The organism is Burkholderia pyrrocinia (assembly GCF_018417535.1).
Lineage (GTDB): Bacteria > Pseudomonadota > Gammaproteobacteria > Burkholderiales > Burkholderiaceae > Burkholderia > Burkholderia pyrrocinia_E.
In genome coordinates this window covers 508,722-624,064 of record NZ_CP070978.1, presented here as the reverse complement: position 1 = coordinate 624,064, position 115,343 = coordinate 508,722, and the positions used below count along the sequence as shown (strand labels likewise).

93 protein-coding genes and 5 pseudogenes (2 of these 98 cut by a window edge) are annotated in these 115,343 nt (G+C 67.9%); 55 read left to right on the top strand and 43 right to left on the bottom strand.

Annotation, left to right across the window (positions count from 1 at the left end; all coding sequences use genetic code 11):
• Positions 1–126: the end of a metal ABC transporter ATPase gene (locus JYG32_RS20945; RefSeq protein WP_213266812.1), read on the top strand. Its footprint begins 225 nt before the window's first position; only the last 126 of its 351 coding nucleotides appear in the window; its start codon lies beyond the left edge, outside the window; the stop codon is at positions 124–126.
• Between the two features lie 64 nt (positions 127–190).
• Here the strand turns inward: JYG32_RS20945 and JYG32_RS20940 are convergent, their stop codons facing one another.
• From JYG32_RS20940 to lhpI, 3 genes are all read right to left on the bottom strand, one after another.
• Positions 191–970, bottom strand: a complete 780-nt coding sequence (locus tag JYG32_RS20940; protein ID WP_174379582.1) for a helix-turn-helix domain-containing protein — start codon at positions 968–970, stop codon at positions 191–193.
• A 16-nt stretch (positions 971–986) separates the two neighbouring features.
• Positions 987–1,391: a response regulator transcription factor gene (locus tag JYG32_RS20935; RefSeq protein ID WP_213266811.1), complete on the bottom strand. Its 405-nt coding sequence runs from the start codon at positions 1,389–1,391 to the stop codon at positions 987–989.
• Positions 1,392–1,570: 179 nt separating this feature from the next.
• Positions 1,571–2,506, bottom strand: coding sequence for a bifunctional Delta(1)-pyrroline-2-carboxylate/Delta(1)-piperideine-2-carboxylate reductase (gene lhpI / locus JYG32_RS20930; protein WP_213266810.1), 936 nt, complete (start codon positions 2,504–2,506; stop codon positions 1,571–1,573).
• A gap of 264 nt (positions 2,507–2,770) precedes the next feature.
• Here lhpI and JYG32_RS20925 point away from each other — a divergent pair, with 264 nt between their 5' ends.
• From JYG32_RS20925 to JYG32_RS20900, 6 genes and pseudogenes are all read left to right on the top strand, one after another.
• Complete coding sequence (locus JYG32_RS20925; protein WP_174379585.1) at positions 2,771–3,508, top strand: FadR/GntR family transcriptional regulator; 738 nt, start codon at positions 2,771–2,773, stop codon at positions 3,506–3,508.
• A gap of 121 nt (positions 3,509–3,629) precedes the next feature.
• Positions 3,630–4,751: a branched-chain amino acid ABC transporter substrate-binding protein gene (locus JYG32_RS20920; protein ID WP_174379586.1), complete on the top strand. Its 1,122-nt coding sequence runs from the start codon at positions 3,630–3,632 to the stop codon at positions 4,749–4,751.
• Positions 4,752–4,825: 74 nt separating this feature from the next.
• A complete protein-coding gene (gene lhpH / locus JYG32_RS20915) occupies positions 4,826–5,833 on the top strand; it encodes a trans-3-hydroxy-L-proline dehydratase (protein ID WP_213266809.1) in 1,008 nt (335 codons plus the stop codon).
• 175 nt (positions 5,834–6,008) lie between these two features.
• On the top strand, positions 6,009–8,600 hold the full coding sequence (locus JYG32_RS20910; RefSeq protein WP_213266808.1) for a penicillin-binding protein 1A: 2,592 nt from the start codon (positions 6,009–6,011) through the stop codon (positions 8,598–8,600).
• Positions 8,601–8,680: 80 nt separating this feature from the next.
• Positions 8,681–8,782, top strand: a pseudogene (locus tag JYG32_RS20905) (PilZ domain-containing protein); the annotation flags it as partial.
• 230 nt (positions 8,783–9,012) lie between these two features.
• Positions 9,013–9,345: a DUF4148 domain-containing protein gene (locus JYG32_RS20900; RefSeq protein ID WP_213266807.1), complete on the top strand. Its 333-nt coding sequence runs from the start codon at positions 9,013–9,015 to the stop codon at positions 9,343–9,345.
• 129 nt (positions 9,346–9,474) lie between these two features.
• On the opposite strand, the gene JYG32_RS20895 is transcribed toward JYG32_RS20900, so the two are convergent.
• Genes JYG32_RS20895 through JYG32_RS20885 form a run of 3 tightly spaced genes read right to left on the bottom strand, consistent with a single transcriptional unit; the run spans position 9,475 to position 11,791 of the window.
• On the bottom strand, positions 9,475–10,368 hold the full coding sequence (locus JYG32_RS20895) for a DMT family transporter (protein ID WP_213266806.1): 894 nt from the start codon (positions 10,366–10,368) through the stop codon (positions 9,475–9,477).
• A gap of 8 nt (positions 10,369–10,376) precedes the next feature.
• Positions 10,377–11,165, bottom strand: coding sequence for a DUF2182 domain-containing protein (locus JYG32_RS20890; RefSeq protein ID WP_174379591.1), 789 nt, complete (start codon positions 11,163–11,165; stop codon positions 10,377–10,379).
• A 23-nt stretch (positions 11,166–11,188) separates the two neighbouring features.
• Positions 11,189–11,791 carry a DUF1326 domain-containing protein gene (locus tag JYG32_RS20885; RefSeq protein WP_128842563.1) on the bottom strand — a complete coding sequence of 201 codons (603 nt, stop codon included), beginning with the start codon at positions 11,789–11,791 and terminating at the stop codon, positions 11,189–11,191.
• Positions 11,792–12,132: 341 nt separating this feature from the next.
• Between JYG32_RS20885 and JYG32_RS20880 the strand changes: the two genes are divergently transcribed.
• Positions 12,133–12,537, top strand: coding sequence for a lysozyme inhibitor LprI family protein (locus JYG32_RS20880; protein ID WP_213266805.1), 405 nt, complete (start codon positions 12,133–12,135; stop codon positions 12,535–12,537).
• A 72-nt stretch (positions 12,538–12,609) separates the two neighbouring features.
• Here JYG32_RS20880 and JYG32_RS20875 read toward each other — a convergent pair whose 3' ends face one another.
• Positions 12,610–13,257 (bottom strand): response regulator, encoded by a 648-nt coding sequence (locus JYG32_RS20875; RefSeq protein ID WP_174379593.1) that lies wholly within the window; start codon positions 13,255–13,257, stop codon positions 12,610–12,612.
• The gene (locus tag JYG32_RS20870; protein ID WP_213266804.1) at positions 13,254–15,368 is read right to left on the bottom strand and encodes a PAS domain S-box protein; all 2,115 of its coding nucleotides are present in this window, start codon (positions 15,366–15,368) and stop codon (positions 13,254–13,256) included. The genes JYG32_RS20875 and JYG32_RS20870 overlap by 4 nt, the downstream gene beginning before the upstream one ends.
• Before the next feature lie 320 nt (positions 15,369–15,688).
• On the opposite strand from JYG32_RS20870, the gene JYG32_RS20865 reads away from it, so the two are divergent.
• The 5 genes from JYG32_RS20865 to JYG32_RS20845 all read left to right on the top strand — a co-directional run bounded on the left by JYG32_RS20865 (position 15,689) and on the right by JYG32_RS20845 (position 21,211).
• A complete protein-coding gene (locus JYG32_RS20865; protein WP_174379595.1) occupies positions 15,689–16,159 on the top strand; it encodes a universal stress protein in 471 nt (156 codons plus the stop codon).
• Between the two features lie 365 nt (positions 16,160–16,524).
• Complete coding sequence (locus JYG32_RS20860; protein ID WP_213266803.1) at positions 16,525–17,031, top strand: cupin domain-containing protein; 507 nt, start codon at positions 16,525–16,527, stop codon at positions 17,029–17,031.
• 187 nt (positions 17,032–17,218) lie between these two features.
• A complete protein-coding gene (locus JYG32_RS20855; protein ID WP_174379597.1) occupies positions 17,219–18,244 on the top strand; it encodes a DedA family protein/thiosulfate sulfurtransferase GlpE in 1,026 nt (341 codons plus the stop codon).
• 405 nt (positions 18,245–18,649) lie between these two features.
• Entirely contained in the window at positions 18,650–20,068 is a 1,419-nt protein-coding gene (locus JYG32_RS20850; protein ID WP_213266802.1) for an amino acid permease, read from the top strand.
• Between the two features lie 207 nt (positions 20,069–20,275).
• Complete coding sequence (locus tag JYG32_RS20845; protein ID WP_213266801.1) at positions 20,276–21,211, top strand: universal stress protein; 936 nt, start codon at positions 20,276–20,278, stop codon at positions 21,209–21,211.
• A gap of 522 nt (positions 21,212–21,733) precedes the next feature.
• Here JYG32_RS20845 and JYG32_RS20840 read toward each other — a convergent pair.
• Both JYG32_RS20840 and JYG32_RS20835 read right to left on the bottom strand, forming a co-directional pair.
• Positions 21,734–22,168, bottom strand: coding sequence for a hypothetical protein (locus JYG32_RS20840; RefSeq protein ID WP_213266800.1), 435 nt, complete (start codon positions 22,166–22,168; stop codon positions 21,734–21,736).
• 283 nt (positions 22,169–22,451) lie between these two features.
• Entirely contained in the window at positions 22,452–22,739 is a 288-nt protein-coding gene (locus JYG32_RS20835; RefSeq protein ID WP_213266799.1) for a hypothetical protein, read from the bottom strand.
• On the opposite strand from JYG32_RS20835, the gene JYG32_RS20830 reads away from it, so the two are divergent.
• A complete protein-coding gene (locus JYG32_RS20830; RefSeq protein WP_213266798.1) occupies positions 22,732–22,986 on the top strand; it encodes a DUF3562 domain-containing protein in 255 nt (84 codons plus the stop codon). The two genes, JYG32_RS20835 and JYG32_RS20830, sit on opposite strands and share 8 nt — an antisense overlap.
• Before the next feature lie 183 nt (positions 22,987–23,169).
• Entirely contained in the window at positions 23,170–24,969 is a 1,800-nt protein-coding gene (locus tag JYG32_RS20825) for a methyl-accepting chemotaxis protein (protein ID WP_213266797.1), read from the top strand.
• Positions 24,970–24,999: 30 nt separating this feature from the next.
• On the opposite strand, the gene JYG32_RS20820 is transcribed toward JYG32_RS20825, so the two are convergent.
• Positions 25,000–26,037 carry a sigma-54 interaction domain-containing protein gene (locus JYG32_RS20820; protein WP_174379639.1) on the bottom strand — a complete coding sequence of 346 codons (1,038 nt, stop codon included), beginning with the start codon at positions 26,035–26,037 and terminating at the stop codon, positions 25,000–25,002.
• Between the two features lie 403 nt (positions 26,038–26,440).
• On the opposite strand from JYG32_RS20820, the gene JYG32_RS20815 reads away from it, so the two are divergent.
• From JYG32_RS20815 to JYG32_RS20800, 3 genes are all read left to right on the top strand, one after another.
• Positions 26,441–28,381, top strand: a complete 1,941-nt coding sequence (locus tag JYG32_RS20815) for a hybrid sensor histidine kinase/response regulator (RefSeq protein WP_213266796.1) — start codon at positions 26,441–26,443, stop codon at positions 28,379–28,381.
• 65 nt (positions 28,382–28,446) lie between these two features.
• Complete coding sequence (locus JYG32_RS39000) at positions 28,447–28,896, top strand: hypothetical protein (RefSeq protein WP_249744840.1); 450 nt, start codon at positions 28,447–28,449, stop codon at positions 28,894–28,896.
• 51 nt (positions 28,897–28,947) lie between these two features.
• Positions 28,948–29,571 carry a DUF4142 domain-containing protein gene (locus JYG32_RS20800; protein ID WP_213266795.1) on the top strand — a complete coding sequence of 208 codons (624 nt, stop codon included), beginning with the start codon at positions 28,948–28,950 and terminating at the stop codon, positions 29,569–29,571.
• Between the two features lie 22 nt (positions 29,572–29,593).
• On the opposite strand, the gene JYG32_RS20795 is transcribed toward JYG32_RS20800, so the two are convergent.
• From JYG32_RS20795 to JYG32_RS20785, 3 genes are all read right to left on the bottom strand, one after another.
• Positions 29,594–30,013, bottom strand: coding sequence for a PRC-barrel domain-containing protein (locus tag JYG32_RS20795; RefSeq protein WP_249744839.1), 420 nt, complete (start codon positions 30,011–30,013; stop codon positions 29,594–29,596).
• 144 nt (positions 30,014–30,157) lie between these two features.
• Positions 30,158–30,589 (bottom strand): CBS domain-containing protein, encoded by a 432-nt coding sequence (locus tag JYG32_RS20790; RefSeq protein WP_213266794.1) that lies wholly within the window; start codon positions 30,587–30,589, stop codon positions 30,158–30,160.
• Between the two features lie 339 nt (positions 30,590–30,928).
• A complete protein-coding gene (locus JYG32_RS20785) occupies positions 30,929–31,177 on the bottom strand; it encodes a hypothetical protein (RefSeq protein WP_174379606.1) in 249 nt (82 codons plus the stop codon).
• Between the two features lie 141 nt (positions 31,178–31,318).
• Here JYG32_RS20785 and JYG32_RS20780 point away from each other — a divergent pair.
• From JYG32_RS20780 to JYG32_RS20760, 5 genes and pseudogenes are all read left to right on the top strand, one after another.
• A pseudogene (locus JYG32_RS20780) lies at positions 31,319–31,581 on the top strand (hypothetical protein); the annotation flags it as partial.
• A 367-nt stretch (positions 31,582–31,948) separates the two neighbouring features.
• Positions 31,949–32,260 (top strand): hypothetical protein, encoded by a 312-nt coding sequence (locus tag JYG32_RS20775; protein ID WP_213266793.1) that lies wholly within the window; start codon positions 31,949–31,951, stop codon positions 32,258–32,260.
• 206 nt (positions 32,261–32,466) lie between these two features.
• The gene (locus JYG32_RS20770) at positions 32,467–33,345 is read left to right on the top strand and encodes a MipA/OmpV family protein (RefSeq protein ID WP_213266792.1); all 879 of its coding nucleotides are present in this window, start codon (positions 32,467–32,469) and stop codon (positions 33,343–33,345) included.
• Between the two features lie 95 nt (positions 33,346–33,440).
• Positions 33,441–35,135 (top strand): VRR-NUC domain-containing protein, encoded by a 1,695-nt coding sequence (locus tag JYG32_RS20765; protein ID WP_213266791.1) that lies wholly within the window; start codon positions 33,441–33,443, stop codon positions 35,133–35,135.
• Complete coding sequence (locus JYG32_RS20760; protein ID WP_213266790.1) at positions 35,132–37,432, top strand: ATP-dependent DNA helicase; 2,301 nt, start codon at positions 35,132–35,134, stop codon at positions 37,430–37,432. Before JYG32_RS20765 ends, JYG32_RS20760 begins: the two co-directional genes overlap by 4 nt.
• Before the next feature lie 113 nt (positions 37,433–37,545).
• On the opposite strand, the gene JYG32_RS20755 is transcribed toward JYG32_RS20760, so the two are convergent.
• A complete protein-coding gene (locus tag JYG32_RS20755) occupies positions 37,546–38,316 on the bottom strand; it encodes an IclR family transcriptional regulator domain-containing protein (RefSeq protein ID WP_174379640.1) in 771 nt (256 codons plus the stop codon).
• Positions 38,317–38,473: 157 nt separating this feature from the next.
• Between JYG32_RS20755 and JYG32_RS38995 the strand changes: the two are divergent.
• Positions 38,474–38,702 (top strand): annotated as a pseudogene (locus JYG32_RS38995) (AbrB/MazE/SpoVT family DNA-binding domain-containing protein); the annotation flags it as partial.
• 72 nt (positions 38,703–38,774) lie between these two features.
• Here the strand turns inward: JYG32_RS38995 and JYG32_RS20750 are convergent.
• Together JYG32_RS20750 and shiA are read right to left on the bottom strand one after the other, a co-directional pair.
• Positions 38,775–40,076, bottom strand: coding sequence for a UDP-N-acetylglucosamine 1-carboxyvinyltransferase (locus JYG32_RS20750; protein WP_213266789.1), 1,302 nt, complete (start codon positions 40,074–40,076; stop codon positions 38,775–38,777).
• Between the two features lie 202 nt (positions 40,077–40,278).
• Positions 40,279–41,586 carry a shikimate transporter gene (gene shiA, locus JYG32_RS20745; protein ID WP_213266788.1) on the bottom strand — a complete coding sequence of 436 codons (1,308 nt, stop codon included), beginning with the start codon at positions 41,584–41,586 and terminating at the stop codon, positions 40,279–40,281.
• 356 nt (positions 41,587–41,942) lie between these two features.
• Here shiA and JYG32_RS20740 point away from each other — a divergent pair, with 356 nt between their 5' ends.
• A complete protein-coding gene (locus JYG32_RS20740; RefSeq protein WP_213266787.1) occupies positions 41,943–43,070 on the top strand; it encodes a 4-hydroxyphenylpyruvate dioxygenase family protein in 1,128 nt (375 codons plus the stop codon).
• 32 nt (positions 43,071–43,102) lie between these two features.
• On the opposite strand, the gene JYG32_RS20735 is transcribed toward JYG32_RS20740, so the two are convergent.
• From JYG32_RS20735 to JYG32_RS20710, 6 genes are all read right to left on the bottom strand, one after another.
• Positions 43,103–44,338 carry an NADH:flavin oxidoreductase gene (locus tag JYG32_RS20735; RefSeq protein ID WP_213266786.1) on the bottom strand — a complete coding sequence of 412 codons (1,236 nt, stop codon included), beginning with the start codon at positions 44,336–44,338 and terminating at the stop codon, positions 43,103–43,105.
• A 160-nt stretch (positions 44,339–44,498) separates the two neighbouring features.
• Positions 44,499–44,672, bottom strand: coding sequence for a hypothetical protein (locus JYG32_RS20730; protein WP_213266785.1), 174 nt, complete (start codon positions 44,670–44,672; stop codon positions 44,499–44,501).
• Between the two features lie 22 nt (positions 44,673–44,694).
• Positions 44,695–46,026 carry a type II toxin-antitoxin system HipA family toxin gene (locus tag JYG32_RS20725; protein WP_213266784.1) on the bottom strand — a complete coding sequence of 444 codons (1,332 nt, stop codon included), beginning with the start codon at positions 46,024–46,026 and terminating at the stop codon, positions 44,695–44,697.
• Positions 46,027–46,028: 2 nt separating this feature from the next.
• Positions 46,029–46,469 (bottom strand): helix-turn-helix domain-containing protein, encoded by a 441-nt coding sequence (locus tag JYG32_RS20720; protein WP_213266783.1) that lies wholly within the window; start codon positions 46,467–46,469, stop codon positions 46,029–46,031.
• Positions 46,470–46,615: 146 nt separating this feature from the next.
• Complete coding sequence (ribBA, locus tag JYG32_RS20715) at positions 46,616–47,740, bottom strand: bifunctional 3,4-dihydroxy-2-butanone-4-phosphate synthase/GTP cyclohydrolase II (RefSeq protein ID WP_174379616.1); 1,125 nt, start codon at positions 47,738–47,740, stop codon at positions 46,616–46,618.
• Positions 47,737–48,675: an alpha/beta hydrolase gene (locus tag JYG32_RS20710; RefSeq protein ID WP_213266782.1), complete on the bottom strand. Its 939-nt coding sequence runs from the start codon at positions 48,673–48,675 to the stop codon at positions 47,737–47,739. The genes ribBA and JYG32_RS20710 overlap by 4 nt, the downstream gene beginning before the upstream one ends.
• Before the next feature lie 280 nt (positions 48,676–48,955).
• Here JYG32_RS20710 and JYG32_RS20705 point away from each other — a divergent pair, with 280 nt between their 5' ends.
• Positions 48,956–50,146, top strand: a complete 1,191-nt coding sequence (locus JYG32_RS20705) for a helix-turn-helix transcriptional regulator (protein WP_174379618.1) — start codon at positions 48,956–48,958, stop codon at positions 50,144–50,146.
• 201 nt (positions 50,147–50,347) lie between these two features.
• Here JYG32_RS20705 and JYG32_RS20700 read toward each other — a convergent pair whose 3' ends face one another.
• Together JYG32_RS20700 and JYG32_RS20695 are read right to left on the bottom strand one after the other, a co-directional pair.
• Positions 50,348–51,013 (bottom strand): cation diffusion facilitator family transporter, encoded by a 666-nt coding sequence (locus JYG32_RS20700; protein ID WP_174379619.1) that lies wholly within the window; start codon positions 51,011–51,013, stop codon positions 50,348–50,350.
• Positions 51,014–51,233: 220 nt separating this feature from the next.
• Positions 51,234–52,418, bottom strand: coding sequence for a thiolase family protein (locus JYG32_RS20695; protein ID WP_213266781.1), 1,185 nt, complete (start codon positions 52,416–52,418; stop codon positions 51,234–51,236).
• A 363-nt stretch (positions 52,419–52,781) separates the two neighbouring features.
• On the opposite strand from JYG32_RS20695, the gene JYG32_RS20690 reads away from it, so the two are divergent.
• On the top strand, positions 52,782–53,801 hold the full coding sequence (locus JYG32_RS20690) for a DNA-binding protein (protein ID WP_213267434.1): 1,020 nt from the start codon (positions 52,782–52,784) through the stop codon (positions 53,799–53,801).
• 112 nt (positions 53,802–53,913) lie between these two features.
• Here JYG32_RS20690 and JYG32_RS20685 read toward each other — a convergent pair whose 3' ends face one another.
• Positions 53,914–55,485 (bottom strand): hypothetical protein, encoded by a 1,572-nt coding sequence (locus JYG32_RS20685; protein WP_213266780.1) that lies wholly within the window; start codon positions 55,483–55,485, stop codon positions 53,914–53,916.
• Positions 55,486–55,803: 318 nt separating this feature from the next.
• On the opposite strand from JYG32_RS20685, the gene JYG32_RS20680 reads away from it, so the two are divergent.
• The 7 genes from JYG32_RS20680 to JYG32_RS20650 all read left to right on the top strand — a co-directional run bounded on the left by JYG32_RS20680 (position 55,804) and on the right by JYG32_RS20650 (position 63,841).
• Positions 55,804–56,424 carry a TetR/AcrR family transcriptional regulator gene (locus JYG32_RS20680; protein ID WP_174379622.1) on the top strand — a complete coding sequence of 207 codons (621 nt, stop codon included), beginning with the start codon at positions 55,804–55,806 and terminating at the stop codon, positions 56,422–56,424.
• A 234-nt stretch (positions 56,425–56,658) separates the two neighbouring features.
• The gene (locus JYG32_RS20675; protein WP_213266779.1) at positions 56,659–57,717 is read left to right on the top strand and encodes an NADP-dependent oxidoreductase; all 1,059 of its coding nucleotides are present in this window, start codon (positions 56,659–56,661) and stop codon (positions 57,715–57,717) included.
• Positions 57,718–57,810: 93 nt separating this feature from the next.
• Positions 57,811–58,110, top strand: coding sequence for a putative quinol monooxygenase (locus JYG32_RS20670; protein WP_174379624.1), 300 nt, complete (start codon positions 57,811–57,813; stop codon positions 58,108–58,110).
• 141 nt (positions 58,111–58,251) lie between these two features.
• Positions 58,252–58,707 carry a (2Fe-2S)-binding protein gene (locus JYG32_RS20665; RefSeq protein WP_213266778.1) on the top strand — a complete coding sequence of 152 codons (456 nt, stop codon included), beginning with the start codon at positions 58,252–58,254 and terminating at the stop codon, positions 58,705–58,707.
• A 1-nt stretch (position 58,708) separates the two neighbouring features.
• On the top strand, positions 58,709–60,928 hold the full coding sequence (locus JYG32_RS20660; protein ID WP_213266777.1) for a xanthine dehydrogenase family protein molybdopterin-binding subunit: 2,220 nt from the start codon (positions 58,709–58,711) through the stop codon (positions 60,926–60,928).
• 15 nt (positions 60,929–60,943) lie between these two features.
• Positions 60,944–62,242 carry a c-type cytochrome gene (locus JYG32_RS20655; RefSeq protein WP_213266776.1) on the top strand — a complete coding sequence of 433 codons (1,299 nt, stop codon included), beginning with the start codon at positions 60,944–60,946 and terminating at the stop codon, positions 62,240–62,242.
• Between the two features lie 153 nt (positions 62,243–62,395).
• Entirely contained in the window at positions 62,396–63,841 is a 1,446-nt protein-coding gene (locus JYG32_RS20650; protein ID WP_213266775.1) for an NAD-dependent succinate-semialdehyde dehydrogenase, read from the top strand.
• 156 nt (positions 63,842–63,997) lie between these two features.
• Here JYG32_RS20650 and JYG32_RS20645 read toward each other — a convergent pair whose 3' ends face one another.
• Together JYG32_RS20645 and JYG32_RS20640 are read right to left on the bottom strand one after the other, a co-directional pair.
• Entirely contained in the window at positions 63,998–65,227 is a 1,230-nt protein-coding gene (locus tag JYG32_RS20645) for a phosphotransferase family protein (RefSeq protein WP_213266774.1), read from the bottom strand.
• A 90-nt stretch (positions 65,228–65,317) separates the two neighbouring features.
• Positions 65,318–65,527: pseudogene (locus tag JYG32_RS20640) on the bottom strand (type VI secretion system-associated FHA domain protein); the annotation flags it as partial.
• Between JYG32_RS20640 and JYG32_RS39470 the strand changes: the two are divergent.
• Positions 65,489–65,614 carry a hypothetical protein gene (locus JYG32_RS39470; protein WP_283842737.1) on the top strand — a complete coding sequence of 42 codons (126 nt, stop codon included), beginning with the start codon at positions 65,489–65,491 and terminating at the stop codon, positions 65,612–65,614. The pseudogene JYG32_RS20640 and the gene JYG32_RS39470 sit on opposite strands and share 39 nt — an antisense overlap.
• Before the next feature lie 69 nt (positions 65,615–65,683).
• Here JYG32_RS39470 and JYG32_RS20635 read toward each other — a convergent pair whose 3' ends face one another.
• The gene (locus tag JYG32_RS20635) at positions 65,684–66,733 is read right to left on the bottom strand and encodes a hypothetical protein (protein ID WP_213266773.1); all 1,050 of its coding nucleotides are present in this window, start codon (positions 66,731–66,733) and stop codon (positions 65,684–65,686) included.
• 1,084 nt (positions 66,734–67,817) lie between these two features.
• Between JYG32_RS20635 and JYG32_RS20630 the strand changes: the two genes are divergently transcribed.
• Positions 67,818–68,189: a DUF4430 domain-containing protein gene (locus tag JYG32_RS20630; RefSeq protein ID WP_213266772.1), complete on the top strand. Its 372-nt coding sequence runs from the start codon at positions 67,818–67,820 to the stop codon at positions 68,187–68,189.
• Positions 68,190–68,232: 43 nt separating this feature from the next.
• Here JYG32_RS20630 and tagH read toward each other — a convergent pair whose 3' ends face one another.
• Together tagH and JYG32_RS20620 are read right to left on the bottom strand one after the other, a co-directional pair.
• Positions 68,233–69,705: a type VI secretion system-associated FHA domain protein TagH gene (gene tagH, locus JYG32_RS20625; RefSeq protein ID WP_213266771.1), complete on the bottom strand. Its 1,473-nt coding sequence runs from the start codon at positions 69,703–69,705 to the stop codon at positions 68,233–68,235.
• Between the two features lie 48 nt (positions 69,706–69,753).
• Positions 69,754–70,140: a TssQ family T6SS-associated lipoprotein gene (locus tag JYG32_RS20620; RefSeq protein WP_213266770.1), complete on the bottom strand. Its 387-nt coding sequence runs from the start codon at positions 70,138–70,140 to the stop codon at positions 69,754–69,756.
• Between the two features lie 627 nt (positions 70,141–70,767).
• On the opposite strand from JYG32_RS20620, the gene tssJ reads away from it, so the two are divergent.
• From tssJ to JYG32_RS20525, 19 genes and pseudogenes are all read left to right on the top strand, one after another.
• Complete coding sequence (gene tssJ, locus JYG32_RS20615) at positions 70,768–71,283, top strand: type VI secretion system lipoprotein TssJ (RefSeq protein WP_213266769.1); 516 nt, start codon at positions 70,768–70,770, stop codon at positions 71,281–71,283.
• Entirely contained in the window at positions 71,280–72,695 is a 1,416-nt protein-coding gene (tssK, locus tag JYG32_RS20610) for a type VI secretion system baseplate subunit TssK (protein ID WP_213266768.1), read from the top strand. The genes tssJ and tssK overlap by 4 nt, the downstream gene beginning before the upstream one ends.
• 15 nt (positions 72,696–72,710) lie before the next feature.
• On the top strand, positions 72,711–74,039 hold the full coding sequence (locus JYG32_RS20605) for a DotU family type VI secretion system protein (protein ID WP_213266767.1): 1,329 nt from the start codon (positions 72,711–72,713) through the stop codon (positions 74,037–74,039).
• A 1-nt stretch (position 74,040) separates the two neighbouring features.
• Positions 74,041–77,667 carry a type VI secretion system membrane subunit TssM gene (tssM, locus tag JYG32_RS20600; RefSeq protein WP_213266766.1) on the top strand — a complete coding sequence of 1,209 codons (3,627 nt, stop codon included), beginning with the start codon at positions 74,041–74,043 and terminating at the stop codon, positions 77,665–77,667.
• Positions 77,649–78,344, top strand: coding sequence for a type VI secretion system-associated protein TagF (gene tagF, locus JYG32_RS20595; protein ID WP_213266765.1), 696 nt, complete (start codon positions 77,649–77,651; stop codon positions 78,342–78,344). Before tssM ends, tagF begins: the two co-directional genes overlap by 19 nt.
• A gap of 69 nt (positions 78,345–78,413) precedes the next feature.
• Positions 78,414–80,765 carry a serine/threonine-protein kinase gene (locus tag JYG32_RS20590; protein ID WP_213266764.1) on the top strand — a complete coding sequence of 784 codons (2,352 nt, stop codon included), beginning with the start codon at positions 78,414–78,416 and terminating at the stop codon, positions 80,763–80,765.
• A complete protein-coding gene (gene tssA / locus JYG32_RS20585; RefSeq protein WP_213266763.1) occupies positions 80,752–81,867 on the top strand; it encodes a type VI secretion system protein TssA in 1,116 nt (371 codons plus the stop codon). Before JYG32_RS20590 ends, tssA begins: the two co-directional genes overlap by 14 nt.
• 87 nt (positions 81,868–81,954) lie before the next feature.
• On the top strand, positions 81,955–82,509 hold the full coding sequence (tssB, locus tag JYG32_RS20580; protein ID WP_213266762.1) for a type VI secretion system contractile sheath small subunit: 555 nt from the start codon (positions 81,955–81,957) through the stop codon (positions 82,507–82,509).
• Entirely contained in the window at positions 82,502–84,010 is a 1,509-nt protein-coding gene (gene tssC, locus JYG32_RS20575) for a type VI secretion system contractile sheath large subunit (protein ID WP_174381351.1), read from the top strand. Before tssB ends, tssC begins: the two co-directional genes overlap by 8 nt.
• A gap of 71 nt (positions 84,011–84,081) precedes the next feature.
• A complete protein-coding gene (locus JYG32_RS20570; RefSeq protein ID WP_027791618.1) occupies positions 84,082–84,573 on the top strand; it encodes an Hcp family type VI secretion system effector in 492 nt (163 codons plus the stop codon).
• Positions 84,574–84,599: 26 nt separating this feature from the next.
• Positions 84,600–85,148: a type VI secretion system baseplate subunit TssE gene (gene tssE, locus JYG32_RS20565; protein WP_213266761.1), complete on the top strand. Its 549-nt coding sequence runs from the start codon at positions 84,600–84,602 to the stop codon at positions 85,146–85,148.
• Positions 85,149–85,152: 4 nt separating this feature from the next.
• A complete protein-coding gene (gene tssF / locus JYG32_RS20560) occupies positions 85,153–87,024 on the top strand; it encodes a type VI secretion system baseplate subunit TssF (protein WP_213266760.1) in 1,872 nt (623 codons plus the stop codon).
• Complete coding sequence (tssG, locus tag JYG32_RS20555; protein ID WP_213266759.1) at positions 87,021–88,142, top strand: type VI secretion system baseplate subunit TssG; 1,122 nt, start codon at positions 87,021–87,023, stop codon at positions 88,140–88,142. The genes tssF and tssG overlap by 4 nt, the downstream gene beginning before the upstream one ends.
• Before the next feature lie 12 nt (positions 88,143–88,154).
• A complete protein-coding gene (tssH, locus tag JYG32_RS20550) occupies positions 88,155–90,821 on the top strand; it encodes a type VI secretion system ATPase TssH (RefSeq protein ID WP_213266758.1) in 2,667 nt (888 codons plus the stop codon).
• Positions 90,818–93,022, top strand: coding sequence for a type VI secretion system tip protein TssI/VgrG (gene tssI, locus JYG32_RS20545; RefSeq protein ID WP_213266757.1), 2,205 nt, complete (start codon positions 90,818–90,820; stop codon positions 93,020–93,022). Before tssH ends, tssI begins: the two co-directional genes overlap by 4 nt.
• Before the next feature lie 15 nt (positions 93,023–93,037).
• Positions 93,038–94,303, top strand: a complete 1,266-nt coding sequence (locus JYG32_RS20540; protein WP_213266756.1) for a hypothetical protein — start codon at positions 93,038–93,040, stop codon at positions 94,301–94,303.
• A 21-nt stretch (positions 94,304–94,324) separates the two neighbouring features.
• Positions 94,325–98,893: an RHS repeat-associated core domain-containing protein gene (locus JYG32_RS20535; protein ID WP_213266755.1), complete on the top strand. Its 4,569-nt coding sequence runs from the start codon at positions 94,325–94,327 to the stop codon at positions 98,891–98,893.
• A 29-nt stretch (positions 98,894–98,922) separates the two neighbouring features.
• On the top strand, positions 98,923–99,354 hold the full coding sequence (locus JYG32_RS20530) for a hypothetical protein (RefSeq protein WP_213266754.1): 432 nt from the start codon (positions 98,923–98,925) through the stop codon (positions 99,352–99,354).
• Between the two features lie 226 nt (positions 99,355–99,580).
• Positions 99,581–100,093, top strand: a pseudogene (locus JYG32_RS20525) (pyridoxamine 5'-phosphate oxidase family protein); the annotation flags it as partial.
• On the opposite strand, the gene JYG32_RS20520 reads toward JYG32_RS20525, so the two are convergent.
• The 12 genes in view from JYG32_RS20520 to JYG32_RS20465 are tightly spaced (at most 59 nt apart) and all read right to left on the bottom strand, a layout consistent with a single transcriptional unit that may run on beyond the window.
• Positions 100,090–101,226, bottom strand: a complete 1,137-nt coding sequence (locus JYG32_RS20520; RefSeq protein ID WP_213266753.1) for a hypothetical protein — start codon at positions 101,224–101,226, stop codon at positions 100,090–100,092. The pseudogene JYG32_RS20525 and the gene JYG32_RS20520 sit on opposite strands and share 4 nt — an antisense overlap.
• A 9-nt stretch (positions 101,227–101,235) precedes the next feature.
• Positions 101,236–103,596 (bottom strand): hypothetical protein, encoded by a 2,361-nt coding sequence (locus tag JYG32_RS20515; RefSeq protein WP_213266752.1) that lies wholly within the window; start codon positions 103,594–103,596, stop codon positions 101,236–101,238.
• Positions 103,597–103,626: 30 nt separating this feature from the next.
• The gene (locus JYG32_RS20510) at positions 103,627–105,075 is read right to left on the bottom strand and encodes a hypothetical protein (protein WP_213266751.1); all 1,449 of its coding nucleotides are present in this window, start codon (positions 105,073–105,075) and stop codon (positions 103,627–103,629) included.
• The gene (locus JYG32_RS20505; protein ID WP_213266750.1) at positions 105,068–105,562 is read right to left on the bottom strand and encodes a hypothetical protein; all 495 of its coding nucleotides are present in this window, start codon (positions 105,560–105,562) and stop codon (positions 105,068–105,070) included. The genes JYG32_RS20510 and JYG32_RS20505 overlap by 8 nt, the downstream gene beginning before the upstream one ends.
• A 59-nt stretch (positions 105,563–105,621) precedes the next feature.
• Entirely contained in the window at positions 105,622–105,969 is a 348-nt protein-coding gene (locus JYG32_RS20500) for a hypothetical protein (RefSeq protein WP_213266749.1), read from the bottom strand.
• 11 nt (positions 105,970–105,980) lie between these two features.
• Positions 105,981–108,107 carry a hypothetical protein gene (locus JYG32_RS20495; RefSeq protein ID WP_213266748.1) on the bottom strand — a complete coding sequence of 709 codons (2,127 nt, stop codon included), beginning with the start codon at positions 108,105–108,107 and terminating at the stop codon, positions 105,981–105,983.
• Positions 108,104–108,751, bottom strand: coding sequence for a hypothetical protein (locus tag JYG32_RS20490; RefSeq protein WP_213266747.1), 648 nt, complete (start codon positions 108,749–108,751; stop codon positions 108,104–108,106). The genes JYG32_RS20495 and JYG32_RS20490 overlap by 4 nt, the downstream gene beginning before the upstream one ends.
• 2 nt (positions 108,752–108,753) lie before the next feature.
• Entirely contained in the window at positions 108,754–109,248 is a 495-nt protein-coding gene (locus JYG32_RS20485; RefSeq protein WP_213266746.1) for a hypothetical protein, read from the bottom strand.
• Complete coding sequence (locus JYG32_RS20480; RefSeq protein ID WP_213266745.1) at positions 109,249–109,983, bottom strand: hypothetical protein; 735 nt, start codon at positions 109,981–109,983, stop codon at positions 109,249–109,251.
• Between the two features lie 11 nt (positions 109,984–109,994).
• Positions 109,995–114,731, bottom strand: a complete 4,737-nt coding sequence (locus tag JYG32_RS20475; protein WP_213266744.1) for a hypothetical protein — start codon at positions 114,729–114,731, stop codon at positions 109,995–109,997.
• Between the two features lie 53 nt (positions 114,732–114,784).
• Positions 114,785–115,018 (bottom strand): hypothetical protein, encoded by a 234-nt coding sequence (locus JYG32_RS20470; protein WP_213266743.1) that lies wholly within the window; start codon positions 115,016–115,018, stop codon positions 114,785–114,787.
• A 20-nt stretch (positions 115,019–115,038) separates the two neighbouring features.
• A protein-coding gene (locus JYG32_RS20465) for a hypothetical protein (RefSeq protein ID WP_213266742.1) crosses the window boundary here: on the bottom strand, positions 115,039–115,343 show its 3' portion. It continues 130 nt past the right edge of the window; only the last 305 of its 435 coding nucleotides appear in the window; its start codon lies beyond the right edge, outside the window — the gene reads right to left on this strand; the stop codon is at positions 115,039–115,041.

Here is a 115,343-nt window from a genome sequence, read left to right as displayed (position 1 = left end):
GGCGACGACGTGGACGACGCGCTGCGCCGCGCGTTCGGTCAGGCCGAACAGGCGCTGATCGCGTGGCAGGCTGGCGGTGAAAGGGCCATGCTGAGCGATGCAGCAACCGATGGCACGGCTCGGTGACGCATGACGCCCGACGCCGCGCCGACGATCCCGGTGCGTACTTCTGACCTGAATCAGGCCCGCATCAGACCCGTGCAAGCGCCTGTGCGTCGATGATGCGCACGCGCTTGCCGCGCGTTTCGACCAGCGCTTCGCGATGGAACCGCGAGAACATCCGGCTGACCGTTTCGAGCTTCATCCCGAGATAACAACCGATTTCCTCGCGTGTCATCCTCAGGTTGAATTCGGTCGCCGAATAGCCGCGCGCCTCGAAGCGCGACGACAGGTTCAGCAGGAAATGCGCGACGCGCTGCTCGGCCGACATCGTGCCGAGCAGCAGCATCTGGCTCGATTCGCGCACGATCTCGCTGCTCAGCATCTGGTAGAGGAAGTGCTGCATCGGCTTCATTTCGCGGCACGCCGCTTCGAGCGCGCCGAACGGGATGATGCACGCGACGCTGTCTTCCAGCGCGATGGCGTCGCAGCAGTGCTGGCCGCCGCCGATGCCGTCCATCCCGAGGGTTTCACCGGCAATCTGGAAGCCCGTCACGTGCTCGCGGCCGTCGCGATGCATCATCACCGTCTTGAACGAACCCGCGCGCACCGCATAGATGCTCTGGAACGGATCGTCGGTGCGGAACAGCGCGTCGCCCTGGCGAACGTGCCGGGTCGTGCAGATGATCGCGTCGAGACGGCCGTATTCGGCGGCCGACAGTTGCGGTGGCAGGCACATCGAGCGCATCGCGCAGGCCGAGCAGCGTGCGGCGGGATGTTTGGCGGCGTCGGCGCGCGTGACCGCACGAAGCGGAATCGCCGGGCGGGGCGCAATGGCTACGTCGGCGGCGCAGGCGGTAGCTGTGGACATGAGTCACTCCGGCTCGTCAGGGGCGGTGCACGCGAGCGTGCACCAGGGATTCGATGACACGGCACGCGGCGTCGAATTCGACGGTCTTGTCGAAGAAGTAGTCGGCTCCAGCCGTCGCGCATGCCTCTCTGAATGCCGGTGCCGAATGGTTCGTCAGCACGATCGTGACGATGCGCGGCGCGGTTTTCGACAGCATCCCGATCAGGTCGAGGCCGCTGCCGTCCACGAGCCGCAGGTCGACGATCACGACGTCCGCCCGGCTGCTGCGGATATGCGTCCAAGCGTCCTGTCCGTCTTCCGCTTCGCCCACGACGGCGACGCCGCGGATCGCGCCGACGAGCAGCGCGATCCGCTGCCGGACGGCAACGGCGTGATCGACGAGAAACACCCTTAGCGCGGCGGGTGACAGGCTGGCATTCATGCCGGCAGTATCGTGTTGCGCCGCCAAAAATGAAATCGGCCGAATTGGAAGTTGGTGTAGGCCGCTTCGACGCGTTGTAGGGCGTTTCCTACAACGCGTACGGGAAAGTGCCGGAGCATTCCGGATGTTGCGATGCCGCACCGGCGGCGCGCACGCGGCCGGCGGGCTTCGCTGCCGGGTCAGCCGGCGTGGCGCGCGTCCAGCGCATCGCGTGCGGTGCGGCACGCGGCGAGATCCCACGCGGCGCAGCCGACGCTCTTGAACAACAGCGGTCCGCCGCAGGCGAACGAGCCGCCCAGCACGTCGGCGAGCGACGCGACCTGCTGCCAGTCGACCTGCGCGACGATCAGGTCGCCGGCCTCGTGGCGCGCGCCGGCCGGATCGTCGACGACGAGCCGGCTGCCACGCACCGTGTTCGCGTCGATCTCGGCCGCATCCGCGGTGAATGCGCCGACGCCGACCACGAGCCGGCCTTCGCGTGCGGCTTCGCGGTAGACGGGCGTGCGGCTCGTCGTCAGCGTGACGACGACGTCGATCGCATCGGGAATCGCGTCGCCGTCGAGCGGTGCAAGCCGCGGCGCTTGCGCGCGGTGCGCGGCGCAGAAGGCGGCAGCGCTGTCGGCGCGGGTGCCGCGCACATGAAGGCGCGCATCGGGAAAGATCGCCGCGAGCGCTTCCGCGTGATTGGCTGCCTGCTTGCCGGTGCCGATCAGCAGGATGTCGCGCGGCGCGGTGCCATGCAGCGCGTCGATGCCGAGCGCGGTGATGGCTGCCGTGCGGCGGCCGGTGACCGTCGGGCCGTCGAGCGCGAAGCGCATCTCGCCCGTGGTCGCGTCATACGCGGTCACCTGGCCGAGGATCGTCGGCAGCCCGCGCGCGCCGTTGCCGGGGCACACGTTCACGAGCTTGTGGGTTGCGAGGTCGCGCGCGCTCGACGGCATCGACAGCATCACGCCGCCGGCCTGCAGCGGCACGACCAGGCGCTCGGGGCTGACGATCTCGCCCGCCGCGTACTCGGCGACGGCTTGCCTGAGCGTGGCGAGCAACGCCGGGTAGTCGAGCAGCGCGGCCGTGTCGGCCGCATCGAAAACGGGAATCCGGGAAAGGGCGGTCATCGTGTACGTCGCAGGCGTCGGTGAGCGTGGACGACGGGCGCATGACGCGCCCGCCAAGGGTCTGCCGGATGCCGTGACACAGGGCAGTGTGGATCGAATCTATACCACTTTCCCGCCCACCCGCAACCCGAAAAATCAAGCGTAGCGCCGATTTTGGTTCTAATATCGGTCCAGAAGGGTCGCCGTGGTCTCGATGCCTCCACCGCTCCGGTATAGTGCGAACCCATTCCAAGTCCACGCCCGCGACCGGGCAGGAGCCAAACGATGATGTCCGCGCGTCCCGAATCATTCGAAGGCAGTTTCAGGCCGCTGCAGATCTACGAGCAGGTCGCCGAGAAGATTCGCGACGAGATTCGCGCGGGGCGCTACGCGGCCGATTCGCGGCTGCCGTCCGAGCGCGAGCTCGCGGTGCTGTTCCAGGTCGGCCGGCCGGCCGTGCGCGAGGCGCTCGGCGCGCTGCAGAACGAAGGGCTCGTGTTCACGAAGCGCAATTCCGGCACCTATGTCGTCGCGTCGCCGCTCGACGTGCTCGCGGAACGCGGCGACCTGCGCGCGGCGTCCGAAGCCGACTTCAGCCCGACGTCGACGCTCGACGTGCGGCTGATCCTGGAACCCGCGATCGCGCGCCTCGCGGCCTCGCACGGCCGCACCGACCCGGGCGCCGAGCGCTATCTCGCGCAGATGGAAACCATCACCGACGTCGACGATCCGCACCAGCGCGCGCTGTGGAACGAGAGCGACCGGCTGTTCCACCGGCAACTCGCGCTGATGACCGGCGACCCGCTGATCGTGAAGATCGCGGACGAGGTCGCGAAGACGATGGACCAGCCGCTATGGAAACGGCTGAAGGACGACGGTATCTACGACGCGGGCCGGATCCGGCTCTACGTGTCCGAACACCGGCTGATCTACGAGGCGATCGTGTCCGGCGACGCCGATGCGGCCGCGTTCTATGTCGAGCAGCACATCCGCCGCGTGCGGCGCGACATCGCGCCGAAGTGATACGCGCGCCGTCGCTCTGGTCTTAAATATGACCAGAATCGCGAAAATCATTTTGAAATTGCTTGCGATGTGACCACGCGTGTCCTACATTGGTTTCACACAAAACCAATCAGGAGACATCATGCGACACCTCGTTACCGCGCTCTCGGTGGCCGTTGCCGCCGGCGCGCTGACTTCCGCGCACGCGCAGGAAGTCGTGATGATCGGCCATTCGGCGCCGCTGACGGGCCCGCAGGCCGCGAACGGCAAGGACAATGAAAACGGCGCGCGCCTCGCCATCGACGAACTCAACAAGGCCGGCGTGAAGGTGGCCGGCAAGACCGTCACCTTCAAGCTGATTTCAGACGACGACCAGGCCGACCCGAAGGCCGGCGTGCAGGTCGCGCAGAACCTCGTCGACAAGGGCGTCGTCGCGGTGCTCGGGCCGTACAACTCGGGCGTCGCGATCCCGGCGTCGCGCGTGTACTCGAATGCCGGCGTGCCGATCCTGCCGGTTGCATCGAATCCGGCGCTCACGCGGCAGGGCTTCAAGAACATCTTCCGGATCGGCGCGAGCGACGAGCAGCTCGGCGGCACGATGGCCACGTTCGCCGCGAAGACGCTGAACGCGAAAACCGCGGCCGTCGTCGACGATCGCACCGCGTACGGGCAGGGCGTCGCCGAGCAGTTCATGAACGTCGCGAAGGCGAACGGGATCAAGATCGTCGACCAGGAATACACGAGTTCGTCGGCCACCGATTTCTTCGGCATTCTCACCAAGATCAAGGCCGGCAACCCCGACGTGATCTTCTTCGGCGGCTATGCGGCGCAGGGCGCGCCGATGGCCAAGCAGATGAAGCAGCGCGGGCTGCGCGCGAAGCTGCTCGGCGGCGACGGCATCTGCTCGGCCGACATGGGCAAGGTGGCGGGCGAAGCGGCATCGATCGTCTACTGCGCGCAGGGCGGCGTCGCGCTCGAGAAGACGCCGGCCGGGCGCGAATTCCTGAAGAAGTACCACGACACCTATCACACGGAGACGCAGGTCTACGGCGTCAACTACTACGACGGCGCGAAGCTGCTCGCCGACGCGATGGTCAAGGCCGGCACGACCACCGACAAGGCGAAGCTGATCGCGCAACTCGCGAAATCGAACTATGCGGGCGTCGCGGGCACCTATTCGTTCGACGCGAACGGCGACCTGAAGGGCGCGCCGACGTCCGTCTACGTGATCCGCAACGGCCTGCCCGAGCCGTACGCGAAGTAACCGGCCTGACCGGCCAGCCTGCCACCGGACGGCGGCCTGGCCGCCGTCCTTCGTTTCAACGCATTCGATCCGACATGAAAATTTCCCGATCCCTTTCCACCGTCGAAGTCCATACGGGCGGCGAAGCGTTCCGCATCGTCACGAGCGGGCTGCCGCGCCTGCCGGGCGACACGATCGTCCAGCGCCGCGCGTGGCTCAAGGAGAACGCCGACGAGATCCGCCGCGCGCTGATGTTCGAACCGCGCGGCCACGCCGACATGTACGGCGGCTACCTGACCGAACCCGTGTCGCCGAATGCCGATTTCGGCGTGATCTTCGTGCACAACGAAGGCTATAGCGACCATTGCGGACACGGCGTGATCGCGCTGTCGACCGCGGCGGTCGAACTTGGCTGGGTGCAGCGCACGGTACCCGAAACGCGGGTCGGCATCGACGCGCCGTGCGGTTTCATCGAGGCCTTCGTCAAGTGGGACGGCGAGCATGCGGGGCCCGTGCGCTTCGTCAACGTACCGTCGTTCATCTGGCGGCGCGACGTGTCGGTCGACACGCCGTCGTTCGGCACCGTGACCGGCGACATCGCGTATGGCGGCGCGTTCTACTTCTACGTCGACGGCGCGCCGTTCGACCTGCCGGTGCGCGAGGCGGCGGTGGAAAAACTGATTCGCTTCGGCGCGGAAGTGAAGTCCGCCGCGAACGCGAAGTACCCGGTCGTGCATCCGGAGATTCCGGAAATCAACCATATCTACGGCACGATCATCGCGAACGTGCCGCGCCATCCGGGCTCGACGCAGGCGAACTGCTGCGTGTTCGCGGATCGCGAGGTCGACCGCTCGCCGACCGGCTCCGGCACCGGCGGGCGCGTCGCGCAGTTGTACCAGCGCGGACTGCTCGCGGCCGGCGACACGCTCGTCAACGAATCGATCGTCGGCACGATCTTCAAGGGGCGCGTGCTGCGCGAGACGACGGTCGGCGACATCCCGGCCGTGATCCCGGAAGTGGAAGGCAGCGCGCATATCTGCGGTTTCGCGAACTGGATCGTCGACGAGCGCGATCCGCTGACCTACGGTTTTCTCGTGCGCTGAGCATCGGCGCCGATCGGCCGCCGTCGCGCGGCTACCCGGTTGTTGTACCAGGCCTGGCGCGTCGCTTCCGTTACGGGGGCACGCGCCTTTTTTGCGTGTGCATGTTCGCGACACCGCGCGGTGCGCGACGGTGCAAAGCCGCCATGGGCCGGCGGGCCGCGCGAGTTTTGGTACGATGCACCCTTTTCAGCCGAGCCCCACCCGCGTGAATCGCCGAAACGTGCCGTCAGTGCGTGACTTCTGTGCCAGATGGGTCGCGCGCGCCCAACCCGTCGCGGCTGCCGCCGTCGCGAGGGTCAAGCCTCTCGCCGCCGCCGCGTGGCACCATCTCCGTCACCCGACGCGCCGCGGCGTGCTGCTCACGGCCGCCGCCGTGCCGTCGCTGTTCGTGCTGTACGCGATCGTGCTGATCCCGTTCACGCCGGGCATCGGCGACATCCGCAAGGCGCGCGTCGACCAGCCCGCGCAGGTGCTGTCCGCCGATGGCAAGCTGCTGGCCGAATTCAAGCCGTCGAACCGCGAGTGGGTGCCGCTCAAGCAGATCTCGCCGCACATGGTCGACGCGCTGATCGCGACCGAGGACCATCGCTTCTACGAGCATCACGGCCTCGACTGGAAGCGCACCGCGTCGGCCGCGCTCCATACGTTCTCGGGCAGCCGCCAGGGCGGCTCGACGATCACGCAGCAGCTCGCGCGCAACCTGTATCCGGACGAGATCGGCCGCGCGCCGACGCTCACGCGCAAGGTGAAGGAGGCGATTACCGCGCTGAAGATCGAGGCCGTCTACAGCAAGGACCAGATCCTCGAGACCTACCTGAACACGGTGCCGTTCCTGTACAACGCGTACGGCGTCGAGATGGCCGCGCGCACCTATTTCGACAAGTCGGCCGACGAGCTCGACGTGCTCGACAGCGCGACGCTCGTCGGGATGCTGAAGGGCAACAGCTACTACAACCCGGTGCTGAATCCCGAGCGCGCGCTGCAGCGGCGCAACACGGTACTCGGCCAGATGGTGAAATACGGCAAGCTGTCGGCGGCGCAGTTCGCGCAGTTGCAGCGCCGGCCGCTGCGCATCGACTTCGAGCGCCAGAAGGAGCCGCCGGGGCCGGCGCCGCATTTCGCGCAGCAGTTGCGCAAATGGCTGATCGCGTGGGCCGACCGCAACGACTACAACATCTACTCCGACGGGTTGATCGTGCGCACGACGATCGACGCGCGGCTGCAGCAGATGGCGACGCAGGCGCTCACGCTGCAGGGCAATCAGTTGCAGGGCATTGCGAACAACGCGTGGAGCGGCCGCGACGGCTGCGGCACCGACAACGAGGTGTTCCGCACCTTCATGCGCGAGTCGCCCGAGTACAAGGCCGCGCAGGACGCCGGCAAGAACGACGCGGCCGCAATGAAGACGCTCGCGGCCGACCGCGGCTTCATGCGCGCGCTGTGCAAGGCGAAGACCGACGTGCAGGCCGGCTTTCTCGCGATCGATCCGCGCGACGGGCAGATCCGCGCATGGGTCGGCAGCCGCGACTTTACCAACGAGCCGTTCGATCACGTCGCGCAGGCGCGGCGCCAGCCGGGCTCGACGTTCAAGCCGTTCGTCTATGGCGCCGCGTTCTCGAGCGGGATGAAGCCGGACGACACGTTCATCGACCAGCCGGTCGAGATCCCGCTGAAGGGCGGCGAGATCTGGCGGCCGAACGACGACGTGCCGCCTACCGGCAAACCGATGACGCTGCGCGATGCGGTCGCGCTGTCGCGCAACCGGATCACCGCGCAGGTGATGGAGAAGGTCGGGCCTGCGGCCGTCGCACGGCTCGCGCGCGACATGGGCGTGCGCGAAAGCCCGCTCGAACGCGTGCCGTCGCTCGCGCTCGGCACGAGCCCGGTCACGCTGAAGGAGATGGTCGCGTCGTACGCGACGATCGCGAACGGCGGGCTGTACGTCGAACCGCAGATGGTGACGCGCATCGAGAACCGCCAGGGCGACGTGCTCGCCGAATACGCGCCGGCGCCGCCCGAGCGCGCGCTCGACGCCGAAACCGACAAGACGCTGCTCGACGTGATGCGCGATGTCGTGACGCGCGGCACGGGCGGCAGCATCCGCACGCGCTTCGGGATCCGGGGCGACGCGGCCGGCAAGACGGGCACGACGCAGGACAACGCGGACGGCTGGTTCATCCTGATGCAGCCGGGCCTTGTCGCCGGTGCGTGGGTCGGTTTCGACGACGGCCGCGTGACGCTGCGCAGCGATTACTGGGGGCAGGGCGCGCACAGCGCGCTGCCGATCGTCGGCGATTTCTTCCAGCGCGCGCAGCGTGCCCGGATCGTCGACGCGAAGGCGAAATTCGATACCGAGCCGTCGCCCGGCTGGTTCGCGTCGCTGCGCGAGCGTGCGACGGACCTGTTCGACACGTGGTTCAGGCCCGAGCCGAAGAAGGCGCCCGCACCCGTCAGGACGCAGCGGGTGGAGCGTCAGCCCGAGGCCGACCAGGGCGCGGCATCGGCCGCGTCGGCTGCATCGGCGCCTGAAGCGGCGTCCGGCGGTATCGTCGAGGAATGGGTGCCGGCATCCGAAGTGGCCGCATCGGCCGCGGCGCTGTCGGCGGGCGCATCGCAACCGCAGCCCGCGCAGCCGCCTGCGGTGGGTGCAAGTCCGACGAGCGGAGGCAGCGCGGGCATCGGTGCCGCGCCGAGCGCCGCACCTTCCGCCACGCCGGCCCAACCGCCCGCGCCGGTCGCACCCGACGCGACAGGTGCCTCGCAGTAACGAAGCCGTCCGGATTTCGCGCGAAGCTGCCGTAATACGTTGTCACGACAGCTCGCGCGGTCGCTCCGCGCGCCTCTCCGATGCGGCTTCCAACCGACTACGTCGCGCTCTCGCGCGACGATCTCTCCGCCGGCGTCCCGCTCGGCTTCGATCTCTACGATGCCGACGGCGCCGCGCTGCTGCACTGACGCACTGGCAGCGCGCGCCGGATACCGTATCGCAGCATTCGACGCATGAATGCCGACAATCGTCTGATGAATTTGGTTATTCCCGCGCGATTGTACTTTTTCCGTCAACAGTGAATTTGCGATTTAAGTATTTACCCTGATAGTCGCGCCTCCTAGACTTCTACTCATGCGCAACGACCCCGAGTCCGAAGCGCCTGACAAAACAATCCTGGAGGTAACGCATCATGAAATCGCTGATCAAGGCAGTTGCACTGGCCGCTCTCGTCGCCGCACCGGTCGTCTCGTTCGCCCAATCGAACCAGCAGCCGCTGACGCGCGCGCAAGTGCGCGCCGAACTGGTCCAGCTCGAAAAGGCCGGCTACAACCCGAACGACTGGATGAACTACCCGGAAAACATCCAGGCCGCACAGGCAAAGATCGCCGCCGCGCAGAACACCGGCGCGCAAGCCGACGCAACGGGCTACGGCGCGAATGCGGCCGCGACGTCGCAGTCGGGTCAGCGCGTGGTCGTGCCGGCCGCCGCCGATCGTACTTCGGTGTACTTCGGCGGCCAGTAAGCCGGCCGGCGCCCGCGATGGCGCCCGGTTTGCCGATTCCCGCGAAACCCGTGCACGGCATCCGTGTACGGGTTTTTCGTTTCTGTGTGCACGAAAGAGCCGGGGCGAGCGCGGTGCGCCTGCCCGGCGTCACGGCGCGGTGCCAGCGTGGCGGGCACGGGTCGCGAGCACGACCGCGACGCCACCGAGGATGGCGGCCGATGCGAGCGCGAGCCGCCAGGTCGGCTGTTCCGACAGGAACAGCACGGCGCCGCAGGCGGCGATCGGCGGCACGGACAACTGGATTGCCGCGGCGCGCATGGCCGTGAGGTGCCGCAGCGCGGCATACCAGACGACATAGCCGAGGCCCGATGTGAGCGCACCGGAAAGCACGGCCAGCACGACGCCGGCCGGCGTCACGTGCATGCGGGCGGCGAGCGCGGCGCTCAACGCGAGCGCCAGCGGTGCGGCACGCAGGAAGTTGCCGGCGGTCGCCGCGACCGGATCGGCAGGCTTGCGGCCGCGTATCGAATAGATGCCCCATGCGACGCCGGCGGCCGTCATCAGCGCGGCGCCATGTGGCGTCGGCGCCGCGAGCCCCGGCGACACGAGATACAGCAGCCCGCCGAGCGCGACGCCGAACCCGGCCCAGCCGGCCGGGGCGAACCGTTCGCCGGCGCGCCAACCTGCCGCGAACATCGTCAGTTGCACCGCGCCGAACAGGATCAGCGCGCCGGTTGCGGCACTGACGGTCAGGTACGCGAACGAAAAGCACGCGACATAGGCGAACAGCATCGCCGCCGCGGGCCAGTCCGCGGGCGGGGCGGGCCGTCGCGCCCCCGCGCGCGCAACGATCGCGAGCATCAGCGCGCCCGACACGAGTCGCACGCTGCCGAAGCTGGCCGCGTCGATCCGCCCGGCCTGCAGCGCGAGCCGGCACAGCAGCGAATTCGACGCGAATGCGAGCATCGCGACGGACGTCAGCGCGACGACCCGTACGCCCGGCCGCACGTGCAGCGCGAATGCGGAGGCGGGCGGGCGCATCGTCGGCCTCACGCGTGGTTCGCGATGATCAGCACCGCCACGCCGAACAGCCCGGCGCCGAGCGGCGCCGTGAGCTGTCGCCCCCACGCCGCATTCTTTTCGATGGCCATCAGTGCGGCGAGCGACAGCATCCAGCCGAGACTGCCGGCGCCGACGACGAACATCAGCAGCATCAGCGCCCAGCAGCACCCGACGCAGAAGAGCCCGTGGCTTGCGCCCAGCGCAAACGCGTTCCGCAACGGCGTGCGGCCGCGCCAGCGGCTGATTACGAAACCGAACGGGGTGCGGCAACGGTCCAGACAGTGTTCCTTCAGCCCGCTGAACTGAAATGCGCCGGCGAGCGCGAACACGGCCGCGCCGATCAGCCAGCCGCGCCACGCGAGTGCCGGCACATGCGCGACGCCCGTCAGCACCAGTGCATGCAGGCCGTGCGCGACGAGGCCGAATCCGCTCCACGCGACGACGTAGCCGACGCCGACGAGCGCGAGCAGGCGCGTCTGGTCCGGGCGGTTCGCGACGACGCGCGCGAACGCATCGAACAGCGACAGCGTCGTCGGCAGCATCATCGCAAGGATCATCAGCGTCCAGGCGGCCACGTCGAGCACGGCCGGCAGCCATAGCGCGCCGCCCGGCAGCGCGCGGCAAAGTGCGCTGAACGGTTCGGAGGCGGCGCCGTCGCCATGCTCGAGATAACGCCCGTACGGACTGCGCGTCCACGCCCACAACGTGACCCACGCGAATGCAACGAGGCTCGCGAGCACAAGCGGAAACAGGCGCCGGTGCAGCGACGTTGCCATGGCTGGTTCCGTGCGAACGCGATTCACGCGTCGAACAGGAACGTGCTCTGCAACGCGTTGTGATTCTTCAGATCGACGTCGATGCCGATCGCCGCATTCTTGGACCGATAGACGGGTGCCTTGCCGACGAACACGGGCGCGCCGGGCACGGTCGAGAACACGGTGTCGGTCAGTGTCGTCTGCGCGCCGCTCGGGCCCAGGTACGGCTCGAGTTCCGCGTGATAGTCGGTGCCGATCGACAGCGTGCCGCGCGCGCCGACAACGTCGAACGTGATCGGTGCGCGCTCGATCGACACGACCTTGCCGATCAGTTTCGCGAGTTCGGCGATCGGGCCGCCGGCCTGTCCCGTGTAGACCTTGAGCAGCGCCTGCTCCTGCGCATCTGACGCCGTGTCGCTGACGTAGATCGCGGCCGTCCAGTTGCCTTGCAGGATATTGCCCGGTACACGGCACACCGCGGCGATCGTGTTGCCGCCGACGTCGACGCCGTCGACCGTGCCTTTGTCGACATGCCAGGCGACGATGGTGTCGCACACGCCGAAATCCGGATCCTCGCCGATCCAGCACGGGCACAGTACGCGACAGTTGCAGACCTCGAGCAGACGGCCTTCCAGGTGATAGCTCATGATTTCCTCCAGGGAGCGACGGCGATTGCGCGTGGCGCAGGGCAGAGGAAACCGGCTGACGAAACGTCACACCCGCTCGGCGGTACGAACGCGAATGCGCTGAAGAATGCGCGGAAGCGGAGACGGGATGGATGCGATAGCGCGGGCCTGAAGCGGCGTATCGATTTTCCAGTGTAGGCGCGCGCGGACGATATGCAAGCCGGCGCGCGAGCAGGATGCCGGCTGACAAGCGCACGCTCGTGCGCTAGCATCGCGGACGGTGTCGCCGCGCGCCGAGGCGCGGCAGGGGCGTCAGGCTCCGCACCGGCTTCCACGACTTCAACGAACAACAAGGAGCATCCATGCGTGTCTTGACCGGCCTGCTGTGCTCGCTGGCGCTGGCGGCGAACGTCGCTCATGCGCAGGCGAATTGTACGGACGCAACGGATCAGGCGACGATGACGGCATGTGCCGATCGCGCGTACAAGAAATCCGACGGGGAACTGAACCGGACCTACCAGGCCGTCACCGCGCGCCTGCGCGATGCACGGCCGCTTGCCGACAAACTCGTGAGTGCGCAGCGCGCGTGGATCGCGTACCGCGATGCCGAGTGCAGTTTCTCCAGCGCGAATGCCGAGGGCGGCAGTGTGTACCCGATGGTCGTATCGACCTGCCTCGACGATCTGACGAAAGCGCGTAGTGAAACGCTGAAGGGCTATCTGTCCTGCGAGGAAGGCGATCTCGCGTGCCCGGTGCCCGCCAGGTAAGTCGCGCACCGTTTAACCGGCCGCACGCCGCGCGGCCGGCAAAGCCCGCCATCCGCGGCTAGACGTCGTCCGTTACACGTCGTCCGTTTCGTCGAGCAGCTTGTGCCGCATCGCGTAACGCACCAGCGCCGCTTCGTGCGGCATCTGCATCTTTTCCAGGATCCGCGTCTTGTAGGTGCTGACCGTCTTCGCGCTCACGCACAGCGCGTGCGCGATCTCGGTCAGCGTCTGGCCGGCGGCGATCCGCCGGAACACGTCGAATTCGCGGTCGGACAGCCGCTGGTGCGGCAGCGTCTCGGCCGGCTCGTTCAGGCTTTGCGCGAACTGTTCGGCCATCGCGAGGCTCACGTAGACGCCGCCCGACGCTACCTTCGTGACCGCGCCGACCAGTTCTGCGCTCGCGCTTTCCTTCGTCAGATAGCCCGACGCGCCGGCACGGAATGCGCGCACCGCGTATTGCTGCTCCGCGTGCATCGTCAGCACGAGCACGCGCAGCGCGGGCTTCTCGTCCTTGATCTGCTTGATCAGTTCGACGCCGTTGCGGCCCGGCATCGACAGGTCGAGCACGAGCACCTGCGCGGGCGTCGAGCGCACGAGCGCGATCGTCGACGGGCCGTCGCAGGCTTCGCCGGCTACCTCGAACCCGGTGGCGTTCTGGAGGATGTGCCGCAGACCGTCGCGCACGAGCGTATGGTCGTCGGCGATGAGCACCTTGATCATGTGATGAGAGTTTCCTGTTGAACGGTAGCGAGCGGAAGCGCGACGGTAATCGAGAAACCGCGCGCGAGCGCGGTGTCGATCGTCACGGTACCACCGAGCATGTGTGCGCGTTCGCGAATGCCGATCAGGCCGAACGATTTGTCCTCGTGAGCCGGACCGCCGGGCGCCGCGCCGCGGCCGTTGTCCGCGACGCGCAGCACGCAAAAGCCATCCTCGACATCGAGCTGCAACGCGACGCGCGTCGCATCCGCGTGACGCGCGACGTTCGTCAGCGCTTCCTGGACGATGCGGAACAGCGTGGTCGCGCCCGCGCTGGTGAACGTGAGGCCGCCCGTTTCGATGCGTCGCTCGACATCGATCCCGTAGCGGTTCGTGAAGTCGTTCGCGAGCCACTCGATCGCGGGCACGAGACCGAGATCGTCGAGCATCACGGGGCGCAGGTCGGCCGCGATGCGTCGTACCGATGCGACCGTCGCATCGATCAGCCGCCGCATGCCCTGCAGGTGCGACAGCATGCCCTCGTCGGGCTGCGCGCGACCGGGCAGGCGCAACTGCTGCTCGACGACCGACAGGTCCATCTTCAGCGCGGTGAGCTGCTGGCCGAGGTCGTCGTGCAATTCGCGCGCGATGCGCGTCTTTTCCTCTTCGCGCACGTTCTGCAGGTTCGCCGACAGTTCGCGCAATTCCTCGCGTGACTGCTTCAGCGCATTCTCGGCGCGCAGCCGCTCGGTGATGTCGCGCAGCATGACGGTATAGAGCTTGCCCGACGCATCGCGGATCTGCGAGATCGACGCTTCGATCGGGAATTCCTCGCCGTTGGCACGCAGCCCGAACAGCACGCGCTGGCGCCCCATCTGCCGCTCCGACACCCCTGTCACGCCGAACTGGTCGACGTGCTTCGCGTGCGCGGCGCGGAACCGTTCGGGGATGAAGCGCGACAGCGGCGCGCCGATCGCCTCCATCGCGGATACGCCGAACACCTGCTCGGCCATCGGATTGAAGATCACGACCGTCTGCTTCTCGTCGATCGTGATGATCGCTTCCATCGACGAACGGATAATGCCCATCATCCGCGCCTCGTTGAGGATGCCGCGGCTGCTCGCGCCGGAATCGGCCGTGATGCCGGACCGGCCGCGCATCAGCGCATGGACGAGCGCCGCGAACGCGATCGACGCGATCACCCCCGCGGCGAGCACGGTGCCAGCCGCGCGCTGCGCGCCGGTTGCGCTCGGGCGGCCGTCCGCGGAATAGGCAAGCGTCAGCACGGTGCCGCCGAAATTCAGCACGTCGGTGCGCCGCATCAGGTCGGGCGACGCCAATGCCTCGTCGGTCGTCGTTTCGACGCTGACGATCGCGCGCGGATCGCCGCCGGCCGTCATCCACAGGTCGATCCCGCGTTCCGCGTCGAGCGCGCGCTCGACCAGGCGCCGCGGGCTCAGCGCCGCGAACAGCATCCCGTCGGCGCCGGCTTCGAGCGTGCCGGACGGCGTGGCGGCCGCATGCGGCGAGGTGGTCACGGGCAGGAACAGCGTGAGGGTGCGCGTGTCGCGGGACGTGTCGTCGTCGGCCGAATGGACGCCGAGCGCGATGTCGCCGGACTGCAGCGCGCGTGCCAGCGGCGCCGCGTCGGACGCGCCGAAGCGTACGACGGACGAACTCGATGCGGGTGCGCTGAGCGCCGCGGCCGCGAACGCACCGGCCGGCATCGGTCTCGCGCCGGCGAGGGCGCTGCGCGTCGCGGGCGGCAGCGGTGCATAACCGATCTGCCGGACCGGCGAGCGGCCGCTGTCGAGATCGAGCGTCTCCGCATACCGGCGCCATTGCTCGGGCGTCATTTCCGGGACGAGGCTGAACACGCCGCGCGCGCCTTCGAGCACGGCGACACCGGACTGCAACTCGTGGCGCAGCATCGCGGTCACGTGCGTCGCGCGGCGTTCGAAGCGCGTATGGACGGCGCTTTGCCACTGCTCGCGCACCAGCAGTGCGACGCCGAGCGACAGCACCGCGCCGGCGCACAGCGCAACGACGCCAGCCGCGAGCGGCTGGCGTAACATAATCTGGAGGTGCGTGGGCCCTCGGGCATCACGCGTCGGGGTTCCACTGGCGGTCATTCGATGGCCATTCTGTTGTCGGGGCCGCCCGCGGCACACGGGCAGCGCGGCAAAACCAGGCAAAACTCGCACTGGCTGCGTGCAACGTCTATTTTCAAGATGAAATTGTGCGCGTTTTACACGTTTTATGTAATAGGGTCACTTGAAATTGCGGCAAACGGCGCGGAGCAGCGGACGTGCCGGCCGCGCTTGACGCGCGTCAACAGGCGCGTCGGCACGTGGAGCAGACTGTTCGGCAGGCAAGCCGGCACCGGGCCGGCTTGCGGTAACGGGCCGCTGTCGCGCAATGCGCGGCGCGTGTCCGGTCGGAGGGACGGACCATGTACAAGCGGATTTTCGTCGGGCTCGACGGCAGCCCGAATGCGCGTCTCGCGCTGAACGAGGCGATCCGGATCGCGGCGGCGTCCGGCGGCGAGGTCACCTGCGCGTATGTCGTCGAGCATCGGCCGCAGCTCGTCGACGTCGACGCAGGCTTCGCGGCCGAGCGCGACGACGATGCGGCCGCCACCGCTGCCGCGACGCCGGTGCTCGACGACGCGAAAGCGGTGCTCGCGCAGCAACAGGTGCCCGGCACCGTGCGCGCGCTCGATGCGTACGGCGAAGACATCGCGACGGTACTGATGCGCACGGCGGCCGAAGCCGACGCCGACCTGATCGTGATGGGGACGAGCGGGCGGCACGGCCTGCGCCGGCTGCTGCTCGGCAGCGTCGCGGAATCGCTGCTGCGGGCGGCCGACCGGCCGGTGCTGCTGGTGCGGCACAACGAGCCGGGGGCGCCGGCGGCCGCGTGATGCACGCGGTGCCGCGCTGACGCTTGAGCGGTTGCGGTTGGGCACGAGACTGCCGCGCGCCTTTGCCGGATGTCTGCCCGATGGAACGTACGGCGCACGGATCGGCGCGGCGCGCGTGAGTTCGTCTGTCGCTTCCGTTGCTTCGTCCGGACGAGGGTGCCCGGGATGCGCCCGCATGTCCGTCATTGCACGCGCGCGGTTGCATCCCGACACGCAGTTCTGGCAGCATCGGCCGTGTTCGCTTCCTCGCCGCGCGCATGGCTGCGGCGATCGACGCAGCGGTATCCGGCGGCACCCGGTCGCATCCGCGATGAACCGGGTCCTACGCCGGATGCCGGTTTCCTACCTTACCGACGTCATCCGCCATGCCGATTTCCGCCACCGACCTGATCCGCCAGTTCGACCTGCAGCCGCATCCCGAAGGCGGTTATTTCCGCGAAACCTACCGCGCGACCGATTCGGTCGTTCGGCCGGCCGACGGCGCGCCGCGCGCCGCATCGACCGCGATCTACTACCTGCTGTGCGACGGCGCCTATTCGTCGTGGCACCGGATTCGCTCCGACGAGGTCTGGCATTTCTACACGGGCGATCCGCTCGAGGTGTGGGTGCTCGACGAGCGCGACGGGCTGACGATCCACCGGCTCGGCAACCCGCTCACGCATCCGGGCACCGTGTTCCAGACGGTCGTGCCGGCCGGGCGCTGGTTCGGCGCGCGCTGCGCGTCGCCGGAGCACGTCGCGCTCGTCGGCTGCACGGTTGCGCCGGGCTTCGAGTTCGCGGAATTCGAACTGGCCGACGCGGCCATGCTGACTGCCGCGTTTCCCGACTACGCGGAACACGTCGCAAGGCTCGCGCCACGCCCGGACGCATGATTGCCACAGCGGTGCAACCGTCGCCCGGAAGCCCGCGCCGATGGCGTGTGTTCCGCGCGATCCCGGCCAAACCCGTTTAGAATGCCTGGGATGCAAAAGGTCTGCTGCGGACGTGCCGCGGCGGCCGCTGCACTGCCGTACCGACGGCCCCCGTCGCGCGGCCCGCATGTCTTCCAGGAGCGCCGCCGTGTGGCACTTTCCCGTTGCAATTCCATCGTCGCTCGGCCCGTGGGCCGTGTTCGCGAGCGTGTTGATCACGCAGCTCGGCGTGCCGGTGCCGGCCGTGCCGATGCTGATTCTCGGCGGTACGATGGCGGCGATGGGGCAGGCGTCCTGGGCAAGCATGTTCGCGGCGGCGATCGGTGCGACGATGCTCGCCGATTCGCTGTGGTTCTTCATGGGTCGCACGCGCGGCCGGCGCCTGCTGAACGGCCTCGTGCGCTTCTCGCTGTCGCTCGACACGACGCTGCGCTTCGCGCGTAACGTATTCGAAAGATACGGCGCGCCGCTGCTCGTGCTGTCCAAATTCCTGCCGGGCCTCGGCCTCGTGTCGGCGCCGCTGCTCGGCACGACCGCGATCGGCGTCGGCGTGTTCCTGTTCTGGGATCTGGCCGGCGCGTCGCTGTGGGCCGCGTTCTGGCTCGTCGGCGGCGCGGCCATTCACGACCAGATCGTCCAGTTCGTGCTGTGGGTGCGCGCAAGCGGCGGCACGATACTCGACGCGTTCCTCGCGATCTTCATCACGTTCCTGCTGTACCGCTGGGTGCGCCGCGTGCAGTTCCGCCGCTATCTCGCGCAGGTGCGCATCTCGCCGCCGCAACTCGTCGAGATGATGACGTCGGACGAACCGCCGCTGATCTTCGACGCGCGGCCGCGCGCGATCCGCGAACGCGAGCCGTACCGGATCGCCGGCGCGGTGCCGGTCGATCTCGATTCGCCGGACCTGCTCGACCCGGAAATGCTGAAACGGCCGATCGTCGTCTATTGCGTGTGCCCGAACGAGGCGACCGCGAAACGCATCATCGCGAAGATGCAGCGCAAGAAGATGATCCACAACATCCGCGCGCTGAAGGGCGGCCTCGATGCGTGGGAGAAGCATGGTTTCCCGGTCGAGCCGCTGCCGGCCGATCTCGATGCGTCGCGCTATTTCGTGCGTCCCGAACACGGTGCGCTCGAGGGCGAATATACGGTGCGCGCGACGCTGTCCAAATAAATGCGTGCGCGGCGTCGCGCGCATTCGAATTCCGCCGCCGGTTTCACGCATCGCGATTTTACGAAAATCGGCTGGCATGAAACCTCTGATCATTCATATAATCCCGCCTGCCTATTGCGTGCGCGTGATCGCGCACATTCGACGCGCGTTCGTTCGCGCCGAAAGCGATTGATCCCGTTGTCGCTCGTCACGCGCGCAGCCGCGTCGCACGGGCCGCACGGGCGTATTCCGTGAAAGGCCCGATCCGTTTTCCGGATTGTTCCGGAACCCACGGATAATCCGCGGCGATTCCAATCGGAGTGACGCGGTATTCGTGTCGTTTCTCATTCGGAAAACGACGGCGGAGATTATTTCGTTTTCGGCTGCCAAGATCGGCATGAACGTCCGCGCATTGACATCGACACAATGCGGCGGCCCGCACGCGGCTGCCAGGAGACGGACTTGAAACAACCAGAAGACCAGTTGCATCGCGGGCTGGAAGAACGGCACATCAACCTGATGGCGCTCGGCGCGACGATCGGCGTCGGCCTGTTCCTTGGCTCGGCCACCGCGATCCGCACGGCCGGCCCGGCCATCCTGCTGACCTACCTGCTGGGCGGCATCGCGATCTTCCTGATCATGCGCGCCCTCGGCGAGATGGCGATCACCAATCCGGTTGCCGGCGCGTTCAGCCGTTACGCGCGCGACTACCTCGGCCCGCTCGCCGGTTACCTGACCGGCTGGACCTACTGGTTCGTGTGGATCGTCACCTGCATGGCGGAAATCACGGCGGTCGGCGTCTACATGCACATGTGGTTCCCCGGCGTGCCGAACTGGATCTGGGCGCTCGCGGCGCTCACGGCGATGGGCTCGGTGAACTTCATCGCGGTCAAGCTGTACGGCGAATTCGAGTTCTGGTTCGCGCTGATCAAGATCGTCACGATCGTGCTGATGATCATCGGCGGCGGGCTGATGATCGCGTTCGGCATCGGCAACGGCGGTGTCGCGACCGGCATCTCGAACCTGTGGGCGCACGGCGGCTTCATGCCGAACGGCATCGGCGGCGTGATCGGCGCGCTGCCGATCGTGATGTTCGCGTATCTCGGCGTGGAGATGCTGGGCCTCACGGCCGGCGAGGCGCGCAACCCGGAGAAGTCGCTGACGAAGGCCGTGAACTCGGTGTTCTGGCGCGTGCTGATTTTCTACATCGGCGCGTTGTTCGTGATCATGTCGCTGTATCCGTGGGACCAGATCGGCACGCAGGGCAGCCCGTTCGTGATGACGTTCTCGCGGCTCGGCATTCCGGCCGCCGCCGGCATCATCAACTTCGTCGTGCTGACCGCGGCGCTGTCGTCGTGCAACAGCGGCCTGTTCAGCACCGCGCGGATGCTCTACAACCTCGCGCAGCAGGGCCAGGCGCCGGCCAGCCTCGGCCGCGTGAACCGCAACGGCGTGCCGGTGTACGGCGTGATCGTGTCGGTCGCGCTGCTGCTGATCGGCGTGCTGCTCAACTATCTCGCGCCGCAGCACGTGTTCACGTGGCTCACGTCGGTGTCGACGTTCGGTGCGATCTGGACGTGGTGCGTGATCCTGATCGCGCAGATGCGCTTTCGCCGCACGCTGTCGGCCGACAGGATTGCGCGCCTGCCGATCCGCGTACCGTTCCATCCGCTCGGTTCGTTCGTCGCGCTCGGGTTTCTCGCGCTGGTCGTCGTGCTGATGGCGTTCACGCCCGACACGCGCGTCGCGCTCGTGATCGGGCCGGTATGGATCGTGCTGCTCGGCATCGCGTATGCGCTGTTCTACGCGAACCGTCCGGCGGCATCGGTGCCGACGAAGTCGTAAGCGGTACGGGCAGGGCTGCGCGATCGTTGATCGCGATCATGCGCGCGCGGGCCGGACGTCCTATGCTGAACCCATTGCTTGTCCGCGCTTCGCGTGGCTACCCGCCGATCCCTGCGACCGCGGCGGCTGTCCGGCCGCCGCGCGCCGCTTCCGCGCGAAGCTCCCGACGTCGTTCCGCGACGACGTGCCCGCACGGAGGCCTTCGCCATGCAGCCTGCCCAGTCCATCCCGCCACTTGCCCGGATCGTGCTGGCCGTCGATCCGACGCCCGAATCGCTGTCAGCCGCGCGCTACGCGCGCACGCTGCTGCGTCCCGGCATGCGATTGCGCATCGTCTGCGCAATCGACAACCCGCGCCTCGTCCTGCCCGACATCCCGCGTATCGACGCGCTGCTGACGTCCGCGCGCGAGGAGATGATGGGCGAGGCGCAAGCCATCAACGCGCGGATCGCGGCGCTGTTCGCCGACAGCGGTATCGACGTCGAGCAGGCCATCGTCGATACGTCGGTCACCGGCGGCTCGGTCGCGGATGCACTGGTGACCGACACGTCGGAATGGCGCGCGGACGTGCTCATGGTCGGCGCGAATCCGCATCACGGGCTGCTGCGGCTCGTCGAAGGCGCGATCTCGGACACGCTGACGGCACGCGCGCGTTGTGCGCTGCTGATCGTGCCGGCCGCTTATGCACGTCCGTCGGACGGCACGCTGCAGCGGCTGATGTTCGCGGTCGACGGCAGCGAACCGTCGCTGCACGCGGTGCGCGTCGGGCTCGGCTTCGCGGCGCCGACGACGCTGCTGTATGCGGCATACGTGATCGATCGCGCGATTCGCCTGACGGATTTCGTGCCGGTGCGCGCGCTCGAGGATGCGTACCGCGCGGAGGGCGAGGATGCGCTCGCGAAGATCGGCCCGCTGTTCCATGCGACCGGCAACCCGACCAAGCGCGGTGTTGTCGAAACGCGCCCGACCAGCGACGACGTGGCGCATGCGCTGATGCGCGACGCCGTGCACTGGCGTGCGGAACTGCTGGTGGTCGGCACGCATGGCCGGCGCGGCATTGCTGCCTGGTTGATCGGCAGCGTCGCGCGCCGCGTTGCGCACCTGGCGGAAGTGCCTGTTTTGCTCGTGCGTGGTGCGGAGTGAGCGGTGCGGTGTCGTGTACGAATCGGGTAGGAGTTGACCTGCATCAGAAACGGCATGCGCATCGCGTGGGACACTCGCGGAACATCCGGCGACGCGGTCGGTCTGTCGTGCATGCGCGATGACAAGCGCGCATGACCGCGAGCATCGATCGACGGCGCATTCGCTGCCGTTACATCATTTTCAGGAGCCGCGCCACGCGTTGCATGGCGCGTCGTCCGACCGGGAACTCTCTGGCACGAGGGTAGGCAGCCGACGGCTGCCTTGGAGGACGGGCGGGGTGCGAGTCACCCCGTCCGCTTTCCGCGTTGCTGGCCCCGTTGGATTGCTATTCCCCGCAGGAATCGCCGTGAATGCTGCCGTGTGGAACGGCGCGTGACGGCCAGTGATCGCGCCAATGCGGATCAGTGTTGGTCGCGGCATGCGCGGCAACGCAGTACATGCGCGGCACGCTGCAGCCCCTGCAGAAGTTTCTGTCGCGCGCAGCCGATGCACGGCCCCGCGCCGTGCCGGCCGCGTGCGCGTTCAGAGGGTGCGAAGAATCGACCGCAAGTCGTGCCGGCGGCCGGCGCCGCGGCGTACACGCGGACGTTGGCGTCCGACATGCAGCGGCCCGCGCGCGGCGGATGTGCGACTGCGCAGCCGGTTCGCATGCGGCCAGCCGGGGCGTGCCTTGCGACGCGGCTCCGAAACGGCCGGCGCGTCGGGGGCGGCCCGCGCGCAGAGCGCGGTGGCGAACCGTTGCAGCGCGAGGACCGACCCCGAGACGCTCTGGTACTTTTCGCGGCCGATCTGCCCGTCGAGCGTGACGAGCAGCCCGGCGTCGCGTGCGAGCGCGAGCAAGGTGTCGAGATCGTCGGACGGACGGTTGCCGGCCGACACGGTTCGGGCGGGCAGGGCGCGCGCGTTGCCCGCTGCGCGCCGCTGGCCGTCCCGGCCCGGGAAGTTGCGATGTGTCATGGTTGGCCTCCTGCACCAGACCCCGCATACCGGCTCGACGGCCGGCTGGGCGATGACCCGGCATGAACGTCTTGTTCATGCCATCAGTATCGGGTGCCGATAACGCGCTGCCAATCGGCGCGCGCTGAAGTCGCTGTCAGGCATTGCGCGTGCGTATCGGAATCCGCTGACACGCACGGCGGACGATCGGCGGGGTCGGTGGGTTCTCGGTGGGTTCGGCGTGTTCGTTCCGACGAATGATCGGGGTGCCACAGGCGTCGCTTGACGCATGATTTCGGCCGGTCTAAGGTCCCCAGTGCATCGGCATCGCGCGGCCTTCCATCGGCCGCCCATCGTCGGTGCCGCGCGCCGGGGTGGCGTGGCAGGGCTTCCAGTCTCGTTCGCGGGCAGTTTGCGCCGCGAACCAGGCGCGGCCGGTCCGGGGACGGATCGGCACGGCGGCACGCAACGTGTCGTTGATCGCGCGCAAACACACGCCGGCGCATCGCACGCCGCGCGGCCGTCCAGTCTTTAAACTTCCAGTACCGTCATCTTTTCGTTCCTCGACCGTCAGGAGTTCGTCGATGTCCAAGGACAATTTGCTCGATTCACTCAAGGAAGCCGCCGAACAGCGTGCGATCGGCGCGGATCAGTTGCGCGCGATGCTCGACGACGAAGTGCGCGTGCTGTCGTCCGGCGCGCGCGTGCACGACTACATCCACGTGTTCGCGATCCGGCACCTGCGCGAGCGGATGCGCCAGCAGGACGATCTCGACAGCGACACGCGGGCCGGTGCGTCGCCCGCGGAATCCGATTCGCGCCCGAGCCATCGTCTATGACGAGCGATCGCCGTGGCTGACGCCGCGGCGTCGAGCGACCCGTCGCCGCGCCCAACCGACGGCGACGTCTTTCGTCATATTTCTCACTGATTTGTCACAACGGCCTCAAGTAAGCGGCGCGATTGCCGTTTACCCGGTGAATTCGTCCACCGGGCGTTCGCGCTCCCTTACCGAGTCGTTGCCATGTTCTCGTCCATCCGCGCCCGCATCCTTGCCGCGTGCGTCGCCATCGTCGTATTCGCGCTCGTCGCCACGACGCTGATCAACTACTTCATCGCACGCTCGTACAACGACGACGCGATCGACCGCAACCTGACCTCCGTCGCGAGCGGCCACGTGGTCGGGATCGCCGACTGGGTCGCCACCCGGAGCCGGATGATCGCGTCGCTGCAGGATGCCGCGCTGGCGCCCGATCCGCTCCCGGTGTTCAAGCAGATGGCCGTGGCCGGCGGCTTCACGAACGTCTATGCAGGCTACGCCGACAAGGCGTTCCGCTTCTCCGACCCGACCGGCATCCCGCCCGACTACGATCCGACCGGCCGCCCGTGGTACAAGCAGGCCGCGCAGGCCGGCAAGCCGGTCGTCACGCCGCCTTACGTCGATGCCGGCACCGGTAACCTCGTCGTCACGTTCGCGGTGCCGATCCTGCGCGACGGCGCGCTGAAGGGCGTCGTCGCCGCGGACGTCGCGATGGACAGCGTGATCGCGAACGTGAAGTCGATTCGCCCGACGCCCGCGAGCTTCGGGATGTTGATCGACAGCAGCGGCCACGTCGTCGCGCACCCGGACCCGAAGCTCACGCTGAAGCCGGTCGCCGACGTGTCGCCCGAGCTCGGCGCGATGAGCGCCGCATCGGTCGCGGCCGCGAACACGCCCGTCGAGGTCGGTGTCGGCGGCGATGCGAAGCTGGTGCGCGCGCGGCCCGTGCCGGGCACCGACTGGTACGCGCTGGTGCTGCTCGACAAGACCGAGGCGACGGCCGGGATGCGCTCGTTGCTGACCGCATCGCTGATCACGCTGGTCGTGATCGTCGGCGTCGCGTCGCTGATCATCGGTGCGATCACCGCGACCGCGTTCCGCCGCCTGTCGCAGGTACGCCAGGCGATGGCCGCGATCGGCTCGGGCTCGGGCGACCTGACGCAGCGCCTGCCGGCCGACGGCCGCGACGAAGTCGCCGACATCGCGCGCTCGTTCAACAGCTTCGTCGACAAGCTGAACGACGTGATGCGGCAGATCCGCGACGCGAGCGAATCGGTGCGCACGGCCGCGAACGAAATCGCGGCGGGCAACCAGGACCTGTCGTCGCGCACCGAATCGGCGGCGGCCAGCCTCGAGGAAACGGCCGCGTCGATGGAAGAGATCACCGCGACCCTCGGCCAGTCGGCAGCGGCCGCAGGCCAGGCCGACGAACGCGCGGCGGCCGCGTCGCGGATCGCGTCGCACGGCGGCGTGGTCGTGTCGGACGTCGTCGCGACGATGGAGAAGATCGAGGAAGCGTCGGGCCGGATCGGCGACATCATCGGCGTGATCGACGGGATCGCATTCCAGACCAACATCCTTGCGCTGAACGCGGCCGTCGAAGCGGCCCGCGCGGGCGAGCAGGGCCGCGGCTTCGCGGTCGTCGCGCAGGAAGTGCGCAGCCTCGCGCAACGCAGCGCGCAGGCCGCGCGCGAAGTGAAGGTGCTGGTCGAATCGACGGTCGCGAGCGTGTCGGCCGGGTCCGGGCAGGTGCGCCAGGCCGGCGACACGATGCGCGAGATCGTGTCCAACGTATCGAACGTGACGACGATCATCTCCGAGATCACGCACGCGGCGAACGAGCAGACGCGCGGCATCCAGGAAGTGAATCGCGCGGTCACGCAGCTCGACGAAATGGTGCAGCAGAACGCGGCGCTCGTCGAACAGTCGACCGCCGCCGCAACCGCGCTGCAGTCGCAGGCGAACGCGCTGGCAACCACGGTCGGGCAGTTCAAGGTCGCGTGACGCGGCCCGCGGGAGGCGCGGCCGTGCCGCTCAGGAGCTGCTTCGGTCGCGCATCAGCGCGAGCCGGTTGTAGAGCGTCTTCAGGCTGATCCCGAGCGCTTTTGCCGCGCGCGGCTTGTTGCCGTCGAAGTAGTGCAGCGTCGCCGCGATGAAGCGCTGCTGCGCGTGGTGCAGCGTCGCGCCGAGCGGCAGCGCCATCGCGTTCTCCGACGTGCGGTCGGGCGGCATCGGCTGCTTCGGCAGCGCGACGTCGATGCCTTCGTCCGCCAGGATGTACGCACGCTCGATCGTGTTGTGCAGCTCGCGCACGTTGCCGGGCCACGAATACGCGTGCAGCGCCGCGATCGCCGCGTCGGTCAGCCGCTTGCGCGAGCGGTGCCGCGCGTTCAGCGTATCGACGAATTCCCGCGCGATCGCCTCGACGTCGCCGTCGCGCTGGCGCAGCGGCGGCACGTACAGCGCAAACGCGGCGAGGCGGTAGAACAGGTCCTCGCGCAGCCGGCCGTCGCGCACGGCTTCGGCCGGATTGTGGCGGGTGGCCGACACGATGCGCACGTCGAGCGGAATCGGCTCGGTGCCGCCGACCCGTACGATCGCATTCGATTCGATTGCCCGCAGCAGCTTCACCTGCAGCGCCGCGGGCATTTCCGCGATCTCGTCGAGCAGCAGCGTGCCGCCGCGCGCCGCTTCGAAATAGCCTTCCCGCTGCGCGATCGCGCCGGTGAAACTGCCTTTCTCGTGCCCGAACAGTTGCGACTCGGCGATATCGGGCGGGATCGCGCTGCAGTTCACGGGCACGAACGGGCCGTCCCGCCGTGCACTGAGATCGTGCAGCCGGCGCGCCACGATATCCTTGCCGACCCCGCTTTCGCCGGCAATCATCACGCTGGCGCGGGTCGGCGCGATTTTCTCGATGCGGCCGAGCAGGGTGCGCATCGCGGAGGACCGGCCGGACAGCCGGCGGCCGTCTGCGCGCTGCTTCGACTGGTTTGCGGTTTCACTCATCGGCGTTGGCGGGCCGTTTTGAAAATCGGCATCACGTGTTCCGTTCATTGCAATATTTATCATCGACAGCGAAACCGCCGCGAAGGTGCCGCTGAATAGGAATTTCCAATGTGCGCGGCGCGGGGGGAAGGAATCGTCCATCGATCTTTCCGCTTGCAGCGGGAACGACTGCGCCATCCGGGGTCGTACCGGTGCTTTTTTACAGAAACCCGATGAAAAAGCCGGTCGCGACCGCATTCCGCCGAAGCGGCCCGCGAAATCGACCGGTACCGGACCGGCTGCGTTGCGATAGACAGCCGCCACGACGCGACGCCCGGCCATCCTCTGCCCGAATACCGATCCGTGCCCGCGTCAGGCATGTCGTTTGCTGACGTCATCAGGCTCGCCCGGCACGCACGACGGCATGCCGGATGGCCGAACAGCGGCACGACACCGCGCGACGGGAGCCGGCGCGAGCAAGGATGCAATGAGAACCCTGACCCGTGAGCTGTTACGGCAGGGTGCATGGGTCGTGCTGGCCGTCGGGCTGGCGTCCGCGCTGCAGGCGTGGGCGATTCGCGTCGTCGGCGAGCACGCGCCGTTTGCGCCTATGCCTTTCTATGCAGCCGTCGCGGCTGCCGCGTGGCTGACGTCGTTCGGCGGCGGCCTGGCCGCGACGGTTGCGAGCGTGGCCGTGATCGGCACGCTGTGGTGGCACGATGCGCCGCTGGCCACGCTGCTCGTGCAGGCCGGCACGTTCGTCGCAATCGGCTTCGTCGAGTGCTTGCTCGTGATGGCCATGAAGCCGCTGCTCGCGAACAATCGTCTGCGCGAAATCGATGGCGACGCACGTGCGTCTGACGACGGCCTGCTGCGCCGTGTGGTCGATGCTTCGCCCGATGTGATCGTCGGGGTCGATGCCGCGCGACGGATCACGAGCTGGAATCCGGCCGCGCGACGGATCTTCGGGATCGACGCGGCGCAGGCAACCGGGCGCGACATCGCCGCGATGATCGCGCCGCGCTGGTTGCGGCGGCATCCGGTGCCCGCATCGTTCGCGAACCTGCGGGCGCCGGTCGGGCCGTTCGACGTGCTGTGCGTGCGCCGCGACGGCAGCCGCTTTCGTGCGACCTTTGCCGCGTCGCCGATCGTCGATGCGCAGGGCAACTGCACGGGCCTGTCGATAACGCTGCGCGAAGCGCGCGAACGCCGCCGCGGCGAACGGCGCGACATGCGCTCGCTGCGCGGCGCGCGCGACGCGTATGCGCAGGCCGACACGTCGAACCGATTGAAGGACGAGTTGCTGGTCACGGTGTCGCACGAGTTGCGCACGCCGCTGAACGTGATCTACGGCTGGGTCGAGGTGCTGCGCAACGTCGACGGGCGGGGGTTCGTGCAGCAGGCGGTCGACGCGATCGATCGCAGCGCGCGGTCGCTGTCGCACATGGTCGGCGATCTGCTCGATGCGTCGTCGCTTGCGACCGGCCGGCTGCGCCTCGAACGCGTGCCGGTCGATCTCGTGCGGATCGTGCGCGACGCCACGCGCGAACTCGACGCGACGGCGCAGGCGAACGGGCTCTTGCTGTCGACGGAATGCGCGATGGCGACCTGCGTGATTCCGGCGGACGGCGAGCGCTTGCGCCAGGCCCTGTCGAACCTGCTGTCGAACGCGATCAAGTTCACGCCGCCGGGCGGGCGCATCGACGTGTCGCTGACCCGCGCGGGCGAGCGCGTGCGGCTGTCGGTCGCCGATACGGGGCAGGGCATCGCGCCGGAGTACCTGCCGTACCTGTTCGAGGCCTTCAGCCGGCCCGAACGCGCGTTCGCGTCGCCGAAACGCGGCCTCGGGCTCGGCCTGTCGATCGTGCGCAACATCGCGCAACTGCACGGCGGCGACGTCGTCGCGACGAGCGCGGGCGCCGGGCGCGGGACCACCGTGACGGTCACGCTGCCGACCGGCTGGGACGCCGATGATCCGGCCGAGCAGCCGGCGCGCCCGACCGGCACGTCGGCGACAGCTGCGCTCGACGGCCAGCGCGTGCTCGTCGTCGACGACGACGCAACGTCGCGCGCGAGCCTCGCCGCGGCGCTCGAAACGATGGGCGCGCAGGTGTCGACCGCGCAGTCGGGGCACGACGCGCTCGACGCGGTCGAACGGCATCCGCCGAGCGTCGTGCTGTCGGATCTCGCGATGCCGGACGGCGACGGCTTCTGGCTGCTCGACCGCATCCGCCATTTGCCGGGCGGCGGCGGGCACCTGCCCGTGGTCGCGGTTACAGCGCACGCCGGCAAGGCGGACCGCCACCGCGTGATGGCTGCCGGCTTCGACGCGTATCTGTGCAAGCCGGTCGACATGCCGACGCTGGCGAGCGTGATCGTCGACGTCGCGCCCGACGATGCGCGCGGCGGGAAAGGACACGACCGGTAACCGCGGGCGCCCGGCGCGGCTGCGCTCCGGGCGCGCGTTCGGTCAACATCGGGAAAGGAAGCACGATGGACGCAACGAAAAGTACACGGCGCGACGGCACGGGCGGCAGGCCGGCTCGCGCGAAACGCATGCCGCCGGTCGTGCCGATCGCGAGCATATTGATGCTGGCGTGGGCATGGGTCGCGACACCCCGCTACGCATCGGCCGCGGAGGGTGTCGGCGCGAAGCTCTCGAGCCAGGCGTCGGCCGTCGGCGGCCAGATCCGCGATGCGACGCTCGCCTCCCGCGTCAGGGCGGCGCTCGGCAAGATGCGCGGCGACGCGTCGGAGGGCCACGGTGCGCTGAAGCAGTGCGAGAACGGTGTCGTGCTGGCCGCGCATGTGACACGGCGCACGATCACGTTCTCGGAGCGGACGATGCTCGCCGCCGGCGCGCTGTTGGTGGAGCGCACCGAGGGCGCGTGGAACAACGGCGCATGGACCGATTTCTTCACGTCGGCCGAGCGTCCCGCGTGACGGAAAACCGCGCGGTCGGCCCGTTCCGTCTCGACACACGGAGGTCCCCGGATGAAAACGAATCGGATGAACCGGGACGGGCGCCGCTCGGCGGCATGCGCGCTGGCAGCCACCGCCGGCGCACTGGCGTTCGTGCTCTCGCACGCGCAGGCGCCGCCCGCCTCGTCGGTGCACGTCGCACCGGGCGTCGTCCGCCCCGGCCCGACCGCCGACGAGGCCGGCATGACGCAGCGGCCGACCGGCATCGACGCCGAATTCGTCGACAAGGCCGGGATGCTCGGCAAGGTCGAGCGGCAGGCCAGCCAGCTCGCGCTCGACCGCTCGTCGAATCCGGACGTGCAGGCATTCGCACGCCGGATGGTCGACGATCAAGCGCGCATCGCCGGCGAATTGCGGCAGCTTGGCGCGCAAAAGGGCGTACCGGTTCAGACGCGGATGCTTGTCGATCCGGCAGTGACGGCATTGCGAACGAAGGATGGCCACGCGTTCGACACAGCCTATGTCGCGCTGGCGGGCCCGCGCGCGCACGAGGCGGCGATCCGGCTCTATGAGGCCGAGGCGCGGAACGGTCGCGACCCGCAGCTTCGCGCATTCGCGGCCGGCACGCTGCCGACGCTGAACGCGCATCTGGCCGCCGCGCGGCAGCTCGCGCAGACGGTGGCGGCCGCGCACTGAGTCGCGTTGCAGTTGGCCGGTTTCAACGTTGCCGCTGGCCGTCTTCGGGGCCGCCCGGCGACGCCTCGTAAGGCGGCGAGTCGATCGCCGTTTCTCCTTCCGCGATCAGCCAGTACGGCGAGCTGCCGTAGTACGCATGCAGTGCCTCGGCCCAGTCCGGGTCGGCCATTGCCGGCCAGCGGTCGTGGTCGAAGCCGGGCGCATCGCGCACGTGCCCGGTGGCAACGGGCAGCACGAAGCATTTGCGCTCGACGTCGAGCATGAGCACGTTCCACGGCACCGCGAGCAGCTTGTCGCCGCTCCCGCGCACGCCGCGCGACGCGACGACCGCATACGCGATCCGGCCGGAACGCACGTCGAGCATGATGTCGGTGACCTTGCCGATGTCGTCGCCGTCCATCGTCAGCACGCGATCGCCTGCGAGCGTGCGGGCGGCCATCACGTCGGGCCCCGGCCCGCCCGGGGCCGTGCCGCGGCTGCCGCCGACAATGCGCGCGGCGGCGCGCGACGGTCTGTCAGTCGTCGTCGAATACCTCCTGGTCGAAACGGCAACCCGGGCGCGCCACGCGGAATGAGTGGGCGCCGGTCAGCGCCGGCGCGGCAGCGACACGTCCTCGAGCGTATTGGCCAGCTCGTCGCGCGCAGGGCCGCCCGCGCGCGTCGCGATGTCGCCGAGCGACACGATGCCGACCAGCCGCAGGTTGCGGTCGAGCACCGGCAACCGATGCAACTGCACGTCGGCCATCCGCTGCTGGACGTCGCCGACGCCATCGTCCTCGATGCACCACTGCACGGGCATGGACGCAACCGCCTGCACGGGTGTATCGGACGAATGGCCGTGCGACAGCGCCCGCACCGCGAGGTCGCGGTCGGTCACGATCGCGACGAGTTCGGTGCCGTCGCAAACCGGCAGCACACCGATATCGAAGCGCTGCATCAGTTCAGCCGCATGGCGAATCGTGTCGGTCGGCGCGACGCACACCACGTCGCGCGACATGATCTCGTTGACGCGATACATGAATGCCTCCTTCGTGAGCGACACGATTCGGGAGCAGATGCCGTGCCGCGCGCGCTCCGCGCACGCCGGACCTCGTCGGCCGGGCGACGGAGAAATTTGCCGGCCCGCTTGTACATCTTCCACGGTGGCAGCCGCGAACGGGCGGGGTGGGGCGTCAGTGGCCGATGCCCGTCATCGCGACGATTGCCAGTACTACGGCGCTTTCGATCGCGGCCAGCGCCGCAACGCCGGCTGCGCCGCGGATTTCATGCCATCGACGTTCAAGGCTTTTCATCGGATCACTCCGGATTTCGCCGGCCCGCGGATGCGCTGCCGCGCCTCCCGAGCCGGGTGCCGCCGTCAGCCGTGATCGCGGGGCGGGGAAGGGACGTGCGGCGCGCGACGTTCGTGCTTGCCGGACGGCTTGGCGGGGTCGATACGCGTCGCACCGCCGACGGCGGGCGGGTCGCTGGCCGGAAACGACTCATCGAGCCCTTCGTCGATGCGCTCCTCCGTCTTGTCTTCGGGCGGCGGGCGGGACGTGGCGAGCCGGAGCAATCCGGCAGCCGGTGACACGGCGTCGCGGCGGCCGGGGGCGTGAACGGTCATGGTCGAACCTCCTTGGTCGTTGATGCAGGCGCAAGCGCCGTGCCCGCGCGGCATCGGCGGCAGGCGCTTGCGCGCCGGGGAAGCCGGCGGGTGCGCCGGGCATGACCCGCGCGCCGTCGGCGTGGACGAGAGGACATCGTGATGAATGCATTCAAGAAAAGGATACGTTACGACGCGAACGTATGCGGCGGCGATTTCGGCCACGTGCGCGAGCGGTTCGGCACGTGGAAGCGCGAATCGCTGGTCTATCGGCCCGAACGGCGCACGTTCGAAGGCAAGGACGTGTGCGCGAACTGAACGACACTGCCTACGACGGCCCCGAGCGCGCGCAGCGGGCGCTCGTCTCGCAATGCGCGCCGTCCGATCCGTTCGTGCTCGCGGTGCGGCTGACCGCGCAAGGGCGCAAGGGCGCACGATGTGGCAGGGGCTGGCCGCCTGCGACGACTGACCGCACGGCAGCGTCCGACCGGATCGGTCGACGCGTACGGCGCGGGAGCGGGCATGCCGCTTGCGCGCGGTCGCAGCGCCATCGAGATGCGCGTGCCGTCCGCGCGGGAGTGACATGAAGACGCCATTCACGCTGCACCGCCCCGAACCGACACCCGACGTCGACCCCGATCCGACGCCGCCCGATCACGACGATCCCGTCGATCCGCCGGTGCCCGACGGCCTGCCGCAGGGCGATCCGCCGTTGCACCCGCCGCCGATGTGGATGCCGGGCGGACGCGGTGTGCCGCAACCGACCGCACGACCACTGAAAGGAGGACCCTCATGGACATTCACGTGCAATCGCCAGACAAGCGCGCGATCGCTCAGGTGCTGAGCCGCTATTTCGAATCGCGCTCGTTGCGTTATCACATCGAGGAGTTGCCGGGCGGCGTGCTGCATATCGGCTTTCGCGCCAGCGGCCGCCCGGTCGCCGTCACCGTTTCGTTCGACGATGCCGCATACGACACCTATACGCACTGGGACGCCAGCCAGAAACAGCTCGCGCTCGGGCGGCTCGCGGACGGCTTCTCGCGGATGATGTCGACGCGCAGCCCGGCCGCGCTGGCCGGCGACTATCACGTCGAGCGCTTCTGATCCGGCAACGCTCCGCCCATCCACCCAGGAACGAGGCAAAGTGCCCGCGCGCAGCGGGCGCTTTGCGTCTGCGCGCGCGTCGCGTAGGATGTCCGTTAATTCAGCGCACGCTACGTTCGCGCCGCAGGCTGCCAGCCGCTGCAGCCGAAGAGGCGCAACGCGCTTTCCCTCAGGTTCGTTTCGCGCAACCGACGGAGACCGCCTTGATGACTGTTGCTCGCCCGTTGCTGTCACCCGGCGCACGCCGGTTCGTATCCGTCCTGTCGGCATGTGCGGCGCTCGCCGCGGCCGGCACCCGCGACGCGTCGGCCCAGACGCCTTCGCCGCTCGGCGAGTGGCAATACTCGGCGGGCGTGCCGCTCGAGAAACTGTTCGATCCGACCGTCTCCACCTGGCAGGTCAGCGTCGGTGCCGCGATGACGCTGCAGCCGCGCTATGCGGGCTCCGACCGCTATCGCGTGATGGGCGGCCCGAATCTCGACATCCGCTATCGCGACCTGTTCTTCCTGTCGACGGGCGAGGGGCTGGGCGCGAACGTGCTGCGCGGGCCGAACTGGCGCGTGAGCCTGTCGGTCGGCTATGACCTCGGCCGCCGCTCGGCCGACGATCTCGGCCACCTGAACGGCCTCGACAACATCAACGCGGCGCCCGTGATGAAGCTGGCGGCCGATTACGTGATCTCGAAAGACTTCCCGCTCGTGCTGCGCGCGGATGTCCGGCGCAGCATCGGCGGCTCGAACGGCTGGACCGGCGATTTCTCCGCGTACATGCCGATGCCCGGCAGCAACGAAAACTTCTTCTGGTTCGCGGGGCCGACCGTGTCGTTCGCCGACTCGCGCTACATGAACAGCTGGTTCGGGGTGAGCCAGGGCGCCGCCGCGCGTTCGGGGCTGCCGGCCTATTCGTCGGGCGCGGGGATCAAGTCGGCTGGCGTGGGCGTGACGATGGTCTGGTTCGTGAACAAGCACTGGTTCGTCACGATGGACGGCGCGATCGAGCAGCTGGTCGGCCGCGCGGCGCGCAGCCCGATCACGCAGCAGTCGACCAACGGCGTGTTCGACATGTCGGTGAATTACCAGTTCTGACCGGGCCGGGCAGCAGAAGGCCGACGCGGCGTGCGGCGTTTCCTGTCACATTTGATATGATTCCGACCTGTACAAATGTACAGTGATCAAGCCCCGTGACACCTGCTTCGCCGACGCCCCCGGCGTTTTACTACCTGACCAATTTCGAACGCGCGCTGGCCTGGCTCGGCGAGCGTTACGACGACCTGTTCGACCCGCACGAGCTCGCGTTCGTCCGGCAATTCGCGACGCTGCCGCAGGCGTCGCGCGCGCTGCTCGTGCGGATGCTGATGCGCAACGGGTCCGACTTCCGCGCAAGCAAGCTCGCATACGACGAAATCGGCTGCACGCTCGATGCGGCCGCGCCGCTCGTCGAACTCGGCTGGGTCGATCCGGCGCCCGCGCTGACGCTCGACGAGCTGTTCGCGCTGTCGACCAGGGCGGAACTGCTGCGCATCTTCCCGTCGCTCGCCGCGCATGCGGGCGAGCGCAAGCCGGAATGGCTCGAGCGGCTGCGGCCCGCGCACGATGCCGCGCAGCCGCTCGACGCGTGGTGCGCGCAGGCCGGCGACCGCGTGCTGCGCGTGACGGTCGGCGCGCTGTGCGACCGGCTGCGCCTGATGTTCTTCGGCAATCTCCATCAGGACTGGAGCGAATTCGTGCTCGCCGATCTCGGCGTGTTCCAGTACGAAAGCGTGCCGATCGCGCCGTCGTCGCGCGCGTTCCAGCAGCGTGGCGACGTCGACGCGTATCTCGCGCTGCAGATGTGCCGCGACGCGCTCGACGCGTGGCCCGACGATCTGCCGTTCGACGACCTGCTGCGCGCGATCGATGCGGTGGGCTACGCGCAGCCGTGGCTCGCGACGCGTCGCGCGAAGCTGCTGTTCGCGCTCGGGCAGGCCTGCGAGCGCCGCGCCGACTGGGCCGCCGCGCTCGACGCATACACGCGCAGCGCCTGGCCCGGCAGCCGCCATCGGCGCATCCGCGTGCTCGAACGCTGCGGGCGCGACGACGCCGCGCTCGCGCTGGCGCTCGATGCACGCGGCGGTTTCGAGAGCGACGAGGAGCGCCAGCGCGTCGAGCGCATGCTGCCGCGCCTGCAGCGCCGCGTCGGGCAACGCATCGAACGCGCGGCTGCCGCGCCGGACGTGCCGCGCGAAACGCTCGTGCTGGTGCGTCCCGATGCGTTCGTCAGCGTCGAATTCGCGGTGCGCGACCATCTCGCGCAGCCGGCGTCGCCGGTCCATTACGTCGAAAACACGTTGATCAATTCGCTGTTCGGGCTGTTGTGCTGGGAGCCCGTGTTCGCGGCCGTGCCCGGCGCGTTCTTCCACCCGTTCCAGCGCGGCCCGGCCGACCTGCACGCACCCGATTTCGCGGCGCGCCGCGCGGACGCGTTCGCCGCCTGTTTCGCGCAGCTCGATTCGGGTGCGTACCGCGACACGATCCGCCGGCATTTTGCGACGAAGGCGGGGCTGCAGTCGCCGTTCGTGTTCTGGGGCGTGCTGACTGACGAACTGCTCGACGAGGCGCTCGCGTGCCTGCCGCCCGAGCACCTGCGGCTGTGGTTCGCGCGCCTGCTCGCGGATATCCGCAGCAACCGTTCGGGGCTGCCCGATCTCGTCCGCTTCTGGCCCGGCGAGCGCCGCTATGAACTGATCGAGGTGAAGGGGCCGGGAGACCGGCTGCAGGACAACCAGACGCGCTGGCTCGCGTACTGCGTCGCGCACGGCATCCCGGTGCGCGTCGTCGATGTCGAGTGGGCCGGCGCGGGCGTCGCGCACGCCGAAGCCGCAGGACTGTCCGCATGAGCTACGTCGTCGCGGTGCGGGCGATGTGCGAGTTCACCGCGCGGCGCGGCGATCTCGACCTGCGCTTCACGCCCGCGCCGACCGCGCTCGAAGGCATCGCCGGCCACGGCGCGGTCACGTCGAACCGCGGCGCGCGCTACGAAACCGAGATCGCGCTGACGGGCACGCGGGGCACGCTCACCGTGCGCGGCCGCGCGGACGGCTACGATCCCGTGGCGAACCGTCTCGAGGAAATCAAGACCTACCGCGGCAGCCTTGACGCGATGCCGGCCAACCACCGCGCGCTGCACTGGGCGCAGGCGAAGGTCTATGCGCACCTGATGTGCGATGCGCGCGGTCTCGCCGAAATCGACGTCGCGCTCGTGTATTTCGACATCGTGTCCGAGCGCGAGACCGTGCTGACGGAAACGCTGGACGCGAGCACGCTCGCGGCGTTCTTTGCCGAGCAGTGCGCGTGCTTCGTCGGCTGGGCCGAGCGCGAGACGGCCCATCGCGCGGCGCGCGATGCGGCGCTGCGCGCGCTCGCGTTTCCGCACGGGCAGTTCCGCAGCGGCCAGCGCGAACTGGCGGTCGCCGTCTATCGCGCGGCGCGCGACGAACGCTGCCTGATGGCACAGGCGCCGACCGGCATCGGCAAGACGCTCGGCACCGTGTTCCCGCTGCTGAAGGCGTGCGGCGAGGGCGAGCTCGACCATGTGTTCTTCCTGACCGCGAAAACGCCCGGACGCGCGCTTGCGCTCGAAGCGGCGACGGCGCTCGGCACCGGCACGCCTGCGTTGCCGCTGCGCGTGCTGGAGCTCGTCGCGCGCGACAAGGCGTGCGAGCATCCGGACAACGCATGCCACGGCGAATCGTGCCCGCTCGCGCAAGGCTTCTACGATCGGCTGCCGGCCGCGCGCGACGCGGCGATCGGCGCCGGGCTGCTCGATCGCGATACCGTGCGCGCAGCCGCGCTCGCGCACGACGTCTGCCCGTACTACCTCGCGCAGGAGCTCGCGCGCTGGTCGGACATGATGATCGGCGACTACAACTACTACTACGACGGCAGCGCGATGCTGCACACGCTCGCGCAGCAGAACCAGTGGCGCGTCGGCGTGCTCGTCGACGAAGCGCACAACCTGCTGGACCGTGCGCGCAAGATGTACAGCGCGTCGCTCGATCCGTTCGCGTTCGCGACCGCGCGCGAAGCCGCGCCCGCAGCGCTGCGCAAGGCATTCGACCGGCTCGCCCGCGCGTGGGGCACGGTCAATCGCGCGCAGGCCGAGCGCTACGCGGCGTATCCGGACATTCCGGGCCCGATCGTATCGGCCGTGCAGAACCTCGTCGCGGCGATCGGCGAACACCTGACCGACGCGCCGCGCGCGAACGGCGACGCGCTGCTGCGTTTTCATTTCGAGGCGATCCAGTTCGGCGTGCTCGCCGAAGCCTTCGACAGTGCGTCGATCTTCGACGCGACGCTGCTCGGCGTACCGGTGCCGCGCCAGCCGGCGCTCGACGGCGTCGCGACGGCCGGCCGCCGGCGCCGCCTCCAGTCGACGCTGTGCGTGCGCAACGTGATCCCGGCCGGTTTTCTCGCGTCGCGCTACGAAGCCGCGCGTGCGACCGTGCTGTTTTCAGGCACGCTGAGCCCGTTCCATTTCTACCGCGACACGCTCGGGTTGCCTGGCGACACCGGCTGGCTCGACGTCGACGGGCCGTTCCGCGCCGAGCAACTGACGGTGCGTGTCGCAAGCCACGTATCGACGCGCTGGCGCGACCGGGACCGATCGCTCGAACCGATCGCCGACCTGATCGCCGCGCAATACGCGGCCAGGCCCGGCAACTATCTCGGCTTCCTGAGCAGCTTCGACTACCTCGGGCGCGTGGTCGCGCTGATGCAGACGCGCCACCCGGACGTGCCGGTGTGGGCGCAGGCGCCCGGCATGGCCGAAAGCGAGCGCGATGCGTTTCTCGCGCGCTTCGACGCGCGCGGGCGCGGCGTCGGCTTCGCGGTGCTGGGCGGCGCGTTCTCGGAAGGCGTGGACCTGGTCGGCGAACGGCTGATCGGCGCATTCATCGCGACGCTCGGGCTGCCGCAGGTCAACGATGTCAACGAGCAGATGCGGCGCGCGATGGACGCGCGCTTCGGCAACGGCTACGACTACATGTACCTGTATCCGGGGTTGCAGAAGGTCGTCCAGGCGGCCGGGCGCGTGATCCGCACCGAGGACGACGAAGGCGTCGTGCATCTGATCGACGACCGTTATCGGCGGCGGGAGGTGCGGGACTTGTTGCCGCGCTGGTGGCGGATCGGGTAAAGGGAAACAACCCGGCGGGATGACTGCCGGATTCGGCGCCGGGGTGTGATCCGTCGCGCAGCAATGAAGCGGTGCAGCAAGCGTGGTCGAGCCCGTTCAGGGCGGACGAGACACTACAGCACGTTCAGCATCGCCAGCGCGGCTTCCTGCAGATGCGGCAGCACGCGCCGCACGGCGGCGTCGGTCGTCTCCGCGCCGATCGGCATGTTCGTGCTCAGCGCGGCGACGACTTCGCCGTGACGGTTCTTCAGCGGCACCGCGATCCCGCGTACGCCGACCTGCAATTGCTGCTCGATCGCCGCGAAACCGGCGTCGCGCGCGTGGTCGACCTGTTCGAGCAGGCGCGCCTTGTTGGTGATCGTGTGCGGCGTGAACGGCGGCAGCTCAGTGTCGTCGAGCCACGCGCGCACGGCCTCGCGATCGGGATGATGCGCGAGCAGCACGACGCCCGGTGACGTCAGCGGCGCCGGCACGCGCGCGCCGAGCACGAAGCCGGTCGTCATCACGCGCGACACGCCGTTGCGCGCGATGAACACGAGCTCCCAGCCGTCGAGCACGCTCACGTACGCCGATTCGTTCAGCGACGCGCTCAGTTGCTGCAGATAGGGCTGGACCGTGCGCGGCAGCCGCGCCGAGTCGAAGTACGACCAGCCGACCCGCAGCACACGCGGCGTCAGGCCGTACAGCTTGCCGTCGGTGTAGACGTAGCCGAGCGATTCGAGCGTCAGCAGGTAGCGCCGCGCGGCCGTGCGCGTGAGGCCAGTGCGCGCGGCGGCCTGCGTGGGCGTCATGCGCGCGTGCTGGCTGTCGAATGCTTCCAGGATCATCAGGCCTTTTTCGAGGCCGGCAATCCAGTCGCGTCGGTCGAGTTCGGGCTTTTTCATCGTCGGGAGCGGCGCCGTCATGCGCGGTGATCGCGCGGGAGTGGGCGATTATCGCGCGATTCGAATGGCGGTGACTTCCGATGCATGGGGTGATGCCCCGTCTTTGCGGGCGCCACACCGAAAATATACAGTCATCGATGTATATCCAAGGGGGCATATGCAGGTTGCAAAGCGGGGCAATAGCCTGGCCGTCCGCCGTCCCGCCAGGGTGGTCGAAGCACGGGAGCTCCGTGAGGGGGGGCGATATCGAAGTCGTGGTCGATAGTCCGCGCGTTTTTGCCGTCAGTCGCAAGCCGAGGCCCGATGAACTTCTGGAACGGTTGCGGCGTTTCAGGGGCAGGCTGCCCGCCGATTTCAAGTTCAGCCGGGACGATGCGAATGAGCGGGGCGCCGGCCAGGGAAGGGAGAAAGACGGATGCGGCGCCGACTTCACGCGAGCCGCACCCGCCCGAGCGGCATTATTCGCTGCTTGTCCACTCGACGTTCGCGCCGACCGAGCGCAGGTTCTCGACGAAATGGGGGTGTGCGCGGCGGATCGGCAACGCGTTCATGATTTCCGAGCGGCCTTCGATGCTCGCGGCCACCATCAGCAGCGCGATCGCGACGCGGATGATGTACGGGCTCTCGACGCGCGCCGGCGTCAATTGCAGCCCGCCGAACGTGATCAGCCGGTGCGGATCGGACAGCAGCACGTGCGCGCCGAACTTCGACAGTTCGCCGGACCAGCCGAGCGCGCCGTCGTAGACCTTGTTCCAGAACATCGCGCTGCCTTCCGCGCGCACGCCGAGCGCGATGAAGATCGGCAGCAGGTCGACCGGCAGGTACGGCCACGGCGCGGCCTCGACCTTGGTCAGGATGTTCTGCGTGAACGGCCGGCGCACGCGCAGCGGGCCGTCGCGTTCCGCGCGCGACCAGCCGTCGCGGTGCGTGACGTTCACGCCGAACTTCGCGAACGTGCGGTCGATCAGCGGGAAATGCTCGGGCGACGAGTTGCGCACCGTGATGTCGCCGCCCGTGATCGCGCCGAGCGCGAGGAACGTCGCGATCTCGTGGAAATCCTCGGCGAAGCGGAACTCGCCGCCGCCGAGCTTGCGGCCGCCCGTCACGCACAGCCGCGACGTGCCGATGCCCTCGACCGCGACGCCGATCATCGCGAGGAACTGGCAGAACTCCTGCACGTGCGGCTCGGACGCCGCGTTCATCAGCGTCGACGTGCCGCGCGCCGTCGTCGCGCACAGCGCGAAATTCTCGGTGGTCGTCACCGACGCGTAGTCGAACCAGTGATCGTTGGCCGTCAGCGGGCCGTCGGTGCGGACGATCAGCGAATCGGGCGTGCGCTCGATGTGCGCGCCGAAGCGCTCGAACACCTCGACGTGCGGATCGATCTCGCGCACGCCGAGCGTGCAGCCTTTCACGTCGTTCTCGAGGCGCGCGACGCCGAAGCGCGCGAGCAGCGGCGGAATCAGCATGATCGACGAGCGCATCGCCTCGGGCAGGCGGTGGACGGCCGGATCGAACTTCGTGTTGCGGTGATGGAGTTCGAGCAGGCCCGTCGTGAAGTCGACCGACACGTCGCTGCCGAGCGTGCGGAAGATGTCGAGGATCTTGCGCACGTCGGTAATGTCCGGCACGCCGACGAGGCGCAGCGGCTGATCGGTCAACAGGGTGGCGCACAGAATCGGCAGGACGGCGTTCTTGTTCGCGGACGGCTTGATGTCCCCGCGCAGCGGAGTGCCGCCGTGGACGATGAGATTCGACATGATATGGGGGCGTATCGGTGACTGACGTAGGCCCATATGATGCCATTGGTCGGCGGGCGACGTGGAATGTTCGGAGGGGAAAAAGGGGATCGGCGCGTGTGTTTGACGGTGTTTGACGTTGAGCAGGGGTATCGCCGTTCGGCTGGCGGCCTGCGCGGAGAAACGGCCGGCCGCGGATCGGGCCGGCCATGCGCTCACTTCATCACTGCGCCGCCCGCATCCGCGCGGCGACCACCAGCGAGATCAGGCAGCCCACCGCGAGATAACCGGCGACGAGGTGCCACGAGCCGCCGGCCAGGCTGACGAGGCCGACCGCGATGAACGGCGTGAACCCGCCGCCGACGACGCTCGCGAACTGGTAGCCGACGCCCGCGCCGCTGTAGCGGTATTCGGCGCCGAACAGCTCGGTGAACAGCGGCTGCTGGACGCTCACGACCATGTCGTGCGCGGCATTCGCGAGCAGGATCGAGAAGATCACGATCCACGCGATCGAGCGTGCCTCCAGCGCGATGAAAAACGGCACCGCGGACGCGAGCCCGATCAGCGCGCCGATCAGGTAGATGCGACGCAGGCCGTAGCGGTCGGCCAGCCATGCGAAGCACGGAATCGTCACGCAGCTCACCGCGCCGACCAGCAGGCCGATGTTCAGGAACAGGTCGCGCGACATGCCGAGGTTGGTCGTCGAATAGCTGAGCGCGAACGCGGTGACGATATACATCGTGAACAGTTCGGCGAGCCGCAGCGCGATGATCAGCAGGAACGCCTTCGGATGACGCGTGAGCGCTTCCAGCACGGGCAGGCGCACCTTGTGGCCCCCGTGCTCGACCTTCTCGACGAACTCCCGCGATTCGTCCATGCTCTTGCGTACCCACAGGCCGATCAGCACCAGCACGATGCTGAACACGAACGGCAGGCGCCAGGCCCAGGCCTTGAACGCGGCTTCGCCGAGGGTATGGCTCAGGATCGACACGATGCCCGTCGCGAGCACGAGCCCGACGCCGTAGCCGACCTGCACGCCGCTGCTGTAGAACGCCTTTTTTTGCTTCGGCGCGCTTTCGACGGCCATCAGCGCCGCGCCGCCCCATTCGCCGCCCACCGCGAAGCCTTGCAGCGCGCGCATCAGCACGAGCAGCACGGGCGCCCACCAGCCGATCGACGCGAAAGTCGGCAGCAGGCCGATCGCGACCGTCGACAAGCCCATCAACATCACCGTCAGCACGAGCATCCGCTTGCGGCCGAGCCGGTCGCCGTAGTGGCCGAATACCACGCCGCCGAGCGGCCGGAACAGGAAGCCGACGCCGAACGTCGCGAACGCCGCGAGCGTGCCCATCGTTGGGCTGACTTTCGGGAAGAACTCGGAATTGAATACCAGCGCGGCGACGATCCCGTACAGCAGGAAGTCATACCAGTCGACGACGGCGCCGACGAAGCTGCCGATCGCGGCCTTGCGGGCCTGGCTGCGCGCGCGGGCGCCGGCAGCGGCGTCGAGGGTGGCGAAGGTTGGGGTCATGGTGGTGTCTCCTGGCACGGCGCATCGTGGAATCGTGGCGGTGCCGCGTCCGATGCTGCATTGAAGTCGATGGGTGAACGGAGAATAGGGCGCGCGCCGTACGGCGGCAATTGGCCAATCGGATAAAGTGCGCGATTATCGTTCAAGTCCGTGCGATTATCGAACGATTTTCGGGTTTGCACTAGGCGGCGCGACGATATCCCGTTCGGCCAGGGTGTGCCGCCGTGAACGATCTGGTTAAAATCTGCAGCATGAAAACTCGCCCGTTCGGGGCGGATGCCCGGTCGCCCCATCGGCCGCGCATGCCGAACGCAACGGGCGCCATCCCCATCGATCGCATGCCTCCGGAGACTGGAATGCCCGGCAATTCCCACCCCCTGTCCAGCGATACGCCGCCCGTCGCCGATCCGGCCGCCAATCCGCTCGGGATGGCCGGCCTCGAATTCGTCGAATTCGCGGCGCCCGTGCCGGAAGCGCTCGCGCAACGCTTCGAGCAGTTCGGGTTCAAGGCGATCGCGCGGCATGTCAGCAAGAACGTCACGCTGTACCGGCAAGGGCAGATGCATTTCCTGATCAACGCCGAGCCCGATTCGTTCGCCGCGCGCTACGCGGAGGAATACGGGATGGGCGTCTGCGCGATCGGGCTGCGCGTGGCCAGCGCGCGGCGCGCGTTCGAGCGCGCGATCGAGCTCGGCGCGTGGGCATTCGAGGGCGAGCGGGTCGGCGTCGGCGAGCTGAAGATCCCGGCGATCCAGGGTATCGGCGATTCGCACCTGTATTTCGTCGACCGCTGGCGCGGACGGGACGGCCAGCGCGGCGGCGTCGGCGACATCTCGATCTTCGACATCGATTTCCGGCCGATCGACATCGCGACCGCGCACACCGATCTCGATTGCGTGGGTGTCGGCCTGCAGCAGGTCGACCATTTCACGCAAACCGTCGGCGCGGGGCGCATGCGGGAGTGGCTGGATTTCTACCACGACCTGCTGCATTTTCGCGAGATCCACGAAATCGACGCGCACTGGCATGTGTCGGAGGAATCGCGCGTGATGGTGTCGCCGTGCGGCGCGGTGCGGATTCCGGTCTACGAGGAAGGCACGCGGCGCACCGAGCTGATGCACGCGTATCTGCCCGACCATCCGGGCGAGGGCGTCCAGCACGTCGCGCTGGCCACCGACGACATCCTGTCGTGCGTGGATGCGCTGCGCGCGAACGGCGTCGAGTTCATCGAGCCGCCCGCACGCTATTACGACGACGTCGATGCGCGGCTGCCCGGGCACGGCGTCGATCTCGACGCGCTGCGCCGCCGCGCGGTGCTGGTCGACGGCGAGACCGGCAGCGACGGCGTGCCGCGCCTGTTCTTCCAGACCTTCGTCAAGCGCCGGCCCGGCGAGATCTTCTTCGAGATCGTGCAGCGCAAGGGGCACCACGGGTTCGGCGAAGGGAACCTCGCGGCACTCGCCCGCGCCCGCGACGCGGGCTGAGCGGCCTCCGCATCCGCGTCACGCGTCCAGTTTCACGCACCGGCGGCCGGCACGCGGTTCGGCGCGGGGTCGTTCGGCTCGCGCAGTACACACGCCGTGCCGCCCGGCGTGTACATCGACACGACGCAGCGGTTGCACGACGTGCAGCCCGACTGCGTGAGCCGGCCGTCGCGCAGCCCGTTCACGAAACCCGGTTCGAACACGAGCGCCCGGGCGAGCGCGACCGCATCGAAACCTTCGCGCATCGCCAGCTCGACGTTTTCGCGCGAACGCACGCCGCCGAGATAGGCGAGCGGCATCCTGACAGCCGCGCGCACTTTCGTCGAATGTTCGAGGAAATACATCTCGCGAAACGCGCCCATCTTCGGCTCGGTGAGCTTTTGCAGCGTCATCGCGGTGCGCACGATCGCGTTGTCGGCGTTCGCGCGCGCATCGCCGGGCAGCGGGCTGCCGAATAGCTGCCACACCGATTCGACGTTCATCCCGCCGCTCAGCACGAGCAGGTGCGCGCCTTCGGCCTCGAGCTGCCGCGCGATCTCGCACGCGTCGTCGGCGGTGCCGCCACCGCGCACGCCTTCGGTCACGCCGATCTTGCAGACGACGGCGAGATCCCGGCCCACCGCATCGAGCACGCGGCGCAGCACCTCGACCGGGAACGCCGCGCGGCGCGCTGCGTCGCCGCCGTACGCATCGCGGCGGCGGTTGTACAGCGGCGACAGGAACTGGCTCAGCAGATAGCCGTGGCCCATGTGGATCTCGACCGCATCGAAGCCGGCGTCGCGCGCATGGCGCGCCGCCTGCGCGAATTCGTCGGCGATGGTCGACATCTGGTCGTGCGTCATCGCCTGCTTCAGGAAGCGGCCGCTCATCACGCCGACCTTGTTGAAGCCGCCCGACGCGCTCAACGGGCGTTTCGTCGACAGCGACGGCAGGAACGTGAAGCAGCCGCCGTGCGTGATCTGCGCGGAGGCGGCCGCGCCGTGGCGATGGACGGCGTCGGTCAGCGCGCGGAACTGCCGGACTGTCGGCACGTCGAGTCGCGCCTGGTCGACGAACGTGCGGCCGTCGTCGCTGATCGCGCAGTACGCGACGGTCGTCAGCGCGGCGCCGCCTTCGGCAATGCGCTCGTGGAAGCCGACTAGCGCGCGCGACGGCACGCCGCTCGGCGTCATGCCTTCGTTGGTGGCGGACTTGATCAGGCGATTGCGCAGCGTCAGCGGGCCGATCTGCAGCGGGCTGAATGCGGTCGTGAGGTCGGCGGAATCCATGAGGGCGCGGGCGTCGGAAATGGGCACGGCGACCATTGTGCGGCGCAGGTGAAGGCGCGCATCGTCCGGGTGGATGAGCCTTTCGTCCGGACCGGCTTGAAATGAAATACCCGCAGGCTTCACCGCCCGCCGGGATGAATCGCCGGCAACGTCCGATCCGTTACGCGTAAGACGTGTCGATGCGCTTGCCGCCCGCGCCATCGTCGCGCGGCGGTTCGCTGGCGTCGAAATCGGCGGGCACCGTGTTGCGCCACCGCGCGAATTCCGGCGAATCCGCACGAACCATCGATTCGACGCATTGGCGTACCACGCTCCAGCCAAAGCCGCGATTCACCGCGTTGAAACGTCACGCAGAATTACGCACCCGCAAGCTTGCGGCTCTGGCGACGCATGCCGTCGAAGATCGCGTCCGCCACATCCGCCGGAAAATCCGCCGGGATCTGCGCGGCGACTTCGGCAATCGCGGGCTCCGTGCGCGCGGCGACGGCCGCCATCGCGGCGCGCACGTCGTCTTCGGTCAGGCCGACGCGCCGGCCTTGCGCGATCCAGTGACGCGGCTGGATCTCGCCGATCACGTAGTGCCGGTTCTTCCCGCACACGGCCATCGCGAGCCGCGCGCGGCGCGGCGGGAGCTGGTTGCGGCGCGTGCCGACGATCGGGTGCGCGGACAGTACGTCGTACAGCCGCGTGCTGCGGTAGGTGTTGCCGGGCAGGTGCGCGATGCTGAAGTTCTTCGCATGGCCGTCGATCGCCGCCAGTACCCAGAACACAAGCTGCGCGACGAAGAAATTCCTCCGGTCGTGCGCGGCGTCGGCCGAATTCGCGAGGATGCCCATGATCGTCTCGATGCCGGGGCCGCCGTCGGATTCGTATTTCGCGCCCGACGGCGTGCCGGTCGCCTGGCACATGTCCTCCTGCGGCAGCCGCAGGATCCACGTGCCGTCGCGCGAAGGACGCCGGTCGAAGCGCTCGACGATCAGCGCCTTCTGGTCGTCGAACCGGCCGATCTCGCACGGCGCGACCGGCAGGCCGTATGCGGCGACGAGCTTCGAGCACAGCCATTCGTTTTCGACGGACGTCCGCATGTCGGCCTGCATGTTCCCGACGCGCCCGAGCGGCAGCTTGAAGATGTGCGTCGTCGGCGTGCTGCCCGACGGCCGCAACCAGCGGTTCCCCTGACGCAGCAGCGCGGTCTTTTCCTGCGCACCGGCGATCGACAGGCGCAGGTCGACGTCCGGCTCCGCGCGGCCGGGCAGCGGCGCGGCGGTCGCGTGACGCAGCACGTCGGCGACGGCTGCGTCGTCGAGCGTCACGCCGTCGATCGCCGCGAGGTCGACCGGCGTCTCGCCGGGCGGCAGCATCTGGATCGCGCCGACGCAATCGCGGCCGATCGACGCGAGCAGTTCGAACGGCGCCGTCGATCCGAGCCGGTAACGCTGCGCGATGCGGCGGCGGATCGGCTCGCTGTCCGGCAGCAGGTTGTCGAAGTAGTCGGCGACGATCGCGCCCTGGTGCGGCTGGTTGCCGGGCGTGAACGGCAGCGACAGCGACAGCGGCCGCCCTTGGGGATCGTCGAGCCAGCCCGACAGGTAGACGAGGCGCTCGACGCCGCGCCGGACTTCCCAGTAACCGACCGGAATGCCGTTCATCCACAGGTCGAGCCGGTCGTGGCGGGCACGCGCGGCCACGGTCACCAGTCCTCCCGTTTCGAGACGCGCGGCTTGCCAGGTGCTGCCGTCGCGGGCCGCTTACGCGCGGCGGCGGTCGTGGTTTTGGTTTGGGCTTTTGTGGATTTTGCGGATTTTGCTGCCGTTACACCGCCCGCCGGGCCCGGCATGCGCTTTTTCGCGGCCGGCTTGCGAGCCGCCGGCCCGGAATCGGCCTCGGGCGCGGCCGATTCCGCCGCTTCATCCGGCGCGCCCAGGTCGAGCGTCATCCGAACGCCGAGCGTGTTCAGCACCTTGAAGAGCCGTTCGATGCTGACCGCCGACGGATTGGCTTCGAGCTGCGCGTAGGATTGCTGCGTGACGCCCAGGCGGGCGGCCAATTGCGCCTGCGTGAGCCCCGCGGACTTCCGGAAGCCGACGAGTATCGGGCGTAACTGGGTCAGGGTCTGGACAGGAAAGGCCATCGGGCGCTCCGCAGGATGACAGGCGATCGTTTGTAATCTGAAAATACAGTCTATGGCATGTATTGTCAAAATACAAACCTGAGGCTGTATTCAACAAAAACAAACGATAGCCTGTTTCACGAAAAGCCGACCGGCCATCCCGCGCATCACGCCGCCCGCAGCGGACCCGCGTGCGTACCCCGTGCACTTTCCGGATCGTCGTCCCCGAGTGGAATGAACGCCATGATCTCCAGGTCGTGCCCCGACAGCGCCGGCAGCCGGAACGCGCTCGACAGCACGTTCAGCCGCCGCACGCCGACGTCGCGCAGGATCTGCGACCCGATCCCCGTCACGCGCCCGTCGCGGCGCGCATGGCCGGCCGGCGCCCGCATCGTATCGCCGCGCATGTCGCAGTCGAGCAGCACCGCGACCCCGCAGCCGGCCGCATCGATCCGCTGCAGCGCGGCGTGCAGCGGCCACGAATGCGCGGACGGCTCCGCGTCGAGCAGGTCGAGCAGCGAATGGCATTCGTGCACGCGCGTCAGCACGGGCGTCGCCGGATCGGGTTCGCCGCGCACGAGCGCGAGATGCGGCGCGCCGTGCACGGTGTCGCGATACTCGATCGCGCGGAACCGTCCCCACGGCGTATGCAGCGGCCGTTCGCCGACGCGTTCGACGAGCGATTCGTGCTCGCGGCGATAGTGAATCAGGTCGGCGATCGTGCCGATCTTCAGCCCGTGCTGCGCGGCGAACGCCTTCAGCTCCGGCAGCCGCGCCATCGTGCCGTCGTCGTTCATCACCTCGCAGATCACCGACGCGGGCGTGAGCCCGGCAAGCGCCGCGAGATCGCAGCCGGCCTCGGTGTGCCCCGCGCGCACGAGCACGCCGCCCGGACGCGCGGCGATCGGGAACACGTGGCCGGGCTGCACGAGCTCGTCGGGGCGCGCGCCCGAACGGACCGCCGTGCGGATCGTATGCGCGCGATCGGCCGCCGATATGCCGGTCGTCACGCCTTCGGCCGCCTCGATGCTGACGGTGAACGCGGTGCCGAACAGCGTACCGTTGCGATCGGCCATCGGCGGCAGCCGCAGTTGTTCGCAGCGCTCGGCGGTCAGCGTCAGGCAGATCAATCCGCGCCCGAAGCGCGCCATGAAATTGATCGCGTCGGGCGTCACGTGATCGGCCGCGATCACGAGATCGCCTTCGTTCTCGCGATCCTCTTCGTCGACGAGCAGGACCATGCGGCCCGCACGAAGCTCGTCGACGATCTCCAGCGTGCCGGCGAGCGTCATTGCGCCTCCGTCGCGTCGAATGCGCGGCGCAGCGCGTCGGCGCTGAACGTCAGCACGCGGTCGGCCGCATCGACTGCGCCGAGCATGCTCGCGAAACCGTGCAACTGGCCGGGCCAGCGCACGAGCGTTACCGGCGTGCCGGCCTGCGCGAGACGCAGCGCATACGCTTCGGCCTCGTCGCGCAGCGGATCGAATTCGGCGCTGACGATCGTCGCCGGCGCCACGCCCGCGACGTCCGGCGCGGCAAGCGGGCTCGCGAGCGGCGATGCGCGATCGGCGCCTTCGTCGAAATAGTGGTGCTTGAACCAGCGCATCATGTCCGCCGTCAGGAAATAACCGTCGCCGAGCGATTCATACGACGGATGCTCGGTCGCGCAATCGACGACCGGATACAGCAGCAACTGATGCGCGATGCCGATGCCCGAGCCGCGCAACTGCAGCGCGGCGACCGCCGCGAGATTGCCGCCGGCGCTGTCGCCGGCCACGGCCACCGCGCCGGCGCGCGCGCCGAGATCGCGCGCGCTCGCGGCGGCCCAGCGCACGGCATCGCACGCGTCGTGCGCGGCCGCCGGGAAGCGCGCCTCGGGCGCGAGCCTGTAGTCGACCGACAGCACGAGCGAGCGCGCCCGTCTCGCGAGGCTGCGGCACAGGTTCGCGTGCGAATCGATGCCGCACGACACGAAGCCGCCGCCGTGGAAGAACACGGTCAGCGGCAACGGCCCGTCGGTATCGGGCCGATACAGCCGCGCGGACAACTGACGTCCCGACGCGGGGATCTGCCAGTCCTCTTCGGCGGCGACGGCGTCGCCGGGCGCGAAGGCGCCGCCCGCGGCGAGACTCGCGCGGTACGCGGGAACGGTGAGCCGGGCGAAATCGATCGCGGGTGCTTGGGCGAACGCGGCAAGCAGCGCCTGCGCCTGAGGGTCGAGCGGCATGGGAACTCCTGTCTGAATCGGATTCGTCTGAATCAGGTAAACCCGTGTCGCGGTTTTCCCTGAGTTGGCGCCGGACGCTTGCCGGCACGGCCTGACGGGCATTCCAGCGCAGCGGGCAGGGCGCCACATCATCCGATTGGACGATGGTTCGCCCGCGCGGATGGCCAATTCTCACCATTCAGTGAATCTCCCGATGACGCCGGAATTTAGACGCGTCCTAATCATGGCGACGCGACGGAGTCGCACCGGAAACATGTCGTATGGAGGATGGAGCGTGCTGATGGAGACGAGATGGGCTCCGCAAGAGAGCCAGGCAACCAGTGACGAGGCCGATATCGGCGTCGCGGATTTCAGCGAGCTGATGGCGCGCATCTACCAGGGACCGCTGGAGACGCCGCCGTGGGCCGGTGCGCTCGAGCTGGTCCGCCGCTGGCTGCAGGCGAACTACGTGACGCTGATCCTGCGCGCGGCCGCGAGCGACCGCCGTGCGCCGCTGTCCGTGCACGCGTCGGAATTCGGCCCGGTCGTCCCGGGCGATGGCGAGGCCTCGTACAACAATTATTACTATTCGCTCGACCCGTTCGTCGGCCTGCCGGCCGATCGCGTGGTCACGGTCGACGATGTGTTCGGCGACACGGGCTGGCTATCGAGCGAGTTGTACAAGCAGTTCCTGAAACCGCAGGACGTGCGCTATATCCTCGGCGCCGACCTGCGCACGCCGTCAGGCGTCGAGTGCCGGTTCCGCGTGTGCCGCAATCATGCATCGAAGCAGTTCACCGCGCGAGACAAGGCGATCTGCGCACTGCTGCTGCCGCACCTGAAGCGCGCGGTCGAACTGCATTCGCGGCTCGACACGGCCGAGGTCGAACGCTCGATCTATGCGAACGCGATCAACCGGATGCAGATCGGCACGATCACGCTCGACGAGAACGGCACGATCATCGACCTGAACAGCGTCGCCGACGAGATCCTCAAGCAGAACAACGGTCTGACGATTGCGCGCGGCACGATCGAGGCGACCGACGCGCAGGAGAACCGCACGCTGAAGCGGCTGATCCGTCACGCGGTGATGGGGCACCACGGCACGGCCGCGGCGACCGTCGAGGCCATGCCGATCACGCGCAGCTTCGACAAGCCGCGCCTCGGGCTGCTGGTGCGCACGGTGCTGCTGTCCGACTGGTCGGAGGACAACAAGCGGCGGCCGGCCGTCACGCTGTTCCTGCGCGACCCCGACCGCAAGCCGCAGGGCGCGCAGGAAATCATCCGCAAGCTGTTCGACCTGACGCCGGCCGAGACATCGCTCGCGCTGCTGCTGACGAACGGGCTGACGCTCGAGGAAGCGGCGGAGGAATCGGGGATCAGCAAGAACACGGCACGCACGCACCTGCGCGCGATCTTCTCGAAGACGGGCGTCACGCGCCAGGCGACGCTCGTGCGGATCCTGCTCGGGAGTGTGGTGCCGCTCGGGTAAGCGGCGGCCGATGTCGATCGATCGGAACCGGCCGCATTCGTCTGGCGAACCATCGACAACAGTCAACGCATGACGATGACGGCATCATGCGAAAGAGGCTCGCACGACGCGAGCCTCTTTGTCATTCCGCCCAGCCGAGAACCGATAGCGGGTATCGGAGGTTTCACGCGTCGGCGCCATGCACGACGGTGCCGGCCGCGTTCACGAACCGCGCGTCGGGCGATTCGCCCACGCAGCCAACACCGGCCATTGCGCATAACCGCGCCGGATGAAACCGGCGCCCGTCCGAATCACGAGCGCGCCGATCGCGAGCGCGGCCACGTCGTCGAGACGGCCGAAGCCGACCAGCGCCGCACTCATCGCGAGCGCCGCCAGCAACGACGACAGCGCATCGGTACGCACATGCCAGCCCGTCGCCTCGAGCAGCGCGGAGCCCGTCTCGCGCGCCTTGCGCAGCATCCAGTGCGACAGCGCGGCCTTGCCCGTGAGCGTGACGGCGACGAGCGCGAGCGTCGTCGCGCCCGGCTGCACGACGGGCGGCGTGTCGAACCGGCTCATCGCGTGCCAGATCATCTGCGCGCCCGTTGCGACGAGCAATGCGCCGAGGCCCGCAAGCGCGAGCGGTTCGTAGGTCGGGCGCCGCTCCGGCGGCAGGCGCGCGTCGAGCCGGCACGCGACGAGGATCAATGCATCGGCCGCGAGATCGATCGCCGCGTGCGCGACGTCCGCGAGCAGCCCCGACGAATGCGCGGACCACGCCGCACCCGTCTCGACCGCGAGCAGCAGCAGGTTGATCGCGAGGCTGACGGCGAGGGCGCGGGACGTGGCCGCATAAACGTGGGGCGTGGCTCGCGACGTGCGCTGCATGGCGAATTCGTCTGTCGATAGCGTGGGGCAGCCCCGAACGCTACCGGTCGACCGTGGCACATCCATGACACGGGCGGAATCGCCGAATCCGCGCGAGACGCGCAGGCGAACGCTCCGACCGTCAGCCCAACACGCGATGAACGGCGAAGGTTGCCGGCCGTCCGGTTTCCCGGGAAGCCCGCGCGGCGGACGTTTTCGCCCGCGGCTCCTCCGTTTCGGCTCAAAGCGTCTCGATTGCCAGCGCGATACCCTGGCCGCCGCCGATACAAAGCGTCACGACGCCGCGCCTGATCCCGTCACGCTGCATCGAATGGATCAGGCGTGTTGTCAGCACCGCGCCCGTCGCGCCGATCGCATGACCGTGCGCAATCGCACCGCCTTCGACGTTGACGATCTCCTCGGCAATGCCGAGCTGACCCGCCACCGCGATCGGCACGACCGCGAACGCTTCGTTGACCTCGAAACGCTCGACGTCCGCCAGCGCCCAGCCTGCACGTTCGAGCGCGATCTTCACGGCCGGAACGGGGCCGAGCCCGAACATGCCGGGCTCGACGGCGGCAACGCCGAACGCAACCAGCCGGGCGCTCGGCGCGATGCCGTGCGCATCGGCGAACGCGCGATCCGCAACCAGCATCGCTGACGCGCCGCTGTTCAGGCCCGGCGCGTTGCCTGCGGTAATCGTGCCGTCCGGGCGAAACGCGGGTTTCAGTCTGGCGAGTGTTTCGAGCGTCGTCTCAGGGCGCGGTGTCTCGTCGCGCGCAAACGCGACGCGCGCCTTGCGCTGCAGGACGTCGACCGGCACCAGCTCGGCGTCGAACTTGCCATCCGCGAGCGCGGTGGAGAAACGCTGCTGCGAGCGGAGCGCCCAGCGATCCTGGCGGTCGCGCGAGATGTCGAGCTGGGCCGCGAGATCTTCCGTATGCCATCCCGAATGCTGGTCGGAAAACGCATCGACGAGGCCGTCGCGCAGCATGCTGTCGCGGATCGGCGCGTCGCCCATCCGGTAGCCCCAGCGTGCGCCGTCGAGCAGGTACGGCGCACGCTCCATGCTTTCCATGCCGCCGGCGACCGCCGCGTTCGCGTAACCCAGCAGGATCTCCTGCGCGGCATTGACGACCGCCTGCGCGCCGGAGCCGCAGACGCGGTTGACCGTCAGCGCGGGCACCTCGACCGGCAAGCCGGCGCCGATGGCGGCTTGCCGGGCCGGGTTCATCTTGTTGCCGGCCTGGATCACGTTGCCCAGCACGACCGTGTCGATCGCCGCGCCGTCGAGGCCGCTGCGCCTCAAGGTTTCGCGCACGGCGATCGCCCCGAGTTCGGTGGCCGGTGTGTCCTTCAGGGACCCGTTGAACGTGCCGATCGGCGTACGGACGGGGTGGCAGATGACGACTTCACGTGTACTCATGATGCGTTCCTGGATCGCGTTGCAAGGTGCGCGGGCGAGTCTGTCGCGAACGGGGCACGCCGCGCGCTTCGCGTCGCCGTTTCGATTGCGCCGTGATGCGGGCAGGGCCGCCGACGCCGTGCAGGGCGGCTGCATCCGATGCCAGGATCGCAAGCCGCTGCGTGAGGGAAAGGTATCTATGCATATGCATACTGTCAACGGGGCTATTACGCACGATCGGGGAAGCGTGGCGACTCCGGCAGGGGCGTACCGATATTCCACGATCTCGACATTATAGAAATAATGTCAAATCTACCGACCACGATGATTGGATATTTGACAGTTTACGTTATATTATTTACGAAATTCCCGACGAAACCCTCCATGTCCGATCTTGCCGCCGACGAACCCCGCCTGACCGCCGAAATCGAGCGCCTCAAGGCCGACTTCCCGAAAACGCGCGAGCTGTACCGCGAGGCGTGCGCGCTGCTGTTTTTCCGCTTCGGCATCACGCCCACCGCGAACCGCCTGTACCAGCTTGTCCGCAAGGGCAGCATGAGCACGCCGACGGCCGTCCTCGGCGAGTTCTGGGCCGAACTGCGGGAAAAGAGTCGCGTGCGGATCGAGCATCCCGACCTGCCGGCCGATCTGCAGGCGGCAGCCGGCGAGCTGGTCGCGGCGTTGTGGAATCGGTCGAGCAACGATGCGGCCGCCGCGCTCGATGCACTGCGCGCGGAAGTCGAGGCCGAACGAGCGGCGGCGAAGGCGGAAGTCGCGACGCTGCAGGCCGAACTGGCCCGCACCGAAACCGCGCTGGAGCAACGGACGGCCGCGCTGCTGGCTGCGCAGGTGCGCATCCAGGAACTGGAGCAGGCGAGGGCGGCCGACGACGCGTCGCAGCGCGCCCTGCAAGCGGAGATCGAACGCGTGAAGGCAGACAATGCGGAAGGCGACCGCGCACTTGCGCAGGCACGCGCGGATTTCACCGCCCAGCTCGACCGGTTGCGCGACGACGCGGGGCGGGCCGAGGAACGCTTGCGCGCATCGGAGAAGCGGGCGCTTCACGAAATCGACCGCGAGCGGCTCGCGGCCGCGCGGCTGCAAAAGGAACTCGACGCGACGGCATCGCGCGCCGAGCAGCGCGATGCGCAGCAGCGCAACGACGTCGCCGCGCTGCAGGCGCAACTCGGCGATGCGCTGCATCGATGCGGGGTGCTTCAGGGGCAGCTCGACGGCGCGCAGGCGACCGATGCGGCGCGCGCCAAGGAGCTCGATGCGTTGAGGCGGGAGATGACGGTGCTCGCGCGGCGGGCACCGGTGCGCGGCACCAAGACGGTTCCGGCCGCGCAGCGGAGCGAGCGGCGGGCCCGCACGAGGAAGCGCACCGGCGAAGCGTCGCGCTGACTGCGAAACCGCAAGCGTGCGTCAGCCGATGGCGACGCACGCCCGAAGCAGGCAAGCGGACAAACCGCCGAGGCGCTACGTACGCCAACGCTCGTCCACCCGCCCATGCGGATCAGCTCGACACATACCGCGACGGCAGCGGCGGCGCATCCGCCGGAATCGTGACCAGCGACGTGTTCAGCCAGCCCTGCGGCGTGCCGTTCGACTGCGCATAGGCGCCGACGTACGGCATCATCCGCGTGGTCTGATAGACCTGCGGCGTCCAGCCGGCCGGCGCGAGGAAGATCGACGTCGCGCGCTTCTCGCTGTACGCGGACGCCCCGTACGTCGAGATGTTCCACAGCGTCTGCTGATACGTCGCGTAGTCGGCGTTGTGACGCGAACCGCCGGCTTGCCAGCCTTCGAGCTGGATGAACGTGTTGTACGTGCCGGCGCCCGCGAGCAGGTTGTTCACCGTGCGCCCGTAAAGGAACGACAGGAGCAGGCCGCAGTTCGCCGGCGCGAAATCGCTGCCGACGCTCAGGTAATAGCGGCCCGTCGTGTTCACGACCGACGCGTAGTGTGAGTTGCCGATATCCGTCGACGTCGTCAGCCCGCTCGCGCCCATGAAGCTGTCGAACGCCTGCATCGTGACGCCCGCCGGCAGGTCGCTCGTTGCACTGATCGCGACGATGTGCGAACCGGCCGCCAGCAGCGTCAGGAACGCGGACAGCGTGTCGGCGATCCAGTTGCCCTGCGCATCGACGAACGGAAACGCGCGATAGCCCGTCAGCGCGAACACCGCCGGATCGGAACCGGCCTGCCAGGCAATCTGCGGCACCCACATCGTCAGCGGGCCGGCGTTCGATGCGCCGGACACGTACTGCTTCAGCGCATCGATGAGTTGCGCGTCGGCGCCGGGCAGCACGGGATACGACGCACCGTTCTGCCAGCGCTGCACCCATTGCGCGGCGAAGCCCGCGAGCTGGCCGCCGGTGAAATCGGCGGGCGGCACGTAGCCGAGCGGGCCCGTGCCCTGATACGCGGACTGGATCGCCGCGGCCGTACGTACGTTGCTGCCGAACATGCTGTTCGCGAAATCCTGGCAGTTGTTGGCCGGCGGCGTCGAAAGCTGCGCGAGCGGGACGACCCACGCGCCGTTCGCAGTCGCGACGCCACGGTACAGGTTGAGATTCGCGACCGAGTCGTGACCGGGAAACGTGGCGGCGTCGGCGCCCGACACGTAGCCGGCCGACGGCGTCACGCCGACGGTGGTCGGTTGCGAGCCGAACGGATGCGTGTACGAAATCGCAAACGACGCGTCGCCGCCGGCGAGGCTGAACGATCCGGTGCAATCGCCCCAACTGTTCGTCGCGCTGACGGCGGTCGATTGTCCGGTCGCGACCAGCGCTTGCGACGCCTGCGGCAGCGAGCCGCTCTGGCTCGCCGCGTTGCCGTACGCGAGCGTCGTCGACGGGATCGCATTGACCACGTTGATCGTGATCGAGCGATCGGCGATGCCGTAGCTGCGCACGGACGTGTCGGCCGCGCCGTTGGCGGCGAACGACGACGCGGACGTCGTGTTACCGTCGCCGCCGCATGCGGCCAGCGTGCCGACGAGCGGCGACAGGGTCAGCGCGGCGCCGCGCTGGATGAAGCGCCGGCGGTTCGGCGCGGTCGGGCGGGCGGGTTTCGAAGCAGTCATGGGCGTTCCTGGTCGCGGGTTCGGGAAGAGGCAACGACGGTCCGACGCATTGCACACGTGTGCAAAGCCGGCCGCATCTTCGCGTTTCGCCGGCGCATGCGCCGCGCGTATTTATGCGGGAGATCGATGAAACGCCGGCGACGAAACGGAGTCGCTCGTGTGACGCCGGGCAAGCGGCAACGCAGGGCGAGGCGCGGCGGAGCGCCGGCCGGGCGCAGGCGGCATTGGGCGCCCGGCGGGGATCGGGTAAAGTGCCGCTCAATCTGCCGGCTCGACCTTACTAGACGACCGGTCTAATCGTTGCTACCATACGCCATCATGAATGCATCTTCGGGCGCGGAAGTCCGCCAGCACATCCTGAATATCGCGAAGCCGATCATGCTCCACAAGGGGTTCTCGGCGGTCGGCCTGAACGAGATTCTCGCTGCGGCGGGCATCCCGAAGGGCTCGTTCTACCATTACTTCGGCTCGAAAGAGGCATTCGGCGAAGCGCTGCTCGACGCGTATTTCGAAGGCTATCTCGCGCATCTCGACAACCTGCTCGAGCATCGGGCCGGCACGGGCGCCGAGCGCCTGATGACGTACTGGGGCAACTGGCTGCACACGCAATGCGCGGACGATCCGGAAGGCAAGTGCCTCGCGGTGAAGCTCGGCGCGGAAGTGGCGGACCTGTCGGAGGCGATGCGCGCGGTGCTGCGGCGTGGCACGAGCGCGATCATCGAGCGGCTCGCGGGCGGCATCGAGGCAGGGCTCGCCGACGGTTCGCTGAGCGCGGTCGACGATCCGCCGCACACGGCCGCGATCCTTTACGAGTTGTGGCTGGGCGCAACGCTGCTGGAAAAGATTCACCGCAATCGCAAACCGCTCGAAAGGGCGATGGTCGAAACGCGGCGCATGCTGAACCTGCCGCCGGCCGCGCATGATGGAGCGCAGTCGTAACCCGGGCGCGCATTGGCGCGCCTTGTTTTTGCCCTGATTCTAGACGACTGGTCTACTTATACGCGCATGACGAACGCCTCGCTCCGCGTTACGCTGTCCCGATTGTTCCAACCGCACACGTGCGGCAGTGACGGCCTGACCGCCGACGCTGCCACGGGTGCGCGTCTTCTGCTGGTCCATCCCTGATCCGATCGTGCCCACGAAGCACGTTTATTCCTGTTGACGGAGACTCACATGCCGCAAAGCAAGATCGCAAACCGCCAGATCATCCTGACTTCGCGCCCGGTCGGCGCGCCGACGCCGGGCAACTTCCGCACCGCGTCCGGCGACGTGCCGACGCCCGGCGCCGGCCAGGTGCTGCTGCGCACGGTCTGGTTGTCGCTCGACCCGTACATGCGCGGCCGGATGAGCGACGCGCCGTCCTATGCCGCGCCGGTCGAACTCGGCGGCGTGATGGCCGGCGGCACGGTCAGCCGCGTCGTGTCGTCGAACCTGCCCGCGTTCCGCGAAGGCGACCTCGTCGTCGCGGGCGCCGGCTGGCAGGACTATGCGCTGTCCGACGGCCGCGACCTGATTCCGCTCGGCCGCGACTTCGCGCATCCGTCGTACGCGCTCGGCGTGCTCGGCATGCCGGGCTTCACCGCGTACACCGGGCTGCTGAAGATCGGCGAACCGAAGGCCGGCGAAACCGTGGTCGTGGCGGCCGCCAGCGGCGCGGTCGGCTCGGCCGTCGGCCAGATCGCGAAGCTGAAGGGCTGCCGCGTGATCGGCGTCGCTGGCGGCGCCGACAAGTGCGCGTACGTGACCGACACGCTCGGCTTCGACGCGTGCGTCGACCATCGCGATCCGGCGTTTGCCGCGAAGCTGAAGGACGCGTGCCCGAACGGCATCGACGTCTATTTCGAGAACGTCGGCGGCGCGGTGTTCGACGCGGTGTGGCCGCTGCTCAACGATCACGCGCGCGTGCCGGTGTGCGGAATCATTGCGCATTACAACGACACGGCATACGACGACACCGCGGTGTCGACCGGCCGTGATCGCGTGCCGGCGCTGATGGGTACGATTCTGCGCAAGCGCATCCGGGTGCAGGGTTTCATCATCCTCGATCACTATGCGACCGGCTATGCGCCGTTCCTGAAGGAAATGAGCGAATGGGTCGCGCAGGGCAAGGTGAAGACGCTGGAAGATGTCGTCCCCGATCTGGCCGACGCACCGGAAGCGCTGATCGGCCTGCTGGCCGGCAAGAATTTCGGCAAGGTCGTCGTGCGCGTGGGCCCGGACGAACTGGCCTGATGCCACGGCACTGCGGTACACAACGGTTGCATGCTGGCGTCGCGCGACGCCGGCTTGTGGCATGCTCGATTCCGTTTCGAAAGGAGTGACAAGATGGCGCTTCACGTGATTGCTTCCCTGTTCCTGAAACCCGAACACGCACAGGCCGCCGAGGCCGAACTGCGCAGCATGGTCGTCAAGACGCGCACCGAGCCGGGCAACCGGCGCTACGACCTGTTCCGCGAGCAAGACGGCTCGCCGAACCTGCACGTGTACGAGATCTACGACGACCAGGCCGCATTCGACGCGCACCTCGCCAGCCCGTATTTCGGCGAATTCCGCACGAAGTCGGCCGACTGGTTCACGGCGCCGCCGGTCATCAAGGTGCTGTCGGGCATCGACGTGGCCGAGTAACGACGCAGGACCACCGCCGCGGCCCGTCCCCACCCGGGCCGCGCGGCACCCGTCGCGTACCGCGCGACGGCGATGACAACGACGACACCGCGCGGCGCGGCATGCGCGCCGCTTCCCCAATACACCGGCCCCGGAGGCTGAATGGTCACCCTCAACATCAACGGCGAAGCCCGCACGGTCGACGCCCCGGACGACATGCCCTTGCTCTGGGTGCTGCGCGACGTCGTCGGCCTCACCGGTACGAAGTTCGGTTGCGGAATCGCGCAATGCGGCGCATGTACCGTGCATCTCGACGGCGTCGCCGCGCGCTCGTGCGTGCTGCCGGTCGCGGCCGTCGCGGGCCGCAGGATCACGACGATCGAAGCCGTCGGCGCGACGCCGGCCGGCCGCAAGGTCCAGCAGGCGTGGCGCGAGCTCGACGTCGTCCAGTGCGGCTACTGCCAGTCGGGGCAGGTGATGGCGGCCACCGCGCTGATCGCATCGAACCCGAACCCGAGCGACGCCGACATCGACGCGGCGATGGCCGGCAACATCTGCCGCTGCGGCACGTACAACCGGATTCGCGCGGCCGTCAAACAAGCCGCCAAGGAGGCTTGACATGTCGCGAGGACTGATCGAAGCAGGTCGGGCCGGCGCAGGCGTGTCGCGCCGGTCGTTTCTGAAGTTCGGCGTGTCGCTCGGCGCGGCGGCGGGCGGCGGCTTGCTGCTCGGCTTCAGCCTGCCGGCGGCGGGCGACGACACGCGCCGTTCGGTGATCGGCGGCGACGGCGATGAAACCGCGCGCGCCGGCATATTCGCGCCGAACGCGTTCGTGCAGATCGACCGCAGCGGCAAGGTCACGCTGGTGATGCCGAAGGTCGAGATGGGGCAGGGTGTCTATACGGCGCTGCCGATGCTGATCGCCGAGGAGCTCGAAGTGCCGCTGTCGAGCGTGACGCTCGATCATGCGCCGCCGAACGAGAAGCTGTTCCTCGACCCGCTGCTCGGCGGCCAGCTCACCGGCGGCTCGACGTCGGTGCGCTACGCATGGGAACCGCTGCGCCGTGCGGGCGCAACGGCGCGCACGCTGCTGGTCGCGGCGGCCGCGAAGCAATGGAGTGTCGATCCGGCATCCTGCCGTGCGGCGAACGGCGAAGTGCAGCACCCGCCGAGCGGCCGGCGCGCGTCGTACGGCCAGCTCGCCGACGCCGCGGCGAAGCTGCCGGTGCCGAAGGACGTCGCGCTGAAGAAGCCGGAGGATTTCAAGCTGATCGGCACGCCCGCGAAGCGCCTCGATTCGCCGGAGAAAGTCGACGGCACCGCGCAGTTCGGGCTCGACGTGCGCCTGCCGGGCATGCTGTACGCGGTGATCGTGAACAGCCCGGTGTTCGGCGGCACGGTTGCAAGCGTCGACGATACCGCCGCGAAGAAGATTCCCGGCGTGCGCCAGGTCGTGCGTGCCGACAACGCGGTCGCGGTGGTCGGCGATCACACGTGGGCCGCGAAGCGCGGCGCATCGGCGCTCATCGTGAAGTGGAACGAAGGCGCGGACGCGAAGGTGTCGATGAAGGATATCGTCGCCGATCTCGCGCAGGCCGCGGCGAACGGCAAGGGCGCGGTCGCACGCAAGGACGGCGACGTCGGCAAGGCGTTCGCGGATGCGAAGACGCGCGTCGACGCCGTCTACGAGCAGCCGTTCCTTGCGCACGCGACGATGGAACCGGTGAACTGCACGGTGCACGTGCGCGGCGACGGCTGCGAGATCTGGGTCGGCACGCAGGTGCCGACGCGGGCGCGCGATACCGTGCAGCAGCTCACGAGCTTTCCGCCGGACAAGATCGTCGTGCACAACCACCTGCTCGGCGGCGGCTTCGGCCGGCGGCTCGAGACGGACATGATCGGCCAGGCGGTGAAGATCGCCAAACAAGTCAACGCGCCCGTGAAGGTCATCTGGACGCGCGAGGAAGACATCCAGCACGACATGTACCGGCCGTACTACTACGACCGGATCTCGGCCGGCCTCGACGCGAACGGCAAGCCGGTCGCGTGGCAGCACCGGATCGTCGGATCGTCGATCCTCGCGCGCTTCGCGCCGCCCGCGTTCAAGGACGGCGTCGATCCCGACGCGATCGAGGTCGCAACCGACCTGCCGTACGACCTGCCGAACCAGTTGATCGATTACGTGCGGCAGGAGCCGCGCCACGTGCCGACCGCGTTCTGGCGCGGCGTCGGGCCGACGCGCAGCACCTTCGTCGTCGAGAGCTTCATCGACGAGCTGGCCGCGCAGACCAGGACCGACCCCGTGCAATACCGCCGCGCGCTGCTCGGCAAGACGCCGCGCGCGCGCAACGTGCTCGACGTGGCGACCAAGGCGGCCGGCTGGGGCCCGTCGCTGCCGAAGGGGCAAGGGCGCGGCGTGTCGGTGATGCACGCGTTCGGCAGCTTCTTCTCGATCGTCATCGACGTCGCGGTGGACGACGGCGAGGTGCAGGTCAAGCGCGTCGTGTGCGCGGTGGACTGCGGGATGTTCGTCAACCCGAACACGATCGAGGCGCAGGTGCAGGGCGGCATCATTTTCGGGATCACGGGCGCGTTGTACGGCGAGATCACGATCGAGGACGGCCGCGTGACGCAGAGCAACTTCACCGACTACCGGATGCTGCGGATCAACGAGACGCCGCCGATCGACGTGCATCTGGTGAAGAGCGGCGAAGCGCCGGGCGGGATCGGCGAACCGGGCACGGCCGCAACCGCGGCGGCGCTGTCGAACGCGATCTTCGCGGCAACCGGCACGCGGCTGCGCAAGCTGCCGGTCGGCAACCAGTTGAAGACGGCCTGAGGGGAGGGAACGAACATGCGAAACCTGACCCTGAACACGCTCGGCGCATCGCTGCTCGCGCTGCTGGCCGGCCCGGCCGCGCACGCCGCGCACGCCGCGCAGACGGCGCCGGCCGACAGCGCGCTCGTCGCGCGCGGCGCCTATCTCGCGAAAGCGGGCGACTGTGTCGCGTGCCACACCGCGCCGCGCGGCACGCCGTTCGCCGGCGGCCTGAAGATGGTCACGCCGATGGGCGCGATCTACACGACCAACATCACGCCCGATCCGGACACCGGCATCGGCGGCTACACGGAAGCCGAGTTTGCCGGCGCGCTGCGCGCGGGCGTCGCGAAGGACGGCCATCACCTGTATCCGGCGATGCCGTATCCGTCGTACGCTAAACTGAAGGACGACGACGTGAAGGCGCTGTACGCGTACTTCATGCACGGCGTCGAACCGGTGAAGCAGGCGAACCGACCGTCCGACATCCCGTGGCCGCTCAACATGCGCTGGCCGCTCGCGCTGTGGAACGCGGTGTTCCTCGACACGACGCCGTATGCCGACAAGTCGGCCAGGGACGCGATGTGGAACCGCGGCGCGTACCTCGTGCAGGGGCTCGGGCACTGCGGATCGTGCCACACGCCGCGCGGCGTCGGCTTCCAGGAGAAGGCGCTCGACGAAGGCGGCACGGCATTCCTGTCGGGCGCGGCGATCGACAACTGGTTCGCGTCGAACCTGACCGGCGAGCACAACACGGGGCTCGGCCGCTGGAACGAGGCCGACGTTGCGCAGTTCCTGAAGACCGGCGCGAACCGGCATGCGACCGCGTTCGGCTCGATGGTGAGCGTGATCAACCACAGCACGCAGGCGCTGAACGACGACGATCTGGCGGCGATTTCGCGCTACCTGAAATCGCTGCCGGCCGCGGGCGGCACGGGCGCGCCGCCGTACAGCTATGATCCGAAGGCGACGCAGGTGGTGCTGGGCCGGCCGGCGGCCGATCCGGGCGCGAAGGTGTATAACGCTTACTGCCTGCATTGCCACGGCGCGGACGGGCGCGGTTACGCGCCGCTGCTCGCCCCGCTCGCCGGCAATCCGAACGTGCTCGAGACCGATGCATCGTCGCTGATCAACGTGACGCTGAACGGCAGCGACACGCTCGTGATCGACGGTGTGCCGTCCGCGTATCCGATGCCGGCGTTCTCGAACCAGTTGAACGACCGGCAGATCGCCGACGTGCTGACGTTCATGCGCGCCGGCTGGAACAACGGCGCGCCGGCCGTGCAGGCGGCGGACGTCGCGAAACTCCGCAAGACGACGGCGGCCGCACGCTGAGCGGCGGCGCCATGCGGAACGACGGCAGGCCGGTGTGCCTGCCGTCCATACCGCCGGGGGGTGTCAACCCCGGCGGCCTGGCTCTTTCTGTCAACCGGCGCGTGGCCGTTCGCGGCAGCGCGCGTTTTATCGACGCAATGTAGGGGTGTCTGGATGGCTAACGTGACTTATACGGATACGCAACTGCTGATCGACGGCGAGTGGGTCGACGCCGCGAGCGGCAAGACGATCGACGTCGTGAACCCGGCGACCGGCAACGCAATCGGCAAGGTGGCCCACGCGGGCATCGCCGATCTCGACCGCGCGCTCGCCGCCGCGCAGCGCGGCTTCGAAACGTGGCGCAAGGTGCCCGCGCACGAACGCGCGGCAACGATGCGCAAGGCGGCCGCGCTGGTGCGCGAACGCGCCGACGCGATCGCGCAGTTGATGACGCAGGAACAGGGCAAGCCGCTCACCGAAGCACGCGTCGAAGTGCTGTCGGCGGCCGACATCATCGAATGGTTCGCGGACGAAGGCCGTCGCGTGTACGGCCGGATCGTGCCGCCGCGCAACCTCGGCGCGCAGCAGACGGTCGTCAAGGAGCCGGTCGGCCCGGTCGCCGCGTTCACGCCGTGGAATTTCCCGGTCAACCAGGTCGTGCGCAAGCTGAGCGCCGCGCTCGCGACCGGCTGCTCGTTCCTCGTGAAGGCGCCGGAGGAAACCCCCGCATCGCCGGCCGCGCTGCTGCGCGCGTTCGTCGACGCAGGCGTGCCGGCCGGCGTGATCGGCCTCGTGTATGGCGATCCGGCCGAAATCTCGTCGTACCTGATCCCGCACCCGGTGATCCGCAAGGTCACGTTCACGGGTTCGACGCCGGTCGGCAAGCAGCTCGCCGCGCTCGCGGGCCAGCACATGAAGCGCGCAACGATGGAGCTGGGCGGGCACGCGCCGGTGATCGTCGCCGAAGACGCCGACGTCGCGCTCGCGGTGAAGGCCGCCGGCGGCGCGAAGTTCCGCAACGCGGGCCAGGTCTGCATTTCGCCGACGCGCTTCCTCGTGCACAACAGCCTCCGCGACGAATTCACGCGTGCGCTGGTCAAGCATGCCGAAGGGCTGAAGGTCGGCAACGGCCTCGAGGAAGGCACGACGCTCGGCGCACTCGCGAACCCGCGCCGGCTGACCGCGATGGCATCGGTCGTCGAGAACGCGCGCAAGGTTGGCGCGAGCATCGAGACGGGCGGCGAGCGGCTCGGCTCGGCAGGCAACTTCTTCGCGCCGACCGTGATCGCGAACGTGCCGCTCGAAGCGGACGTGTTCAATAACGAGCCGTTCGGCCCGGTCGCGGCGATCCGCGGCTTCGACAAGCTCGAGGACGCGATCGCGGAAGCGAATCGTCTGCCGTTCGGGCTGGCCGGCTACGCGTTCACGCGTTCGTTCGCGAACGTGCACCTGCTCACGCAGCGCCTCGAAGTCGGGATGCTGTGGATCAACCAGCCGGCCACGCCGTGGCCGGAAATGCCGTTCGGCGGCGTGAAGGACTCGGGCTACGGGTCAGAAGGCGGGCCGGAAGCGCTCGAGCCGTACCTCGTCACGAAGTCGGTGACGGTGATGGCCGTCTGACGGTCGAGCGTCCGCATGTGCGCCCGCCGTTCGTGCGGCGCGCGTGAGCGGCGCAGGTCGGGTATCGTGCCCGGCCTGCGCCGTTTTTTCTTTGTTTTCACATTTCCATGCCGTGGCGATTCACGATTCACAGCATCGGCGAAGACAATCCCGCGTTCAGCCCTGCGTCGCGACCAGCGCCGCGGTCTGGCCCAGCCAGTCGGCCGGATCGCCGCGATGGTAGATCTCTTCCGACGGCTCGATATTGTCGATGAATCGCTGGTAGATCACCGCCCGTCTGGCCGTGGCGATCGGTGCGAGGAGGGCGGCGGCGCGCACCGGGTCGCAGCCCGGCACCTTCGCCAGCCATTCGCGATTCCAGTGATCCTTGATCGCCGCCGCGTAGTCGCGCGGAACGGCGTCGAGAAACGCGGACTGGTCGAGCAACGGGTGGCCGATGCCGCTGTCGCCCCAATCAAGCAGCGTGAGCTCCGATCGCGTACCGCGAAAATTGCCGGGATGGCAGTCGCCATGTACCAGCGTATTCGGCAATCCGCATGCATCGATCCCGGCAAACCGTGCCGCAAGACCGCTGACGAAATGCCGTAGCGACGCACGTTCGTTGCGCGACAGCCCTTCGCCGCTCCGTTCGACGACATCGGCGATATCGGCGGCCAGACCCGCGCCGCGCCAGTCCGGTAATCGCATCGCGTGCAATTCGTCGACGCGGTCGATCCACGAAGCCTGTATGTCGACCAGCAGCGTCACCATGTCGAGCAGTTGCGGCAGCGCTGCGTCGAACAGGTCGTCGCCCGGGATCTCCGCGAGCAGAATGCGTCCGCATTCGTCGTACCCCAGCAGCGTCGGCACGCGCCGGCCGGCCAGCGCAGTGATGACGCGGCCTTCGTGTTCGAGGAAGGGCGGCACCACTTTCAGCCATGCCGATTGCGCCCCGATCGGGATGCGCCAGACGCTGGAGAGATTCCAGGTGCGAACCTGCACGGGTTTGGCGGTAGGCGACAGGCCGTGACCGGCGAGCACGCGCGCCGCCCAGCCGAGATCGGCCGCGGGGCCGCCCGGCCGCGCGTAACTTCGGCGCAGCGAATGGGGCTCGATGTTCCCTGCCCAGGATTCGGCCGGGACGGGTTCCGAAATCTCGGCCAGGTAGGTGACTTCGCCGCCGGGCGCCCGGTCGCGAACGGTTTCCAGCAGGCGCAGGATCGTCACGTCGACGCCATGGCGTTCGCGCGCGGCACGTACGACCGACTCGACTTCCTGCCACCACGGGACGGCGACAGGCATCGGCGGCAGGCAACCGACCACCGCGCCATCCGGCGTCACCAGCACCAGCCTCGCGACACGCGGCGGCGGTGCCGCTGAATCGAGGGTTCCCGTCATCGTGCTCATTTCGCTCCTGACCGGCGTCGATTGCCTGTGCAGGGCGAGCGTATCCCAATTCGCGAATGCGCGGCTACGGGGGTTACGCGGTGACGCGAGTCAGTGCCGGCTGCTGCCGCGATAGCTTTCCACTTCCGCGTCGTACGCCGCGAGAAACGCCTTGCCGAACACCGACGCGAAATCGTCCTCGATCGCGAACACCGTATCGCGATGGGTCGCCGCGTAGCGATCCCACATCCGCGCTTTGTACAGTGCGGGCACGCACTTCTCGTGCCAGCGCATCGCATCGTCGCGTTCGCACAAATGCCGTTCGGCGGCGTGACGGACTCGGGCTACGGGTCGGAAGCGCTCGAGCCGTATCTCGTGACGAAGTCGGCGACGGTGATGGCGGTTTGACAACAGCTTGAGTGTAGTGAGGCCGCCGCTTCCGCGTATGGGGCGGCGGCGGTTGACCGACGGCGAACCTCAGCGGGCCGGCAGAATGCCTTCAAAGACGCCTTTCACTGCCTTCTGCTGGTCGGCGTTCAGATTTCCGTAGGTTAGCGGAACCCTGCCGCATTCGGCGGCCTTCGCGCTTGCGACCTTTCCTTTCGCGACTGCCCATTCGGCCGACAGATTGCCTTCGAATATCATGCCGAAGGCGCTATTGGCACCTGCCCCCTGGCCCCAGCCGTTCACCATCATGGTTTCCTGCGCTCCGCCCCACGCGATCGGGTGCTTGCCGTTCTGCGACTCACCGCGGTTCTGGCAGGACTCGGCATTCGGCACGCAGTGGCCCCCGATGATTTGCTCCGGCTTGGCCTTCTTCACGTCGGCCAGGTCCATCAGCATGTAGTTCTCGAGGTTGACCAGATAGTCGCGATTGCTTTCGGCGATCAGGATCGCCGCCATCGCGTTGCCGAGCGCCTGATCGTTCGCGTCGGTTCCACTCAGGCCGCCCGAGTAAACCGTCTTCATCGCGTTGAGCAGGTCCTCCGGCTTCCTGTCTTTGGTGGCCTTGGCAAACATCGTCGGGTAGTCGCTGGCGAAACACGTGCTCGGGTTCCCGTTCGCGCGTCCCCAGAAGTGAATGTAGTTCGAGTATTGCCCGCCTCCACACTGGCGATAATAAATGGCCTCGTTCATCGAGAAGAACTGACTCTGGTTTCCGGCTCCCGCGCATTGATACGCCGCGAGACGCAGGAACTTCAACGGGCTCACGACATTGCCGAAGTAGTTGCGGGTGCCGGGACCGGCCGCAGGAAGGTGATCGTTCGCCCCGTCGCAACGTTTCGGGTCGGGCGGGGGCGTTACCGGCGTCAACGGCGTATTCTCGATGACGGTGACTCGCGCGTTCGCGACCTTGAGCGCGGCTTCGCGCAACACATTCGACGTCACGTAGAGCGGCGATCCGCGCATGTCGACGGCATAGCAGGCGGTCGCCCCCTGCGCCTGCGTGGCGAAAGAAAGTGCGGCGGCAAACGAACATGCGGCGATCCCCAGGGGGCCGCCGATAAGGTTACGATCGATATCCATGAACGGGCTCCAGTGATTTCGTGGATGGGAGAGGGCCCACGAGCGGGCATGCGCCAACGATAAGCAGGCGCACGTAGACGGCCTATGGGCCGAAAGCGCTGCCCGACATCGTGGGGTGAAGGACACAGGAGAAAGGGACGTTCGGGGCGATCTGTTGTGACCTGCCCGGGGAGCGGAGGGGCGCTGTGCCGCTGGGCGTTAGTCACGCCCGAGCGGTATTACGGGCCGCCGGTCCATTGGCTATTTTCTGATTCGCTTCTTGATTGAGCAGTGAGGAAATCCGTGTAGAACCCGGCACGAGGAACAGGGAAAAATATCGGCCGTAATCCCTGTCGAATTGGGGGCGACGGCCCTTCAATAGTAGATTCCAGTTCCCAATGTGCATTCAACACCTGTCTGAAGCACTTCCGGCCAATCGGTGCGCCGAGTTACTCGAGTCGCGCGCCAGCGGGCTTTCGAAGCGGCGCCGGCTAACTTCTATGGCGAGATACAGCTCCGGGAATCCGTGCGGAACAACGACCGGCTCGAGTGGGATAATCCTGAACTCGCGACACGGCATACCAAGCGGATCGACAGCATCGAAAACCAGCTCAGTTCCGTCGCCCCTTGCATCGCCAGCCGTCTTCAGCCATCGCGGGCGAAGCCGTGCAGTCGCCACACCGAGCGCGCCGTTGGCACCCGTGATCGTCAGGGTTCCTTTGTTTGTCGTGACGAGCGACGTCCGCGGTGAAGCGAACCCGGACTAGTCGAGTGACTGTCATTGCCGGGGGGCGGTCCATCGCCTATTCTCTGATCAATACGAATATCAGGATTTCACGGACGGCAAAGGCGCCAGTAATAGAAGAACGGAAAATGCGCCATACGAAACGGGGATCATGCCGACAGAACTTGCAACAATCACCGAGCGACGCCATTTGATTGAAACAGTCTGCCTGTGATTCGGCGATCGGCTTGAATTGATCGATCAGCAAACGATCGATACAGCTTTCCGGCACCCAGGTCAAAACCTGGCACTTTCAACGAACAACGAAAAAGAGCAGAGGGGCGCAGTTCAGGCATTAACCACCACTACGGAGATATCTTCATGGCCAATTCGGTAGCGAATCAATTCGTCGATTGGGGTTCGGAATTTCACAATCCGCCGTGGCAAGCGAACGACAGCATCGCGATTGCCCCCGGCGTGACAACCGTATTCGATCTGCTGACGGCCGACGGCGTGTCGCCCGTTCTCAACCCGCAATGGCAGGGTTCGGGCGCGAGCCTGTTCATTACGGCCTTGGGTGGAGTAGAGGCCAACCAGGGCGGCAACGGCTACTGGTGGGTGTATTTCGTCAACGGCCACATGCCCGACGTCTCATGTGCGGTCTACACGCTGCAACCCGGCGATAGCGTGGCCTGGGACTACAAGCACTACTCGAGCGGCTTGAAGCAGGCCGTTCATCCGCCGCTGGTTTGACGTTCGTCACGCGATCCACGCAACGCGGCCGGCATCGGCCCCTTCAATGCCGGCCGCTCCCCCGATAGCTTTCCACTTCCGCGTCGTACGCCGCCAGAAACGCCTTGCCGAATACCGATGCGAAATCGTCCTCGATCGCGAACACCGTATCGCGATGGGTCGCCGCGTAGCGATCCCACATCCGCGCCTTGTACAGCGCGGGCACGCGCTTCTCGTACCAGCGCATCGCATCGTCGCGTTCGCGCAGCCGTTGCGGCGAAAAACGCGTCAGCAGATCCATCAGCGCAGCGCGCATGCCGGCGACCATGCCGATCTGGTGCGCGTGCAGATCCTGGAACGCATCGCTGACCGCGCTCTGCGGCGACATGAAGCCCGGCAGCGGTAGCCCGAACATCTGCCGCAGCACGGCGCCGCCGTCGGGCAGCAGCTTCAGTGGATTGTTCTCGCGATCGAGCAGCATCGTCATGTGCGCCTTCACCTCGCGCTTCAGGATGCTGCGCGACGACAGCAGCTCGACCGTGCCGTTCGCGAACAGCGCAAGCAACTGGCCCGCGATATAGAGCTGCTCGGCCGACCACTGATGCGATTCGGCGGCCGTATCGAGCCCCGCGCCTTCGAAGAACGCGTTCAGCAGTTCGTCCGGTGTCGGCGGCGCCGGCGCGCGCGCGGCATGCGGCACCGGTTCGTCGGCCGGCTGCACATCGGCGCGCGCGGCCGCCGGCTGCACGCGCACGTGCTGCGTCCACTCGGGCGCGTGGTCGGCCTGCGTCGCGGACGACGCTTCGCGATCCGCCTTGCCGTGATCGGTCGACGGTGCCGCACCCGATGCGCCGATATCGGCGGACGACTGCGCGAACAGGTCGAGCGGATCAGTCGACAGCTGATTCAGGTCGCGCTGCGACGGTGCGGATGGCTCGCCCTGCTGCGCGGCACGGTTCGCCGGCTGCGCCGCGTCCGCTCGGGCAGGACCACCCGGCCCGATACCGACGTCCGCCGCCTTGCCGCGCGGGGCGAGACGATCCTGGAGCAGCCCCCACAGCCGGTTGCCAGCGCCTTTCGTGTCGTCGCGCGAAGGCGAGGGTGATGGCGTAGGCGAAGGTTTCAACGATGCGGCAGCCTCCGCCGCGCCGCGCCTGTCGCCATGCACACCGGTATCGGGCGCCATGTCGATGACCGGCGCGTCGCCGCCATCACCGCCATCATCGCGTTCGGCCCGCAGCACGTACGGCCCGATGCGGATGATGTCGCCGGTATTGAGCGGGCGTTCCTGCGCATAGCCGACCGGCTCGCGATTCACCTCGATCGTCGACACGCTGCTCAGGTTCTTCAGCAGGCACGCGTCGTCGCCGACCTGCAGCAGCGCCTGCAGCCGCGAAATCTGCCGCGTGTCGTCGCGCAGCACCAGATGGTTGTCGCTGGCCCGGCCGATGGTGCCGCCCGGCGGATGAAACACGACGGCGTCGTGGGAGTCGTTTTCGACCGGTTCGCCGGCATGTTCGATCACGATCAGTTGCATGTCATACGTCGCTCGGTAGATGAAGCGCTCGCGTGGAAACCGGTTCGTTCAGGATGACGACGCATGTCTGCGGCGCGCGAATTCGAACGCGGGCCCCCAGACCGGATGCCCCTTCTCGGCGGGGGACAAGTCGAAGCGCGGGTTGAGGTCGAGAATCTTCGAGAACTCGGCGCGGCACGGCGCGACGCGGTTCGTCACGCAATAGCTGAACGCAAGGAGCTTGTGCGCGGCGACCTGCGTGTCGGTGTCGGCGCCGTCGATCTCCTTCGCGTGGCTCAGCAGCGCGATCGTGCGCCCGTAGTCGCCGGCGCCATACGCGGCGCGCGCGCTGTCGACCGTCGCATGCGCGGCCGACTGGGTCGGGGACGTGCTGCACCCGCCAGCCCCCAGCAACAAGGCGCCGAGGAAAAGCACGAGCGATGAACGGCCTTTCATTTTTGAAATAAAGTTTTTGGCGTAATTGGACGGTGACGCACAAGCGCTGTTGGATTCTAGTGCCAATCATCGGCATCGATATCGCTGTTACGTTTTGTTTCAACTGATCGATCCGATTCCATTTGAACCTGAAAATAGACTACGAATTTCAGGGCTTGTTAATCTTAAAAAACGACCTATAGTTCGCTGTGTTTTTCGGATTCGTCAGTTGTTTGGTCAGCGCTCGTCAATGCACGAAAAACCGCACCGTCCGTTCGGGCGACACGAACAGCCTGGCACACCATCAGCGTCGCGAGCAGCCCTTGCCCGGCGGCCGGCTTGCGCCCCGCGCCCATCCGACAGGTGTCCACGCAATAGAACCGGGCCGCCACGGCGAACCGGTCGGGCAAGTGTTTTCGATTAATAACCAATCTCGATTCAATTACCTGTCGCCTCGATAATTCAACTTTCATAAACCCTGGATGATTTGTCCCGGCTTTTCACAAGAACAATCTGCCGGAAAAAACTTCAACGGAAGGATATGCAAATTACATAATTACCGGTCAATTAATTGTCCCTTTTTTGATCCGATCAACCGGTTCCGAACCTGGAAACCGGCGGATGGCTATTGGGTGGCGAGGGTGGAATATGCAATGGCGGTCGAGCAGTTTCATCGTATGGGGATGCGCATTGCTGTTGCCGGGGTGCGGCGCAACGGAGCACGCGGCCGCGGTGCCGTATGCGATCACGGTCGACGTTGCGCCGGACGTCAACCCTGACATGAATCGCAAGCCTTCGCCGATCGTGCTGAAGGTGTTCCAGCTTCGCGCGGCGTCGGCGTTCGACAGCGCGGATTTCTTCTCGCTGCAGGACAAGCCCGAGAACGTGCTCGGCGCGGACCTGCTCGGCACCGACCGCGTGATCCTGCGGCCGGGCGAATCGCGCACGCTGCACTATCGCGGCAACGTCGAGGCAGGCGCGATCGGCGTGATCGCCGAATACCGGATGCTCGAAAAGAACCGCTGGCGGCTGACGGTGCCGCTGCCGCGCGCGAAGCAGCTCAACCTCTACAAGTTCTGGCAGACGTCGCCGGGGGAGCTGAAGCTGTCGGTCGCGGTCCGCAACGGCGGCATCGTGCTGAACGACGCGCGGGGGCGCCCATGACCGAACCGACGATGTCCGCGACGCCGATCGCGGCACTCCGCCAGCGCGTGGTGTGGACCGAGGGGATGTTCCTGCGGCCGCAGCATTTCCAGCAGCTCGAACGGCACTGGGAACGCTACGTCGCGCTGCGCTGCCTGCCGCTGCAGGGCTTCTACTGGGGCTTCGATACGCTGGAAATCGATCGCGAGCAGCTCGCGCTCGGCAAGGTCGCGCTGCGCGCCGCGTCGGGCGTGATGCGCGACGGCACGCCATTCGACCTGGCGCATCCGGACGATCTCCCCGAACCGCTCGACGTACCGGCCGACGCGAAGGACCAGCTCGTCGTGCTCGCGCTGCCGCTGTGGCGCGGCGGCGGCGAGGAGGTGTCGTTCGGCGCAGGCGCTGGAAACGGCGCGAACGGCGGCAATGGCGGCAATGGCGTAAACGGCAACGCAGACGTTGCGCGCTACGTCGTGCGCGAATACGAAGTGGCCGACGCGAACGCGGTCGCGCTCGGCCCCGCGCTGCTGCAGACGGGGCGCCTGAACGTGCGGTTGATGTTCGAAGCCGAACTGACCGGCGACTGGCACGCGCTCGGCGTCGCACGGGTCGTCGAGCGGCGCACCGACGCGCGGCTGCTCGTCGACGGCGGCTATATTCCGCCTCGGCTCGTCGCGCAGCACGATGCCGTGTTGCTGGCGTATGCGCGCGAGCTGCACGCGCTGCTCACGCAGCGCAGCGAGGCGCTCGCGGAACGGCTGTCGGAGCCGGGGCGCGGCGGCGTGTCGGAAGTCGCGGACTTCCTGCTGCTGCAGCTCGTGAACCGCTATCTCGCGCTGACCTGGCATGCACAGCAGCACGTGTCGACGCATCCGGAAGCGTTGTTCTGCGACTGGCTGAAGCTCGCGTGCGACCTGAGCACGTTCACGGCGGCCGGCCGCCGCCCGCAGTCGCTCGCGGTCTACGTGCACGACGACCTGCGCACGAGCTTCGCGGAACTGATGACGGAATTGCGCCGGTCGTTGTCGACGGTGCTCGAACAGAACGCGATCCAGATCGAGCTGCGCGACGCGGGCAACGGCATCCGGGTCGCGACGCTGGCCGACCCGGCGCTGCGCGACACGGCCGGCTTCGTGCTCGCGGTGCGCGCGGACGTGCCGGCCGACAGCCTGCGCGCGCGCTTTCCCGCACAGGCGAAGCTCGGGCCCGTCGAGCGGATCCGCGATCTGGTGCAGTTGCAACTGCCGGGCATCACGATGCGCCAGTTGCCGGTCGCGCCGCGGCAGATCCCGTATCACGCGGGTCATACGTACTTCGAGATCGACAAGGGCAGCGACCTGTGGAAGCAACTGGCGCGCTCCGGCGGTCTCGCATTTCATTTCGCCGGCGAATTTCCTGGGCTCTCGATGGAGTTCTGGGCGATACGCGGGTGAGGGCGGGGCATCGCGATGAATACTTCCTCCGATTCGATCGCCACCGGCGCAGGCGGATTCGTGCCGCCGAATCCGGGCGGCATGCATCCGGCCGCCGCGTCCGGTTCGTCCGGCGCGGCCGGGCCGACGGCCACGCAGCCGCGGCCCGGCCGCTGGGCCGCGAGCGGCACGAACCCGCTCGTCGCGGCCGCGAACCCGCTGCTCAATCTGGTGCCGCAGATCCGCTCGACCGTCCATCATCCGAATCCGGCGTGGCTGCGCGAGCATCTCGTCGTCGAGATCCGCCAGTTCGAGGCGCGCGCGCAGGAAGCCGGCGTGCCGTCCGAGGCGATCATCGGCGCGCGCTACTGCCTGTGCACGGCGCTCGACGAAGCGGCCGCGCTGACGCCGTGGGGCGGCAGCGTGTGGTCGTCGCACAGCCTGCTCGTGTCGTTCCACAACGAAACCTGGGGCGGCGAGAAATTCTTCCACCTGCTCGAACGCCTGTCGCAGCAGCCGCGCCAGCATCTCGACCTGCTCGAGCTGCTGTATTTCTGTCTCGCGCTCGGCTTCGAGGGCCGCTATCGCGTGCTCGACAACGGTCACGCGCAGCTCGACGGGCTGCGCCGCCAGCTCGCGCAGACGATCCGCTCGGTGCGCGGCGAATTCGATCCCGCGCTGTCGCCGCACTGGCGCGACGTCGTCACGCGTGATGTCGCGCGCCGTTTCGTCGTGCCGCTGTGGGTGTGCGTGGCGCTCGCGCTGCTGATCGGCTTCGGCGTGTTCGTCGGGCTGCGCATCGCGCTCGCCGGGCATTCGGATCAAGTGTTCGCGTCGATCGACGCGCTGCACGTGCCGAAACTGCAGCCCGCGCAGGCGCCGCCGCGCCCGGCACCCGCGCCGCGCATCGCGAAATTCCTGGCACCCGAAATCGCGGCCGGCCTCGTGTCAGTGCGCGACGATGCCGATCGCAGCGTGATCGTGCTGCGCGGCGACGGGCTGTTCAAGTCCGGTTCGACCTCGGTGATCGACCGCTACGTGCCGGTGCTCGCGCGCGTCGCCGATGCGCTGAACAAGGTGCCCGGCAACGTGCGCGTGACCGGCTATACCGACGACACGCCCGTGCATACCGCGCGCTTCGCGTCGAACTGGGACCTGTCGCGCGAACGCGCGGAAGCCGTGCGCAGCATGATCGCCGTGCGGCTCGACCATCCGGAGCGGCTCGCGGCGGAAGGGCGCGGCACGCTCGATCCGGTCGCGCCGAACGATTCGCCGGCAAACCGCGCGCTGAACCGGCGCGTCGAGATCACGCTGCTGCCGGCGCCCGGCAGCGCCGCCGTCGGCGCGACGCAGGGGGCCAACTGATATGAACCAGGCTGTCGCGCGTTTCGTCCGGCCGTTGCCGTCGCGGGAGATCTGGACCTTCGCCGGTCTGGTCGTGCTCGCGTGCTTCGTGTGGCTCGCGGGCCCGCTGTTCGCGTTCGCCGAAATCCGGCCGCTCGAAAGCGGCTGGGCGCGCGGGCTGACGATCGCGGTGCTGTTCGCCGCGTGGGGCGCGCGCGTCGCGTGGCGAAGCTGGCGCGCGGGTCGCCTCAACGCGCAACTGCTGAACCAGCTTCGCGAGGCCGTGCCGGGGCCGGCCACCGCCGACGATCCGGCGAAAGCGCAACTCGACGAACTGCGCAGCCGTTTCGACGAAGCCGCGACGCTGCTGAAGAAAGTCCGCTTCGGGCAGGCCGATGCCGTGCGCAAGGGCCTGCCGCGCTGGTTCGACCGGATGTCGCGCCAGTATCTGTATCAGTTGCCGTGGTACGTATTCATCGGCGCGCCGGGCTCGGGCAAGACGACCGCGCTCGTGAATTCCGGGCTCAGCTTTCCGCTCGCCGAGCAGTTCGGCCGCGCGGCGATTCGCGGCGTGGGCGGCACGCGGCACTGCGACTGGTGGTTCACGAACGACGCGGTACTGATCGACACGGCCGGCCGCTATACGACACACGAGGGCAACCGCGCGCTCGACGAAGCCGAGTGGAAAGGCTTCGTCGACCTGCTGAAGAAATACCGCACGCGCCAGCCGCTGAACGGCGCGATGCTGACGATCAGCGTCGCCGACCTGCTCGGCGCGTCGGAAGCCGAACGCACGCAACACGCGATGGTGCTGCGCAAGCGGCTGCTCGAACTGCGCGCGCAGCTCGGCATCCGTTTTCCCGTGTACCTGCTCGTGACGAAGGCCGACCTGCTCGCGGGCTTCGCCGAGTATTTCAGCAGCTACGGCCGCACGGAATGCGCGCAGGTGTGGGGCTTCACGTTTCCGCTCGCGCAGAGCGAAGCGCCCGGCTTCGACCTGCGCGCGGCATTCGACCGCGAATACCGGCTGCTGCATCAACGGTTGAACGACGGGCTGCCCGAACTGCTCGCCGCGCAGACCGATGCGCGCCAGCGCGAAATGACGTACCTGCTGCCGCAGCAGATCGCCGACCTGCAGGACATGCTCGGCCAGTTCGTCGCCGAGGTGTTTTCCGTCTCGAGCTACGAACCGATGCCGATGCTGCGCGGCGTCTACCTGACGAGCGGCACGCAGGAGGGCACCGCGTTCGATCGCGTGATGAGCGGCATCAAGCGCTTCCTGAAGATCGAGGGCGTGCCGCCGGTCGCACAGGTCGGCTCGACCGGGCGCAGCTTCTTCCTGAAGTCGCTGCTGCAGGAACATATCTTTCGCGAAGCCTCGCTCGCCGGCAGCGACCTGCGCTGGCATCAGAAGCGGCGCGTGCTGCAGATCGCCGGCTACGTGCTGCTCGCGCTGGTATGCGTGGCCGTCTTGGTCGCGTGGCTGCGCAGCTATGCGAACAACCGCGCGTATCTCGACCAGATCGCCGCGCGCGTGCCGGCCGTCGATTCACAGATCGCCGGCGCGAAATTCTCCGACGCGGCCGACATCGCCCGGCTGCTGCCCGTGCTCGACGCGCTCGGCGGTCTCGCGAACGCGGGCGGCGTCGACCTGCAGCATCCGCCGCTCGCGTATCGGTGGGGGCTGTTCCAGGGCGAGAAGATCGACGAGGCCGTCGATGCCGTGTACCGGCGCGCGCTCAACGACGTGCTGCTGCCGATCGCCGCGAGCCGGATGGAGGCCGCGCTGCGCGACGCGCGGCCCGACGAAACCGACTACGCGTACGCGGCGCTGAAGGCATACCTGATGCTGTACGACAGCGCGCACTACGATCCCGCGTTCGTGCAGGCCGTCGTCGATCTGGAAATGGAACGCTCGCTGCCTCCGGATTTCTCGCCGGCCGAACGTTCCGCGCTGCGCGCGCATCTCTCCGCGTTGTTCGGCAACCGCGTCGCGGTGTCGCCGTATCCGATGAACGAGCGGCTCGTGGCCGACGTGCGCGACCGGCTGCGGCAGGTGCCGTTCTCGCAGCGGCTGTACCGGCAGCTCACGCGCACGTTGCGCCCGGCGACGTCCGCGTTCGACTTCAGCGTCGCGCGCGCGGTCGGCCCCGACGCGTCGCTGGTGTTCCGCCGCCAGAGCGGCAAGCCGCTGTCGGAGGGCGTGCCGGGCCTCTATACGCGCAACGGCTATCGCAACGTGTTCGCGCCGCGCCTGACCGGCGAGGTCGACGCGTACGGGCGCGAGGAAGTGTGGGTGCTGAACCTCGGATTGTCGGAGATACCCGGGCCGAACGACGCGGCCGCGTGGGCGCGCGATATCCGCCAGCTTTACCTGAACGACTACCTGAAGATCTGGGACGACTATCTCGCCGACATCAAGCTGCAGCGCACGGCCACGCTCGCGCAGAGCATCCAGGTGGCACGCGCGCTGTCGTCGGCCGATTCGCCGCTCACGCGGCTGATGGGCGCGCTCGCGCGCGACACGGCGCTCGGCGATGCGCCGGGCGGGGCGCGCAATCTCGCATCGCGTGCGCAGGACAAGGTCGACGAGGCGCGCAGCTCGCTGTCGCAGATCTTCGCGGGCCAGGCCAGCGACGCGAATCCGTCCGCGGCGGCGCCCGCGAGCCCCGAGCAGGTGGTCGACAGCCACTTCGCCGGGTTCCGCGCGTTCGCGCCGGGCAGCGGCGACCAGGCGCAGGGATTCGACGCGGTGCTGAAGTCGATCGACGCGCTTTACACGTACCTGACGGCCACCGACGACGCGCTGCGCAGCGGCGCGCAGCCGCCGCCGTCCGATGCGCCCGCGCGGCTGCGCGCGCAGGCCGGCCGCCTGCCGACACCGTTCCGCGAAGTGCTCGACGACCTGTCGAACGTCGCGAACGGCAGCGTGGCGACCGTCGAGCAGCGCAGCGTCGCGCTGCGGGCCGGCGCGAATGTCGGCGATTTCTGCCGGCAGGCGATCGCGGGCCGCTATCCGTTCGCGCGCGGATCGTCGCGCGACGTCGCGCCGGCGGATTTCGCGCAGATGTTCGCGCCGGGCGGGCTGATGGACGATTTCTTCCAGAAGAACCTGCAGTCGATCGTCGATACGACGTCGCACCCGTGGCGCTTCGCGAACCGCAATGCGGACGCCGATCCGTCGGCGGCCGCGATGCTCGCGTCGTTCGAAAAGGCCGCGGTGATCCGCGACGTGTATTTCGGCAGCGGTGCGCGCACCGCGCAACTGAAGGTGCAGATCCAGCCGCTCGAAATGGACCCGTCGATCACGGAGATGGTGCTCGACGTCGACGGGCAGATCGTCCGCTACGCGCACGGCCCGCTCGTGCAGAGCGCGGTGGACTGGCCGGGCCCGCGCGGCAGCAACCAGGTGCGGCTGCAGGTGTCGGGACAGGCCGGCGCGGCCGACGGCTTCACGACCGACGGGCCGTGGGCGCTGCACCGGCTGTTCGACCGCGCGGCCGTGTCGGCCGGGCGCGGCTCGGACCAGATGATGGCGCGCTTCACGGTCGACGGCAAACCGATCGTGCTGCAGGTGAATGCGGGCAGCGTCCGCAACCCGTTCAGGCTGGCCCAGATGGAGTCCTTTACATGCCCTCCGAAGCAATGAGCCCCACACCGCCGCTCACGAGCACCGCCGGCGACGCGCCGGCCTGGTACGGGAAGATTCCCGGCGCCGGCGACTTCGTGAACAGCCGGCTGCCGCATGCGCTCGCGCTCTGGTGGGAACGCTGGCTCCAGCAGGGGATGGCCGCGATGCGCCAGCGCGGCGCGGACGAGATCGAGCGCCATTACACGGTCGCGCCGGTCTGGAATTTCCTGATCCCGGCGGGCGCCGGCGCGTCGTGCGTGCAGCCGGGCTGCCTCGCGCCGAGCTGCGACCGCGTGGGGCGCTACTACCCGGTGCTCGTCACGCTGCCGATGCGCGCGACCGATTACTGGAACGGGCTGCCGGACGCCGCCGACGCGTTCTACTGGCAGGTCGGCCATGCGCTGCTCGACGCGATCCGCCATGCGCGCGCGCCGGGCGATCTCGAGCGGACGCTCGAACGCGTGCGGCTCGTACCGGGCGGCGGCCGGTACGCGGAACGCGTTGGCGGCACGCCGGCGACGCTGCCGGAACAGCCGGCGCCCGCCGCGTGGCCCGGGCTGTCCGGTTATTTCGATCCGCACGGCGGGACCAGTTTCTGGTGGACCAACCGCGCCGACGGATCGCCGCCGCGCACGCATGCGCATACGGGCACGCCCGACAACGCGCTGTTCCTGACGCTGTTCGGCGGCGGTTAGCGGCCCGGCCAAAGGTCGGCGAGCCGCCGGGCGCGGCGGGCAGATGGGGCGCGGTTTCGAGAGGTGGACATGAAGGACGCTGGATCGAGAGACAACGAGTACGACACGGCGACACGCGGCGACGCATCCGAATTCACGGTGCGGCCGCTGCCGCTCGGCCATCGCCTGGGCGAACTGCAGCTCGACGAGGTGCTGGGGATCGGCGGTTTCGGGATCGTCTATCGCGCGTTCGACCGCACGTTGCGGCGCGCGGTCGCGATCAAGGAGTACATGCCGTCGATGCTTGCCACGCGCGGCGGCGACTATACGGTGTCGCTGCGTTCCGAGCGGTTCGCGCAGGCGTTCGACGCGGGGCGCGGCGCGTTCCTCAACGAGGCGCGCCTGCTCGCGCAATTCGATCATCCGGGGCTCGTCAAGGTCCTGCACTTCTGGGAAAGCCACGGCACCGCGTACATGGTGATGCCGTTCTACGAAGGGCGTACGCTCAAGCAGTTGCTCGACGGCGGCATGCGGATCAGCGAGACGCAACTGCGCAACATCGTCGGCGCGCTGCTCGGCGCGCTCGACACGCTGCATCGCGCGCAATGCTTTCATCGCGACGTGGCGCTCGACAACGTGCTGATCCGCCCGAACGGCAGCGCGATCCTGCTCGACTTCGGCGCGGCGCGCAAACGGATCGGCGATCTCGTCGACGACGGCGCGATGATGATCAAGCCCGGCTACGCGCCGATCGAGCAGTACACCGACGATCCGGCGTTCAGCCAGGGGCCGTGGACCGATCTCTATGCGCTCGGCGCGGTGATGCACGCGATGATCGCCGGCGAGTTGCCGCCCGCGGCCGTCGTGCGCAGCATCAAGGACACGTACCGGCCGCTCGTGTCGCGCGAATTGCCGGCCGGCGAGGTGTACAGTCCGGCGTTTCTCGCGGCCGTCGATCATGCGCTGCAGTTGCGGATTCCGGATCGGCCGGAATCGGTCGCCGCGTTCGCGGCGGAGCTCGGGTTGCGGGACTTCGACCGGACGGGCGGTGGGTATGGCGCGGCGGTCGTGCCGCCGGCGGGTGACGCGGGCAGGAGCGGGGAAGGGAAGGGTGATGCTTCGGCGGCTTCCGCTGCGTCGGGCACCGCGTCGGCTGTTGCCGCGGCGGCGATCGGCGAGGGCGGAACCGCTGCGGGAAAGGCTGCGTCGGATGGGCAGTCGTCAAAGGCCGAGCGTCCGGACAATGTGTCGGCACCATCGGATCACGCATCTGCATCGTCTGCCCCGCTCGGTGCCAAGCCGGAGGCTGGTGGACCTTCAACACAGAAGGCGGCTGCGCAGAACGCTGCGATTGCGGCTGCGGGCGCGTCGGCAGCGTCGGCATCGCATACGTCTCGGCCGGCGGCGAAGCCGGTTGAATCCGGTGCGCCGAACGGAAACGCGGAGCGTGCAAAGGAACCGCTTGCTGCAAGAACCGAAGCGCACGACGAAGCAGATGCGCGATCCGCACGTGCCGACGCAGACATCGGCAAGCCCGGCGCAGCGGATTCCGGGAACACGAACGGGAATGCGTATGCGGCTGCCGGCGCCGCCGGCACCACCGCGTCGCATCCCGCCGCATTGGCATCGTCATCAGGCGGCGCGTCCGTGCCGACCGGCACCCAACGCGGCTCCGCACCCGCCGGATCGCGCAACCGTCGCATACCGGTCTACGTCGGTAGCGCGCTCGTCGCACTGATCGCCGTCGGCCTCGCCGCGACCTATCTGTCGCGTCCCGCACGCGTCGCCGACGAAGCCGCACCCGGCGCGAGCCAGCCGCAGGCCGGCACGTCATCGCCCGCCAGCACGCCGGACGCCACGCTGGCCCAGCACGGACCGACGCCGATCGTCGTGCCGCCGTCGAGCCTGCCTACCGGATCGTCGGCGCAGGTTCCGCCGCCGCCCGTTGCCGCCGCGCCGGCCAGCACGCCTGCGGTCGACGCCGCCACCGCACCGCAGGTCGCGACCGCCGTCACGAACCCGGCGCCGGCGCAAGCCCGCTCCCGTTCCGCCATCGCGCCTGCCGGCAGCCTCGACGCGTCGGAGCGCGTCGTCAACGTGCCGCCGTCGGGAACCGCCTCGTCACCGGCGTCCACGCCAACTCCGGCGCCCAAGCCGTCACCGGAAGCCGAAACGGCCATTGCCGCCGTGAACGTGCTGCCTGCCGAGCCGCGCCCGCCGAAGACGCAGGAAACCGTCCAGGTGCGCTTCAACGTGCAGCCGTGGGGCGACGTGTACGTGAACGGCGCGCGACGCGGCGCGAGCCCGCCGCTGCGCTCGGTGTCGCTGACGCCGGGCGTCTACCAGATCGAGATCCGCAACGGCTCGCTGCCGCCGTTGCGCCGCACCGTGGCGATCGACTTCGGCAGCAAACCGATCAACATCGACTATGCATTCGAATGACGTCAGCCAGGCGGCGCTCGCCGCCGCCGCGCTTTCCCCTGCGTCGCCGGGCCTGCCGGCGGCGACGCCGCGTGCCGACCTGATCGGCCGGCTGCTCGCGGACGTCGCGCCCGATGCGCCATGCGGCGCGAACCTCGAATACGACGCCGAGTTCCTGCAGTTGCAGGAGCGCGCGACGCCGCGCGCCGAGCAGCAGTACGGCGACACCGTGATCCCGGCCGAGGCGCCCGACTGGGGCGCGGTCGAGCGGCTCGCGCTTGCGCTGTCCGCACGCACGAAGGACCTGCGCGTCGTCGCGTATCTCGCGCGTAGCTGGATCGAGCAGCACGGCATGCCCGGCTACGCGGACGCGCTCGCAATCGTCGCGAACCTGCTCGAGCGCCGGTGGGACGACCTGCATCCGCGGCTCGACGCTGACGGCGAACCGGACCCGACGCCGCGGATGAACGCGCTCGCCGACGTGGCCGGCGCGCACGACTGCGCACGCGCGGCACGCCGCCAGCCGCTGTTCGACGGCGGCCCGAACGTGCGCGACGCCGAACGGCTGCTCGACGGCCGCGACGAAGCCGGCGGCCGCGCAAGCCTGATTGCCGCACTGTCGGCCGCGCGCGGCGACGGCACGACGCCGCTCGACGCGGCGCGCGCCGCGTTGCAAGCGCTGGACACGATCCGCGCGACCGTGACCGACAAGCTCGGCCGCGAATGGGCACCCGATGCCGGCGATGCGGAGAAGGCGTTGCAACGGATCATGCGCGAAGTGCCGGTGCCCGAGCCGCAATCGGGCGCGCCGGACGGTGCAGTTTCCGCGCAGCAGGCCGCGTCCGGCGACGCATCGCAGACCGGCACCGCACCGGTTGCGCCGGCAACCATGTCGAACGCGCACGCGTGGCGCGATGCGGAGGTCACGAGCCGCGACGACGTGCGGCTCGGCCTCGACAAGATGTGCCGCTATTTCGAGCAGCACGAACCGAGCCATCCGGCGCCGCTGCTGCTGCGGCGCGCGCAGCGGCTGCTCGCGCTCGACTTCTACGAAATCATCCGCGATCTCGCGCCGGAGAGCCTGCCGAAGCTGGACCTGCTGAGCGGCGAGCGAAGCGAATGAAACGAACCGGACAAACCGGATAAAGGAAGCCGTCACGCGGGCGGCGACAACGTACTGCGCAACCTGATCGAAGCGAAGGAGTGGACGATGACTGACAGAACCAAGGCAGCGGGCAGCGGACAGAAGTTCATCGCGCGCAATCGGGCGCCGCGCGTGCAGATCGAGTACGACGTCGAGACCTACGGCGCCGAGCGCAAGGTGCAGCTGCCGTTCGTGATGGGCGTGATTTCGGACCTGGCGGGCAAGCGCGCCGAGCCGCTGCCGGACCTGCCGGAGCGCAAGTTTCTCGAGATCGACGTCGACAACTTCGACGAGCGGATGAAGTCGGTCGCGCCGCGCGTCGCGTTCCAGGTGCCGAACACGCTGACGGGCGAAGGGATGCTCAATGTCGACATGACGTTCGAGCAGATCGACGATTTCTCGCCGGCCGCGATCGCGCGCAACGTCGACGCGCTGCGCCGGCTGCTGGAAGCGCGCACCGAGCTGTCGAACCTGCTGTCGTACATGGACGGCAAGCACGGCGCCGAACAACTGATCGAGCGCGCGATCAACGATCCCGACCTGCTGAAGACGCTCGTGCGCAATCCGCACGAATCCGCGCAGCGCGGCGATGCGACCGAATCGGAGGCCCGCGATGAATGACCCCGTCCAATCCCGCGCCGACACGCGCGACCTCGCGCAGCCAGCCGTCGCTCACGACGAGTTCGCCGCGCTGCTGCAGAAGGAATTCAAGCCGAAGACGGCCGAGGCGCGCGAGTCGGTCGAGCGCGCGGTGCGCACGCTCGCGCAGCAGGCGCTCGAACATACGGTCGGCATGACGACCGACGCGTACGGCAGCGTGAAGCAGATCATCGCGGAGATCGACCGGAAGCTGTCCGACCAGATCAACCAGATCCTGCATCACGACGAGTTCCAGACACTCGAAGGCGCGTGGCGCGGCCTGCATTACCTCGTCACGCACACCGAGACCGACGAGTTGCTGAAGATCAAGGCGCTGCCGGCGTCGCGCAACGAGGTCGCGCGGATGCTGAAGCGCTACAAGGGCGTCGCGTGGGACCAGAGTCCGCTGTTCCGCAAGATCTACGAGGAAGAGTACGGGCAGTTCGGCGGCGAGCCGTTCGGCTGCCTCGTCGGCGATTTCCATTTCAATCACAGCCCGCCCGACGTCGAGATGCTCGGCGAGCTGTCGAAGATCGCGGCGGCCGCGCATGCGCCGTTCATCGCCGGCGCGTCGCCGGAGCTGATGCAGATGGATTCGTGGCAGGAGCTGTCGAACCCGCGCGACCTGACGAAGATCTTCCAGAATACCGAATACGCGGCGTGGCGCAGCCTGCGGCAGTCGGAGGATTCGCGCTACGTCGGCCTCGCGATGCCGCGTTTTCTTGCGCGGCTGCCGTACGGCGCGCGCACCAACCCGGTCGACGAATTCGACTTCGAGGAAGACACCGACGCCGCGAACCACGACCGCTACACGTGGGCGAATTCCGCGTACGCGATGGCCGCGAACATCAACCGCTCGTTCAAGCAGTACGGCTGGTGTTCGTCGATCCGCGGCGTCGAATCGGGCGGGGCGGTCGAAGGGCTGCCGAGCCACACGTTCCCGACCGACGACGGCGGCGTCGACCAGAAATGCCCGACCGAGATCGCGATCAGCGATCGCCGCGAGGCCGAGCTCGCGAAGAACGGCTTCATGCCGTTCGTACACCGGAAGAACTCGGATTTCGCGGCGTTCATCGGCGCGCAGTCGCTGTACCAGCCGGCCGAGTACCACGATCCCGACGCGACCGCGAACGCACGGCTGTCCGGCCGCCTGCCGTACCTGTTCGCGTGCTGCCGCTTCGCGCACTACCTGAAGTGCATCGTGCGCGACAAGATCGGCTCGTTCCGCGAGCGCGACGACATGGAGCGCTGGCTGAACGACTGGATCATGAACTACGTCGACGGCGACCCCGTGAACTCGTCGCAGGAAACCAAGGCGCGCAAGCCGCTCGCGGCCGCGCAGGTGGTCGTCGACGAAGTCGAGGACAACCCCGGCTACTACACGTCGAAATTCTTCCTGAGACCGCACTACCAGCTCGAAGGGCTCACCGTGTCGCTGCGGCTCATCTCGCGGTTGCCGACCGCGAAGGCGGCGAACGAGTAAGCGGAAAAACGAGCGGAAAGCGGCATTCAACACGGCATTCAACCTGACCTCGCACTGAAACGGAGACGGCAATGGGCGTAGCAATGTTTATGAAGGTGGACGGCGTGACCGGCGAATCGGCGGACGCGCAGCACAAGGGCTGGACCGACATCCAGTCGTTCACGTGGGGCGCGAGCCAGCCGGGCGCGATGGCGAGCGGCAGCGGCGGCAACGCGGGCAAGGCGAGCTTCAACGATCTCGTCGTCGCCGCGTACATGGACAAGGGCGCGCCCGCGATCATCAAGAACTGCGCGAACGGCAAGCACCTGTCGTCGGTCGAGATTTCCGCGTGCAAGACGGGCGGCACGCAGGTCGAGTTCATGCGCGTGACGCTGCAGGAGGTGCTCGTCACGTCCGCGCAGGTCGCGGGCATCGATCCGGGCGACGTCGCCGACCGGCTGATGATGCACTACGGCTTCCAGGCCGCGAAGGTGAAGAAGCAGTACTGGCAGCAGAACGACAACGGCGGCAAGGGCGCCGAGGTCACGGTCGGCTGGAACATCAAGGAAAACACCGAGATGTGAGGGTACAAGCAGGCACGGAGACGACGATGGACGACCCGCGAACCCGCGACGGCCGGGAGGGCAACCTGTGCGACCGGCTGCAGCCCGCGCTGCTCGACCGGCTCACCGACGACGCGCCGCAGCGCGCAACCGAAGCGCCCGGCGCGCAATGGATCGGCACCGAGCGGCTGCGCGCCGCCGTGCTGCGCGATCTCGCATGGCTGCTCAACACGCGCAATGCCGAGGACGGTTTCGTCGACTGGTCGGCGTTCGCGCACGCACAGGCGTCGGTGCTGAACTACGGGATGCGGCCGCTCGTCGGCAAGCCGATGTCGGGCGTCGAGCGGATGTCGGTCGAGGCGTCGATCCGCGACGCGATCGTCCGCTTCGAGCCGCGCATCGCACCCGACAGCGTCGAAGTCCGCAGCGTGATTGACGCGCCGGGCGGCCGGGCGGGAGAACGACGCCACAACGTGCTGCTGTTCGAGATCCGCGGCACGCTGTGGTCGATCCCGCATCCGCTCGAATTCGTGCTGCGCTCCGACCTCGATCTCGAGACGGGCGCGATGTCGCTGCAATCCGTGGCGGGGGCCTGACGCGATGGATACGCGCCTGCTCGACTACTACAACCGCGAACTCGCGTACCTGCGCGAGCTCGGTGGCGAATTCGCGCAGCAGTTCCCGAAGGTCGCCGCGCGGCTGCGGCTGCACGAATCGGGGCCGCCCGACCCGTACGTCGAACGGCTGCTCGAAGGCTTCAGCTTCCTCACCGCGCGCGTGCAGTTGAAGATGGACGCCGAATTCCCGCGCTTCACGCAGGCGCTGCTCGACGCCGTGTATCCCGGCTATATCGCGCCGCTGCCGTCGATGGCGATCGTGCGGTTCGCGCCGATGATGAACGAAGGCAGCCTTGCGCAAGGCTGGCGGCTGCCGGCCGGCACCGCGCTGCGCGCGCGGCCGGCCGCGTCCGAGCAGACCGCGTGCGAATTCCGCACCGCGCACGACCTGACGCTGTGGCCGCTCGAACTGATCGATGCGACCGTCACGGGTGCGCCGTCGTGGCTGCCGCGCGGCGCCGTCGCGGCGCGGCAGGACGTGCGCGGCGCGCTGCGCATCCGGCTGAAGGCACGCGGCGGCGCCAAACTCTCGCAGTTGCCGCTCGACCGGCTGACGTTCCATCTCGCGGGCCCCGAACGCGACGCGCTGCATCTGCTCGAACTGATCGCCGCGCATGCGCTCGGCGTCGTGTGTCACGATCCCGGGCAGCCGCCGCGCTGGCTGCATACGCTCGACGCCGACGCGATCGTCCACGAGGGTTTCGATCCGGCGCAGGCGATCCTGCCCGACGACGGCCGCAGCTTCCACGGCTACCGGCTGCTGCGCGAGTATTTCGCGTTTCCGGCACGCTTCCTGTTCTTCAGCATCGGCGGGCTGCGCGCCGCGCTCGCGCGCGCGACCGGCGACGAATGCGAGCTGACCGTGCTGTTCGATCGTCACGACGCAGCGCTCGAAGCCGCCGTCGACGCGCGCCACCTCGCGCTGAACTGCACGCCGGCCGTGAACCTGTTCGCGCGCCGCGCCGACCGCATTCCGCTGCAGCCGGGCGCGCGCGAGCATCATGTCGTCGTCGACCGCAGCCGGCCGCTCGACTACGAGGTCTATGCGGTGCAGCGGCTCGCGAGCGAGCAGCGCGACGACGGCCAGTCGCGCGAATTCCGGCCGTTTCACGCGTCGTTCGCCGGCGACGACGGCAATTACGGCGCGTACTACACGGTGCGGCGCGAGCCGCGGCTGGTATCCGCGCAGGCGCGCGCGAACGGCACGCGCACCGGCTACGTCGGCAGCGAAACCTATGTATCGCTTGTCGACAGCCAGTGCGCGCCGTACGACGAGACGATGCGCTACCTGTCCGCCGACACGCTGTGTACGAACCGCGATCTCGTGCTGCTGCAGCCGCCCGGCGACGCGAACACGTTCACGCTGCGCGTGTCGGCCCCGGTCGAGCGTATCGTCGCGATCCGCGGCCCGTCGCGGCCGCGCCCGCCGATCGCCGATGCGCAAACCGCGTGGCGATTGATCCGCCATCTCGGGCTGGCACGCCACACGCTGACCGATCTCGACGACGACGAGGGCGCGCACGCGCTGCGCGAACTGCTCGGCCTGCACGCCGACCCGGCCGACGCCGCGATGCGCCGGCAGATCGACGGCGTGCAGCGCGTCGCGTTCTCGCCGGTGTTCCGCCGGCTGCCGGCACTCGGGCCGCTGATGTTCGGGCGCGGCGTGCAGGTCGACGTAACCGTCGACGATCACGCGTTCTCCGGCGACAGCCCGTTCCTGCTCGGCGCGGTGCTCGAACAGTTCTTCGCGCGTCACGTGTCGATCAACGCGTTCGCCGAATGCGTGCTGACCAGCGCGCAGCGCGGCACGCTCGCGCACTGGCCCGCGCGCATCGGCAGGCGGCCTGCAATATGAAACGCGACACGTCACCCGGCGCCCGGCCGGCCGCCGAAGCCGCACGCCGCGACGCGTGGTGGGCACGGCTGCGGGCCGCGCCGCACGGCTACGACCTGTTCCAGGCGCTGCGCTGGCTCGACGCGCTGTCGCCCGGCCGCGCACCGCTCGGTCATGCCGCGCGGCCGCGCGACGAGCCCGTGCGGCTCGGGCAGCAGCCGTCGCTCGCGTTCGCGGCGTCGATGCTGGCCGGCGTGCACGACGACGGCGCCGCGCCGCCGCGCATCGCGATCCACGGTTTCGGACTGTTCGGGCCGAACGGGCCGCTGCCGACGCACCTGACCGAATACGCGCACGAGCGTGCGGCCCAGCACGACGACCCGACGTTTGCCGCGTTCGCGGACCTGTTCCATCACCGGCTGATCCTGCTGTTCTACCGCGCATGGGCCGACGCGCAGCCGACGGTGAGCCTGGATCGCCCCGAGCGCGCACGGTTCGACGGTTACATCGCGAGCCTGATCGGACGTGCGACGCACGGCGACAGGCCGGCCGCGCAAGCCGGTGCCTTGGCCACTGCAATCGCCGACGCGCTCGCGCCGCATGCGCGCTATTTCCATGCGGGCCATCTCGTGCGACACACCCGCAACCCGGAAGGACTCGTGCAGATCCTGCGCCGGCATTTCGGCGTCGATGCGCGCATCGTCGAGCACGTGCCGCAATGGGTCGCGATCGAGCGCTCGCAGCGCTGCACGATCCGCGCGACGCGGCCGACGTTGCGCGTCGGCGCCGTCGCGCTCGGCGTCGCGGTGCGCGATGCGCAGTCGCGTTTCCGGATCGTGCTCGGCCCGCTGTCGCTCGACGCGTACCGCCGCTTCCTGCCGGGCGGGCCGCACGCGCGGCAGCTCGCGCAATGGGTGCGCGAATACGTCGGCATCGAGTTCGACTGGGATGTGCAGCTCGAACTGGCGGCTGACGCGGTGCCTGCGATCGCGCTCGGCGCGCCGCAGGGCATCGGCCGCACCGCGTGGCTCGGGCAGCGTCTCGAACCGGGCCCCGCGCGCGACCTCGTCGTCCGCTACGACGTGCGCCGTGGCGACACGCCGCGCGCCGGCGCGGCCTTTCATCGCGAAACCGCCTAAACGGGAGCCGTCATGTCCGATATCGGCCGCGTCAACCTGTTCGGAAAACTGAATCCGTTCCTCTACGAGACGCTCGAGCAGGCCACCGGGTTCTGCCGGTTGCGCGGCAATCCTTACGTCGAACTCGCGCACTGGTTCAAGCAGCTTCTGCAGCGGCCCGACGGCGACCTGCAGCGCGTGCTGCGCCGCTTCGAAATCGACGCGGCCGTGATCGACCGCGCGCTGGTCACCGCGCTCGACCGGCTGCCGCGTGGCGCGGGCTCGGTGTCGGACCTGTCCGTGCACATCGACGACGCGGTCGAACGCGCGTGGGTCTATGCGACGCTGAAATACGACGCGACGCGCATTCGCGGCGCGGTGCTGCTGCTCGCGATCCTGAAGACGCCGCAGTTGCGCAACGTGCTGGTTGCGATCACGCGCGAATTCGAGCGCATCGTGCCCGATGTGCTCGCCGACGATCTCGAACCGATCGTCGCCGGCTCGCCCGAGGCGCAACCGGCCGGACCTGCTTCGAAGGCCGGCATCGGCGGCGACACGGCGGTGCGCGGCGCAACGGCTGCCGAAGGTTCGGCGCTCGCGCGCTTCGCCGTCGACCTGACCGCCCGCGCGCGGGCCGGCGAGATCGACCCGGTCGTCGGGCGCGACGCCGAGATCCGCCAGATCGTCGACATCCTGCTGCGGCGCAGGCAGAACAACCCGCTGCTGGTCGGCGAGGCCGGCGTCGGCAAGACGGCCGTCGCCGAAGGCTTCGCGCTGCGGATCGCCGCCGGCGACGTGCCGCCGTCGCTGCACGACGTCGCGCTGTACCTGCTCGACATCGGGCTGCTGCAGGCCGGCGCGAGCGTAAAGGGCGAGTTCGAGAGCCGGCTGCGCGGCGTGATCGACGAAGCGATGTCGTCCGAGCGGCCTGCGATCCTGTTCATCGACGAAGTGCATACGCTCGTCGGCGCGGGCGGGGCGGCCGGCACCGGCGACGCCGCGAACCTGCTGAAGCCCGCGCTCGCGCGCGGCCTGCTGCGCACGATCGGCGCGACCACGTGGTCCGAGTACAAGCAGTACATCGAGAAGGATCCCGCGCTGACGCGGCGCTTCCAGCTCGTGCACGTGCACGAGCCGGAAGAGACGGCCGCGCTGACGATGCTGCGCGGCCTCGCCGCGAAGCTCGAGGCTCACCACCGCGTGCTCGTGCTCGACGACGCGCTGCAGGCTGCCGTCACGCTGTCGCACCGGTATATCCCCGCCCGACAGTTGCCGGACAAGGCGATCAGCCTGCTCGATACGGCCTGCGCGCGCGTCGCCGTCAGCCAGCACGCGGTGCCCGCGCCGATCGAGGACGCGCGCCGCCGCATCGACAGCCTGCGCGTCGAGCAGGAGCGGATCGGCCGCGAGTGCGCGCTCGGCACCGGTGATGCCGCACGGCGCGACGCGATCGAGTCGGACATTGCCGCCGCGCAGGCCGCGCTCGATCAGCTCGACGTGCGCTGGCAAACCGAACGCAACGCCTTGGCGGCGATCGTCGAATCACGCGCCGCGTTGCTCGACGACGATCCGTCGCGCGAACTCGACGCCGCCACGCGCGCCGATATCCAGGCGCACCTCGCCGCCGCGCAGCAGGCGCTGGCCGACGTGCAGGGCGACGCGCCGCTCGTGCTGCCCGCCGTCGACACGCACGCGGTGGCGGCCGTCGTCGCCGACTGGACCGGCATTCCGCTCGGCCGGATGGTGCGCGACGAGACGCAGGCCGTGCTGAAGCTCGCCGATACGCTCGGCGAACGCGTCGTCGGCCAGCGGCATGCGGTCGAACTGATCGCCCAACGGATCCAGACCGCTCGCGCGAAGCTCGACGATCCGACCAAGCCGCACGGCGTGTTCCTGCTGTGCGGCCCGTCCGGCGTCGGCAAGACCGAGACCGCGCTCGCGCTGGCCGACACGCTGTACGGCGGCGAGCACAACGCGATCACGATCAACATGAGCGAGTTCCAGGAGGCGCATACCGTGTCGACGCTGAAGGGTGCGCCGCCCGGTTATGTCGGCTACGGGCAGGGCGGGGTGCTGACCGAGGCCGTGCGCCGCCGGCCGTACAGCGTCGTGCTGCTCGACGAGATCGAGAAGGCGCACCGCGACGTGCACGAGATTTTCTTCCAGGTATTCGACAAGGGCTGGATGGAGGACGGCGAGGGTCGCGACATCGATTTCCGGCACACCGTGATCCTGCTGACGTCGAACGTCGGCGCCGATCGCGTGATGCAGCTCTGCCGCGCCCCCGAGCGCCTGCCCGACGTGCAGACGCTCGCCGATGCGCTGCGCACGCCGCTGCTCGATGTATTTCCGGCCGCGCTGCTCGGCCGGCTGACCGTCGTGCCGTATTACCCGCTCACCGACGCGACGCTCGCGCGCATCGTCGCGTTGCAGTTGCGGCGGATCGAGAAGCGGATCGACGCGCATCACGGCATCCGGCTGCGCTGCACCGACGCGGCGACCGCGCTGATCGTCGAGCGCTGCCGGACGATCGAATCCGGCGGCCGGATGGTCGACGCGATCCTCACGCATACCGTGATGCCGCGCATCAGCCGCGCAATCCTGCAGGCCACGCTCGAAGGCCGCGCGTTGTCGTCGATCGAGGTCAGCGCGGCCGACGGCGAATTCGCTTACCGGTTTGACGAGGAGGCAACGACGTGAATCGCGTCTTCACCCTCGACAGCCCGCACGGCGACGACCTGAAATTCCACACGCTCGACGGCAGCGACGAACTCGGCCGGCTGTTCGAATTCCGGATCGAGGCACTCGCGGACAGTCACAGCCTGTCGCTGAAGGACATGCTCGGCAAGCCCGTGACGGTCCGCATCGAACAGCAGGACCAGTCGACGCGCTACCTGAACGGCATCGTCGCGCGCGCGTCGCTTGCCGGCAGGCGTGCCGAGCGGTACTACGGCTACGAGCTGGTCGTGCGCCCGTGGCTGTGGCTCGCGACGCGCCGCTCCGATTGCCGGATCTTCCAGAACAAGACCGTGCCCGAGATCGTGCAGGAGGTGCTGTCGACGTACGGCTTTCCGATCGAGAACCACCTCGCCGAATCGTATGTGCCGCGCGAGTACTGCGTGCAGTACAACGAGACCGATGTCGCGTTCGTGTCGCGGCTGATGGAGTTCGAGGGCATCTATTACTGGTTCCGGCATGCCGAGGACACGCATACGCTGATGCTGAGCGACGCGATGTCGTCGCACACGGCGCTGCCCGGCTACGAGACGATTCCGTACATCGCGCGCGACCGCACCGCGATCGCCGACGAGGAACATGTCGACGGCTGGCTGCCCGCGCAGGAGGTGAGTGTCGGCAAGCACCAGACCACCGACTACGACTACACGAAGCCGCGCGCCGACCTGTCGACGCAGAAGGTCGACCCGCGCGGCCACGATCACGACAGCTTCGCGTCGTTCGAATGGCCGGGCGGCTATCGCGACGATGCGCCCGGCGCGCACTACAGCCGCGTGCGGCTCGAGGAGCAGCAGGCCGAGCACGAGCGGGCGAGCGCGGATACGGACGTGCGCGGCGCCGCGCCCGGGTATCTGTTCACGCTCGCGCATTGTCCGCGCGCCGACCAGAACCGCGAGTATCTGATCGTGCGGTGTCAGTACCGCTTTCAGGAGAACGCGTATGCGAGCGATCAGGGCGCGGAGGCCGTCGTGCATCAGACGATGATGCTGGTGCAGCCGTCGAGCCTGCCGTTCCGGTCGCCGCGTGAGACGCCGAGGCCGCGTACGAACGGGCCGCAGACGGCGACCGTCGTCGGGCCGCCGGGCGAGGAAATCTGGACCGATCAATACGGGCGCGTGAAGCTGCAGTTCCGGTGGGACCGGTATGGGCAGAGCAACCAGGATTCGTCGTGCTGGGTACGGGTGTCGAGTCCTTGGGCCGGCGGTGGATTCGGGGGCGTGCAGATTCCGCGTGTGGGCGACGAGGTCGTGGTCGATTTCCTGAACGGCGATCCGGATGAGCCGATCGTGACGGGGCGCGTTTATAACGGCGAGAAGATGCCGCCGTGGGGGCTGCCGGGGAGCGCGACGCAAAGCGGGCTGCTGTCGCGGTCGTCGCCGGGCGGGACGACCGAGCATGCGAATGCGTTCAGGTTCGAGGACAAGAAAGGCGCTGAGCAGCTTTGGATGCATGCGGAACGGAATTTCGATGCGGAGACGGAGGCCGATCATTCGCTTTCTGTCGGGAACAACCATACGCATACGGTCGGGAATGACGAAACGATGCAGGTGAAGAACAACCGGCAACGGAGTGTGGGGCAGAACGAGACGGTGAATATCGGCAAGAACCGGGTCGCGCAGATCGGTGTGGATGAGACGCATGAGGTTGGCGGGAACCGGACGCGAACGGTCGGGAAGAAGGAGACCGTGACGATCGCGTCGGATCGTGAGGCGACGATCGGCGGCAGCCACACGGAGTCGGTCACGCATGCCAAGACCGAAACGATCGGCGAAGGCAAGACGCTGAACGTCGGACAGATGTATCAGACGACGTCGCAGGACATGAAGACGCTGGTTGCGTCGGCGCATACCGAGGAGATCGGCACGCGGACCTCGACGATCGCCAAAGCCCATACGCACACGGTCGGCGGCGAACACACCGTCAACGTCGGTGCGAACCATACGACGAACGTGCAGCATCAGGTGACCGTCAACGCCGGCGATCAGCTTTCGCTCGTCTGCGGGATGTCCAGCCTCGTGATGAAGAGCGACGGCACGATCACGATCCAGGGTGTCAATGTCGCATCGAGCGGCACGGAAACCCACAGCGTGAACGGCAAGAAGGTGACGTCGTCGGCGTCGGTCGAGCACACGGTCGAAGGCACGATCCTGAAACTGAATCCGTGACGGAGGTCCGCACGAATGCAGAACTGGCAGCCGACCAATCCGGTGGAGCGCAGGTTCATGGATGCGCATACGGACTGGATGAGTTTCGCGAAGGAACGCGAAGCGCGATTGATGATCTGGCAGACCGACGAGACGGATGCGCAGCTCGTGCGGCTGTATTTCCAGGTTCAGGATGAAACGTCGTGTGCGGTAAGGACGATGCGGGCGTCGTTCGTCAATGAAGCGGGGTATGCGAAGGCGCTGGCGGACGAGCTCGTTGCGTTCTACGACAGCCGGCGCGAGGGGTCCGAAGCGCAGGGCGTGCGGGCGGATTGGCAAGCGCCGTACGACGATGGGAAGAATCCTTTGCTGTATCTGTTCACGGTTGCCGACAGCCTGATGCAGCACCATCCGGACATTTTTCCGGCGATGGTTTTCGTGCTGGAGCCGGCGAAAGTGCAAGATGACGCGGCATGGGTGCAGTGGATGGATGGTTTGCTGTCGATCATTGCGATCGCGCCGCAGCTTGGCGAGCGCGTGCGTTTTGTCGTGCCGCGTACGGATATCGCGCCGTTTGCAGCACTGGTGCATCGGCATCGGGCCGCGGTGCGTGTCGTGCAAGGCAAATATTCGATGGCGAGCGTACCGCGCGAACTACTTGCCGAGTCGGGCGAACGCGGGCCGAGTGGTGAGTTCCGGCGGCATTTCGTGTTGCTGACCGAGATCATCGAAAGCGGTAATCCGGCTCGGCTGGAGGAACTACGTGCGGCGGCGCTGAAGGTCGCAGAGCGCGAGCAGTGGTTCGATCAGTGTGTTGTCGTGCATCTGATTGCCGGTGCCGCGTATCTGAAGTGGCGCGATCGGGAGCGTGCGATCGAGGCGTACCGGAGTGCGGCCAACAGCGGGATGCGTGCGGTTGAGGCCGAGCATCCGGCTGGGCACAAGCTCGTCGCGAACGGGTTGTTCGGCGAGGCAAGCGTGCATCTGACGCACAAGGATTATGCGCACTCGGCGTATTGCTACGAACGCGCGGCGGCGTCGACCACGGCTGCCAAGGATGGGCTGATGACGGTCGAGGCGTGGCGCATGAGCGCCGTGTGCTGGGAGCGGGCAGGGGAGCGCGAGCATGCGCTGGAGGCGGGATTCAATGCGCTCGATGCGGGGTTGATGATCGACGAGCCGATGCGGGCGAACAGCAACCTTCCGCTCGTTGTCGAGTGGATGGTTTCGCAGTTGGGTGTGCAGGATCGGCGGCGCAACGCGCTCAGCGAGAAGGTCGCTGCGTTGCGTGGCGGACGCTGAACGCGAGCAAGGGACGATATCGTGGCACTACCAGCCGTCAAGCATCTCGATCCGGTTGTTGGCGTCGACGTTCATTCGGTACTGGTCACTCCCGGTACGCCGCCGGTGTTCCTGCCGCACCCTCATGTCGGGTTCATGCTCGATCTGCACGAGTACCTCCAGGCGGCAAAGGCCGTGGTCGGCTCCATTGCGATGATGATCGCGCAGGAGAAGGTGACCGAATACATCGAAGATCATCCAGACGATGTGAAGAAGCTGGAGCATCTGGCCGATGAGGCAAACCAGCAGGTCAATGAACAGCTCGATGGCTTAATGGGCGGCGGAAAGCTGCCGGACTTCAAGGATGACCCCAATGTCGCGGAGGGGATGAGGCTTGCGAAAGAGGCCAATAAGATCAAGAACCGCATAAGTGACGATCTTGGCTCGAACGTCGGATCGGGTGGCAGTAGCGGCAGGCCGATTTTTGTGAACGGGATGATGCGCGCCACGGCGGGCACGCATGCGTATCACGTTCCGGGGTTGCATTTCCCGCTCGGGGAATCGTTTGCGCCGCCGCCGGCGGAGAATCCAGAGCCGTCGAACGACGGGGAATCGTTCATGGGCAGCAAGACGGTGCTCGCCAACAACGATCCGATGTCGTACATGGCGCTGCAGGCGTTGAGTTGCTGGTCGGTTGGCATGGAGCCGCCTCCGCACAATAGCGCCCATACGGATCGCACCTATCCGTCGATGCCAAGCTCAGTGATGCTGCCGATTCCGGCCGGGCGGCCGGTGTTGGTGGGCGGGCCGCCGATCATGAACATGGCTGCGGCGGCGAAGGGGTTGTTCAAGGCGTTTCAGGGGTCGAAGTGGGCAAAGGCGCTGGCGGACAAGTTGCATTTGAAGCCAGGGTTCTTGCGGTGCAATGTCCTGAAGGCCGAGCCGGTCGACGCCTCGACGGGTGAAGTTGTCGTTCAACACAGCGATTTCACTATTTCTGGGCGATTGCCGCTCGATTGGGAGCGGCATTACGCGAGTCATAGCCCATGTCCCGGGGCAGTCGGCGTCGGTTGGCAGACACCCGCGGACATTCGACTCGAACTGATGCCAAACGAAGCGGCAATCGGGGCCGTCGCATACTTTCCAGACCATTCGACTGCGTTCGATGCGCTGCCGGCACAAGATGGCTGGCCGGCGCGGGTCTACGACTGGCAGCACGGGTACGCGCTGTACCTGTACGGCGACAGCTTCAGGCTGCGCACACGGGAAGGCATCGAGTATGAATTCGTGCCTCCGCGGCAATGGCCAGAAACGGTCGGCGCGTTTGAAGACAATTCCCACTTGACTTTACCCGTCGAGCGCATTGCAGATTTGAACGGCAACGCATGGGTTTTCGAGCGTGACGGGTGCGGATACGTCGAGCGCATTTCGGAGTGGGCACTGGACAGAAGGACAGCTCGCGCGATCGTATGCGGGATACGAGACGGAGCACATGACAGCGTTAATTTAGCCGGCTGGCTGAATACGCTGACACTGATCGATATAGATGGCCTTGCACATCCGCTCGTCGCGTACGAGCATGACCGCGCGCGGAACCTGCGCACGGTGATCGATGCGATGGCGCAGCCGCACCGCTTCGACTACACGGACGATCACCGGATGGTCCGCCATACCAGCGCACGGGGCGTGTCGTTTTACTACAGCTATTGCTCCGGAGATGATCGCGTATGGCAAGTCGAACGGGCGTGGGGTGATGAAGGACTCCTGGATTACCACTTTTCGTACGATACCGCGCGAAAGGAAACGAAGATTACTGATTCACGTGGCTACACCACGCTCCTGCAACTGAATGAGCGACGCATGCCCGTGGCCGAGATCGACCCGCTCGGCGGCGTGACGCACTATCAGTACGACACACAAGGTCGCACGAAGTCTCGAACCGATCCCGCCGGCCGTACGGTCAGATGGGATTACGACCAGCAAGGTGGCATCGTTAGGCAAACGCTACCCGACGGCAGTGTAGTCCGTACCGAATACGACGCCAATCAACGCCCCTGCAGCGTCACGCTACCGGGGGGACGGCAGTGGCGATATGAATGGGATGATCAAGGAAACTTGCTCGGACAAACCGCGCCGTCAGGCGCGAAATCTTGCTACAGGTATGACGCATCCGGACAACCCGTCGAGCACATCGATCCGCGCGGCGCGCCCACGAAGTTCGAGTTTGACCGCGACGGCAACCTCGCCGCAATGACGGATGCCTTGGGCCATCTCACCCGGTACCGGCACGATGCGCATGGAAATCTCGTCGAGACGATCGATGCTCTCGGGAGGTCGAGCCACTATGAGTACGATCGCAACGGCAACCTGGTTCAGGCCATCGAACCAGGGGGGCGCAAAGTCCATTGCATATACGATGCCGACGGAAACCTGATTCGCTATCGAGATCCAGCAGGTCATGTGACTCAAATGGAGTACACGGCGGTCGGACAGCTCAGCAAACGAAACGCCCCCGACGGCACGACCGTCGAATACCGATACGACACCGAAGAGCAACTGATCGAAGTCGCCAACGAGCGCGGCGAACTGTATACGCTGGAGCGAGACGCGCTCGGACGCATCGTCTTGGAAACGGACTACTGGGGGCAGACGCGAGGGTACCAATACGGTGCAGCCGGTGAATTACTCGATAGCACCGATCCACTAGGGCAAACCGTCAGGTATCGCTATGATCGGCTCGGGCGACTAACGGAAAAGCACACCCCCAATCTGGATCCGGCGAGCGGTATGTGGATAGACCGCTTTGCATATGACTCGTGCGGCAATCTGTGCCTTGCGGGAAATCCGTCTTGCCGTATCGTATTTCGATACGACTCAGATGGCCGTGTGATCGAAGAACGGCAGGGCGATGACTTCACGATTGCCAGCACTTATGACGCGGGAGGCAATAGAACGGAACGCAGAACGAGGCTTGTCGTGGGTGATGACGTTGTCGAACATACGGTGCGCTATGTGTACGACGCGCTGGATGCCGTGACGTCGATTCAGATCGACAATGAAACACCCGTCGTACTTGAACGTGACGCGCTCGGAAGGGTTCGAGCCGAGCAATTTACCACTGACTTGCGGCGCGAGCTTGCATACGAGGCTAGCGGCGAACTCACCTCGCAGCGGACCCTGCTGGCGGGCGCAGGTGTGCTGTTTGCAAGCGAGTATGCGTATGACGCAAGCGGGGAATTGGTCGAAAAGCGTGATTCACGTATCGGTACCGAACGTTTCCAGTACGACCCTGTAGGCCCTGTCATCGCACACATTGATCCGATGGGACGGTTGTACCGATTTCTGTACGATCCAGCCGGGGATTTACTGAAGACGCATGTCCGCGAGCGCCGCACTGTCGATGCTGCCGATGCGGCGTCGTCCGATACATGGGTGCGTGAAGGCGAGTATGACAACTGCTACTACGCGTACGACCGTGCGGGGAACCTCACGCGTCGACAGGAAGCAGGACAGGACCTGAGACTGAACTGGAATGCGCTCGGACATCTCACGGAGACCGTGGCGACACGTCCAGCTGTCGCAGAAATTGGACACGAGCAGCTTCGCATCCGTGCCCGGTACGAGTACGACGCATTTCAGCGACGGGTGCGTAAGGTCGTGCATACTGGTGTAGCGAGCCCTTGCGATGAGAGGGCCGCATCGCACGTCAGCAGATTCTTCTGGGACGGCAACACGCTCGTAGCGGAACATGCAAGCGACACAGCCAAGAGTGACGAATGTGCATCATGTGACGTCGTAGGGAACGATGTTCCCGCGGCGGCTCAACTATACGAGTGGGTCTATTACCCGGAAACGTTTCGTCCGTTCTGCGTTATCCCTCGCAAACTGCCGGACTACGGAGGGCCTCCGCAGCGCGAGGTGCCACCGATGCCCGCGATGTATTTTTATCAGTGTGATGGGAATGGGGCACCGGTGCGAATGCACGGAGCCGATGGAGGTGTTGTATGGGAAGCGCGTTATGCCCCAACCGGACACATTGAGTGTTCCAAAACCACGGGAATTAACCAGCCACTTAGGCTGGAGGGGCAGTACCACGACGACGAATCGGGTCTCAATTATAATCGCTACAGATATTTCGATCCAAGCACTGGTCGATTCGTATCCCTGGACCCAATTGGTCTTGAAGGCGGCGAGAATCTGTATCGATTTGCATCCAATTTATTTGGATGGATCGACCCGTTAGGCCTGAAGAGTTGGAGCTGCGCGAGAGAGGAGTTCTGGAAAGAAGAGGCACTAAAAAATCCGCATAGATATTCTCCGAGAAATATAAGCAGAATGTTGGCCGGAAAGGCACCGATGATAAAAATCAAGGTTCGCTACAAGAACACCCTGACAAATGTAAAGAAAGGGCGCGTTGGGAAAGTAGCAACAATCGAGGTTCCAATGGAGTTGCACCATCAATTCATTTTCCAGCGATCCGGCTCAAAGAAGACGGCGCATGAAAGCTTTAACCTGGTTCGTGCTACCCCGTGGGCGCATTCATCCATGGATCCATATAGGAACTTGGGCTGGGATCTTTTGTCGGTCGTCAAGTCACCTGTGAATTGGTAATCATTTTATAAAATTTTAGGAGCCCCAAAATGGTAATCACTGAATTTAATTACTTTTGCGCTGACGCAATACTTGTGGCAGAGAAATTGAAAGCATCGGTCGACGATGATCAAGCGGAAAATTTCGTCAAGAAAATTTTCGATGAATATAAAGTCTCAGGCTCTCCGAGCAACAGAAAAAAATGGCTTGCAGAGAGAATGGCAGGAGAGTTTTTGTATATGAACACTCCTCCAGACTGGGTTGGCGAACCCAGGTGGGCCTATTTCAATGATGAGCCCATGGTGTTTTTGCATCAATTTCGCGTTATTGATAACAACAACCAGATGCAAGACCGATTTGCGGCCGGCGATACCGTTTTTGTTTTTGGATTGAAGGCCAAGATTAATTCTGAACCTTCATCTTGGAGTCCTGTTTATCGAACGGTTGTGCAAACTGAGGACGGAGAGAATCTGTGCTTTTAAGCTGCGAATCAACATCAAGGAGCGAGATGGATGCCGCATGCTGGGCCTTGGCGCTGGCCTGGGTGAACGCACTCCATTCCGCGCTGTTCCAGAACCACGGCGGCACTCGCAGTTGCTCCACGCCCTCGCTGGGTTCGACGGCATACACCCGCACCTTGCTCATGTCGCGGAAGGTGTTGGTGTATTCGCCGTTTGGGGTCGAGCCCAATGAAGCGGGCATTGGAGCACGGCGTGCTGGCGCGAGGGCGATCATCTCTACATCCACCGCTCCAACTGCAGCCGCATGCCGCGGCTTGCAGCGGAGGGCGCGCAGGTCTGCGTGACGGTCACGCACCTCGACGGCCTAGTGCTCGCACGCTCCGCGTTTCATCACTCGATGAACTACCGCTCGGCGATGATCTATGGCGCGTTCGAAGTGGTCGGCGCTGATCGCAATACCGCCGCGCTCGACGCGTTTCTCGATCACATCGCGCAAGGCCGTGCGCACGAGGTGCGCGCCGGCAACCGCAACGAGCTGGCCGCGACGACGGTGCTGCGGCTGCCGCTCGACGAAGCGGTCGCGAAGATCCGCACCGGCGGCTCGAAGGACGACGACGAAGATCTCGCCCGCCCCGTCTCGGCGGGCGTGCTGCCGCTGGCGCTCACGCCGCTCGCGCCCGAGCCCGACGGTGCGCAGCCGGAAGGCGGCGTGCCCGGTTATGTGACGGACTGGACTCGCCGCGCCGGGAGCACGGGCTAGAGGTGCGTCAACGTCTTGGCCAGCGCCGAGGTCGCGGCCACGTCGCCCGAATTCATCGCAACGCCTCCTGTCGACAGCGCCTTGGTGATGTCGGTGGGGTTGGCGGCCGCGAGTTGCCCGACCGTGGTGATGCCGCTCTTGCTCAGCGCGGCGGCGGCACTCGATGACAGGCCGGGCAGGTTGGCGATTGCTGCGCCGGAAGCCGCGCCAGGCGCGCCCTGGACGCCGAGCGCCGCGTTGACCACGTCGCTCCCGCCCGACGAGCGAATCGCGCCGGCCTGGCGCTCGGCGAGGTCGGAGACGAGCACATCCGGGGTCGCATACGAGGCCGTATCCGGAAGAATGCTGACGGCGTCGGCGACGCTCATGCCGTTGTCGAGCGTCTGCGTGCCGTAGTTCTTGATCAGGTCCGCCTTGGTGATCGGCTTGCCGCCGAACTGCTGGAGGAGTTGCGGGTTCGACGTCATGAACTTCGCCAGGCTCGCCGTACCCGAGACGCGCGGATCGCTGGCCGGGTTCGACGGCGTCGGCGTCACGTTGGGCAGCATGATCGTCCCCTGGCTGGTCTGCCAGACGGCGACGTCCTTGTCAAAATATTTCGTCGAACCGACGAAATGCGCGTTCGTGGCGTCGAAGGGCGGAATGAAGGACACCGGGGGGAAGCTCGGCGGTTGGTAGGTTCCGTGCGCCTGCGCCAGGTTGAACAGGTCCGCGTTGATCAGATTGATCTGGGTCCGCAGCTCGTCGAGCAGGCTGCGGATCTCGGCGCGCATGTGCGCGAGGCACGCGAATACCTGGCCGAGGTCCGTGCGCACGGCGGCGAAATCCTGCTCGATCTTGCGCAGGCGCGAGTTGAACCCTTCCTCGCCCGCCGATTGCTGGGCCTGTACGACGCTCTCGCCGTCCACCCAGTCCGTGTGGTGGAAAGTCGGCGTGAAGGTCTCGACGCAGTCGGGCTCCGTGGCCGGAAAGTCGGTCTGATAGTTGAAGACCCGCTGCTGGCGCGCGCCCTGCTGGATCAACCAGTTGCCGAGGATGATCGACGCTTCCGAATCGCCGACGCCCGTGTCCCGAATGGACTTCATCACGTCGGAGATCGCCATTCCATCGAGTTGCAGTGTATTGACAGCCATTTCGATCTCCTATGCGCCGGCGTCGGCGGCGGTCAGTGGCGGAACGACTAGACCGCGATGGCGGTCTTGCCGGAACGGGCGGAAGGTGCGCGCAGCGCCCGGCGGGAGCGGATCGGGATGGCCGTCGCCGTTCAGGTCGACGCCGCTCTGGCGCAGCGCGAAGGTGTTGACCAGCACGCCGATCGGCAGGATTTCCCCGAGCACGTTCATCAGATATTCGTACTGCGGGATCGTGAGCAGCGTGCCGTCCGGCAAATCGGTCCGGAATTCGTAGGGGTCGTTCAGGCCCGGCCGGCGCGCGTAGCCGAGTACGACGACCGCCGTAAGCCCGGCCGATGCGGACGTGAAGACGGTCCGGCTGCCGATCGGCTTGATTTTGCCGCCGCTGCCCGCGAGCGCGACGGTGTACCAGCGGAAGCCGACCGAGCGGCGATCGGACAGATTCACGCCCGCGCCGGGCAGGCCGATCGCGCCGATGGTCAGGATCACGCGGTGGTCGGTGGTGGTGAACGGCAGCACCGAGGCGAGACCGTTCGCCGCGAGCAGGCCGACGAGCCGCTTCAGGTCGTCGGCCGCCGACGGCGTGCCGGCCAGCACCGCCGAGGCCAGCGCGGCCGGCAGCGCGATCGCGGTGACGAGCTCCGCCGGGAGCACCTCCAGTTGGGCGACGATGGGCGCGGGCACCGTGAGGTCGGCAAGGCCGGCGGCCCGGAACACGGCGAGTGGCGGGTCCGCCGCCGCGTGAGGCGCGGCGGCGTTCCACGCGGTGGTGGCATCGACAGCCGAAAGCGCGGTCCACGCGGCGGCGCCCGACGCCGTCCACTGGGCGAGCGAGGCCGCCAGCCCGTCGTGGATCACGACGTTCACCGCAGGGTCGCCCGGCGCCTGGTAAGCGGCCTGCAGATTGACCGCTGCGTCCACAGCTGCGTTGGCCGGCCCGGCGATCACGAGGCCGAACGCGGGCAGGTGCGAAACGTAGAGCGTCGCGGCATCGACCGTATAGACGGTTTGTAGGCCGCACGCATTCAGGAACCACGCGCCGGTGGGATCGGTCGCGGAGGGCACCGGCGCCATCGCGCTCACGAGCGCCGCCAGTTCCGCGTCGGCGATGGCCGGCGGGTGAGCGACGGCCGCGGCGAGCGCGTCGAGGTCCGCCGCAGCCGGTGGTTTGAGGTCGACGCCCAGCCCCAGCTCGTAGCGGCTGCCCGCGCTGCCGTCCTGCGCGCGCGTGACGCTCCAGTGCGCGGCCTGGCCGAGCGCACGCCGGCAACGGCCGACGCGCTCCAGCGCGGACGCAAGCAGCGGCGCCAGCGCGGCCTGGGCCGGGAAATCGAAGCTCTGGCGCAGGCTCGCGCGCAATGTCTCGACGCTGGCGCGGCGTTCGGGGGACAGCGCCCGCGCGAGGTGGACGCCTTTCGCCGTCGCTTCATCCTGAGGCCAGATCAGATGGGCCGCGCGAATGAAGCCGAGGAAGTTGGTGCGCACGGCGTCGCTGCCTGCACTGATCAGATGGGCCGCGACCGCGAACGGATTGACCTGTTCGTCGATCCGCAGGCGCGCCTGCACGCCCAGGCCGGCGAGGAGCCCGGCATTGGGCGCGTTGCTGGCGCCGGGGCCGTTGAGCGTGTCGTCGAGCCGCGCCCGGGTCGCGCGCAGGAACGGCCTGAACAGCGCGAGCCGGCGACGGTAGTTGTCGTCGGGTTCTGGAATCGGCACGCCGCCGGCATCGGTCCATGGCTGGAGGACGATGTGGCCCGCATCGGCGGCGAGCCGGTCCGCGAGGCGCGGCACGCCCACTTCCGCGCCCACCCGGTCGAGCGCATCGCCCGCCGCGCCGGACAGTTGCCGCATCGCGGCCAGCTCGCGCGCCTGACGCCGGATCGTGTGCTTCTCGGCAGAAAGCGCGTAGAGGAGGCGGCCGAAGATCCCCTCGATCAGTTGAAGCCGGATCAGGCCCGCGATCCGGTTGGCGGCGATGGCGGTCGCCGTGCCGTCGGCGGCGATCGAGGCCAGCGTCAGGAGGAGCGTGAAGGGCGCGGCGGTCCGGACGTTCGGGTCGACCGTCGGCAGATGGAGCGGCAAAAACGCGCCCGCCTCGCTCCAGGGGGCGAACACCACGGTCCCGAAACTGGCCGGCGCGTTGCCCGGAAGCAGCACGGCGGTGACTCGCAGACCGGTTGTACCGAGCGCGGCGGCCGGCGCCACGACGAGCAGCGGGTCGCGAGTCACCTCGGGCATTGCTGCCTGGCCCGTGGCGTCGCACGCGACGTCTCGCGCACGGGCGCCGCCGGCAAACGGCGTCGTGAGATTCGCGAACATATTGCCTTGCGACGAAGCCGCCCAGCGGTCGGGCTTCAGGATGTCAGGCATAGCGCCTCCTTGCGCCGTCGCGTGCGCGGCTCATATGATCGTCAGCTCCGTGGCGGTGTCCACGAAGTCGGCCACTTGGTTGATCGCCAGATCGATGTTCAGGCCGCAGCCGGGGCCGGCTGGGCCGCCCGGGGGCGGCTGAGTGAAGTCGATGTTGTCCATCGCCGGCGGATAGCGGAGCAGCTGGACGTTCTGGACGTCGGTGATACCGGGCTCGCTCATCATCGCCCAGATCACTTCCGAAACCCGCACCGGCTCGCCGAACGACAGGCTGTCGACGTAGCGGCGCAACCGTTCGTTGAGCCGCGCCTTCAGCGCCTGGGCCGGCGCCGACGCGTTGACGGACGCCTTCGAGCCGAACGGCATGGGAATGCCGCGCACGACCAGGTCCGCGTTCACGCAGATGCCGATCTGCTCGGCCTGCTGCACCTGCGGAAAAATGCCGAGCGGACGCAGATCTTCGATGGCCGAAAGCACGGAGGCCTCGAGCCCGTCGGGCCCATCCCAGATCGCCGAATCCGTGGGGGACACGAGCACGGTGAAATAGTAAGGATTCCCGAGATCGCGCTCGCTGCCGAACACGCGCTCGACGAAGTTGAAGTTGCCGAAGATCGACTGGTTGATGTCGAGCCCGCCCCACGCGTCGCGGATCAGCGCCTGGCGCACGCCCGGCACGAGCGACACGGCGATCTGGATCGCGTCGACGGTCCAGATCGAGCGCGGCGCGCGCAGCAGCATCGAGCGATAGCGCGCGTCCGGCCACTGCAATTCGCCGCCGGCCAGCTTCCCGCTGTGCGTGATGGTCATCAGCGTCTTGTTCGCGGCTTCTTCGGCCGCACGCAAGTCGGCGAGCTTCGTGTCGTAGGGGTTCCAGCGGTCGATCTGCTCGGGATGGCTGCCGTCCGGCGCCGTGACGGCCGGATCGAGATTGTGCGAGGGCCCCGGGTAGAACGCGACGACGGCGATGTCGGCCTGCGGGCTCGCGGCGGTGATCGTCGCCGATTCGTCGGTCGCGACGTGATGTCCGCCGGGCGTCAGCAGCCGCGCGCCGCGCGGGATCGCGATCTGCGCGACGCCAGCCGGCAGCGTGCCCGTGAGCTTCAGCGTGATCTTGCCAGTCGCCTCCAGGTAGGGGCGCGGCAGGCCGAGCTCCGCGCCTAGGCCACTCAGCGCCTGGCCCTCGGCCGACACCACGAACATATTGTCGTAGATCGCACCGAGCGCCGTCCAGGTGCGGGCATCCTCGAGCGCTGCGACCTCGAAGAGCTTGCGCACGACGGAGCCCGAGGTGAGGTCGAGGTCGGTGCCGAACAGCGCGCGGCCGAGCGCGAGCTTTTCGGCGAGCAGCCGTGCGAACGGCTTCGCGTAGAACCCTTGCGGCGTGACGCCGTAAGGGGCCGCGCTGGTGGTCCGGATCACGGACGCGTCCACCGCCAGCACGTCGGCGGTGTCGATACTGGTCGGATTCTGGTCAGCCATTCGTCGTCACCTGGCCCGCGCCCAGCGCGATTTGATCGATGTTGATGGAGTACGCGTCGCCCGAGAGCGTTTCGAAGGCGACGCGCACATCGAGAATGCTGCTGCCGGCCGTCACGGCGTCGAGACGGCCGTCTTCCAGCTTGACGTCGACGATGCGCCGGATGCGCGGGTCGGCGCGCAGCACCTTGATGATCGCGATGCGAATGCGCTCACGCATCAGGACCGGGTTCGTCTCCTCGGCGATGGCGTTGATGCCGTCGAAGCCGTAGCCGACGTTGAACAGGTCGCTTCCGAGCGCCGTCGTCAGCGCGATGGAGAGCGACTGGCCGAGGTTGTCGATCAGTTCGACACGCGCGAGATCGAGCAGGCTGTTCGTCGTTACGAAGCGGATGTCGCGGCCGATATCGGCGGTCGCCTCGACGAGGTCGCACGCGACGCCCCAGCCCAGCACCCTGCGCCGCAACGGGTCTTTCTGTTGGTCGATCATCGATCCTCCCTGGGGATGCCCTCGCGTTTGCAGTTGCGTTGTCCTGATTCGCGTCTGTCTTAACTCGCGGTGAGTTTCGTTTGGCCGGCGGTACCCGCGAGCAGGTTTGGCTGGGCATTGGGCACGACGCCGTCCGTGGTGCCCGCCAGCGTGTCGAGAATCACCGGCTGGCCATTGGCCTGAAGCTTGGTCGCGGAGCCGGCCGTCACCGACGAGACCGTCTTGCACAGCTGCGAGGGCGGGTTGGACGAATTCGGCGTAATACATCCCGCGATCGACTGGCCCACGATGCCGCTTTGAAGCAAAACGGCCGTTCCGTTCACCTGCAGCTTCGTGGAGCTCGACGTCGATACGCTTCCCGCGTGGCCGCACGTCACGTTGCTCGCGGTGGTCAGCACGCCTGGCATGGCGGTGCTCCTCAATGAACGTTCATGTTGGACTGCACCTGGACGTCGACGCTGTTCGCCTTCATCGTGATGGTCCCGGTCCCGGCGTCGAGCGTGATGTTCTTCGCGGTGATGATCACGCTGCCGTCCTGCTTCATGACGATCGACGACTGCCCGCTCGCGTGCTCGATCGTCACCGATCCCTGGTCCGCCGGCCGCGCGGGCCGCTCGCCTGCATTCTTGAGATGGTCGCTGCCGACGCGCAGCGTGAGCTCACCGACCTCGATGACGCGGTTGCCGTCGGCGTCGATCAGGTCGTTCGTGACCTTGCCGGCATACTCGGCGGGCGTCGCCGTGTCGGCCACCTGGCTGCGGCTTGCCTGATCGACGCCGACAGGCAGGATCAGCCAGTAGTCGCCGGCCTGCGACGTCGGCCCGTGCCCCGACGTCCACAACGCGCCGACTTCCACCGGGTCCTCGGCGCGGCCGTTGCGATGGGCGAGCACCACGCGCATGCCGGGGTAGCGCGGCAGCACAAGCCCGCACTTGCCCCACGCGAACGGCGACGCGTAGCTCACGCCTTCGATCGGCGCGGGGCTGTCACGCCGGATATCGAGGCGCCGGGCCTGGTTCGCGCGCCCGTCCGGCTCGACCAGCCCGCGAAAGACGCGCTCGGTCTGGCCCGGCGGCTCGGTCGTGCCGTCGCCGGACGGATGAAAGCCGCGCACCTCGCCGATGTCGACGCTGCGCGGTGTTTCGGCGCCTTCGCGCACCGCCTGGCGGATCGCCGAGACCGCCGACGCGGCGCCGTCCGATCGGGCGCCCGTAGTGCCGGTCGTGCGGCCGGGCGCATGAGCGCCCGTGCCGGAGGCCGTATCCCACGGCCGCGACAGGTCCACGATCTCGACACCCGCCACGGTCGTCACGAACCCGGTCGCGCGGCCAAGCGCATGCGTCACCGACGTCACGTAAAGATTGATCGGATGGGCGATCGTGTCGGCGCCCATCCCCGGAAGAATCGAGCCGGCGAATGCGCCGCCGAGCAGCGCGTTCAGAAAGCTCGGTTGGGTCACCATCTCCTCGGCGGGGCTGTCGAAGGTCGCCATGTCGCCGGGCTTGAGGTCGGGCCGGCCCTTGAGCGTGAGCTTGAACTGGCGGCGCGTTGCGGCGGGTGTCGTTGCCGGCGTCGTTGCCTGTGTGGCGGCGGACGTCGTGGCCGATCCCGCAGCCGGCTTTGCCGAATCGGGCGTCGCGTCCGGATCGGCCGATACGCGATCGAGCGTCTCGACTGCGAGTAGTCCGCTGCCGAGCGTCAGCGGCTTCGAATCGCCGGCGAGCGGAAATTGACGGACTCCGAAATAAAGCGAGCCGTCGCGGATCAACATCAGGCCGCGCCCGTACTTGCCGCTCGCGTGCTCCATCCGGGTCGCGAGGTCCGCGAGCGCGGTGGCATAGGTGCCGCCCGATTCGATCGACACCTGCTCGTCGCCGGGGCTTGCGGCGGAATTGGCGCTGGAACTCGCCCCCGGGCTGCCGCTGGGGTTGCCACTGCTAGCCGGCATCGAGCCGGCCGCGCCGAAGCCCTGCAACTTGATGTCGATGCCCGTGCGCTGTCCGATCGTCGTGACCGCTTCGCTGAGCTTTGTCCCGCCCACTGGCTGCGCGATCCGAATCGTCGAGAGGTTTTGATAGACCCGCTCCTTGCACTCGATCGTCGCCTCGTAGCGGCGCACGCCCACCGCGCGCGTCACCTTGACGATGCGCAGCACCGCGACCAGCGACGAAGCCATCGACGCCGGGTCGAAGCGCCCGAGGGTGTCGGTCAGCCCGCCGAGGTTGGCGAGATAGCCGAGCGGGCTCGCATTCGCGTCGACCCAGTACAGATAGAGCTGCACGACCGTCGGCTGCGACGCCGCACCGGTCTGGGCGATCTGCGCGTAATGCGCGTCGGTCATGCCCTCGATCGTGATCGAGCAGGAACCGGGTTCGAGCCCGGCCGGCAGCGTTGCGCTCAGCCGCGCCTCGTAATCGGCGGAGCAGAGGGTCAGCGGCGCCTGCTTCTGCGAGATCTTCCCGTTTTCTTCCTGGTGGAAAGTGAGCGCCCAGCCGGACGCGTTGCCGATCATCACCTGGTTCGCGGACAGCGTCGGGAGGCTCATCGCAGGATCCTCGGGATCGTGATGCGCAGGCGGTCGTAGATCGTCTGCACGACGCTCAGCTCGACCACCGAGCGCATCGTGATGTGCGGCGGCAGACGCAGGCGCAGGAACGGATTGAGCGGCACCGGCCCGAAGGTCTGCACGCCCGTATCGTTGCGGCGCCACGCGAGCGTGAGCGTCGAGCCGTAGTCGCCCGGGCCCATCATGGAGCCCGCGCGCAGATCCCACGACACCACGGCCACTTCGAGACGGCCCGCCGCGTCGCCGCCGTCGGCGGGCACGGTGAACGTGAGTCCGGCAGTGAGCGGGACCGACGCGACGTTCGTGCCGTTGCGCTGGATCAGCAGCCGCGCCGTCGAGCGCTCGACGTTGCCGACCGGCGCGCTTGCTGCCGGATTTGCCGTCGGATCGCACAGGTCCGTCTGCACGGTGCTGGACGACACCGCGGCGGCCGGGTCCGCCTGCTGCCACTCGCCGGCGAGGCCGGTGGGCACTGCAAGCACCGCAGTGAAGTCGGCGTCGAGTGTGATGGGCTGCGGAATGCCGGTCATGATCTTTTGCGTGATCGCCGCGAAGCCGTCGGGAGCGGCCGGCGGGTCCGCAGGCGTCAGGTAGCGGTCGACGGGGATGGGCGGCGCGGGCATCGTCAGTTCCCTCCTGCGTCCATCAGCGCGCCCACGCCCACGCTCGCGAGATCGAGCAGCTTGCCGAGCGCGCCGGGCAGCGGCATGTAGGCGAGCTGGATCATCACGTCGAGCGCGTCGCGCTTGGCCGAGCTCGCCGTGAAGGTCAGCTGCTGGATCTGCATGTCGGTGCGGATCGTCATCGCGGTGATCAGGATCAGGCCCGACACCTTGCCGCCAGTGAACGAGCCGAGCGCGGTGCCGCGCTTGCTCGATTCGGCCAGCGTTTCGAGCGCGAGCTTCCACGCGAAACGCTCCATGCCCACCAGCACGCCGGTCAGGTCGATCGTGTCGTCGTGCACGCCCACGATTGCCTTCGCGCCGGTGGAGCCGATCGGCGGCAGGTGATACGTTTCCTGGAGCTTCATCGTCGTGACGGCCCAGATCGGAATCGGCAGGATGCCGTCCGAGATGATCGCCGACGGGATGTTCGCGTAGTTCTGGTAGCTGGTGGCCATTTACGTCCTCCCGGTCGAGGCTTTCAGCAACGCGGAGACGGTTTCGTGCACGGCCGCCGGCGTGCCTTCTTCGGTTTCCACCGACCACGACACTTGTGCAGGCTCGAAGCCGAGGGCGCTCGCGCAGTGCGCGAACGCGCCGATCACGCTGCGCCGGTTGCGCTCAATAATGTCCGCCGGCTGTTGTCCAAATGGCCTGCCTTCGTCGTCGAAGCGTGGGAGTTGGCCGCTGAGCGGGTAGCCGAGCATCGGGAAGCGCAGGCGGATCTCGTGCCAGTTGGTCTGCCAATGGAAGCTGACGTAGGCGAGCGTAAGCAGAATCGGTGGTTGGCCGGCCGTGTCCGCAGCGGTGACCCGGCCGTACCAGGCCGGCTCGGCAGACAGGTCCGGCTCGACAAAGCGCAGGCCGCCGATCAACTGCACAGCATAGCGGTCCCCTGCGGGAAGGTGCTCGAAGACGTTCGGCTTCAGTGCGGCATGTCCGTCGAGCTTCGTGACCGGCCACTGCGCGACCGTCTCGCCAGGCCAGGGGGCCGCGTCGAGATCCGGGGCGGCGGAGGGCGGCCAGTAGAACGGCTCTCCGGAGACGGCCGCGCGACACTCCATCGGCAGAAAGACCTCCGGCGACCAGCGCTCCACCAGGCGGCGGAGGATCTCGGTCGGATTGCCGGCCAGATCGCCCGTCAGCGGAAGCTCCAATATCAGGTTTATTGCATGCATCGTATCGTCCCGCATGGTCTCGTCGGTCAGGGCGTCCAGGAGTGAATCAGGGCGCCCCGCGAATTGTAGAAGCGAATCCGGCTGATATTCGTCCAGCCCGCGTTATCGCGGATCACGCGGTCCAGAAACGGCGCGAGCGAGCCGTCCGCCTGCATCTGTGCGAGCAGATCGTCATAGGAGAAGCCGTCCACGGAGGGATCGATGCGCACGTCGATCTCCCGGCGCAGCCAGCGAATCCCCCCACGCCTGGCATAGGTGCCACCGCTGGCGTATGCGTCAACCTTGGTGCTGAGACTCACGCTGTTCAGGTTCCGCTGGAGCGAGCCGAGCGGATCGGCACGGTCGACGGTGGGAATGCGCGTGGCCACCGACTCGCGGCCGATGGTTTGCCCCGTGTCGGTCGTGAGCAGGACGTCCGGACCTCTCTCGCCTTCACCCGCGACTTCGACTCTAGCCACATTGACATCGGTTGGCAGTGTGAGCATCGTTTGCGCCTGGGTCGGCGTGACGTTGTCGCCGAGCAGCCGGACGTACGCGCGCGCCTCCTCCGCCGCGGACGGGAAGGTGGTGGCCCTCGGCCCGGTGCCGACCGTGCGGGTCGGAAATCCCGACTGGCCAATATCTGCCGCGATCTGGTCGATTTCGGCGATCGGTGTCGGTCCGCGTTCGGTCACCGACTGGAGCGCCTGGATCAGGTCGGTCATCTCGAATCGCTGCAGGTTGCCGCCGCTCAGCGTGCGCACGCGCGAAAGGAGCCGGCCGAGCGCATCGATCGCCACGCCTTCGTTGCCGGGATAGCGGCCCACGAAGGACCGGAACGTGGCGCGGTTGGCGCCGTGGCGCAGCAGTTCCATCACCTCGTCGTGGCGTACGATGGCCTCGACGTGCCCGAGTTCGCGCCAGAGCGGCAAGTCGGTGCGGTATAGCCCGCGCAGCGCAGAGTCGAAGCGCGCGCCCGAGAGCCGCTGGAATTCCTGCACGGTCATGCCCGAGCGTTCGACGTAGACGTTGTCCAGAGCGCGCTGGAGTTCCGCGTCGAGCGTGAGCCGCTGCTGCAACGCGAACAGCAGGGCGTCGGGCGGAACGCGGTTGCCGGTGCGCAGCAGCGTGGCGACCGCGAGATCCTGCTGGTCCTGCGCAAACGCGCGCAGCGCCCCGGCGAAGGCGTCGAAACCGGCCACCGCCTCGGCAATCGTGTTGCCGAACGGACCATGCGCGGCCGCGAGCGCGCGGAACGAATCGAACCCATTGCGGCCGATGAAGTCGAGCGCGTGCGGCGCGCTCGCCAGCGGTTCGAGGAAGCCGTCCTGCGCAAGCTGATTCGTGGTTTCCTGCCGCAGCGAGCCGAGCCAGCGCAAGTACGCGGGCATATCGGCGCTCGGGATCGCGCGCATCAGCGTGTCCGCCGCCGCGGACTCGAGCGCGCCGTACAGGCGGTCGAGCCCCTCGCCGACGCTAACGTCGAGGCCGCCTTTCTCGAGCGCCTGCGCGATACCTTCCGGCGTGACGAGTTGCTCCGGACGACGAAGCATTTCCAGCGCCGAGGTCTGCTGCGCATCGTTGAAGCGCGCGAGCCGGCCGAGGAAGGCATCGCAATCGGCCACCGAGAGCCGGAACGATGGCCCCGAGAGCACGTCCCAGATGCGGTCGACATGGTCGATCTCGCCGGTCGTCAGGTGGTGCAGCAGATTGGACGACGAAGCCAGGCCATCGAGCTGCCCGCCGCCGATCAGCGCGCTCGCGCGTTCGTCGGAAAGCCGCCCGAGCGCGTTCAGCAGTCGCCGCGCGCGGCCCGGATCGGTCGCCACCCGGTTCAGGAACGCCAGCAGGTCCTCCTGCGACATGCGCGCCGCGCCGGCCTCGGTCGTCGACAGGAGCCTTTCGAGCCCGTCGGTCTCGACTGCGCCCATGCCGACGTCGGCCAGTTCGAAGATCCGGCGGAACATCGCGAACTCGAAGCGCCGCCGGATGGCACCTCCGGTCAGATTCTCGCCGATCGTCGCCATGCGCTCGCGCAGACCGTCGATGATGGTCCGGACGCTCGATTCCTCGAGGAAGGTCGCGAGACGCTGGCGGATCGCGGAGAGCGCCTGCGAGATCTCGGCCGCATAGCGGGCCGGCGAAGCACCCGATTCGCGGATCACGCGGGCGGCGTCCTCGACGGTGTTCAGCACAGTCTGCCCGCCGACACGGAACGCGCCCTGCAGCGCCGGACCGATCACGAACTCGCCGAACAGCCCGAACAAGGCGCCTATCGTCATCCCGCGCACGTATTGGCCGAGGCTCGGCCCTGGCCCGTCGTGCAGCAGGGTGTCGGCGAGCCCGTGCGAGAAGACGACCGCGCCGCCGCCGAGCGAGCCGCCCACGACGCCCACGAACAGCCGCTCCGCGACCCAGCCGCCGACGATTTGCGGCATCGTCGCGCGCCCGATGCGCAGCGCGATTGCGCGCCCGCCGATGCCCGCGAAGCGGAAGGTCAGCGCGAACAGGTAGCCGTCGATTGCCGCCATCACGAAGCCTTCGAGGCTGTAGTGCTTCGCGGTCGCTAGATAGAGGATCTCCGAGATGAGTACCGAGGTCAGCACGGCCCCCGCGCCGCCGGCCGCCTCGACCAGCGCGCCGATGATGCCGGCTTCCCACGCGACGGCGATCACCGCGATACCGCCGATCACGAGCCCCACCTTCTCGAAGCGGTCGCCCATGCGGCCCAGTTGCCAGCCGAACAGGAGCCACTCGAAATCGAGTTCCGAGGTCTTGCGGCTCGTGCCGGGAACGTCGGTCCAGTTCGCTTCGCCCTCGATCTTCTGGACCACGTTGAACGTTACGTTGTAGCGCTCGATGCCGCGGTCAACCACGAACTCGATCGCGGTGACGCGCAGCGACGTGATCTGGTTGACGGTGTCGAAGTCGTCGTTCGTCAGGTGGATCGCGGCCGCCGCGCGGTTGATCGCTTCATTGGCGAACTGCTCGTTGCTGAAGTCCTGAGCGACGCGGCCGGCCATGATGTCCGCGAGGAGCTGATTGGCCGCGGTCTCCAGCGCGGCGTCGAATTGCGCGCGGCGCGTTTCGACGAGGTGCCGCACGCGCGCGTGCGTCGCGTAATCGGAGTACGCGTCCGCGACGACCCCGTTGAGCCCTACGCGCTGATCGGCGTCCTGGTGCAGCCACATGGCGCCGCTGTCCGGGAAGTAGCGGTTCGCGAGCGCCGCGCGCGTCGCCGCGTTGTAGTCGGCGCGCATCTGGCTGATGCGCGGATGCGCGTTGTAGCGCAGCGACGCCGTGGCCGCCTGGATAAAGTGCAGCGCGGCGTCGCCGCGCGTGGCCGCCATTTTGTCCAGCAGCGCGTTGAACCACCGGCCGCCCTCGCGCGCCTCTAGCGTCTCCATCACCAGGTCGAACATCGTGCGAACGCCGTCCGCGCCAGCGTAGGCTCCGAAGTTGCCGGTGTAGATGCCGTCGAGGCGGCTCCACCAGGGGATCTGTTCCAGCGAGTCGTCCGGGTAGTGGCCCAGCAAATCGACGATCGCATTCGCGACCGTCTCGGCATGCGTGCGATTGCTGATCGCGAACTGCTGGTCCTCGGACAGCGTGAAGGTCGCGGACAGCAGCGCGCCGCGCCATCCGGCCTGCCAGCGGCCCCAGCGGCTGTCCGGGCCGAGCGCCAGCGTGGCCGGGGTCGTCAGCGGCGCGACAGCGGTGCGAACGGCATCGGGCAGCGCATCGATGTTTTCCTGGTTGAGCAGGCGGAGGTCGCGCTTGCGGTAGGCGAGCTGGCCGGCGGGCGGCAGCAAGTCGCGATTCTCGGCGAGTAGCTCCAGCGTCGGCGGGCTCACCGGCGCCGTTACCTCGACCGGCGAAACGTGCAGCATCGTGGTCTCGTCGCCCATCGCGGCGATGAAATCCGGCCACGAGACGCGCAGCGCTTCGCGAAACCCGTCCTGGTAGACCAGGAACTCCAGGTCGCGGTTACGGATCTCGACGTCGACAGGCGTGCCGAGCCGCGCATAGGTCTCCACTGTGATGGTCGGCAGGACCATCAGCGTGAAGATCACCTGCGCGCCGGGCATCAGATAGACCTCGCCGCCGTAGGCCCTGAGGTAGCGATTGTTGCCCGACAGGTCGGGCGTGGCGCCCGCCACGAGGTTGTCGCGATCGAACTGGATCACGCGCTGCCGGTCCCGTTCCGATGCGCTCAACACCCAGAACGCGTCGTCGCGTCCGGTGCGCAGATGGCTCAGCTCCGTCCCGCGTGCGGACAGTTCCGCCGAAAGATCCGAGAGCCGGTACGGACGGTCGACTCGCACGACCCACAGCGAGACCCATTTCAACTGCTCCTCGTAGTCCGCGTAGATGGTGCCGTAGTCGGCGTGGCGGCTGTGAATGGAGTCGTCGACGTAAGCGAGGTAGTCGCCGACCTCGGCGTGAAAATTAATGCTCGTGAGCGTCTGCCAGCCGCGCCACGGCCGCCGGCGCAGGCTCGCGCCCGGCGTTGCCGCCGCCGGCGTGCGCGCCAGCGCGCCGCCGCTGCGCGCCGAACGCTGGATCACGCGCGCGAGGCGCGCTTCGGTGTCGTGGCGCGTGTCGGCCGAAACGCTGCGCAGATTCGCGCCGCGCCACGTGAAGGTCGGATCGTGCACGACGATGGCCGAAGGGTCGCCCGCGCGCGACGTCGCCGTGGCCGAGCGTCGCAGCGCGCGCGTCATCGCGGCCGCGAGCGCTTCGTCGAGGTCGCCCGGACGATGCTCGATCGCGTCGAGATCCACCGACAGCCGGACCGGTATGTTGACGTTGATCCGCATACGCGCGTGAAGCGGAGTCAGCCGGCCAGCTCGCGGGCGAGCCGGGCCAGCGTCGCGTGAATCAGGCGGTCCTCGTCGATGGCCGCCACCGTGTTGCGGACTTCGATCTCCACCGGGAAGTGATAGTGGATCTCCGGGGGGCCGCTGCCGCGCGTCTCGTCCGCTTCGGAACCGAGCGACCAGCCGACCGAATGGCCGTCGTGCACGAGGGTTCCCGAGGTCGGATCCTGCGTGTCGTGTCCGTTTGGCATCGTCGGTCACTCCGTGCGGGCTAGGGCAGCGTGGCGGTCGTGTTGTTCTTGTCGGTCTCGGACGCGCCGAGACAGAAGCCGGTGAACGTCGCCGTAGGCGCACCCGTGACGAGGGCGGTGGAGGGCACCGCGCTCGTGATGACGCAGTTGTGCATCACCACCGAGGCGTACGACCAGTCGTTGCCGTTCGCCGATTCCTGCAGCGTGACATCGAACGGCGTGCGGTTGATCGCCAGCGCGGTCAGCTCGGCGGCGATCGTGCCGATGGCCTTCACGGTCATCGTGAATGTCATCGCCTGCGGCGAGTAGATCACGCCGATGTGCG

Coding starts and splice junctions, on each gene's coding strand:
- JYG32_RS20800 (WP_213266795.1), top strand. CDS start 28,948: ATGAAAACGAATCGGATGAACCGGGACGGGCGCCGCTCGGCGGCATGC.
- JYG32_RS20520 (WP_213266753.1), bottom strand. CDS start 101,226: ATGGCTGTCAATACACTGCAACTCGATGGAATGGCGATCTCCGACGTG.
- JYG32_RS20740 (WP_213266787.1), top strand. CDS start 41,943: ATGCCCGGCAATTCCCACCCCCTGTCCAGCGATACGCCGCCCGTCGCC.
- JYG32_RS20875 (WP_174379593.1), bottom strand. CDS start 13,257: ATGATCAAGGTGCTCATCGCCGACGACCATACGCTCGTGCGCGACGGT.
- JYG32_RS20735 (WP_213266786.1), bottom strand. CDS start 44,338: ATGGATTCCGCCGACCTCACGACCGCATTCAGCCCGCTGCAGATCGGC.
- tssK (WP_213266768.1), top strand. CDS start 71,280: ATGACCGAACCGACGATGTCCGCGACGCCGATCGCGGCACTCCGCCAG.
- JYG32_RS20685 (WP_213266780.1), bottom strand. CDS start 55,485: ATGACTGCTTCGAAACCCGCCCGCCCGACCGCGCCGAACCGCCGGCGC.
- tssE (WP_213266761.1), top strand. CDS start 84,600: ATGGACGACCCGCGAACCCGCGACGGCCGGGAGGGCAACCTGTGCGAC.
- JYG32_RS20850 (WP_213266802.1), top strand. CDS start 18,650: ATGCGGCGGCCCGCACGCGGCTGCCAGGAGACGGACTTGAAACAACCA.
- JYG32_RS20660 (WP_213266777.1), top strand. CDS start 58,709: ATGTCGCGAGGACTGATCGAAGCAGGTCGGGCCGGCGCAGGCGTGTCG.
- tssF (WP_213266760.1), top strand. CDS start 85,153: ATGGATACGCGCCTGCTCGACTACTACAACCGCGAACTCGCGTACCTG.
- JYG32_RS20755 (WP_174379640.1), bottom strand. CDS start 38,316: ATGAAAAAGCCCGAACTCGACCGACGCGACTGGATTGCCGGCCTCGAA.
- lhpH (WP_213266809.1), top strand. CDS start 4,826: ATGAAAATTTCCCGATCCCTTTCCACCGTCGAAGTCCATACGGGCGGC.
- JYG32_RS20775 (WP_213266793.1), top strand. CDS start 31,949: ATGGACATTCACGTGCAATCGCCAGACAAGCGCGCGATCGCTCAGGTG.
- tagF (WP_213266765.1), top strand. CDS start 77,649: ATGCCCTCCGAAGCAATGAGCCCCACACCGCCGCTCACGAGCACCGCC.
- JYG32_RS20825 (WP_213266797.1), top strand. CDS start 23,170: ATGTTCTCGTCCATCCGCGCCCGCATCCTTGCCGCGTGCGTCGCCATC.
- tssC (WP_174381351.1), top strand. CDS start 82,502: ATGAATGACCCCGTCCAATCCCGCGCCGACACGCGCGACCTCGCGCAG.
- tssM (WP_213266766.1), top strand. CDS start 74,041: ATGAACCAGGCTGTCGCGCGTTTCGTCCGGCCGTTGCCGTCGCGGGAG.
- JYG32_RS20830 (WP_213266798.1), top strand. CDS start 22,732: ATGTCCAAGGACAATTTGCTCGATTCACTCAAGGAAGCCGCCGAACAG.
- JYG32_RS20630 (WP_213266772.1), top strand. CDS start 67,818: ATGGCCAATTCGGTAGCGAATCAATTCGTCGATTGGGGTTCGGAATTT.
- JYG32_RS20790 (WP_213266794.1), bottom strand. CDS start 30,589: ATGTATCGCGTCAACGAGATCATGTCGCGCGACGTGGTGTGCGTCGCG.
- JYG32_RS20865 (WP_174379595.1), top strand. CDS start 15,689: ATGTACAAGCGGATTTTCGTCGGGCTCGACGGCAGCCCGAATGCGCGT.
- JYG32_RS20700 (WP_174379619.1), bottom strand. CDS start 51,013: ATGCAGCGCACGTCGCGAGCCACGCCCCACGTTTATGCGGCCACGTCC.
- JYG32_RS20670 (WP_174379624.1), top strand. CDS start 57,811: ATGGCGCTTCACGTGATTGCTTCCCTGTTCCTGAAACCCGAACACGCA.
- JYG32_RS20650 (WP_213266775.1), top strand. CDS start 62,396: ATGGCTAACGTGACTTATACGGATACGCAACTGCTGATCGACGGCGAG.
- JYG32_RS20675 (WP_213266779.1), top strand. CDS start 56,659: ATGCCGCAAAGCAAGATCGCAAACCGCCAGATCATCCTGACTTCGCGC.
- JYG32_RS20635 (WP_213266773.1), bottom strand. CDS start 66,733: ATGGATATCGATCGTAACCTTATCGGCGGCCCCCTGGGGATCGCCGCA.
- JYG32_RS20470 (WP_213266743.1), bottom strand. CDS start 115,018: ATGCCAAACGGACACGACACGCAGGATCCGACCTCGGGAACCCTCGTG.
- JYG32_RS20880 (WP_213266805.1), top strand. CDS start 12,133: ATGCGTGTCTTGACCGGCCTGCTGTGCTCGCTGGCGCTGGCGGCGAAC.
- JYG32_RS20910 (WP_213266808.1), top strand. CDS start 6,009: ATGCACCCTTTTCAGCCGAGCCCCACCCGCGTGAATCGCCGAAACGTG.
- JYG32_RS20785 (WP_174379606.1), bottom strand. CDS start 31,177: ATGACCGTTCACGCCCCCGGCCGCCGCGACGCCGTGTCACCGGCTGCC.
- JYG32_RS20720 (WP_213266783.1), bottom strand. CDS start 46,469: ATGGCCTTTCCTGTCCAGACCCTGACCCAGTTACGCCCGATACTCGTC.
- JYG32_RS20860 (WP_213266803.1), top strand. CDS start 16,525: ATGCCGATTTCCGCCACCGACCTGATCCGCCAGTTCGACCTGCAGCCG.
- JYG32_RS20705 (WP_174379618.1), top strand. CDS start 48,956: ATGGAGACGAGATGGGCTCCGCAAGAGAGCCAGGCAACCAGTGACGAG.
- JYG32_RS20840 (WP_213266800.1), bottom strand. CDS start 22,168: ATGACACATCGCAACTTCCCGGGCCGGGACGGCCAGCGGCGCGCAGCG.
- JYG32_RS20500 (WP_213266749.1), bottom strand. CDS start 105,969: ATGCCAGGCGTGCTGACCACCGCGAGCAACGTGACGTGCGGCCACGCG.
- JYG32_RS20480 (WP_213266745.1), bottom strand. CDS start 109,983: ATGCGGGACGATACGATGCATGCAATAAACCTGATATTGGAGCTTCCG.
- tagH (WP_213266771.1), bottom strand. CDS start 69,705: ATGCAACTGATCGTGATCGAACATGCCGGCGAACCGGTCGAAAACGAC.
- JYG32_RS20605 (WP_213266767.1), top strand. CDS start 72,711: ATGAATACTTCCTCCGATTCGATCGCCACCGGCGCAGGCGGATTCGTG.
- JYG32_RS20900 (WP_213266807.1), top strand. CDS start 9,013: ATGAAATCGCTGATCAAGGCAGTTGCACTGGCCGCTCTCGTCGCCGCA.
- JYG32_RS20895 (WP_213266806.1), bottom strand. CDS start 10,368: ATGCGCCCGCCCGCCTCCGCATTCGCGCTGCACGTGCGGCCGGGCGTA.
- JYG32_RS20940 (WP_174379582.1), bottom strand. CDS start 970: ATGTCCACAGCTACCGCCTGCGCCGCCGACGTAGCCATTGCGCCCCGC.
- JYG32_RS20890 (WP_174379591.1), bottom strand. CDS start 11,165: ATGGCAACGTCGCTGCACCGGCGCCTGTTTCCGCTTGTGCTCGCGAGC.
- tssB (WP_213266762.1), top strand. CDS start 81,955: ATGACTGACAGAACCAAGGCAGCGGGCAGCGGACAGAAGTTCATCGCG.
- JYG32_RS20490 (WP_213266747.1), bottom strand. CDS start 108,751: ATGCCCGCGCCGCCCATCCCCGTCGACCGCTACCTGACGCCTGCGGAC.
- JYG32_RS20815 (WP_213266796.1), top strand. CDS start 26,441: ATGAGAACCCTGACCCGTGAGCTGTTACGGCAGGGTGCATGGGTCGTG.
- JYG32_RS20655 (WP_213266776.1), top strand. CDS start 60,944: ATGCGAAACCTGACCCTGAACACGCTCGGCGCATCGCTGCTCGCGCTG.
- JYG32_RS20935 (WP_213266811.1), bottom strand. CDS start 1,391: ATGAATGCCAGCCTGTCACCCGCCGCGCTAAGGGTGTTTCTCGTCGAT.
- JYG32_RS20680 (WP_174379622.1), top strand. CDS start 55,804: ATGAATGCATCTTCGGGCGCGGAAGTCCGCCAGCACATCCTGAATATC.
- JYG32_RS20760 (WP_213266790.1), top strand. CDS start 35,132: ATGAGCTACGTCGTCGCGGTGCGGGCGATGTGCGAGTTCACCGCGCGG.
- JYG32_RS20505 (WP_213266750.1), bottom strand. CDS start 105,562: ATGATCGACCAACAGAAAGACCCGTTGCGGCGCAGGGTGCTGGGCTGG.
- JYG32_RS20665 (WP_213266778.1), top strand. CDS start 58,252: ATGGTCACCCTCAACATCAACGGCGAAGCCCGCACGGTCGACGCCCCG.
- tssA (WP_213266763.1), top strand. CDS start 80,752: ATGCATTCGAATGACGTCAGCCAGGCGGCGCTCGCCGCCGCCGCGCTT.
- JYG32_RS20515 (WP_213266752.1), bottom strand. CDS start 103,596: ATGCCTGACATCCTGAAGCCCGACCGCTGGGCGGCTTCGTCGCAAGGC.
- JYG32_RS20750 (WP_213266789.1), bottom strand. CDS start 40,076: ATGTCGAATCTCATCGTCCACGGCGGCACTCCGCTGCGCGGGGACATC.
- JYG32_RS20620 (WP_213266770.1), bottom strand. CDS start 70,140: ATGAAAGGCCGTTCATCGCTCGTGCTTTTCCTCGGCGCCTTGTTGCTG.
- JYG32_RS20870 (WP_213266804.1), bottom strand. CDS start 15,368: ATGACCGCCAGTGGAACCCCGACGCGTGATGCCCGAGGGCCCACGCAC.
- JYG32_RS20510 (WP_213266751.1), bottom strand. CDS start 105,075: ATGGCTGACCAGAATCCGACCAGTATCGACACCGCCGACGTGCTGGCG.
- lhpI (WP_213266810.1), bottom strand. CDS start 2,506: ATGACCGCCCTTTCCCGGATTCCCGTTTTCGATGCGGCCGACACGGCC.
- JYG32_RS20540 (WP_213266756.1), top strand. CDS start 93,038: ATGCAGAACTGGCAGCCGACCAATCCGGTGGAGCGCAGGTTCATGGAT.
- JYG32_RS20645 (WP_213266774.1), bottom strand. CDS start 65,227: ATGAGCACGATGACGGGAACCCTCGATTCAGCGGCACCGCCGCCGCGT.
- JYG32_RS20820 (WP_174379639.1), bottom strand. CDS start 26,037: ATGATAAATATTGCAATGAACGGAACACGTGATGCCGATTTTCAAAAC.
- JYG32_RS20845 (WP_213266801.1), top strand. CDS start 20,276: ATGCAGCCTGCCCAGTCCATCCCGCCACTTGCCCGGATCGTGCTGGCC.
- tssG (WP_213266759.1), top strand. CDS start 87,021: ATGAAACGCGACACGTCACCCGGCGCCCGGCCGGCCGCCGAAGCCGCA.
- JYG32_RS20485 (WP_213266746.1), bottom strand. CDS start 109,248: ATGGCCACCAGCTACCAGAACTACGCGAACATCCCGTCGGCGATCATC.
- JYG32_RS20570 (WP_027791618.1), top strand. CDS start 84,082: ATGGGCGTAGCAATGTTTATGAAGGTGGACGGCGTGACCGGCGAATCG.
- tssJ (WP_213266769.1), top strand. CDS start 70,768: ATGCAATGGCGGTCGAGCAGTTTCATCGTATGGGGATGCGCATTGCTG.
- JYG32_RS20590 (WP_213266764.1), top strand. CDS start 78,414: ATGAAGGACGCTGGATCGAGAGACAACGAGTACGACACGGCGACACGC.
- ribBA (WP_174379616.1), bottom strand. CDS start 47,740: ATGACGCTCGCCGGCACGCTGGAGATCGTCGACGAGCTTCGTGCGGGC.
- JYG32_RS20770 (WP_213266792.1), top strand. CDS start 32,467: ATGACTGTTGCTCGCCCGTTGCTGTCACCCGGCGCACGCCGGTTCGTA.
- JYG32_RS20885 (WP_128842563.1), bottom strand. CDS start 11,791: ATGAGCTATCACCTGGAAGGCCGTCTGCTCGAGGTCTGCAACTGTCGC.
- tssH (WP_213266758.1), top strand. CDS start 88,155: ATGTCCGATATCGGCCGCGTCAACCTGTTCGGAAAACTGAATCCGTTC.
- JYG32_RS20495 (WP_213266748.1), bottom strand. CDS start 108,107: ATGAGCCTCCCGACGCTGTCCGCGAACCAGGTGATGATCGGCAACGCG.
- JYG32_RS20695 (WP_213266781.1), bottom strand. CDS start 52,418: ATGAGTACACGTGAAGTCGTCATCTGCCACCCCGTCCGTACGCCGATC.
- JYG32_RS20690 (WP_213267434.1), top strand. CDS start 52,782: ATGTCCGATCTTGCCGCCGACGAACCCCGCCTGACCGCCGAAATCGAG.
- JYG32_RS20920 (WP_174379586.1), top strand. CDS start 3,630: ATGCGACACCTCGTTACCGCGCTCTCGGTGGCCGTTGCCGCCGGCGCG.
- JYG32_RS20710 (WP_213266782.1), bottom strand. CDS start 48,675: ATGCCGCTCGACCCTCAGGCGCAGGCGCTGCTTGCCGCGTTCGCCCAA.
- JYG32_RS39000 (WP_249744840.1), top strand. CDS start 28,447: ATGGACGCAACGAAAAGTACACGGCGCGACGGCACGGGCGGCAGGCCG.
- shiA (WP_213266788.1), bottom strand. CDS start 41,586: ATGACCCCAACCTTCGCCACCCTCGACGCCGCTGCCGGCGCCCGCGCG.
- JYG32_RS20925 (WP_174379585.1), top strand. CDS start 2,771: ATGATGTCCGCGCGTCCCGAATCATTCGAAGGCAGTTTCAGGCCGCTG.
- JYG32_RS20530 (WP_213266754.1), top strand. CDS start 98,923: ATGGTAATCACTGAATTTAATTACTTTTGCGCTGACGCAATACTTGTG.